This window comes from Clostridium acetireducens DSM 10703, from assembly GCF_001758365.1.
GTDB classification, from domain to species: Bacteria; Bacillota; Clostridia; order Clostridiales; family Clostridiaceae; genus Clostridium_C; species Clostridium_C acetireducens.
Genome location: NZ_LZFO01000008.1, coordinates 1 through 87251 on the forward strand (window position 1 = coordinate 1; position 87251 = coordinate 87251).

Annotated in this window: 78 protein-coding genes, 1 pseudogene and 3 riboswitches; of the genes and pseudogenes, 68 read left to right on the forward strand and 11 right to left on the reverse strand. The window is 26.8% G+C overall.

Features of this window, described 5'->3' with window-relative positions:
- Window positions 1-88: 88 nt before the first annotated feature.
- From bioA to CLOACE_RS03630, 3 genes are read right to left on the reverse strand one after another with little or no spacing between them, the layout of a single operon-like run.
- Complete coding sequence (gene bioA, locus CLOACE_RS03620; protein WP_070109687.1) at window positions 89-1405, reverse strand: adenosylmethionine--8-amino-7-oxononanoate transaminase; 1317 nt, start codon at window positions 1403-1405, stop codon at window positions 89-91.
- Window positions 1406-1448: 43 nt separating this feature from the next.
- A complete protein-coding gene (gene bioD / locus CLOACE_RS03625) occupies window positions 1449-2183 on the reverse strand; it encodes a dethiobiotin synthase (protein WP_070109688.1) in 735 nt (244 codons plus the stop codon).
- 56 nt (window positions 2184-2239) lie between these two features.
- Window positions 2240-2824, reverse strand: coding sequence for a biotin transporter BioY (locus tag CLOACE_RS03630; RefSeq protein WP_070109689.1), 585 nt, complete (start codon window positions 2822-2824; stop codon window positions 2240-2242).
- Window positions 2825-2956: 132 nt separating this feature from the next.
- Here CLOACE_RS03630 and bioB point away from each other — a divergent pair, with 132 nt between their 5' ends.
- The 7 genes from bioB to panD all read left to right on the forward strand — a co-directional run bounded on the left by bioB (window position 2957) and on the right by panD (window position 12274).
- Entirely contained in the window at window positions 2957-3925 is a 969-nt protein-coding gene (gene bioB, locus CLOACE_RS03635; protein WP_070109690.1) for a biotin synthase BioB, read from the forward strand.
- A gap of 580 nt (window positions 3926-4505) precedes the next feature.
- Window positions 4506-5750, forward strand: a complete 1245-nt coding sequence (locus tag CLOACE_RS03640) for an efflux RND transporter periplasmic adaptor subunit (RefSeq protein WP_070109691.1) — start codon at window positions 4506-4508, stop codon at window positions 5748-5750.
- Window positions 5750-8851, forward strand: coding sequence for an efflux RND transporter permease subunit (locus CLOACE_RS03645; RefSeq protein WP_070109692.1), 3102 nt, complete (start codon window positions 5750-5752; stop codon window positions 8849-8851). Before CLOACE_RS03640 ends, CLOACE_RS03645 begins: the two co-directional genes overlap by 1 nt.
- Before the next feature lie 470 nt (window positions 8852-9321).
- Window positions 9322-10176: a Rossmann-like and DUF2520 domain-containing protein gene (locus tag CLOACE_RS03650; RefSeq protein WP_423230261.1), complete on the forward strand. Its 855-nt coding sequence runs from the start codon at window positions 9322-9324 to the stop codon at window positions 10174-10176.
- 1 nt (window position 10177) lies between these two features.
- Window positions 10178-11005, forward strand: coding sequence for a 3-methyl-2-oxobutanoate hydroxymethyltransferase (gene panB / locus CLOACE_RS03655; protein WP_070109693.1), 828 nt, complete (start codon window positions 10178-10180; stop codon window positions 11003-11005).
- A gap of 37 nt (window positions 11006-11042) precedes the next feature.
- The gene (gene panC, locus CLOACE_RS03660; protein ID WP_101495379.1) at window positions 11043-11891 is read left to right on the forward strand and encodes a pantoate--beta-alanine ligase; all 849 of its coding nucleotides are present in this window, start codon (window positions 11043-11045) and stop codon (window positions 11889-11891) included.
- 11 nt (window positions 11892-11902) lie between these two features.
- A complete protein-coding gene (panD, locus tag CLOACE_RS03665; protein ID WP_070109695.1) occupies window positions 11903-12274 on the forward strand; it encodes an aspartate 1-decarboxylase in 372 nt (123 codons plus the stop codon).
- 106 nt (window positions 12275-12380) lie between these two features.
- Here the strand turns inward: panD and CLOACE_RS03670 are convergent, their stop codons facing one another.
- Window positions 12381-13901 (reverse strand): glucosaminidase domain-containing protein, encoded by a 1521-nt coding sequence (locus CLOACE_RS03670; RefSeq protein WP_070109696.1) that lies wholly within the window; start codon window positions 13899-13901, stop codon window positions 12381-12383.
- Window positions 13902-14098: 197 nt separating this feature from the next.
- The gene (locus CLOACE_RS03675) at window positions 14099-14956 is read right to left on the reverse strand and encodes a sigma-70 family RNA polymerase sigma factor (protein ID WP_070109697.1); all 858 of its coding nucleotides are present in this window, start codon (window positions 14954-14956) and stop codon (window positions 14099-14101) included.
- Window positions 14957-15304: 348 nt separating this feature from the next.
- On the opposite strand from CLOACE_RS03675, the gene CLOACE_RS03680 reads away from it, so the two are divergent.
- Window positions 15305-17863 carry an FAD-dependent oxidoreductase gene (locus tag CLOACE_RS03680; RefSeq protein WP_070109698.1) on the forward strand — a complete coding sequence of 853 codons (2559 nt, stop codon included), beginning with the start codon at window positions 15305-15307 and terminating at the stop codon, window positions 17861-17863.
- A 544-nt stretch (window positions 17864-18407) separates the two neighbouring features.
- On the opposite strand, the gene CLOACE_RS03685 is transcribed toward CLOACE_RS03680, so the two are convergent.
- On the reverse strand, window positions 18408-19250 hold the full coding sequence (locus CLOACE_RS03685) for a polysaccharide deacetylase family protein (protein WP_070109699.1): 843 nt from the start codon (window positions 19248-19250) through the stop codon (window positions 18408-18410).
- 207 nt (window positions 19251-19457) lie between these two features.
- On the opposite strand from CLOACE_RS03685, the gene CLOACE_RS03690 reads away from it, so the two are divergent.
- The 10 genes from CLOACE_RS03690 to CLOACE_RS03735 all read left to right on the forward strand — a co-directional run bounded on the left by CLOACE_RS03690 (window position 19458) and on the right by CLOACE_RS03735 (window position 33911).
- The gene (locus CLOACE_RS03690; protein ID WP_070109700.1) at window positions 19458-20150 is read left to right on the forward strand and encodes a response regulator transcription factor; all 693 of its coding nucleotides are present in this window, start codon (window positions 19458-19460) and stop codon (window positions 20148-20150) included.
- Window positions 20151-20154: 4 nt separating this feature from the next.
- Entirely contained in the window at window positions 20155-21543 is a 1389-nt protein-coding gene (locus CLOACE_RS03695) for a sensor histidine kinase (protein WP_101495378.1), read from the forward strand.
- A gap of 26 nt (window positions 21544-21569) precedes the next feature.
- Window positions 21570-22946 carry a hypothetical protein gene (locus CLOACE_RS03700; protein WP_070109763.1) on the forward strand — a complete coding sequence of 459 codons (1377 nt, stop codon included), beginning with the start codon at window positions 21570-21572 and terminating at the stop codon, window positions 22944-22946.
- A gap of 476 nt (window positions 22947-23422) precedes the next feature.
- Entirely contained in the window at window positions 23423-25417 is a 1995-nt protein-coding gene (glgB, locus tag CLOACE_RS03705) for a 1,4-alpha-glucan branching protein GlgB (protein WP_070109702.1), read from the forward strand.
- Complete coding sequence (locus CLOACE_RS03710; protein WP_070109703.1) at window positions 25407-26630, forward strand: glucose-1-phosphate adenylyltransferase; 1224 nt, start codon at window positions 25407-25409, stop codon at window positions 26628-26630. Before glgB ends, CLOACE_RS03710 begins: the two co-directional genes overlap by 11 nt.
- Window positions 26631-26650: 20 nt before the next feature.
- A complete protein-coding gene (gene glgD, locus CLOACE_RS03715; RefSeq protein ID WP_070109704.1) occupies window positions 26651-27769 on the forward strand; it encodes a glucose-1-phosphate adenylyltransferase subunit GlgD in 1119 nt (372 codons plus the stop codon).
- A 12-nt stretch (window positions 27770-27781) separates the two neighbouring features.
- Window positions 27782-29212 (forward strand): glycogen synthase GlgA, encoded by a 1431-nt coding sequence (gene glgA / locus CLOACE_RS03720; RefSeq protein ID WP_070109705.1) that lies wholly within the window; start codon window positions 27782-27784, stop codon window positions 29210-29212.
- Window positions 29213-29260: 48 nt separating this feature from the next.
- Complete coding sequence (locus tag CLOACE_RS03725; protein WP_139141310.1) at window positions 29261-31663, forward strand: glycogen/starch/alpha-glucan phosphorylase; 2403 nt, start codon at window positions 29261-29263, stop codon at window positions 31661-31663.
- Window positions 31664-31953: 290 nt separating this feature from the next.
- Window positions 31954-32526 carry a sigma-70 family RNA polymerase sigma factor gene (locus CLOACE_RS03730; RefSeq protein WP_242866388.1) on the forward strand — a complete coding sequence of 191 codons (573 nt, stop codon included), beginning with the start codon at window positions 31954-31956 and terminating at the stop codon, window positions 32524-32526.
- Window positions 32523-33911 (forward strand): DUF4179 domain-containing protein, encoded by a 1389-nt coding sequence (locus tag CLOACE_RS03735; RefSeq protein WP_070109708.1) that lies wholly within the window; start codon window positions 32523-32525, stop codon window positions 33909-33911. The genes CLOACE_RS03730 and CLOACE_RS03735 overlap by 4 nt, the downstream gene beginning before the upstream one ends.
- Before the next feature lie 275 nt (window positions 33912-34186).
- Here the strand turns inward: CLOACE_RS03735 and CLOACE_RS03740 are convergent, their stop codons facing one another.
- A complete protein-coding gene (locus CLOACE_RS03740) occupies window positions 34187-34939 on the reverse strand; it encodes a hypothetical protein (protein WP_070109709.1) in 753 nt (250 codons plus the stop codon).
- Between the two features lie 483 nt (window positions 34940-35422).
- On the opposite strand from CLOACE_RS03740, the gene CLOACE_RS03745 reads away from it, so the two are divergent.
- From CLOACE_RS03745 to CLOACE_RS03765, 5 genes are all read left to right on the forward strand, one after another.
- Window positions 35423-37495, forward strand: a complete 2073-nt coding sequence (locus CLOACE_RS03745; protein WP_070109710.1) for a cell wall-binding repeat-containing protein — start codon at window positions 35423-35425, stop codon at window positions 37493-37495.
- Window positions 37496-38082: 587 nt separating this feature from the next.
- On the forward strand, window positions 38083-38559 hold the full coding sequence (locus tag CLOACE_RS03750; protein WP_070109711.1) for a response regulator: 477 nt from the start codon (window positions 38083-38085) through the stop codon (window positions 38557-38559).
- Between the two features lie 5 nt (window positions 38560-38564).
- Window positions 38565-39923, forward strand: a complete 1359-nt coding sequence (locus CLOACE_RS03755; RefSeq protein WP_070109712.1) for a sensor domain-containing diguanylate cyclase/phosphohydrolase — start codon at window positions 38565-38567, stop codon at window positions 39921-39923.
- A gap of 243 nt (window positions 39924-40166) precedes the next feature.
- Window positions 40167-41126 (forward strand): hypothetical protein, encoded by a 960-nt coding sequence (locus CLOACE_RS03760; RefSeq protein ID WP_070109713.1) that lies wholly within the window; start codon window positions 40167-40169, stop codon window positions 41124-41126.
- Between the two features lie 808 nt (window positions 41127-41934).
- Window positions 41935-42030, forward strand: a riboswitch (glycine riboswitch).
- A gap of 100 nt (window positions 42031-42130) precedes the next feature.
- The gene (locus CLOACE_RS03765; RefSeq protein WP_070109714.1) at window positions 42131-43528 is read left to right on the forward strand and encodes an alanine/glycine:cation symporter family protein; all 1398 of its coding nucleotides are present in this window, start codon (window positions 42131-42133) and stop codon (window positions 43526-43528) included.
- A gap of 250 nt (window positions 43529-43778) precedes the next feature.
- On the opposite strand, the gene CLOACE_RS03770 is transcribed toward CLOACE_RS03765, so the two are convergent.
- Window positions 43779-44699, reverse strand: coding sequence for a transposase (locus CLOACE_RS03770; protein ID WP_070109715.1), 921 nt, complete (start codon window positions 44697-44699; stop codon window positions 43779-43781).
- A gap of 203 nt (window positions 44700-44902) precedes the next feature.
- On the opposite strand from CLOACE_RS03770, the gene CLOACE_RS03775 reads away from it, so the two are divergent.
- From CLOACE_RS03775 to thiE, 15 genes are all read left to right on the forward strand, one after another.
- On the forward strand, window positions 44903-45331 hold the full coding sequence (locus tag CLOACE_RS03775) for a MarR family winged helix-turn-helix transcriptional regulator (RefSeq protein ID WP_070109716.1): 429 nt from the start codon (window positions 44903-44905) through the stop codon (window positions 45329-45331).
- A gap of 35 nt (window positions 45332-45366) precedes the next feature.
- Window positions 45367-46701 carry an MATE family efflux transporter gene (locus tag CLOACE_RS03780; RefSeq protein ID WP_070109717.1) on the forward strand — a complete coding sequence of 445 codons (1335 nt, stop codon included), beginning with the start codon at window positions 45367-45369 and terminating at the stop codon, window positions 46699-46701.
- A gap of 158 nt (window positions 46702-46859) precedes the next feature.
- Window positions 46860-47867: a methyl-accepting chemotaxis protein gene (locus tag CLOACE_RS03785; RefSeq protein ID WP_070109718.1), complete on the forward strand. Its 1008-nt coding sequence runs from the start codon at window positions 46860-46862 to the stop codon at window positions 47865-47867.
- Complete coding sequence (locus CLOACE_RS03790) at window positions 47864-48184, forward strand: DUF2325 domain-containing protein (RefSeq protein ID WP_070109719.1); 321 nt, start codon at window positions 47864-47866, stop codon at window positions 48182-48184. Before CLOACE_RS03785 ends, CLOACE_RS03790 begins: the two co-directional genes overlap by 4 nt.
- A gap of 4 nt (window positions 48185-48188) precedes the next feature.
- Window positions 48189-48461, forward strand: coding sequence for a hypothetical protein (locus CLOACE_RS03795; RefSeq protein WP_070109720.1), 273 nt, complete (start codon window positions 48189-48191; stop codon window positions 48459-48461).
- Window positions 48462-48464: 3 nt separating this feature from the next.
- On the forward strand, window positions 48465-49067 hold the full coding sequence (locus CLOACE_RS03800) for a DUF3793 family protein (RefSeq protein WP_070109721.1): 603 nt from the start codon (window positions 48465-48467) through the stop codon (window positions 49065-49067).
- A 92-nt stretch (window positions 49068-49159) separates the two neighbouring features.
- Window positions 49160-49396, forward strand: a complete 237-nt coding sequence (locus CLOACE_RS03805; RefSeq protein WP_070109722.1) for a FeoA family protein — start codon at window positions 49160-49162, stop codon at window positions 49394-49396.
- On the forward strand, window positions 49396-49674 hold the full coding sequence (locus CLOACE_RS03810; RefSeq protein WP_084027540.1) for a FeoA family protein: 279 nt from the start codon (window positions 49396-49398) through the stop codon (window positions 49672-49674). Before CLOACE_RS03805 ends, CLOACE_RS03810 begins: the two co-directional genes overlap by 1 nt.
- A gap of 16 nt (window positions 49675-49690) precedes the next feature.
- Window positions 49691-51733 carry a ferrous iron transport protein B gene (gene feoB, locus CLOACE_RS03815; protein WP_070109723.1) on the forward strand — a complete coding sequence of 681 codons (2043 nt, stop codon included), beginning with the start codon at window positions 49691-49693 and terminating at the stop codon, window positions 51731-51733.
- 486 nt (window positions 51734-52219) lie between these two features.
- On the forward strand, window positions 52220-52891 hold the full coding sequence (locus CLOACE_RS03820) for a response regulator transcription factor (RefSeq protein WP_070109724.1): 672 nt from the start codon (window positions 52220-52222) through the stop codon (window positions 52889-52891).
- A 12-nt stretch (window positions 52892-52903) separates the two neighbouring features.
- Entirely contained in the window at window positions 52904-53554 is a 651-nt protein-coding gene (locus CLOACE_RS03825; protein ID WP_070109725.1) for a HAMP domain-containing protein, read from the forward strand.
- 537 nt (window positions 53555-54091) lie between these two features.
- Window positions 54092-54201, forward strand: a riboswitch (TPP riboswitch).
- 83 nt (window positions 54202-54284) lie between these two features.
- Window positions 54285-54779, forward strand: a complete 495-nt coding sequence (thiW, locus tag CLOACE_RS03830; protein ID WP_070109726.1) for an energy coupling factor transporter S component ThiW — start codon at window positions 54285-54287, stop codon at window positions 54777-54779.
- A 21-nt stretch (window positions 54780-54800) separates the two neighbouring features.
- Window positions 54801-55622, forward strand: coding sequence for a bifunctional hydroxymethylpyrimidine kinase/phosphomethylpyrimidine kinase (thiD, locus tag CLOACE_RS03835; RefSeq protein WP_070109727.1), 822 nt, complete (start codon window positions 54801-54803; stop codon window positions 55620-55622).
- Window positions 55623-55732: 110 nt separating this feature from the next.
- A complete protein-coding gene (gene thiM, locus CLOACE_RS03840; RefSeq protein WP_070109728.1) occupies window positions 55733-56572 on the forward strand; it encodes a hydroxyethylthiazole kinase in 840 nt (279 codons plus the stop codon).
- A complete protein-coding gene (gene thiE / locus CLOACE_RS03845; protein WP_070109729.1) occupies window positions 56562-57197 on the forward strand; it encodes a thiamine phosphate synthase in 636 nt (211 codons plus the stop codon). Before thiM ends, thiE begins: the two co-directional genes overlap by 11 nt.
- A gap of 386 nt (window positions 57198-57583) precedes the next feature.
- Here the strand turns inward: thiE and hsp18 are convergent, their stop codons facing one another.
- Window positions 57584-58024 (reverse strand): heat shock protein Hsp18, encoded by a 441-nt coding sequence (gene hsp18 / locus CLOACE_RS03850; RefSeq protein WP_070109730.1) that lies wholly within the window; start codon window positions 58022-58024, stop codon window positions 57584-57586.
- A 369-nt stretch (window positions 58025-58393) separates the two neighbouring features.
- Here hsp18 and CLOACE_RS03855 point away from each other — a divergent pair, with 369 nt between their 5' ends.
- The 4 genes from CLOACE_RS03855 (at window position 58394) to CLOACE_RS03870 (ending at window position 62249) form a co-directional block, all read left to right on the forward strand.
- Window positions 58394-58984: a GNAT family N-acetyltransferase gene (locus tag CLOACE_RS03855; protein WP_070109731.1), complete on the forward strand. Its 591-nt coding sequence runs from the start codon at window positions 58394-58396 to the stop codon at window positions 58982-58984.
- 690 nt (window positions 58985-59674) lie between these two features.
- On the forward strand, window positions 59675-60328 hold the full coding sequence (gene ppaX / locus CLOACE_RS03860; protein WP_070109732.1) for a pyrophosphatase PpaX: 654 nt from the start codon (window positions 59675-59677) through the stop codon (window positions 60326-60328).
- A gap of 12 nt (window positions 60329-60340) precedes the next feature.
- The gene (locus CLOACE_RS03865) at window positions 60341-61069 is read left to right on the forward strand and encodes a YdcF family protein (RefSeq protein ID WP_070109733.1); all 729 of its coding nucleotides are present in this window, start codon (window positions 60341-60343) and stop codon (window positions 61067-61069) included.
- Between the two features lie 595 nt (window positions 61070-61664).
- On the forward strand, window positions 61665-62249 hold the full coding sequence (locus tag CLOACE_RS03870; protein ID WP_070109734.1) for an ECF transporter S component: 585 nt from the start codon (window positions 61665-61667) through the stop codon (window positions 62247-62249).
- A gap of 407 nt (window positions 62250-62656) precedes the next feature.
- Here CLOACE_RS03870 and CLOACE_RS03875 read toward each other — a convergent pair whose 3' ends face one another.
- Window positions 62657-63202, reverse strand: coding sequence for a folate family ECF transporter S component (locus CLOACE_RS03875; RefSeq protein WP_070109735.1), 546 nt, complete (start codon window positions 63200-63202; stop codon window positions 62657-62659).
- Window positions 63203-63259: 57 nt separating this feature from the next.
- Window positions 63260-63360, reverse strand: a riboswitch (THF riboswitch).
- Window positions 63361-63656: 296 nt separating this feature from the next.
- Here CLOACE_RS03875 and CLOACE_RS03880 point away from each other — a divergent pair.
- Complete coding sequence (locus CLOACE_RS03880) at window positions 63657-64664, forward strand: P1 family peptidase (RefSeq protein ID WP_070109736.1); 1008 nt, start codon at window positions 63657-63659, stop codon at window positions 64662-64664.
- Between the two features lie 359 nt (window positions 64665-65023).
- Here CLOACE_RS03880 and CLOACE_RS03885 read toward each other — a convergent pair whose 3' ends face one another.
- Window positions 65024-65845 carry a flagellin N-terminal helical domain-containing protein gene (locus CLOACE_RS03885; protein WP_070109737.1) on the reverse strand — a complete coding sequence of 274 codons (822 nt, stop codon included), beginning with the start codon at window positions 65843-65845 and terminating at the stop codon, window positions 65024-65026.
- 567 nt (window positions 65846-66412) lie between these two features.
- Between CLOACE_RS03885 and flgB the strand changes: the two genes are divergently transcribed.
- From flgB to CLOACE_RS04010, 25 genes and pseudogenes are all read left to right on the forward strand, one after another.
- Window positions 66413-66799 (forward strand): flagellar basal body rod protein FlgB, encoded by a 387-nt coding sequence (gene flgB, locus CLOACE_RS03890; RefSeq protein WP_070109738.1) that lies wholly within the window; start codon window positions 66413-66415, stop codon window positions 66797-66799.
- 23 nt (window positions 66800-66822) lie between these two features.
- The gene (gene flgC, locus CLOACE_RS03895; RefSeq protein WP_070109739.1) at window positions 66823-67260 is read left to right on the forward strand and encodes a flagellar basal body rod protein FlgC; all 438 of its coding nucleotides are present in this window, start codon (window positions 66823-66825) and stop codon (window positions 67258-67260) included.
- A 10-nt stretch (window positions 67261-67270) separates the two neighbouring features.
- Window positions 67271-67570 carry a flagellar hook-basal body complex protein FliE gene (gene fliE, locus CLOACE_RS03900; RefSeq protein WP_070109740.1) on the forward strand — a complete coding sequence of 100 codons (300 nt, stop codon included), beginning with the start codon at window positions 67271-67273 and terminating at the stop codon, window positions 67568-67570.
- Between the two features lie 15 nt (window positions 67571-67585).
- Window positions 67586-69160: a flagellar basal-body MS-ring/collar protein FliF gene (fliF, locus tag CLOACE_RS03905; RefSeq protein WP_070109741.1), complete on the forward strand. Its 1575-nt coding sequence runs from the start codon at window positions 67586-67588 to the stop codon at window positions 69158-69160.
- A gap of 5 nt (window positions 69161-69165) precedes the next feature.
- Window positions 69166-70182, forward strand: a complete 1017-nt coding sequence (gene fliG / locus CLOACE_RS03910) for a flagellar motor switch protein FliG (RefSeq protein WP_070109742.1) — start codon at window positions 69166-69168, stop codon at window positions 70180-70182.
- On the forward strand, window positions 70166-70945 hold the full coding sequence (locus CLOACE_RS03915; RefSeq protein WP_070109743.1) for a FliH/SctL family protein: 780 nt from the start codon (window positions 70166-70168) through the stop codon (window positions 70943-70945). Before fliG ends, CLOACE_RS03915 begins: the two co-directional genes overlap by 17 nt.
- Window positions 70946-70959: 14 nt before the next feature.
- Complete coding sequence (gene fliI, locus CLOACE_RS03920) at window positions 70960-72264, forward strand: flagellar protein export ATPase FliI (RefSeq protein WP_070109744.1); 1305 nt, start codon at window positions 70960-70962, stop codon at window positions 72262-72264.
- 28 nt (window positions 72265-72292) lie between these two features.
- Window positions 72293-72730: a flagellar export protein FliJ gene (fliJ, locus tag CLOACE_RS03925; protein ID WP_070109745.1), complete on the forward strand. Its 438-nt coding sequence runs from the start codon at window positions 72293-72295 to the stop codon at window positions 72728-72730.
- A 5-nt stretch (window positions 72731-72735) separates the two neighbouring features.
- A complete protein-coding gene (locus CLOACE_RS03930; RefSeq protein WP_070109746.1) occupies window positions 72736-74208 on the forward strand; it encodes a flagellar hook-length control protein FliK in 1473 nt (490 codons plus the stop codon).
- A 12-nt stretch (window positions 74209-74220) separates the two neighbouring features.
- Window positions 74221-74760, forward strand: a complete 540-nt coding sequence (locus tag CLOACE_RS03935; protein WP_070109747.1) for a flagellar hook assembly protein FlgD — start codon at window positions 74221-74223, stop codon at window positions 74758-74760.
- 2 nt (window positions 74761-74762) lie between these two features.
- Window positions 74763-75152 carry a TIGR02530 family flagellar biosynthesis protein gene (locus tag CLOACE_RS03940; RefSeq protein ID WP_070109748.1) on the forward strand — a complete coding sequence of 130 codons (390 nt, stop codon included), beginning with the start codon at window positions 74763-74765 and terminating at the stop codon, window positions 75150-75152.
- Window positions 75153-75290: 138 nt separating this feature from the next.
- Complete coding sequence (locus tag CLOACE_RS03945) at window positions 75291-76301, forward strand: flagellar hook-basal body complex protein (protein ID WP_070109749.1); 1011 nt, start codon at window positions 75291-75293, stop codon at window positions 76299-76301.
- Between the two features lie 120 nt (window positions 76302-76421).
- Window positions 76422-76631, forward strand: coding sequence for a flagellar FlbD family protein (locus CLOACE_RS03950; RefSeq protein ID WP_070109750.1), 210 nt, complete (start codon window positions 76422-76424; stop codon window positions 76629-76631).
- Complete coding sequence (locus tag CLOACE_RS03955; protein ID WP_070109751.1) at window positions 76628-77458, forward strand: motility protein A; 831 nt, start codon at window positions 76628-76630, stop codon at window positions 77456-77458. Before CLOACE_RS03950 ends, CLOACE_RS03955 begins: the two co-directional genes overlap by 4 nt.
- On the forward strand, window positions 77451-78191 hold the full coding sequence (locus CLOACE_RS03960; RefSeq protein ID WP_070109752.1) for a flagellar motor protein MotB: 741 nt from the start codon (window positions 77451-77453) through the stop codon (window positions 78189-78191). The genes CLOACE_RS03955 and CLOACE_RS03960 overlap by 8 nt, the downstream gene beginning before the upstream one ends.
- The gene (locus CLOACE_RS03965; RefSeq protein ID WP_070109753.1) at window positions 78188-78700 is read left to right on the forward strand and encodes a flagellar basal body-associated FliL family protein; all 513 of its coding nucleotides are present in this window, start codon (window positions 78188-78190) and stop codon (window positions 78698-78700) included. Before CLOACE_RS03960 ends, CLOACE_RS03965 begins: the two co-directional genes overlap by 4 nt.
- A gap of 49 nt (window positions 78701-78749) precedes the next feature.
- The gene (gene fliO / locus CLOACE_RS03970; RefSeq protein WP_070109754.1) at window positions 78750-79133 is read left to right on the forward strand and encodes a flagellar biosynthetic protein FliO; all 384 of its coding nucleotides are present in this window, start codon (window positions 78750-78752) and stop codon (window positions 79131-79133) included.
- The gene (gene fliP / locus CLOACE_RS03975) at window positions 79126-79893 is read left to right on the forward strand and encodes a flagellar type III secretion system pore protein FliP (RefSeq protein ID WP_070109755.1); all 768 of its coding nucleotides are present in this window, start codon (window positions 79126-79128) and stop codon (window positions 79891-79893) included. Before fliO ends, fliP begins: the two co-directional genes overlap by 8 nt.
- Window positions 79894-79922: 29 nt before the next feature.
- Window positions 79923-80192: a flagellar biosynthesis protein FliQ gene (fliQ, locus tag CLOACE_RS03980; RefSeq protein ID WP_070109756.1), complete on the forward strand. Its 270-nt coding sequence runs from the start codon at window positions 79923-79925 to the stop codon at window positions 80190-80192.
- Between the two features lie 26 nt (window positions 80193-80218).
- On the forward strand, window positions 80219-82036 hold the full coding sequence (locus tag CLOACE_RS03985) for a fused FliR family export protein/FlhB family type III secretion system protein (RefSeq protein WP_070109757.1): 1818 nt from the start codon (window positions 80219-80221) through the stop codon (window positions 82034-82036).
- Between the two features lie 70 nt (window positions 82037-82106).
- Window positions 82107-84134 carry a flagellar biosynthesis protein FlhA gene (gene flhA, locus CLOACE_RS03990; RefSeq protein WP_242866390.1) on the forward strand — a complete coding sequence of 676 codons (2028 nt, stop codon included), beginning with the start codon at window positions 82107-82109 and terminating at the stop codon, window positions 84132-84134.
- Window positions 84134-85288, forward strand: coding sequence for a flagellar biosynthesis GTPase FlhF (flhF, locus tag CLOACE_RS03995; protein ID WP_070109759.1), 1155 nt, complete (start codon window positions 84134-84136; stop codon window positions 85286-85288). Before flhA ends, flhF begins: the two co-directional genes overlap by 1 nt.
- Window positions 85285-86151, forward strand: a complete 867-nt coding sequence (locus tag CLOACE_RS04000) for a MinD/ParA family protein (protein ID WP_070109760.1) — start codon at window positions 85285-85287, stop codon at window positions 86149-86151. The genes flhF and CLOACE_RS04000 overlap by 4 nt, the downstream gene beginning before the upstream one ends.
- Before the next feature lie 12 nt (window positions 86152-86163).
- Entirely contained in the window at window positions 86164-86832 is a 669-nt protein-coding gene (locus CLOACE_RS04005) for a flagellar brake protein (protein WP_070109761.1), read from the forward strand.
- A 3-nt stretch (window positions 86833-86835) separates the two neighbouring features.
- Window positions 86836-87123 (forward strand): annotated as a pseudogene (locus tag CLOACE_RS04010) (sigma-70 family RNA polymerase sigma factor); the annotation flags it as partial.
- Between the last annotated feature and the right edge of the window lie 128 nt (window positions 87124-87251).

Genomic DNA, 87251 nt, shown 5'->3' on the forward strand with positions numbered 1-87251 from the left:
AAGTTATCCACAGGTGCAATAGCACCTTAGCTTTGCTATTATCTTTTTCTGAACAAAATAGTTAATTATTAACAAAAAGTAATGATTTTTAAATATAATTGAGGAAGTTTAATTGTGCAATTTCCTCAATTATATAAGGTGGTATAAAATAAAGTACATTGCCAATAGGTCTTAAAAGCAGTCCTTTTTTTAGGGCAATTTTATATATTTCATAGCCTACTCTTTGTTCCCAAGGGAAATTTTCTTTAGTTTCTTTATTTTGTACAATCTCTATAGCAGTTATCATGCCTATACTTCGTACATCACCTATATAAGGGTTATTTTTTGATTTTTCTAAAACTTTTTCTTTTATTAATTTGCCTTTTTCTTTATTTTTTTCTAAAACTTTTTCTTCTTCAAATATTTTTAAACTTTCACAAGCTATAGCACAGGCCATAGCATTTCCTGCATAGGTATGACTATGAATAAATGCTTTTAACTCTGTATAATCTCCATAAAAGGCATTGTAGATGTCTTCTGTAGCTAAAACTGCAGATAAAGGCATGTATCCTGCAGAAATACCTTTTGAAAGACACATTAAATCTGGGCTTATATTAGCGTGATTACAGGCAAACATTTTTCCTGTTCTTCCAAAGCCCATGGCTATTTCGTCAGCTATAATATGAATATTGTAGTCATCACAAATTTTTCTTAATTTCTTTAAATAAAAATGAGAGTATATTTTCATACCTGCAGCACCTTGAACCATAGGCTCAATAATAATTCCACAAATTTCTTTATGGTGTTTAAGTATTAAATTTTCCATAGATTCAAAACACTCAGCATGGCAGTTTTCTCTACATTTTCCATAACTACACCTGTAGCAATCAGGACCTTCTGCTCTTAAAGTATTTAAAAGTAGTGGATTGTATATTTTGCTATAAAGATCTAAATCTCCTACAGATAAAGCACCTAAAGTTTCACCATGATAAGCATTGGTTATAGAAGCAAAGCGAGTTTTAGAAGTATTGCCATTTTGTTGATGATATTGAAAGCTCATTTTTAAAGCAGTTTCTACAGCAGAAGAACCGTTATCAGCAAAGTATACTTTTTTTAATCTTTCTGGAGATATTTTTATAAGTTTCTCTGCTAATTCAATAGCAGGTTTATTAGAAAAATTAGCAAAAATAACATGTTCTATATTATTTACTTGATTCCATATAGCTTTATTTATTCTTTTATTACTATGACCAAATAAATTTGCCCACCAAGAAGATATACAATCTATATATTTATTTCCTTCAACATCATAAATATAAATACCATCACCTTTTTCAATTACTATAGGAGGCAAATCCTCATAATCCTTCATTTGAGCACAAGGATGCCATATGTATTTTAAGTCTTTCTCTTGATATTGGTTCATATAAAAACCCTCCTAATTATTACTATATTTTACACTCCTGGGGTCATATTTTTTCCATTATTTCAATTAAACTTTCAGCTTGAAAAAGTTTTTTAGATACTTGTTTTAAAGATTCTTCCATTTTTTGGACACCAGGGGCGGTATCAATAAATGGAAGTGTTGCTATTATAGGAATGTTAGTAAGCTTTTTTATTATATTTATATTGTCTTTTTCGTAGAATGTATTTTTAAAACTATTAAATATAATTCCTTTAATATTTATACCTAATTTTTTTATAAATTCTATAGTTAAAAGAGTGTGATTTATGGAACCTACTTTGGTAGTAGATACTAGTAGTACAGGTATATTTAATTCTTTTATAAGGTGATAAAGCATATATACTTTGTTTTCTTTTTCAATTAAGGGACAACAAATGCCACCACTGCCTTCTGCTACAATGTAGTCATATTTATTTTTTAAGCTATTAAATTTTTCTTTTATATGCTCTACATTAATTTCTATATTTTCTATTTTTGAAGCTAAATGGGGTGATACAGCAGTTTTAAAAATATAAGCAGTGGTATTTTGGTAATCTTCTTTTAAATTGCTTAATGTACTTACAAGTCTAGTGTCTTCTGGTACAATATTATTATTTTTATCTATTAAAGCTCCACTTAAAGCTGCCTTAAAGTAAGTGGCGTTATAGCCTTTAGAGCGAAGAACATGCATAATTCCTGCAGAAACTACAGTTTTTCCTACATCTGTATCTGTGCCAACTATATAAATTCCTTTAGTCATTTTAAAACCTCCTTGTATTTAGTCATATCAGCCTATAAATAATATTTTAAATATTTTTATGCTTTTTTTACATTAGAATTAATTACAGGAGAAAATAAATTTTTTCTTATAACTGGTAGAGTTTTTACTGATATAAAAGCAATAGCAAAACTTAATAGTAAATCTCCAGCTACACAAACTATAAATCCATAAAATACTGCCCACCATAGTGTTTTGGCTTGTCCTAAATATAAATTAAATATTAAGTACAAATGAGTTACTCCAAATAAATAAACAAAAAATAACCCTGCTAATACGGAAAATAAAGCTTTTGAAAATTTTATTTCACTGTGGCTTTCAGTAATCTTTCCTATAACAAAAGCTCCTACTATAAAACCTATTAAATATCCAAAAGTAGGTTGAAATATATAGGAAGGACCTCCTCCCTGAGTAAATATAGGAATTCCTATAAGTCCTACTGATACATATATTATTTGAGATAATGCTCCTAATTTAGAACCTAATAATATGCCAGCAAAGGCACAAAACAGGAATTGAAGAGTAAAAGGTACATAAGGAATAGGTATTCTTATGAAACCTCCTACAGCAGTTAAAGCTGCAAAAAGTGAAACTAAAATCATGTCTTTAGTGTTAAGATTCATTTTACACACTCCTTTATTGTTATCTAGTAATTCTAAATTGGTTAACAATGAAAGTGTATAATAAATATAATTAATAATCTTTATTATAATCTATAATTATTAATTATATTTATTAAGTGTGGGGGAATAAAAATGAATATTATTAACCAATTAGAAAATAAAATTTATAAAAATGAAAACATAAACTTACAAGAATATTTAAATCTTTCTAAAGTAGATAATTTAAAAGAATTATGTAAAGCTTCTAATAGAATATGCAAAAAATACAATAATACAAAAATAGATTTATGCTCCATAATGAATGCCAAATGTGGTGCTTGCTCAGAAGATTGCAAATACTGTGCTCAATCTAGTTTCTATAATACTTCTATAAAAAGTCATAGTTTAGTTTCAAAAGAAGATGCATTGAAATTAGCTAAAGAAAATGAAAAATTAGGAATAAATAGATTTTCATTAGTTACTAGTGGAGCAGCTTTAAAAGGAGAAGACTTTGAAAATATATTAGAAGTATTTAAATATTTAAAACAAAACTCTAACATAAAATTATGTGCTTCTTTAGGCATAATATCCTACGAACAACTTGTAAAGCTAAAGGAAGCAGGTGTTACAAGATATCACCATAACTTAGAAACTAGTAGAGATAATTTTTCAAATATTTGTACCACTCATACTTATGAACATAGAATACAAACTATTTTAAAAGCACAAAAAGCAGGTATTCAAGTTTGTTCTGGTGGAATAATAGGCATGGGAGAAACTATGGAACATAGAATTAAAATGGCTTTAGATTTAAAAAAATTACAAATTAAATCCATACCTATAAATGTGTTAACACCTATTAAAGGCACACCTTTAGAAAATACACCTAAATTGAGTTATGAAGAAATTTTAAGAACTATAGCTATATTTAGATTTATAAATCCAAAAGCATTTATTAGATTTGCAGGAGGTAGATTAAACATGGAAGATAAAGGTGAAAGAGGATTTTTATCAGGAATAAATGGAGCTATAAGCGGAAACTACTTAACTACAAATGGCAATGGAGCAAAAGATGACGTAAAAATGATAAATAAGCTAGGACTTAAATTAATCCATAATTGAGATAATTTCAGAAAAAAAGAATTAAAAATAATCTATATAAAAATGGGGACGGTTAACAAATAATTATAGTGTAATATAGCTACAAAAATGGGGACGGTTAATAAATAATTATGAAAATAGCAATGCAGTAAAATGTTTTAGCACTTAAAGTGAATTTCACTCTTAAATTCTGTACTTTTAAAAAACTATTTTACTAAACTTTTCAAACTCGCTTTGCTCAAACAGTGAAAAGTTCTTTACGTAAAATAGTTTTTTAAAAGTAAGAAATTTATAGAGTTTATTCAATACAGTGCTAAAACATTTTACTGCATTGCTATTTTCATAATTATTTATTAACCGTCCCCATTTTTGTAGCTATATTACACTATAATTATTTGTTAACCGTCCCCATTTTTATATAGATTATTTTTAATTCTTTTTTCTGAAATTATACTACCACTAACTTAAGTTTATATTAATTTTACTAAAAGTTACTATGAAATATGTATGAAATGCTATATAATATTATTGTTTATAGTTAATTTGTAAAATTGATTTATATTTAAATGAACCATGTTCTAAAAATAAGGAGGGGTAATTAATGAAAAGAAGTACTTTAGCTAAAGTACTAGTTATGCTTATGGTGTTTAGTATATTTACTGTAGGTTGTGGAAAAAAAGAAGAAAAACAGGAAGAATCCTATACACCTGTAGAAGTAAGCACAGCTAAAAAAGATGAAATTTACAATTATACTGTATTAACGGGAAAGGTGGAGGCAGATAAAGATGTTCAAATAGCACCTAAAACTCCTGGAAAAGTAGAAAGTGTAAATGTAAAAGTAGGAGATAAAGTAAAAGCAGGTACTGTACTTTTTACTTTAGATAAAAGTGATTTGCAAAAATCTTTAGATATGGCAAAGTCAGGAATAAACCAAGCTAGAGCAGGATTAGATAGTGCTAGAGGTGGAGTGAATACAGCAAAAGCAGCTTATGATGCAGCTAAGGCTAACTACAACTCCAATTATGAAAAAATACAAAATGCAAAAGTAAATCTTAAAAGAATGGAAGAGCTATATAAGGAAGGAATAATTTCTAAAGCAGATTTAGAAAAAGCACAATTGGCAGCTTCTGATAGCAATGTAGATGCATTAAAAGCACAACTAAATCAAGCTGAAGCTGCTTATAATCAGTCTCAATCTGGCATAGGAAATGCTCAAGCTGCTTATGAAAAGGCAGAAGTAGGATACAGACAAGCTCAAGATGTTTTAAAAGATGCTTCAGTAACTTCTCCTATAGATGGAATAGTGGCTAGTGTTAATGTGGAAAAGGGTGAAATGGCTTCTAATATGCAACCTTCTATTACTGTAGTAGGTGTAGACAAGCTATATATAAAAGTAGATGTAAGTGAAAATTTAGTAACAAAATTAAATAAAGGTGATAGTGTTAAAATAGAAGTACCTTCTTTAGAAGATAAAAAAGCAGAATGTAAAATAGATAGCATAAGCCCTGCAGCAGATGAAAAAACTCAACTTTATTCTGTAAAGATAGCTGTAGGAAAAATAGATGGACTTAAATCTGGAATGTTTGCAAAAGTAAAATTTAAAACAGATATAAAGAAAGATGTTATAGTAGTAAAAAGTGAATCCATAATACAAAGGGATGATAAAAATATAGTTTATATATCTAAAGGAAAAAAAGCTCATGAAGTTAAAGTAGAATTAGGATTAGATAATGGAGATTATGTAGAAATAAAAAGTGGATTAAATCAAGGAGATAGAGTAGTAACAAAGGGACAGGACTATTTGCAAAATGGCACTACTGTAAAAGAGGTTAGGAGTGATAATTAGTGAATATAGCTAAGTTTTCAGTTAAAAAACCTGTAACTATTTTAATGATAATACTTATGATTTTAACTTTAGGAACAGTTTCACTACTAAAAATACCTATAGACTTATATCCTAAAATTGAAGTGCCAGTAGCTATAGTATCTACATCTTATGCCAATGTAGGACCAGAAGAAGTAGAAAAACTAATAACTAAACCTCTAGAACAGTCCTTAGCTACTGTAGAAGATATAAAAGAAATAAATTCTATTAGTAAGGAAGGTAATTCTGTAATTATAGTGCAGTTTAATTTTGGCACAGATATGAATTTTGCTACACTTAGAATGAGAGAAAAAGTTGACATGATAAAGGGATTTTTGCCTAAAGATGCAAAGGACCCTATGGTTTTAAAAATAGACCCTAATGCTCAACCTATAATGTATTTATCCTTAACCAATGGAAAAGACTTATCCACTATGCAAAGCACAGCTGACAATATAGTAAAAAACAGACTAGAAGGATTAAAAGGAATAGCTTCTGTAAATGTATCTGGTGGATATGAAAACGAAATAAGTGTAAAAGTAAATCAACAAAAATTAGAAGGATATAATTTAAGTATAGATTATATATCTAAAATATTATCAGCAGAAAACTTAAATTTACCTGCAGGTAAAGTAAAAAAAGGCAACCAAGAATTGCTTTTAAGAACTGTAGGAGAGTTTAAAAACATAGATGAAGTTAAAAATTTACCTATACCTTTAAAATCAGGAGGAACTGTTTATTTAAAAGATATAGCTCAGGTAGAACTTACCCACAAAGATATAAACTCTATATCTAAAACCAATGGTAAAAGGTGTATAAATATTGCTATACAAAAGCAATCCGATGCCAACACCATTGAAGCAGCTAAAAGAGTTAAAAAAGAATTAGATAATCTAAAAAAAGATTATCCTAATATTAATTTTGAAATAGGTTTTGACTCATCAGAATACATAGAGAAATCTATAAACAATGTAAGCAAAAGTGCCATAGAAGGTGCTATTTTAGCTATACTTATTTTATTTGTATTCTTAAGAAATATAAGAAGTACTTTTATAATAGGAACTTCTATTCCTATATCTATAATAGCAACTTTTATACTATTGTATTTTAATAATATTTCTATTAACTTAATGACTCTTGGAGGACTTTCACTAGGTGTAGGAATGCTGGTGGATAACTCTATAGTAGTATTGGAAAATATATATAGATTTAGGCAAGAAGGAAATTCTAGAGAAGATGCTTCTATAAAAGGAAGTACAGAAGTTACCACAGCAGTTATAGCCTCCACATTAACTACTATAGCTGTATTTTTACCTATAGTTTTTGTTAAAGGCATAACAGGCACTATATTTAAAGAATTATCTTTAACAGTAACTTTTTCATTAGTAGCTTCATTAGCTATTGCCCTTACTCTTATACCTATGCTGTCTTCTAAGTTTTTAAAGATGGAAGTAAAAGATTATAGTGGCACTAAATTTGAATTTTTAAATAAAATTTATAAAGTATTCGATAATGCTTTTGAAAAATTAAATTTAAAATACAAAAACTTACTTAAAAAAGCTTTAAGTAGGAGAAGAGCTACTGTACTTATAGCAGTAGGTATATTTGTATTAAGTACTGTTTCTTTATTTACAGTAGGAGCAGAATTTTTTCCTAAATCCGATGAAGGACAATTTTCTATATCCATAGAATTACCAGAAGGCTCTAAAGTAAAGGATACAGATAATATTGTGTCAAAGGTAAATGATAAAATTAAAGGAATAAAAGAAGTTAAATCTGTATTTTCTTATGCAGGAAATTCATCTTATAGTTTTTCAAATAGCGGAGAAAACATAGCTAGTATGAATGTAATGTTAGTTCCAATTAGAGAAAGAAAAAGAAGTACTTCTGATGTAATGGATGAATTAACAAAAAAAGTAAAGGACATTCCAGGAGCAAAAATAGAATTTACTGGAAGTCAAGTTAGTTTTGGTGGTTCATCTTCACCTATTGATATAAAAATAAAAGGAGATGACTTAGAAACTTTAAAGAAACTAGGAAATGAAGTTAAAAAAATAGTTGAAAATGTAAAAGGCACAAGACAAGTAAAATCCAGCTTAACAGATGGAAAACCAGAACTTCAAATAAGATTAAATAGAGAAAGTGCCTCTCAATATGGAATTACAGCAGCACAAGTTTCATCTCAAGTAAAATCTTTAATAGAAGGAAATGTAGCTACTAAATACAGACTTCAAGGAGATGAAATAGATGTAAATATAAAAGGAGAAGATACTTATAGTGAAAGTTTATCAAATTTAAAACAGGCATTTATAGAAAATACTATGGGAATAAAAGTGCCACTTTCTTTAATAGCAGATATAAATATTAAATCTGGTATTTCCGGAATAAACAGAGAAGACCAAAAGAGAGTTTTAGATATTACCAGTGAAATATACGGAAGAGACTTAAAGAGTGTACAAAAGGATATTCAAAGTAAAATAAAATATTTAGAAAAACAAAAGGGATACAGCATAGAAATGGGTGGACAAAGCCAAGATATGATGGAAGCCTTCACAGATTTGGCATTAGCATTAATACTAGCAGTACTATTAGTTTACATGGTACTAGCTTCCCAATTTGAATCTCTTTTAAATCCATTTATTATAATGTTTTCTGTTCCACTAGCTTTGGCAGGAGGCTCTTTAGGATTATTTATAACAAGAAGACCTTTATGTGTACCAGCTATAATAGGATTTATAATATTAGCAGGTATAGTAGTTAACAATGCTATAGTTTTAATTGACTATATAAATACTAGAAGAAAAACTGGAGAAAATAGAGAAGAAGCTATATTAAATGCAGGTCCTATAAGGCTTAGACCAATACTTATGACAACTTTAACTACAGTTTTAGGACTTGTGCCTATGGCTTTAGGTATAGGAGACGGAGCAGAAACACAAGCACCTATGGCTACAGTAGTTATAGGAGGACTTTTACTATCTACACTACTTACACTAGTGTTTATACCAGTAGTTTATACTATATTTGATGATTTTGCTTCAAAGGTAAAATCCAAAAGAGCAATTAGAAAAATGCACAAATAAGTGGTAATGTGAAAAATTGCTGTGCAATTTTTTTAGTTGAGAGTTAATATTTAAAAGTTAAGAGTTGTGGAGAATTTTTCTTCATTGGCATTACGAAAAATTTTTTATTTTGTTAGTTAGAGTGAATAATTTAAATAATCTGGGATAAAATAAAGTTGAGGATGAGTAGCAAATAAAAAAGCTATGTCACTCCTATGAGATAAAGCCTTTTAAATAATAAAGCTGGTACAGCTAAGTTTTATCAATGTATTCTTTCTCCCTTTTACACTAAAAAGCATCTGGCAATATGTCAGATGCTTTTTGTATGTAAAAAAATTGTATAAAGTAGTTGAAAAGAATAGAATACTATGGTAAAATTTTAACAATGGGTAGTATCAGAAATGAACTGCACCAGTTTGTATTTGTGTGTTTTTTTTATTCTGCTCATATTAGAAATAAATGAGACAGATTTTTTGGGAGTTATTTTGGAGGTGGTATACCTGAAAATAAGTTTTATAGGAGCGGGAAAAGTTGGGTTTTCCCTAGGAAAATATTTTTCAGTAAATAATTTAAATGTTAAAGGATATTATAGTAAATCTTTTAAATCTTCAAAAGAAGCAGCAAAATTTACTAATTCCACTGCTTATGAAGATATAAAAGAAATTGTAAATGATAGTGATATTTTATTTATAACCACTCCCGATGATGTTATTTTTAATATTTGGCAGCAAATAAGTAAACTTAATTTAAAAAACAAGATAATATGTCATACTAGCGGCTCATTATCTTCTAGAATCTTTTCAAATGCAAACAATTCAGGTGCTTATGTCTATTCTGTACATCCTATGTTTCCCTTTTCTGATAAATTAAATTCTTATAAAAAATTAAAACAGGCTTATTTTTCTATTGAAGGAGATAAAACACATATAGAAGATTTGAAAAACTTGTTAGAGTGTTTAGGCAACAAAGTTGTAGTTATAAATGGAGAAAAAAAGCATTTATATCACTTAGCTAATGTAACCGTATCCAATTTAGCACTAGCTTTATTAAATTTAGGATGCAAATATATGGAAAATTGTGGTGTAAGTAGCGAAGATAGCTTAAAAGCACTATTTCCTTTAATAGAAAGCAATATTATGAACATAAAAGAAAGAGGATTTTTAAAATCTATTACAGGGCCTATAGAAAGAGGAGATATAGGCACAGTAATGTCTCATTTAGAAGTTATTCCAGATGAAGATAAGCCTTTATATAAGAATTTATCATTAGTACTTTTACAAATTGCTAGGGAAAAACATAGTGAAAAAGACTACTCAAAATTAAATGAAATTTTGGGAGGAATTTAAAATGAAAAATACTGTATCAACTTTTAAAGAAGCAAAGAAAAATGGAGAAAAGCTTACTATGCTTACTTCTTATGATTATTCTACAGCAAAATTAGTAGATGAAGCAGGTATTAACGGCATATTAGTAGGAGATTCTTTAGGCATGGTATGTTTAGGTTATGAAGATACTTTAAGTGTTACTATGGAAGACATGATTCATCATACTCGTGCAGTGGCAAGAGGAGCTAAAAATGCTTTAATAGTAGGAGATATGCCATTTATGTCTTATCAAACTTCTGTATATGATGCAGTTTTTAATGCAGGAAGACTTATGAAAGAAGGAAGAGCACAAGCAGTAAAATTAGAAGGTGGAGCAGCAGTATGTGAGCAAATAGAAGCTATTGTTAAGGCTCAAATACCAGTTATGGGTCATATTGGACTTACACCTCAATCAGTAAATGCTTTTGGAGGTTTTAAAGTTCAAGGAAAAAGCGAAGAAGCAGCTAAAAAGCTTATAGGAGATGCTAAAAAAATAGAATCTGCAGGAGCTTTTTCTATAGTATTTGAATGTATACCAGCTAAGCTTGCAGAAATAATAACTAAAGAAGTATCTATACCAACTATAGGTATAGGAGCAGGTGCAGGCTGTGATGGACAAATATTAGTATATCAAGATATGTTAGGTATGTTTTCAGATTTTAAACCTAAATTTGTTAAACAATATGCTAAAGTAGGAGAAACTATGAAAGATGCATTTAAAGAATATATAAAAGAAGTTCAAGAAGGAAATTTCCCTGCAAAAGAACATTGTTTTAAAATAGATGAAGAAGTTTTAAATAAACTATACTAATTTGTTTAAGTAGTTTGTTGGGAGGAGAAATCAAATGATAAATGCAGTTCATAAAATAGAAGAAGTAAAAAAACAAGTTAATGAATGGAAAAAACAAAATTTAAAAGTAGGGCTTGTACCAACTATGGGATATTTACATGAAGGTCATAAAAGCCTTATAGATAGAGCAGTTAAAGAAAATGATAAAGTAGTAGTAAGTGTATTTTTAAATCCACTACAATTTGGAGAAAATGAAGACTTAGATAAGTATCCCAGGGATTTAGAAAGAGATTTAGAAGTTTGCGAAAAAGCAGGAGCAAATTTAGTATTTAATCCAGAAGTTTTAGAAATGTATCCAGAAAGTTCTTGTAGCTATGTAAATGTAGAAAATTTAACAAAAGGATTATGTGGAGCTAAAAGACCAGTACACTTTAGAGGAGTTTGTACAGTGCTTACTAAGTTATTTCACATAGTATCACCAGATAAGGCTTACTTTGGAGAAAAAGATGCCCAGCAACTAGCTGTAGTAAAGAAAATGGTTAAAGACTTAAACTTTAACTTAGAAATAGTAGGTTGTCCTATTATCAGGGAAGAAGATGGACTGGCTAAAAGCTCCAGAAATATTTATCTTTCAAAAGAAGAAAGAAAAGCAGCTTTAATATTAAATAAAAGTCTTAAAAAAGCTAATTCTCTTATGGAAAATGGAGAAAGAAATGCAGCAAAATTAAAGGAAATTATAGAAAATGAAATAAATTCAGAAACTCTAGCAAAAATAGATTATATAGAAATTGTAGATAGTGAAAATTTAGAAAAATTAGATAAAATAGAAAAAACTGTACTTGTGGCTATAGCAGTGTATATAGGAAAAACTAGATTAATAGATAATTTTACATTTAAATTAAACTAGGAGGAAATAACATGATATTAAATATGTTAAAATCCAAAATTCATAGAGCAGAAGTTACACAAGCAGAATTAAATTATGTGGGAAGTATAACTATAGATAAATCTTTAATGAAAGCAGCTAATATACTAAATAATGAAAAAGTGCAAATTGTAGATATAAACAATGGAGCAAGGCTTGAAACTTATGCTATAGAAGGAAAAGAAAATAGCGGAGTAATATGCTTAAATGGAGCTGCAGCAAGATGTGTGCAACCTGGTGACAAGGTTATTATAATTGCTTATTGTCATATGGAAGAAGAAGAAGCTAAAAAATACAAGCCTACAGTAGTATTTGCAGGAGAAGGAAATAGTATTAAAGAGATTACTAATTATGAGAGCAATTGAAGTTGAGAGTTGAGAGGGAAGAGTTAAGAGTTATGGAGAAAAATTCTCCACAACTCTCAACTCTTCCCTCTCAACTCTCAACTCTCAACTCCAAAAATGTCCTATCTTAATTAAAAGAAGGTATTTCAAACACTGGTTTTGCATTTTGACATTTATCAAAATAAGGCTTTATATTTAGTATTTGTTTAAATGGCCAAGCTATGTCTGTAGCATATTGATGAGTGCCTGGTTTTTCAGGATTCCATCTCATTTTATATAAAGTATCTTGTTTGTAATATGAATTTATGTAGTTTTCAGATATATACTTAGCACCGCCTTCTATAGCTTTATCAATGCTTGTCCAATCTTGTTCATAAGCATGTAAAGAGCCATATTTTATAGGATCATTGTCATAAGCTTTTATTCCAAATAAATTAAATACTGTTTTTATTTCTACTTCTTTTCCATCTATTTTATTTACTTCTATGCCTTTAGCTAATTTAGATGTGCCGTTACCAGTTTCTAAAAGGCAGTGGGATACTAAGTAAATAGGATTTATATTATTTTCTTTAGAAGCTTTTAAAAATGTTTCTCCATGACCTTCTAAAATACCTTTTCCTTTTAAAATGCTATTTAAATCTTCTTTTGTAATACCTTCCATGTAATTTAATTTTAAAAACATAAATTTTCCATAAGGATCCATAAAGTTTTTATAGTTTAAATAGTATTTTATTTGATTTTCATTAGCTGTTGTCCAACTTCCAGGAGCTTCGTCGGTTACAGCAGAAGATGAAATTTTTGATTGAATTTCAGTAACTTTATTTAAAGTATTACTGTAATTTTTAACTTCAGTATTGGAATTATCTACTTTAGGTAGTATTCTAAAATAATCTACATAATAGTTGTCATAGTCCATGTTTTTTACTGTGTCATTTACATTTGTTCTATAAGTTCCAGTAGAATCTGCTTTTTTAACAAATATTAAAAGCTTATATTTTTGTCCATTAGTTCCAGAAGGTAGCTTTTTAGAAGAAACAATTTTGTAAGGAGTGTTAGCATAAGTTGAATTAGTGTATCCATTAGTTATTTCTTCATAGCTATCGTTTCCATATTCATATTTGTGAATGAATACTCTATATTGAACTTTATCCCAATCTTTTGCAGTTAAGTTTATTTCTAAATTTTTGTTTTGTGAAATATCAGTGTTTTCTATAGAGCAGGAGTTTATTTTAGGTAATATTTCATAGTTAGAGCCAATAGTATAATTTTTAGCAATATCAAATTTCATTTTTACAGGTTTTGCAAGATTATTTCCTTTGTGAGATTTGATTTTTGTATTTAATATTAAATAATAAGTTTTTCCAGGAGTGTATCCTCCAGCAGGAATATTTACAATTATTGATGAATTTAAGTTTCCTGTTTGTATTGCTGCACTAACAATATTATTATCGCTATCTATAACTTTTACATTTTCTTCATTTATAGTAGAAGGGTCAAAGGCAATATTAAAATTTACTGTCCAAATTTTATTTTGAGATACATTGGTTTTATTGGGAAATTCTTTGTAGGATTCTTCTGCTAAAACTTTGTTGCTTAAAGCAAATGCAATTAGTAAAGTGAATAGTAGTGTTTTTAAGATTTTTTTCATGAATAATCACTTCCTTTTAATCATATTATATTTAATAAGTATATGTAGTAAGATTACCCACTCTTTTTTAGTGTAACTAAGAGTGGGTAGATAACTTAATGAGAATTTATAAGCTAAAATTTAATTTTTATAAGAAATTTTTTTGCGAAATGTAAACACTAACAAATAGTGTTTTATGTAAAATTAAAAGATTATTTTTACAAATAATCTTTTAACTTACCACTTCTACTAGGATGCTTTAATTTTAAAAGAGCTCTTTTTTCTATTTGCCTTATTCTTTCTTTAGTTAAATTAAATTCTTTACTAACTTCATCTAAAGTTTTTGCTTCTCCATTTTCTAAACCAAATCTAAGTTTTAATATTTTTTCTTCTCTAGGATTTAAAGTAGATATTACATCCAATAATTGTTTTTTTAACATGGAATGTTCTGCTATTTCTTCTGGGGAAGCATTTTCGTAGTCTGGAATAAAATCTTCTAACTTAGAATTTCCTTGATCATCTATAGGAAGTTCAAGAGACAAAGGAGTTTTTGAAACTCTCATTAATTTTTTTACATATTCTAAGGGCATGTCCATGCATTCTGCAATTTCATCAATATCAGGGGCTCTTCCCAGCTTTTGATATAGTTTTTTAGAAGCTTTATTTAATTTATTTACGTTTTCGTTTATATGTACTGGTAGTCTAATAGCTCTGGATTTATCTGCTATAGCTCTAGATATTGATTGTTTTATCCACCAAGTAGCATAGGTGCTAAATTTAAATCCTTTTTTATAGTCAAATTTATCTATGGCTTTCATAAGACCTAAATTACCTTCTTGAATTAAATCTAAAAGAGGAAGACCTCTTCCTATATATTTTTTGGCTATACAAACTACTAATCTTAAATTAGATTTTAATAGAGTTTCTCTAGCTTTATTGTCGCCGTTTTCTATTTTTTTTGCTAAGGAAACTTCTTCTTCTCTAGATAATAGTTCTATAGCGCCAATTTCTTTTAGATAAAGCCTCATGGTGTCGTAAGCATTTATAGAATCGTTAACAGTAACATAATTTTCCAAATACAATCACCCTCGCTTTAATTTAAAAAATCCTTATTAAACCCTTAAAATATATAAACATATAGTATTATTTATTTTATAATAGTTTCTATGTTATGTCAACTTATGCTGGTCATAGAATTTTTACATTAAATAGGAATACATCTAAAGTATTATCTTCATTAGCGAATTTATATAAGATTATATTTAATATTACAGCTTTATAAAAATATGGTTAAATAAAAAACTTTTTTTTTAAAACTAAAAATAATTATAAAATAATATTGATTTTTTGGTAATAATAGCTTATAATGAATTTAAGATAATTATTATTGATTAACAATTATTATTTTGAATGGAGGTAATTAAATGAAAGCTTTAGAAGTAAAAAATAATATTTATTGGGTAGGTGCCTTAGATAAAAAATTAAAAGTATTTGATATAATAATGACTACACCTTATGGAACAACATATAATTCTTATGTAGTGAAAGGAAAAAATAAAACAGCAGTTTTTGAAACTGTTAAAGAAAAGTTTTTTGATGAGTATGTAGAAAGATTAAAATCTTTAAATATAGATATTTCTAAAATAGATTATATTGTTGTAAATCACACAGAGCCAGATCATGCTGGAGCTATTGGTAAAATGTTAGATTTAGCACCAAAGGCTAAGGTAGTTGGTTCTCCTGCAGCTATTAAATTTATAAAAGCTATAGCTAATAAAGAATTTGAAACTATAGTTGTAAAAGATGGTGATAAATTAGATTTAGGAGGAAAAACTATTAAGTTTATAAATGCTCCATTTTTACATTGGCCAGATTCTATATATAGTTATGTAGAAGAAGATAAAGTTTTAATTACTTGTGATTCTTTTGGAAGTCACTATTGTTTAGACAAAGTATTTAATGACTATATTGAAAATGAAGAAGAGTATATGGAAGCATTAAAGTATTATTTTGATATGATTATAGGACCTTTTAAATCTTATGTATTAAAAGCTGTAGATAAAATAAAAGATTTAGATATAGATGTAATTTGTCCTGGTCATGGACCGATTTTAAGGGATAATCCTTTAAAAATAGTAGAAATTTATAAAAAGTGGAGTACTGAAGAGTTACCACAATATGGTAAAAAGAGAGTGGTTATATCTTATGTATCAGCTTATGGATATACAGAAGCTATGGCAGAGAAGATTGCAGAAGCAATTAAGTCTAAAGAAGATTTTATTGTAGATTTATTTGATATTACAAAACATAATGTAGAAGAAATTTTAAATAAAATATATTTAGCAGATGGTATTTTGTTTGGTTCACCAACTATAAATGGAGATGCTTTAAAACCAGTAATGGATATTTTAAATATGTTAAATCCTATTGTACATGGTAAAAAAGTAGCAGGAGCTTTTGGTTCATATGGATGGAGCGGAGAAGCTGTAAGAAATATAGAATCAAGATTAAAATCTCTTAAAATGGATATAGTTCCTGGCATTAGAGCTAATTTTAGACCTTCAGAAGAAGAATTGAATAAATCTTATGAATTTGGAGAAACTATAGCAGAAAAAATAATAGAAAAATCAAATCCAAAATCAGTAAATGAACAATCTTCTTCAATGAAATTATGGAAGTGTGTAGTTTGTGGACAAGTATTTCCAGGATTAACACCTCCGGAAGTTTGTCCAGCTTGTGGAGCAAGTAAAGAACAATTTGTAGAATTAGAGAAAGATGATTTAGGATTTAAATCAGATAAAGATGAAAAATTTGTAATAATAGGAAATGGTATAGCAGGATACACAGCAGCAGAATCTATAAGAAAGAGAAATAAAGTTTGTTCTATAGAAATTCTTTCTTCAGAAAAAGTATTAACATATTATAGACCACAACTTTCAGATTACTTACAAAACAAACTTCCAGATAGTGAGTTTTATGTAAGTGATGAAAATTGGTATAAAGATAACAATATTTTAGTAAAATTAGGAGTAAATGTATCTGAAATAAAATCTGAAAATAAAAAAGTAGTATTAGAAAATGGTGAAGAAGTAAAATATGATAAATTAATAATAGCTAACGGTGCAAGAAGTTTCTTACCTCCTGTAAAAGGCAGTGACAAAGAGGGAGTAGTTACTTTAAGAAGCTTAGAAGATGCAGAAAGAATTATAGATAAAATGGAAAATGCTAAAGTAGCAGTAGTTGTAGGTGGAGGTCTTTTAGGGCTTGAAGGTGCTTGGGCTATGAGACAAAGAGGATTAGAAGTATATGTTATAGAACGTTCTAATAGGCTACTAGTAAGACAGTTAGATGAAGAAGGAGCTAAAATATTTAAGAAAATAGTAGATGATTCAGGAGTTCACGTATTAACTGAAGAAGACACAGAAGAAATACTTGGAGAAGATAAAGTATCAGGATTTAAGTTAAAAAGTGGAAAAATAATAGATTCAGATATAGTACTTTTCTCAACAGGTGTTAGACCAAGAAAAGAAGTAGCAGAAAAATCTGGATTAAAAGTAGATAAAGGTGTAATTGTAAACGAAAAAATGGAAACAAATATAAAAGATATATATGCTTGTGGTGATGTAGCAGAACTTAATGGAAGAGCTTATGGAAACTGGCCAGCAGCAATAGAAATGGCAAAAGTTGCAGGAGCTAATGCTTCTGGGGATGATATAGTATTTGAGGGCTTTGTACCATCTACAGTATTTACTTCTATGAATGCTAATGTATTTTCTTGTGGTGACGTAGCTTCCAGTGATTTAGTAGGTATAGGTTCTACTAATTTAGATAAAAATATTTATAAGAAAATGTTCTTTAGAAAAGGCGTTATAGTAGGTGGAATTTTAATAGGTGATACTAAATCTTCTGTTAAAATAATGGAAGGTATACAAGAAGAAAAATCAGTTAAAGCTATGCTTAGTGATAATATATTGCTTTATTAGTTTAGAGTTAAGAGTTTAGAGTTGTGGATAATTTTTCTCCATTGCATTACGAAAAATTTTCTGGGGAGGAAAGTTAGGGAGTTGACAGTTGAGAGAGGACAGAGGAGATAGTGTTAGGGGTGCACTTCTAGTTAAAATTTTATTTTGCTGGAAGTGCATTTTTTTGCACTTAATTGAGTTTTTAAAACTTTGAATTAAAATACTTAATGTTAGTATAATTTGCAGATAAAAAAGAATTGTAAATAATTTATGTGAAAATAATAATACAGATTTATAAAGAGAGTTTGTAAATAAGTCATTTCATTAAGAGACTCTAAGAATAAAAAACAAAAAAACTCCTACCCAATTTATGCACCGTCCTTGGTGCGGAAATTGGCTCATCACGTCCTGTGATGAATTACGGAGTTTTTTTATTTTTTCTTCTAAGATTCTCTAAAATTCATTCAAATTATTTACAAACTCTCTTTATAAATCTGTATTATTATTTTCACATAAATTATTTACAATTCTTTTTTATCTGCAAATTATACTAACATTAAGTATTTTAATTCAAAGTTTTAAAAGTGTATCCTTGAGATTTTAAGTATTGTATGGCTTCAGGTAGAGCTTGTACAGTTGTAGTTTTTGCTGGTGCATCATGCATTAAAATAACTACTTGCTTTTGACCTTCAGTGCTTGTCCTTAAATTTTGCATTAGTTTTTCTACAGATACAAGAGGAGCTTCTGCGTCTCCATTTAAAGCATTCCAATCTACAAAAGAATAGCCGTTATTTTTAGCTGCTTCTTTAAAAGGATTTAATCTGTTACCAAAGGAACCACCAGGAAATCTTATTAATTTGCTATTGTAATCTTCACCTAATATATTTTTTAAAACATCATTACCCTTTTGTAAATCCTGCAAAAAAGCTTCTGGACTAGAATAAATTTTCTTATAATTATGAGAATAAGTGTGGTTAGCTATAGAATGTCCCTCATTTTTTTCTCTTATAAGTAAATCTTTATTTTCTTCAGCCATATAGCCTATTACAAAGAAAGTAGCTTTTACATCATTTTCTTTTAGTATGTCCAGTATTTTAGGTGTTAAATTGCGAGAAGGACCATCATCAAAAGTTAAATAAGCAACTTTTTCAGTGTCTTCTTTGGCATTTAAAGCATCTATTTCTTCCATTACATTACCTGGTGCAAATTTAGTTTTAGATTTTTCTTCTTTTTCTTTCTTTTCTTTTTCAGCTTGTATCCTTTTTTTCTCAGATTCCATTTGTTCAGTTTTTTTGGAATCTGCTGCTTTAGTTAATACATTACTTTTAGCTGCTTTGTTATGGGCGAAAAAGAATCCAAAAGAACCTATCATTATTAGTAATATTAAAAACATAATTCCTTTTTTCATTTGTATCTCTCCTTAGCTGTTTATACTTTTTTAAACTATTTTTTACCTTCAGGTATATAATACTCCATATTTAGATTTTATGCTTAACAAAAATATTAATATAATATTACAAATTAGTTACAAAGGTAATATTTTATCAAATTTAATATTATACTATGTTATAATTTTAGTGATATTAATAAATAAAACAGAAAGTTGGGAATTTGTATGGAAAATAAGGTACTTATTGTAGAAGATGAAGAATCTATAAGAGGTTTTATAAAAATAAATTTAAAGAGAAATAATTTTAAAGTTATAGAAGCTTCTTCTGGAGAAGAGGCTATAGAAAAAGCTAATCTGGAAAAGCCAGATGTTATTATATTAGATATTATGCTACCAGGCATAGATGGTTTTAAAACTTGTGAAATTTTAAGAAAATATTTAAAAGAAGTAGGCATTATTATGCTTACAGCTAGAACTCAAGATATGGATAAAATAATGGGACTGGAATTTGGAGCAGATGATTATGTTACTAAACCTTTTAATCCATTGGAGTTAATAGCTAGAATAAATGCATTACTTAGAAGGATAAATAAAAGTAATTTAAAAAAGGAAAATAGTGAAATTATTTCTGGTGAATTTAAGTTAAACACTCAGTCTAGAAAGCTATATAAAAATAATAAAGAAATAGAATTAACTCCTAAAGAATATTTAATTATAAAAAACTTTATGGAAAATGAGGATAAGGCTTTTACTAGAGATGAAATACTTAATTTGGTTTGGGGATATGATTATTTTGGAGATAATAAAATAGTAGATGTGAATATTAGAAGGATTAGGGAAAAGATAGAACATAATCCTTCACAGCCTAATTATATAGAAACTATATGGGGAGTAGGCTACAGATGGAGAAAGGATTGATATTTTGAAGGGCATTAAGTCTAGATTAGTTGGAAGCTATCTTTTTATTATAATAATAACAGTGTTTATATTAGAAGCTGTACTTATTGCTGCTATAAAAAAATATTATTATAACAATACTCAAAACTTGCTTTCAAATCAAATAAAAATTTCTGTAGAATTTTATAATAATTATTTTTCTTCTTCTACTTTAGAAGAAAATGTAAGAAATAATGCGGATATATTTTGGAAAAATACTTCTGCAGAAGTGCAAATAATAAATAAGGATTCTAAAATGCTTATGGATTCTATAGGTAATTTTGTGGAAGGTACTGTAGTGGGGGAAGATATTGAAAAAGCCCTTAAAGGTAAGTTAGGTACAGATATAAAAAAAGATGATGTTACTGGTGAAAATGTGTTGTATGTATCTTATCCATTAAAATCTGCTAGTGGTATTGAGGGAGTTTTAAGGTTTATATCTTCTCTTTCAAAAGTAGATAGTATGTTAAATAGAATATCTTTGTTGTTTTTTATTATAGGATTATTTGTCATAATAATATCTAGCATGGTAAGCATATTTTTGTCTAATACTATAATTGAACCTTTAGAGGAAGTTAATAAAGTAGCTGAAAAATTTGCATCAGGTACTTTTAATGAAAGGTTAATAATAAGAAGAGATGATGAAATAGGAGAGCTAGCATCTACATTAAATTTTATGGCAGATGAAATAATAAAAAATGAAAGATTGAAAAATGATTTTATATCTTCTGTATCTCATGAGCTTAGAACACCATTAACTTCTATAAAAGGCTGGGCAGCTACTATAAAATTAGGAGATTTAGAAGATAAAGAAGAAGTATATGAAGGTTTAGAAATAATAGAGAAAGAAAGCGATAGATTGTCTTTATTAGTGGAGGAATTACTGGATTTTTCCAAGCTGATTTCAGGAAAAGTTAATTTAAAAAAAGAATATGTAGAAATAGATAATTTAGCTAGATTTATTAAAAATCAAATGAAGCCAAGAGCTAATAGGGAAAATATAAAATTTACTATGGATATTGAAAAAAATATTCCGCCTATTTTATTAGATAAAAATAGAATTAGCCAAGTGATTTTAAATATATTGGATAATGCTTTTAAATTTACTCCTAAGGAAGGCTATATAATATTTTCTGTTTATAAAGATGAAAACTATTTAGTAATAAAAATAAAAGATTCTGGTACAGGTATATCAAAAGAAGATTTGCCTCATGTTACAGAAAAATTTTTTAAAGGGAAAAATAGTATGTCTAAAAATGGCATAGGTCTTTCAGTGTGTAAAGAAATAGTGGAGCTTCATGAGGGAATTTTAGAAATAAACAGTGAGTTAAATAAAGGTACTATTGTGTATGTAAAAATACCTTATGAATTATAAAATTAATAGGAGGAAAGGTGGTAAAATTGAAAAAGATTAGTTATTTAGTTATTGTACCAGTATTTATATTAATGATTTTTGCTTTTAAAAATATAAAACTATCTTTTACACCTAAAATAGTACCTAGAAAAATAATTAATGTTCCTCTTGAAGGAAATTGGATAGTAGAAAAGTATACATTTATTAATGATTCTTCTATAACTAAGGAAGAAGCTAAAAATTATATAGGTGAAAAAGCTCATTTTGATAAAAATACTGTTTATTTTAATAAAGAAATTTGCAAAGAACCTAATTTTAAAGTAAAAATAGTTAATTCTAAAAGTTATTTTTGGGATAAATTTAAAATAAAAGATAGCTCTATTGGCATAAAAAATGAGTATATGAAAGTTATAACTATTTCTTCAAAAGAAGATAAATTTTTTGATGAGTATATACAAATAGATAAAAATTATGTAATAAAAAATCAAGAAGGATTATTATTGTTTTTTAAAAGAGAAGGCTCACAAGGTAAATTAAAGTTAAATTTAAAAGAAAAGGATTCTAAAATCATAATTTCTAATATAGAAAAAGAAATAAAATATAAATCTGGAGTACTATTAGGTCTTAGATTTAATGATGAAGAATATAAATATAATTACAGGACTTTATGGATATCTTATAACTATGGGAAATTTGATAAATTAAAAGAAATTGAAAATATTTTAGTGCCTAGGAAAAATGGTTTTTTTAAAGTAGGTGTACAGGATAATGTACTTTGGGCAGAAGATTTTAATTCTTGTAAGAAAATAAATGAAAATCACAAGTATAAAAATAGTAGAGATTTAGGTTGTGGAAAAATTATATTTATAGGTAATGAGTATATTTCTATAGATAAAGTATTAGATTTTCAAGAGTCTTATTTAAGAGTTTTTCCCTTAGATAATCTTCAAGGTGAAGGTTTAAATATACATAGTGTATCTAATTCTTTAAGCAATATTTTTAATTCTTATGAAGAAAAATATAAAACAGCAGTAAATAAAAAAGATATGTGTAAGAATTGGGCAGTAGTAAGAAGAAGCGGAAGATGGATTTTAAGGGGAAGAGTTAATTTTAATGATTCTAAAATGGATTATGATATATCTTATGCACCTCCTAAAAAAATAGTAAATTACGATGAATTATATCCTTCTTTCAATGTTATAAAATCTAAAGTGCCCCTTGCTACAGATGCTTATACTTCTCCTAATAGAGATTTTATAATAATATTTACAAAAACAAATTTAATGGTAGCACATTTAAAAAATGGAGTTATAGGTGACATAGCTATTAATGTAAATTTAAAAGAAGGAGAAGAACCTATTATGTGTCAATGGGCTACAGGAACTTATGTAGATTCTTGGACAAAGCAAGTAGAAGCAAAATAAGGGGACGGTTAACAAATAATTGAGAAACTAATTTAGGGGACAGTTAACAAATAATTATGAAAATACATGGGTCGTAAAATATTTTAGCACTTAAAGTGAATTTCACTCTTAAATTCTATACTTTTAAAAAACTATTTTACTAAACTTTTCAAACTCGCTTGGCTCAAACAGTGAAAAGTTCTTCACGTAAAATAGTTTTTTAAAAGTAAGAAATTTATAGAGTTTATTCAATACAGTGCTAAAATATTTTACGGCCCATGTATTTTCATAATTATTTGTTAACTGTCCCCTAAATTAGTTTCTCAATTATTTGTTAACCGTCCCCTTATTTTTGTAATAAATTTATAGATAAGCCATATATATTAATGATTAGCTGTTTAAAATTTAATTTTATAAAATTTTTTTGCTGCAAAAGAGGAAATAAATATTCTTTATAGAATATTATAACAATTGGTAATGGGTTATTTTTGGAGGTGATGGTAATAAAAATAGAGGATATATCAGCTCCTAATTTGATTAAATTTAATAATGGGCAGCATTATAAAAGTTACAATTTGTTAGGAGCTCATATAACAGAAGAAAATGGAATAAAAGGAGCAAGATTTTCACTTTGGGCTCCTAATGCTAAAGAAGTATCTGTAGTAGGAGATTTTAATAATTGGCAAAGTGAAAATCACATAATGGAGAATAAGAAAAAATATGGTATATGGAGTTTGTTTATACCCAATATAAAAAAAGGAGATAGATATAAATACAAAATAATTACTAAAAATAATAATGAAATATTTAAGGCGGATCCTTATGCTTTTTATTCAGAATTAAGACCAGGTACAAATTCTATAGTTTTTCCTTTGAATAATTACGCTTGGAAAGATTATAATTGGCAAAATAAAAAAATATATTATAACCCATACAATTCTCCAATGCTCATATATGAAGTACATTTAGGAAGTTTTAAAAAAATAAAAAAAGGGGTTAATTATCGGAATTTAGCAAAAGAATTAATAGATTATGTTTTAGAATTAGGATACACTCATATAGAAATTTTACCAGTGGCAGAACATCCTTTAGATGAATCTTGGGGTTATCAAATAACAGGTTACTATAGTGTAACTAGTAGATATGGAACTCCAGAAGATTTTATGTATTTTATAGATTATTGTCATGAAAAGGGCATAGGCGTGATTTTAGATTGGGTACCAGCACATTTTTGTAAAGATAGCCATGGTCTTTCAAAATTTGATGGCAGCTGTCTTTATGAAAATTCAAATAGTTTAAAATCAGAAAATCCTCACTGGGGTACATTAAACTTTGATTTTACAAAAAATCAAGTTTGGAGTTTTTTAATTTCTAATGCTTATTTTTGGTTTCATGTGTACCATTTAGACGGACTTAGAGTAGATGCTGTAGCTAGTATGCTTTATTTAGATTATGGAAAAAGTGAGCACCAGTGGATACCTAATATATATGGTGGAAAAGAAAATTTAGAGGCAGTAGCTTTTATGAAAAAGTTAAATGAAGTAATATTTAAAAGTTTTCCAGGGGCTCTTATGATTGCAGAGGAATCAACAGCTTGGCCTATGGTTACTAGACCTACATACATAGGAGGTTTAGGATATAATTTTAAATGGAATATGGGTTGGATGAATGATACATTAAAGTATATGGAAATAGATACTATTCATAGAAAGTGGCATCACAGTAAAATAACTTTTTCTTTTTCTTATGCTTTTTCAGAAAACTATATATTGCCTTTATCTCATGATGAAGTGGTACATGGTAAAAAATCTTTAATTAATAAAATCAGTGGGAATTACTATGAAAAGTTTGCTAATTTGAGAGCTTTCTATGGATATATGATAGGTCATCCTGGTAAAAAGCTTTTATTTATGGGTGGAGAGTTTGGACAATTTATAGAGTGGAGAGATAAAGAAGAATTAGACTGGTTTTTATTAAAATATGATGCTCATAGAAAATTGCAGCATTATGTTAAAAAATTAAATTATTTTTACTTAAATGAAAAAACATTATGGGAAAAAGATTGTGAAGTAGAATGTCTAGATTTTATAGATGGCAATGATTATACCAATAGTGTTATAACATTTATGAGAAAAGGAAAAGAAAAATTAGATTTTATAATAGTTATATGTAATTTTACTCCTGTAATTAGAGAAAATTATAGGATAGGTGTTCCTTTTAAAGGAATTTATAAAGAAGTATTTAATAGTGATTTATGTGAATTTGGTGGAAAAGGTAATAAAAATAATGAAAATATAAATTCGGAAGAAATAAAGTGGCACAATAAAACATACTCTGTACAGTTGATACTACCACCTTTATCCACTATTTTCATAAAATTTAAAAGTTTTTTTAAGGAAGAAGAATATGAAAATAGAATCAATAATCTAAATTATAGGATTAAAGGTAATAAAAACATAAAAGACTTAGGGGGAAATGTAAATGAAGCATAAGGAATGCATAGCTATGATTTTAGCAGGAGGTCAAGGAAGCCGCCTTAAAATACTTACAAAAAAACTAGCTAAACCAGCAGTTTATTTTGGAGGTAAGTATAGAATAATAGATTTTACCTTAAGTAATTGTTCTAATTCAGGTATAGACACAGTAGGTGTACTTACTCAATATGAACCTTTAATTTTAAATTCTTATATAGGTATAGGAAGTCCTTGGGACTTAGATGTAAGCAATGGGGGAGTCACAGTACTCCCTCCTTATGCTATGGTAGGCAGAAGAGAATGGTACAAGGGTACTGCTAATTCTGTGTATCAAAATATAAATTTTATAGATGAGTATAGTCCTTTATATGTAATTATATTGTCTGGAGATCATGTATATAAAATGGATTATTCAAAAATGTTAGATTATCACAAAGAAAAAGGAGCAGAAGCAACTATTGCAGTTATAAAAGTTGATTTTGAAGAAGCTAGTAGATTTGGAATTATGAATACAGATAGCCATAATAAAATTTTAGAATTTGAAGAAAAGCCTAAAAATCCAAAAAACAATTTAGCTTCTATGGGAATATATATTTTTAATTGGGAATTATTAAAATATTATTTAATAAAAGATGAAATTAATAAAAATTCTAATCACGATTTTGGCAAGGATATTATACCTAAAATAATTAAAGATAATAGGAAAGCCTATGCTTATAATTTTGAAGGTTATTGGAAAGATGTAGGTACTATAGAAAGCTTTTGGGAAAGCAATATGGATTTACTTTGTGATAATCCAAAATTAAATTTATATGATACTAAGTGGAAAATATATTCAGTAAATCCAACTAAAGTTCCAAATTATATAGGAAATAAATCAAAAGTTACTAATTCTCTTGTAAATGAAGGCTGTATTATACATGGCAATGTAGAAAATTCCGTAATATTTCCTGGAGTTTATATAGAAGAAGGCAGCTTTATAAAGCACTCTGTAATAATGCCTAATGTAAAAATAGATAGAAATGTAATAATTGAAAAATCTATTATAGGAGAAGAAGCTGTTATAGAAGAAGGGGCTTCTATAGGTAAAAGCAGTGATAATATAGATGAATATTTATATGAAAAAATAGATTCGGATATTACAGTAATAGGTGGAGAAGTTACAGTATTAAAAGAATCTCAAATACCTAAGGGGATAGTAGTGGCAAGTATTAGTGAAGATTATGATTAGGAATTTTAGGGGGTAGTGTAATGAAAAATGTTTTGGGGATAATAAATAATTTAGATGAAGAAAGTAATTTAAAGGAAATAACAGCTAATAGGTCTATAGGTGCTGTTCCTTTTGGGGGCAGGTATAGACTTATAGATTTTATATTGTCTAATATGATAAATTCAGGTGTGCAAAATGTAGGAGTTTTGCTTCAAAATAATGCTAGGTCAGTAATGGCACATCTTCGTTCAGGTAAGGAATGGGGACTGGATAGAAAAATAAATGGATTAAATATACTTCCTCCTAATTCTATAAAAACAGTGGATGATATTCCTAAAGGTGATTTAGAAAATTTTTATGCAAATATAGATTACTTTAGCAAAGCTTCAGAAAAGTATGTAATAGTATGCAGTAGTAATTTTTTATTTAATATGGATTTTAAAAAAGTATTAAAGCATCATATAGAAAAAAATGCAGATATTACAATAATATATAAGGATTTTGGCAAGGATATATTAAATCATAATAAAAAAACTATAATGGAAACAGATAAATTAGGCAGGGTATTTAGAATGGAAGTAAATCCCCAAAAGGCCTATAGTTCAAAGGAATCTATGGAAGTATATTTAATGGAAAAATATTTGCTAGTAGATTTAATAAATAGATGTATATCTAGAGGAGTATATAATTTTAAAACTCATTGCATAATCCATAATTTAAGAGCTTTAAAAGTTTATGGATATGAATACAAAGGCTATGTGGCAAATATAGATTCTGTTAAAAATTATTATAAATACAATATGGATTTGTTAAATGTGGATATAGCTACTGAGTTATTTACAAAAGAAGGCTTAATATATACTTCTGTAAAGGACCAGCCTCCTGTAAAGTACATGGAAACAGCACAAGTTAAAAATTCTTTAATTGCCAATGGTTCTATTATAGCAGGAAATGTTGAAAATAGTATTATATCTAGAGGGGTTAAAGTGGAAAAAGGGGCTTATGTTAAAGACAGTATTATTATGGAAAATTCATTAGTACAGCAGTGTGCTAAAATAGAAAATGTTATTTTAGATAAAGAAGTTACTATAACTAAAAACATGACATTAATAGGAGGTAAATATTATCCATTAATAATAGAAAAAAAAGCTATTATTTAAGGAGGTAATTATATGAAGATTCTTTTTGCAGCTTCAGAATGTTATCCTTTTGCTAAAGCAGGAGGTCTTGGAGATGTAGTAGGTTCTCTTCCAAAGGAGATTAAAAAAAAGGGAATAGATGTTAGAGTTATCATTCCTAAATATGAAGATATACATTATAGTTTTAAAGAAAAAATGAGAAATATTTGTAATTTTAGAGTAACAGTAGGTTGGAGAAATCAATATTGTGGTATTGAACAGCTAGAGCATGAAGGTGTTACTTATTATTTTGTAGATAATGAATATTATTTTAAAAGAAAGGGATTATACGGCTATTATGATGAAGGAGAGAGAATAGCTTATTTTTCTAGGGCTATTTTAGAATCACTTACTCATATAGGATTTAAGCCAGATATAATACATTGTAATGACTGGCATACAGCTTTAGTAAGTGTGTTTTTAAAGGAACAGTATAAGTACAATCCTTTTTATAATGAAATAAAAACTTTTTTTACTATTCATAATTTAAAGTATCAAGGTGTGTTTGGAAAAGAAGTATTGGGAGAGCTTTTAAATATGGGTGAGGAAGTTTTTACTATAGATAAATTAGAGTTTTATGAAAAAGTTAATTTTTTAAAAGGTGGTGTAATTTATTCTGATGTAGTATCTACTGTAAGTGAAACTTATTCAAAAGAAATTCAAAGTGAGTATTTTGGAGAAGGATTACATCAGCTTTTAAAAAGTGTAAATTATAAAATTTATGGTATTGTAAATGGTATAGATTATCATGTGTATAATCCTGAAAGGGATAAAAATATATGGGCTAATTATTCTAAGTTTACAGGAAAAAATATTATAAATAAAATTCAACTTCAAAAAAGCTTAAATTTAGATGTTAGGGAAGAAGTGCCTATTATATCAATAGTTTCAAGATTAGTAGAAGGTAAAGGTATGGATTTAATAAAGTGTGTTTTAGATGATATTTTAAATATGGATGTTCAAATGGTGATATTAGGCACTGGGGACAGTGCTTATGAAAGTTTTTTTAAGGAAAAAGAAAAAATATACAAGGGTAAATTATCTGCAAATATTTATTTTGACGATAAATTGTCACATAAAATATATGCAGCATCAGATATTTTTTTAATGCCTTCTTTATATGAGCCTTGCGGTTTAGGACAAATTATAGCTTTAAGATATGGTACTTTGCCTGTAGTTAGAGAAACAGGAGGGCTTAAAGATACCATTTTTTCTTATAATGAATATACTGGAGAAGGAAATGGTTTTTCTTTTAGTAATATAAATGCTCAGGATATGCTCTATACTATTAAAAGGGCAATTGATTTTTATTATAATAAAGACATTTGGGAATTTTTAGTTAAAAAGGCTATGGCATGTGATTATAGTTGGAATAATTCTGCAGAAAAGTATTTGGATATTTATAAAAAAATTTTAGATAATTAATTTTTTTTAACCAGGTAATTTTTTATGAATAATTAGGAGGTTTTTCTGTTGGGGTTTAATAAAGAATATTTTAAGAAAGTGTACTTGAACAATCTTTGTACTTTATGTGAAACAAATTTGGAAGAAGCTACATTATTAGATAAGTATAATGCTTTAGTGTACACTATAAGAGATGATTTGTATAAAAAGTGGGTTAATACTAATAAAATTCGTAAAGAAAATAATGTGAAAAAGGTATATTATTTTTCTTTAGAATTTTTACCAGGAAAACTTTTAGATAGAAATTTAATTTATTTAGGTATAAAAGATTTATGCAATGAAGCTTTAGAGGAAATGGGAATTTCACTAAAAGAGTTAGAGGAATTAGAAGAAGATGCAGCACTAGGAAATGGAGGATTAGGAAGATTAGCAGCTTGTTTTTTAGACTCTATGGCTTCTCTTCAATTACCTGGTTGTGGATGTGGAATAAAATATAAATACGGATTATTTAAGCAAAAAATTATAAATGGTTATCAAGTAGAAGAAGAAGATAATTGGCTTAAAAGCGGGGGGCTTTGGGGTATAACTAAAATAGATAAGTGTGTAGAAGTTAAATTTGGAGGTAATGTAAAATCAATTTATGAAAATAATAAATTGATTTTTAAAGAGGAAAATTATCATAGTATTTTAGCAGAACCTTACGATGTGCCAGTTTTAGGGTATAAAAATGAATTTGTAAATACGCTAAGGCTTTGGAGGGCAAAATCTAAAAAGGATTTTGATTTTGATTATTTTTCTTTAGGAGAGTATTTAAAAGCAGTAGAAGAAAAAGTAGATATAGAGTCTATATCCTATGTGCTTTATCCTGATGATAATAATTATAAAAATAAAGTTTTAAGATTAAAGCAGCAGTATTTTTTAGTTTCTGCTAGTATTCAAAGCATAATAAATGAATATAAAAAAAGTAATAAAATTAATTCTTTCCATGAAAAAATAGCAATACACATAAATGACACTCACCCTACATTAGCAATTCCTGAATTAATGAGAATTTTAATAGATTATGAAGGATTATCTTGGCAGGAAGCTTGGCATATTACTGTAAATACTATTTCTTATACTAACCATACTATAATGCCAGAAGCATTAGAAAAATGGCCTTTACATATGGTTAAAGAGCTTCTTCCAAGAGTGTATATGATTATTGAGGAAATAAATAAAAGATTTTATGAAAGAGTTTTAAGAGAAAAAGGGGAACAAAAAGCTAAAAATATAGCTATTATTTTTAATAATGAAATAAATATGGCTAAATTAGCTATAGTAGGAAGTCATAGTGTAAATGGGGTAGCTAAGCTTCATACAAATATATTAAAGTCAGAAGTTATGAGAGATTTTTATGATATATATCCAGAAAGATTTAATAATAAAACCAATGGAATTACCCATAGAAGATTTTTATTAAAGTCTAATACTAAGTTATCTAATTTAATTAGTGAAAGCATAGGAGATTGTTGGATAAAATCACCTAAAGAACTTAAGAAGTTAGAAAGTTTTGCTGAAGATAAAAGTTTTTGTGAAAAGCTTCAATGTATAAAAAAAGAAAATAAAATAGAACTATCAAAAATTATAAAAGATAGTACTGGTATAATTGTGGATGAAAATTCTATATTTGATGTACAAATAAAAAGATTTCATTTATATAAAAGACAGCTTTTAAATGTGTTAAATATAATTTATATGTACAATGAAGTACTACAAAATAGAGATGTATTTCCTAGAACATTTATATTTTCAGGAAAAGCAGCTAGAGGCTATTATGAAGCCAAGCAAGTTATAAAGTTAATAAATGCTTTGGGAGAAAAAATTAATAAAGATAGCAGAGTAAAAGATAAAATAAAAGTAGTGTTTTTAGAAAATTATAGAGTTTCTCTATCAGAAAGAATTTTTCCAGCAGCAGATGTAAGTGAACAAATATCCACTGCAAGTAAAGAAGCCTCAGGAACTGGAAATATGAAATTTATGATGAATGGAGCAATTACCCTAGGAACTTTAGATGGAGCAAATGTTGAAATATTAGAAGCAGTAGGAAAAGAAAATATAGTGACCTTTGGTTTAAAAGCAGAAGAAGTATTAAATTATTATAAAAATAGAAATTACAATCCATTTGAAGTTTATAACAGAGAACCTATTATAAAAAATTCAGTAGACAAATTAGTAAATGGATTTTTAGATATAAATAGAGATGAATTTAAAGTTTTATACAATGAACTTCTTAGAAGAGATGAATATTTTGTATTAAAAGATTTTATGGAATATATAAAAGCTCAGAAAAAAATAGAACAGCTCTACAAGAACACAAATGTTTGGAATAAAATTAGCATTACAAATATAGCCAATTCAGCAAGATTTTCTAGTGACAGAACCATAAAAGAATATGCCAAAGAAATATGGAATATTGAAAATATAAAATAGATTTTTAAATTTAGGTTGATAGCAAACTATATGTTATCAACCTTTTTCTTATCAAAAAAATGGGGACGGTTAACAAATAATTAAGGAGCCAGAAGGATAGTAAAAGACTTTGTACCTTAAAGTGAATTTCACTGTTAAATTCTATCCTTTATAAAAAGCTATTTTACTACCCTAATATTTCTTTAATTATTTGTTAACCGTCCCCATTTTTAATAATATAAATGTATTGAAATATTGATAGAAAAGTGGTTGATATAACGTAGTAATATATGAGAAGAGAAATTGAGGTGATGAGAAGTTTGAAAATTAGTAAGGAAAACTTTATAGATTTTATGTTAAAAAGAGATGAGGGGGCTTTGGAGTTTGCGGTAGATTTGTATGGTGATTTAGTGTATAGGGTAGTTTATAGTAGCTTAAGTAAGGGATTTCAAGTTAATTCTATAGAAGAGTGTGTTAATGATGTTTTTTTGGCAATTTGGGATAATATAGATAGTTATGATAAGGTTAAAGGAAATTTTAAATCTTGGATTATTGCTATATCAAAGTATAAAGCTATAGATTATATAAGAAAATATTCTAAGGAAGAGCATTTAGAGTTTTTAGAGAATATTATTTTAGAGGATAAATGTAATGTTGAAAAATTAGTAATTGCTAAGGAAGATAAAGAAAGAGTTTTAAAAATGTTGGACGAGCTAAAGGATATTGATAAAGAAATATTTGTGGATAGGTATTTATTAGGGGAAGAAATAAGTAAAATTGCAGAAAAATTAAATGTAGATAGATCAGTTATAGATAATAGGTTGTCAAGAGGGAGAAAGTTTTTAAAGAAGAAGTTTTTATCATTGAAGGAGGATATTATATGAGAGAAAAGGATTTGTTTAAGTTATTTAATTATATGGAAAATGATGAAAAAGAATTTGAACATATTAATGAAAGTATGAATGATGTTCAAAAGAATAATTTAAAAAGTAATTTGAGAAAAACTATAAAGTGTAAAAAGCATAGTAGAAAAAAATATATAGCTATAGCAGCGGCAATTAGTATTTGTTGTGTTATAGGAGCTAATGCTAATTCAGGATTTGCAAAAGATATTCCTATACTAAATTCAGTAATGCAAACTATTACTAATAAATATGATGGAAATGAAGAGTATGATAAATATTCCAAAGCTATAAATAAAACTGCAGAAGATAAAGGTATAAAATTTACTGTAAATGAAGCAGTTTGTGATGATTCGCAGTTAGTCATAAGTTGTACATTAAATTCAAATAAAAAAATAAAAGTTGATAATGAGGATATAAGTAGTTTATTTTTAGGAAATTATATTAGCATAAATGGAAAGAAGGAAAGACTAGGAGGAGGCATGCAGTGGGAAAATGTAGATGATAATACTATTATAGGAGTTTGTGAATTAGATGTAGAAGATAAAAAACTAGGAGGAGATTTTAAAGTAGATTTAAATGTGGATAAAATATTTAATACTAGTGGTAAGTGGGACCTTTCTTTTAATGTTTCTAAAAAAGCTTTAGAAGAAAAAACTTTAAAAGTAAAACCTAATATTAAAGTAGATTTTCCTAATAATACTTTAGTAGTGGATAAAGTAAGTTTAAATCCTATAAATACATCTATATTTATAAAAGGAAAGTATAAAAATAAAGAAAGTCAAGGAAAAATTAAGGGATATAACTTATTTGATTATGGATATTGGATTATTTTAGATGACAAAGGGGTAGAACTTTTTCAAAAAGGAAGTTCAGGAGAAAGCCAAGGAGTATTTAATATAAATGGGTATAAATACAAACTAGATTTAGAAAGCTTAAAACAAACCCCTAAATACTTAACTGTAATTCCATGCGAATTTACTAGAAATACAGAAGAAAAAAATAAATTTAAAGAAGTTAAAGTTCCTATTAATGGACAATATCCTATAAAGATAAATCAAGGCAAAATGGGCAATCTTATAATAAATGATATAAAAAATGAAGACAACAAAACAATTATAAAATACACTGCAGATGGACAATTTCCTTATAATCAAGCTAATAAATTACTTGTAAAAGATGAACAAGGAAATGAATTGGAAATATATAACATGTGTAAAAGAAGAGAAAATAGAAATAAACCTAGAGAATTTGTACTAAAAGTAGAAAAGTTACAACCAAACAAAAAATACTTTTTATGCTCAGATACTATAGATAATATTAAGACTATGAAAGAATATATATTCAAAATACCAATAACTAAATAAATAAAAATTTTGGGGACGGTTAACAAATAATTATGGAGATAGAAGGATAGTAAAAGACTTTGTACCTGTATTGAATAAACTCTATAAATTTCTTCCTTTATAAAAACTATTTTACGTGAAGAACTTTTCACTGTGTGAGCTGAAAGCGAGTTTGAAAAGTTTAGTAAAATAGCTTTTTATAAAGGATAGAATTTAAGAGTGAAATTCACTTTAAGGTACAAAGTCTTTTACTATCCTTCTATCTCCATAATTATTTGTTAACCGTCCCCAAATTTTTATTTCTTTTTCTTTAATATAATAAATGCTATGGCTGCAACTGCAACTATTGATATTCCAGAAACTAAAGCTATGTTTGTTTTGTTTGATATGGAATATGTAGCTATTAGAGGATTGTTTGGATTAATTTGTGATAGGGAATAGCTCCATTTTAAAGTATTTACGTTGTTAGATGCACTAGTTGATACTGCATTGGTAACTTCAACTTTTCCTGGAACTACAATTTCGTTGGAAAAAACAATAGAAGAACCTAAAAATGCTTTAACTTGTTCAGGACTAACTATTTCTAAATCTTGAGGTTGTCCAGCTTTATTATTATTTAAAGCTTCTTTTGAAAGCTCATCTAAAGAAAATCCTTTTGGTAAATATAATTTATATTGGTAAGTGATTTTAAATAAAGATTTATTTTCTTTTATTTCTATTTTGATTTCATCTTTTTTAACATCTTTAAATAAATCATTAAATTCTTTTATGTTGTTAAATTTTAAAGTATATTCTTCAATAGATTTTTCACCTTCTTTAAAGGCTTTCTTTTGAATATTTTTGTTTTTTAAATTAAATAAGTTATTATTATTTTCGTTGCCAGATAAAACTTGTTCATATATACCTTCTGATGAAATTTTAAAAGTTATAGTTCCAGCTCCTTTATTATTAATTACTGTTTTTGTTCCCACATTTAATGTGCCACAGCCTGTTATAGTAAAACATAATAATAAAGTAAAAATTAGTGCCCAGTGTTTAAAAATTCTCATATTATCACTCCTAATAAAAATATTACTACATCATGTATTTATTCTATGTTTAATATTAAAATCCTTCTATATACTATATGTAAAAACAGGAGTTGTTGTATAAATATATTAAATTTGGGTTGTTAAATAAAAAATAATTAAAAATAATAATACAGCAGCATAAAGAAAGTTTGTAAATAATTTGAATGAATTTTAGACACTCTTAGAATAAAAAGTAAAAAAACTCCGTAATTCATCACAGGACGTGATGAGCCAATTTCCGCCCCAAGGACGGGGCATAAATTGGGTAGGAGTTTTTTTATTTTTTATTCTTAGAGTGTCTTAATGAAATGACTTATTTACAAACTTTCTTTATGCTGCTGTATTATTATTTTTAATTATTTTTTATTTCAAATTATATCAATTATTTTTTATTTAACAACCTGAAAATAACATATGTTATAATAAATAATAAAATACTAAAATTAAAAGAGGGGATGTCAGTTGAAAAAAAATAATATTATAGTTTTTATTTTAATAACAATTTTGTCTATTTTGCCCTTTAATACAGTAAAAGCAAATTCAAAAACCTATGAAATAAAAAGAATTTATGGAGAAGATAGATTTGAAACATCTATAAATATAAGTAAGGAATTTGGAAAAGTTAATAATGTAATAATAGCTAATGGGTACAACTTTCCAGATGCTTTATCTGGCAGTAATATTTCAAAAAAGTACAATGCACCTATACTATTAGTTGGAAATTCTGTAGAAGAAAGTGGAAAAACTTTAAGTTATTTAGAAAATTATTTAGATAAAAATGGAACTATATATATTTTAGGGGGAAATGCTGCGGTAAAAGAGGAATTTATATATGCTTTTAAAAATAGAGGATATAAAAATATAATAAGGCTGGGAGGAAAAGATAGGTTTTCAACTAATAAAGAAATAATTGAAAATACTAATACAGCAAAGAATACACCTGTAGTTTTGGTAAATGGATACAATTTCCCAGATGCTTTAAGTATATCTAGTATAGCAGCAGAAAAAGGATATCCTATAATAATAACACCAGCAGACAAATTATCAAAGGAAGGCATAGAAATAATAAAAAAAATTGAACCTGAAAAAGTATATTTAATAGGTGGAGAAGCTGTAGTAAAAAACTCTTTAAAAGATAGTATTAAAAGCATAATTCCCAGTATAAAAGAAGAGGATTTTATAAGAATAGGCGGAGTAGATAGATACGAAACTTCTTTAAATATATGCAAAACATTTAATTTTAAAAGTGAAGATTTTATATTAGCTAGTGGCAAAAATTTTCCTGATGCTTTATCAGGTAGTGCTTTAGCTTGCAATTTAAAAGCTCCTATAATTTTAACAGATGGAGAAAGTATAAATATTCAAAAGAAATATTTAGATGAAGAAAATTACAAAAGAGCTAATATATTAGGAGGACAAGCTTCTGTAAGTATTTATGTAGAAAGAAGTTTAAAATATGAAAGAGAATTTACTAAATATGAAATAAAAGAAAAAAACAATAATTCTGTAGTAGATATACAAGTATTTGATAAGGAAGGTAAGCCTTTGGCGGAAGGCAGCGGTTTTATTGTTTCTGAAGAAGGCAAAGTAGTTACTAATTTTCACGTTATAAAACAAGGATACTTTGCAAAAGTTACTATGGAAAATGGAGAAAAATATAATGTGCAGGGCGTATGTGGCTATAGTAGAGAAAAGGATATAGCTGTTTTAAAAATAGAAGGAGATAATTTTACTAAAGTTAATTTAGGAAATTCAAAAGATATTCAACTATCAGATAGAGTTATAGCTATTGGAAATCCAGGTGGTTATAAAAATGTGGTTACAGAAGGAATAGTGAAAGGCATTAAAGAAAGTGCTCTTAGAGAAGGGAAAGATATAGAATCTACTGCATTTATAAAACCAGGAAGTTCTGGAGGGGCTCTTTTTAATGAATATAATGAAGTTATAGGAATAACCTATGCAGGGTATGAAGCGTTGAAAGGAGGATTTTCTATTCCTATTGATGATGTAAAATACATTATAGAAAAAAATAATTTAATTAGTTTAAGTAAATTTAATGAAGAAGTGCAATTATCTCATGATAAATTTGCAAATTATTTAAAAAGCAAGTATAAAGGCTATAATTTAAATGGTATATTTGTACCTATAGACAGTTATAATATTACAGAAAGCCAGGATGGAGAAAGTATATTGATTATTATGAACATTTACGGAAATGAAAATAAAGAAAAATTTTTAAAATCTCTTCTTCCAAAAGGTACCAATACTTCTCCTAAAATGTATATAAATAATAAAAAATTTATTGAAGATTGGGTTAATAATATTTATAAAGAAGTAAAAAATAAATATAAAAATAAAGATATATTAGGTTCTATTTATTGTTGTTTCACTTTAAATAACTATCCAAGTTTTAACTACTACAAAGTAGAGTATGATTATATTAATGGCAAGTGGAATGTGTCAGATTGGATTTTAATGTTTTACAATAATGAAGAAGATAAATATGAAGTTAAATGGGATCCTTATAATAACTAAAATATAAATGTTTTTAAAGTACATTCACTAATATATAATATAGTTTGTTCAATAAAAAATCATTGATATAATTTAATATAAAAAATAATCTGTATAAAAATAATAAGGCAGCTTCATAAAGAGAGTTTGGAAATAATTTGAATGAATTTTAGAAAATCTTAGAAGAAAAAATAAAAAAACTCCGTAATTCATCACAGGACGTGATGAGCCAATTTCCGCCCCAAGGACGGGGCATAAATTGGGTAGGAGTTTTTTTATTTTTTATTCTTAGAGTTTCTTAATGAAATGACTTATTTCCAAACTCTCTTTATGAAGCTGCCTTATTATTTTTATACAGATTATTTTTTATATTAAATTATATCAATGATTTTTTATTGAACAAACTATATTATATATTAGTGAATATACTTTTTTAAGTGGAGAAATTAATATTATTGAAAAGCCAGTACTATGAGAGTATAATATGTAAAAGAGTGCAAAATTATCTATATCTATTGTAATAATGTGTAAATTTTTTATATAATATAATTATAATTTTGTATTTGTGGATATTAATTACTTCTATTTTATAAAGGAGGAGTATTAAAGTGTCTTTTGAAAAGGGGAATAATATTAAAATATTAGTAGTAGGAGATAATATAACATTAAATAAAATAATTTTAGATATACTAAATAAAAAAGGTTTTTATGTTAAATGCGTTTTAAATGCTGAAGATGCCTATGCTTTTATAAAAAACAATTATAAAAATACAGCAATGATTTTAGATTATATACTACCCTCTATAAATGCCAGTGAATTTATAAGAAATTTAAAAAATAAGGGATATAATATACCTTTTATAATGATGACTTCTAATAGTGATAGGGATACTATTTTAGAAATGATGAAATTAGGAGCATATGACTATATTATAAAAAATGATAAATTTATATCTAGTTTTCCTTCTGTGGTTTATAAATTTATTGACAAATTAGAAATGGAAATGAAATTAATAGCATCGGAAAATAAATTAAAGGAAAGAGAAAAAAATTTAGATTACTTACAGAAAATGCTCAAGATATAATATATATGCTTAAATTACATCCTAAAATTAAATTTGAGTATTTAAATTTTGCTGTAAAAGAAATATTAGGATATAATTCTAAGGAAATTTATGATAACCCAAATATTATTTTTGATAAATTATATTATAAAGGTAAAAAATTTAAAAAAGAGGATTTATTTAATAACATAACTCCTGATTATAAAAATCCAGTAATATTAACTTGTATAAGCAAAAATGGAAACAAAGTTTGGCTAGAATTTAGAAATGTACCTACTTATGAAAACAACAATCTAATTTTTATAGAAGGAATTGCAAGAGATATTACAAGGCATATTTTAATTGAAGAAAAATTAAAATACATAAGTTTGCATGATGGACTTACAGGACTTTATAATAGAAATTATTTTGAAAATTTAATAAATAACTATGATAGAAATAATACACCTAATGTAGGAATTATTATGTGTGATATAGATGGACTTAAAATTATAAATGATACTTTAGGTCATTCTGAAGGGGACAAGATATTAATAGAAGCAGCTTTAGTTTTAAAAAATGCTTGTAGTAACAAATACCCTGTAGCTAGAATAGGTGGAGATGAATTTGCTATATCTATAGAAAATTGTACTGATAAAAAAATAGAAAATTTAAATAAGAATATACAAAATTCTGTAGATGAATATAATTCTAAAAATTTAGATTTCCATTTAAGTATTTCTACAGGATTTTATTTTAGAAAAGGCTTTTCAAAACCTATGAATGAAATATTTAAAAAAGCAGATAACAATATGTATAGCAATAAGTTAAATAGAAAACAAAGTAGTCGAAATTCTATTATAAAAACTTTAATGAAAACTTTAGAAGTTAGAGATTTTATAACAGAAGGTCATGCAGAGAGAATGAAGGATTTAGGATTTAAATTTGCAGTGCACTTAAATTTACCAACTAAAACTGTAAATGATATATGTCTTTTAGCTCAATTTCATGATATTGGGAAAGTGGGTATAAATGATTCTATATTAAAAAAATGTGGTCCTTTAAATGATTTAGAAAAAAATGAAATGAAGCGTCATTGTGAAATAGGATATAGAATTTCAAATTCATCTAAAGAATTAATGCATATTTCAGATTTAATATTAAAACACCATGAATGGTGGAATGGATATGGTTATCCTCTTAAAATTAAAGAAGAAGATATACCTTTAGAATGTAGAATAGTTTCTATATTAGATGCTTATGATGCTATGATAAGTGATAGACCTTATAGAAAAGCAATGAAAAAAGAAGAAGCTATAAAAGAGCTTATAAAATTTAAAGGAATACAATTTGATCCTAATTTAGTTGAAAAGTTTATTGAAATGGTGAAAAAAGAAAATATATAAAATAGCATTTAATTTGTAATAAATTTGTAATATTATATTAATAATTTTGTTAATAATTAAAAGCAAATATAATTTATTATAAAATCAAAAGCTTTTGTAAAAATTTTTGATTTTATACTAAGATTACTCACTATAATGCTTATTTAATACAGTTTATATACTTGAATAATAATTTCTAAGCATAGTTTGGAATTAAAATTCTAAATTAGGAAAAGAAATATTTTTACGACATGAGGTGGAGAAATGATAAAAAAAAGAGTATTTACTATTATATTTGCAATTGTTTTTTCTTTAATACCTAATAATAAAAATATAAAATCAGCATCAATAAACTATAAGTCTATAAAATCAAATTATATTTCTAGAAATAATGTAAATTCAAAAAAATATTTAGATATAAAAACTTATGATAAAAGCAATCAAAGCAATCATCCCAAAGTAATTTTTGTAAACAAACCTTGGAATGGATATAGATATTGGATGTCTTACACTCCTTATCCCTTTTCTAAAAGCCAATTTGAAAATCCAAGCATTGTAGTTTCAAATGATGGTGTAAATTGGATAGTTCCTAAAGGATTGAGACAACCTTTAATAAGTCCGCCTTATGATGCAAAGTTTGGTGGACACTATAGTGATTCTAATTTAGTAATGAATAGTAATAATAATACAATGGAGCTATGGTATAGGTATAATAAAGGAACTAAAATGTATAATCCTGATGGTTCTATAGATTATATATATAGAGTTATATCAAAAGATGGAATAAATTGGTCTAAACCTCAACTGGTATATTCAGGAAAAGAGCTTTGTATTTCTCCAGCAATAATTTATGAAAATAATAAATATAAAATGTGGTATGTAACTTATATGCCTAGAATAAAAATTAGATATAGAGAAAGCGTAAATGGTGTATTATGGTCTAATTGTAAAGATATAAATATTAAGTATGATAAGGATTGTTATCCTTGGCATATAGATGTTACAAAAACTGAAATAGGATATGAAATGCTTATAAGTAATTATTATAAATCTTTTGGCAATAATATTTTATCATACACTCTTTCTAAGGATGGATTGAATTTTAACAAAACAGTAGATATTATATATCCTTCTAAAAACATTAATGCATGGGATAATAAAATGATTTATAGATCTTCTTTAGTTAAAGTAAATGGATTTTATAAGTATACTATTCTGCGGTAGACTATAAAAATAGATGGCATATTGGTTTAATAGAAGGAAGGGCTTTAAATATATTAAGAGGTGAATAATATTAACAAAGTTTTAACAAAGTTTAAATTAAAAACAATAAATAATTTTATTAAGAATATAGCAATAAAAGCAAAGAGTTTATTTTATATGTAAATAACATATAAAACATATAGATTTATAAATTTTCAAAAAAACATGTTTATTTTTTCTTAAAAATATGATAAAATTTTAACAAGAAATAAATTTATATGCATAATAAATATATGCTGCTAACATTTAAGATATTTTCTTTGTATTATAGTAATTTAAATTTATTTAATTAAAAGCGCTTAAATTTTCTGAATAATCCTCGTTTTTATTAATGAATAAACATTAATATTTCTTCCTCAAAACTTAGAAGAAAATTTTAAATTAGGGCTTTGTAATATAATACAAATGAAATTTATCATAACATTATAATAACTTCAACAAAACCCTAGGTGATATTACCTAGGGTTTTTAGTATAAAGTTCTAAAGTTCGGGGACGGTTAATTAATTATTGAATTAAAAATTTAGCGAAATCAAGGGACGGTTAATTAGTTATTAATTAATTCTTAATTCAATAATTAATTAACCGTCCCCATTTTCATAAAAATAATATAGTAAAAAATTTTATTTTTAGTATTGAATTTATAAAAAGTCTATGTTATAATCAAAGTCAATTAAATACGAATTCGAATGAAAGTAACAGGAGAGAGACTAAATGTCCACCGAAGAGGCGAATCTTTCAGGTATCACTTATGTGATAAGACTGTTACTGGACGAAACTCTGGAGAGACTCGAAAGAGCACCGAAGGAGCAAGTGAGTATATTATTACTCGCGAAACTCTCAGGTAAAAGGACAGAGGCGCTTTAGAAAGTAAATCCAGAGGCCTATTTTGCATAAAAATGGTCTCTTTTTATTTTTCTATTGACAGCTGTCCTGTAAAAATTATTATACAGGAGGAACGGACTTATGGAAAACTTAATTCAAATCTTTAGTAAAATTGATTCTATACTATGGGGAGCACCTCTACTAATTTTATTAGTAGGTACAGGAGTGTATTTAACTATACGACTAGGATTGCTTCAAATAGTAAAGCTTCCTTTAGCTTTAAAACTTTTATTTGCAAAAGATGATGATGCTAATGGAGAAGGAGATGTATCTAGTTTTGCAGCACTATGTACTGCATTAGCAGCTACTATAGGAACAGGTAATATAGTAGGGGTAGCTACAGCAATAAAAGCTGGAGGACCAGGAGCACTTTTTTGGATGTGGGTAGCAGCATTCTTTGGAATGGCCACTAAATATGCAGAAGGACTTTTAGCAGTAAAGTACAGAGAAATTGATAAAAATGGACAAATGTCTGGAGGTCCTATGTATTATATAGAAAAGGGACTAGGTATTAAATGGCTTGCTAAAGCATTTGCTGTATTTGGTATAGGAGTTGCATTTTTCGGAATAGGAACATTTCCTCAAGTTAATGCAATTACAGAATCATTTAATGTAGCTTATGGAATACCTATTTTAATTTCAGCAGCAATAGTATCAATTTTAGTTGCTTTAGTAACTCTAGGTGGATTAAAAAGCATAGCTAGAGTTTCAGAAATTATAGTACCTTTTATGGCGATATTTTATGTAATAGCATCTATAGCAATATTAGTAATTAATGCAAATTTAATACCAGCAACTTTTGGGCTAATATTTAAATCAGCTTTTAAACCAACAGCTGCAATTGGAGGATTTGCAGGAGCAACTGTAAAAATGGCTATACAAAATGGTGTAGCAAGAGGAGTATTCTCAAATGAATCTGGATTAGGAAGTGCACCTATTGCTGCAGCAGCAGCAAAAACAAAATCTTGTGTTAGACAAGGTCTTATATCAATGACAGGAACTTTCTTTGATACAATAGTTATTTGTACTATGACAGGAGTAGTACTTGTAATGACAGGAGTTTGGAATTCACCAGATTTAGCAGGAGCATCAATGACTAATGCAGCTTTTTGTAAAGGACTTTTGATGCCATCTTTAGGAAAAGCTATAATTAGTATAGGACTAGCATTCTTTGCTTTTACAACTATACTTGGATGGAATTATTATGGTGAAAGATGTACAGAATATCTATTTGGAGTAAAAGGAATAATACCATATAGAATTATATTTATAGTACTTGTTTCTTTAGGAGCATTCTTAAAATTAGATTTAATATGGATAATTGCAGATATAGTAAATGGACTTATGGCAATACCTAACTTAATTGCTATAGTAGGATTAAGTGGTGTTATTGTAAGAGAAACAAAAATGTATTTTGATAAAAAAGTAAAAGAAGAGTATAAAGAAATAGAAGAACTAAATGTAGCTTCAGGAAAATAAATGGGACGGTTAACAAATATATAGGTATTGTTATAAAAAGCCATTGACATGTATAATTGTCAATGGCTTTTATTAATAAGAAAATAGTATATAATTTAGTTAATAATTAATTATTATATATAGTTTAAATTAAAAATTAAATAATTTCAAATAGCTTGTCTAATTTATTAGTATTAAAATTAAATGAACTGTATTTTTATAAAAATTTTTATTCTAAAACAAGGCAATATGAATAATTATTAAAATAAAATTAAGAATAGGAATTTATAAAATCAAAAATGATGTTTTTGTATTTGTTTTCCATAAGATAGAATCCTTTATTGCATAAATTAGAAATATGAGAACAAGTTATATTACCTAAAGTATGGCAAATTTGTTTATATGAAAAATTACAAAGAGATCTCATTAATAAAGCACATAAGCATCTAAAATTGGTTAGTTTTCTATTATATTTTATATTTATATAATTTGAGTTTATTTTAAGATAGTTAGAAGTAAAATCTATTATTTTATTAGGAGAAATATTTCTTATAATAGGTTTAAGTTCGCTTCTATATTCTGTTTTTATATTTAATTGCTCAAAATCATTGAAATTAGAATTATTTTTAGGATCAAGTCCAATTCTAGAATAAACAAAATTTTCATATAATTTTTTGGACAATGCAATATTTAAACTAAATTTTTTAAGTATAAAATGTGTATCTATATTCAAATATCCATTAGATTTGTTAGAAATGTAATCCTTAAAACTAGAAAATTTATATTTGTCTACATTATTTTTATATTTAAAAATATCCTTAGGATTATTATGTATATAAGCAGATAAGCATAATAAATATTTATCATCCTTTATTATAATAGATTTAAATCTTTCAGCAAAAACTGGACCATGTCTATCATATTTTTTGTTATAATATCTAGCGTAACATTGATTTATATTATGCATAAACTTGCTTATATCTGCACCATTTGAGTTAATAATAAAATGAGCATGGGTATTCATTAAACAGAAAGAATAAACGTTAAATAAAAATATTTTTTTGTATTTATTCATTAAATTTAAATATCTTTTTTTATCTAAATTATTTCTAAATAATTTTATTTCTTTTATACTTCTCACTATTACATGGTAAACTCCATTTGATATTTTTATTCTAGCAGTTCTAGGCAAAAAAACACATCCTTTATATTATTTATTTTTAATTATTAACTAATAGTATAAAAATTAATCAACACTTTTTTTATTTATATTAGATTAATAAAATTTGATTAAATAAAAAAACATCCCAAAAATTAATTAACCGTCCCCAAATTATTGACATAAAAAAAATATTGATATAAAATAATTTTATATTATTTAGGAGGCTAAACAAAATGAACTGTGAATTTGATAAATGGGTTGGATATTGGATAAAAATAATATTTAGAAACATAACAAATTTACACAATAAAAATCTAGAAAAATACAACATTACTAATTCTCAAATAGCAGTACTAGCTATATTATGGAGAGAAGATGGATTAACACAAAAGGAAATAGGAGACAAAATTCAAATAAGACCTGCATCTTTAACGGGTTTAGTAAATAGTTTGCTAGACAAGAAACTTATACTAAGAAAGCTAGATGAAAAAGATGCAAGAAATAAAAGACTATATTTAACAGAAGAAGGTGCAAAATTAAAATCTGTAAGTTTAGAAATAATAAATAAATTAGAAGAAACACTAGTAAAAGGATTTAGCAAAGAAGAAAAGCAACTTTTAATATATTGGCTTAAAAAGATTTATAATAATTTAGGAACCTAAATTATTAATATAATGTAATATTGGAGGAGTATATAATGGATCATTCAAAGCAATTAGCTACAGAAAAAGTTAGCAAGTTATTAATTAAATTTTCTATTCCTGCTATTGTAGGAATGTTGGTAAACGCACTATATAATATAGTAGACAGAATATTTATAGGAAATGGAGTAGGAGCCTTAGCTATTTCAGGACTTAGCATAACATTCCCTATTGTAATAATTATAATGGCTTTTGGTATGCTAGTGGGCATAGGTTCAGCAGCAAGTATTTCCATAAAGCTTGGAGAAAATAAAAAAGATGAAGCAGAAAAAATATTAGGAAATGCATTTATACTATCTATAGTAGTATCTATAATAGTAACAATATTAGGATTTATATTTATGGATGATGTATTAAAATCCTTTGGTGCTAGTGATAAAACCATTTATTATGTAAAAGAATACCTTTCCATAATATTAATAGGAGCAGTACTTCAAAACATAGGTTTTGGACTTAATAATATTATACGTGCTGAAGGAAATCCTAAAGTTGCCATGAAAACAATGTTAATAGGTGCTATAACTAACACAATTTTAGACCCTATTTTTATATTTATTTTCAAATTAGGAATAAAAGGAGCAGCATTAGCTACAATTATTTCCCAAGGAATAAATGCCATTTGGGTATTAAATTATTTTGTAAAAGGAAATAGCACATTAAAATTAAAAACTGAAAACTTCAAATTAAACAAAAAAATAATCATAACTATATTCAGTATAGGTATGTCTCCATTTGCTATGCAAATAGCAGCTAGTTTTGTAAATGTAATATTAAATAAAAATTTAGTTAGATATGGAGGAGACTTTGCTATAGGAGCTATGGGAATAATAAATAGCATATCTATGTTAATATTAATGCCTATATTTGGTATAAATCAAGGTTCACAGCCTATTATTGGCTACAATTATGGTGCAAAGCAAAATGAAAGAGTTAAAAAAACATTAAAAGCTGCTATATTCGCAGCTACTACCATTGCAACTTTTGGATTTATATTAGTAGAAACTATTCCAGATGTGCTAATTAAAATATTTAGCAGCGATAGTGAACAATTAATAGATATAGGAACTAAAGGTATAAGAGTTTTTCTATTTATGCTTCCTATAATAGGATTCCAAATAGTATGTTCTAATTATTTTCAAGCTATTGGAAAAGCTAAAATATCTATTTTGTTATCCTTATCCAGACAAGTTATAGTTTTAATTCCCTTATTACTAATATTACCTAAATATTTAGGACTAAAAGGAGTTTGGCTTTCTGCACCTATTTCTGACATAACAGCATCGCTACTTACAGCAGTATTTATATTTAAAGAAATGAAAGACTTAAAATGACCCCATGTGTGTAAAAAATGGAAAAAGGTATACGGTAACAATTACCGTATACCTTTTTCCATTTTTTACACACATGGGGTCTTGACAAAAATAAAAAATTATTGTATAGTCTATATGAAAATGATTATCAATTTCATACAATTTAGGAGTGAAAACTAATGATAAAATTCTTAAAAAAATATTCTAGAAAACTCAACAAATTCAATACTTCACCTAAAACACATAAAATTGAAAAAGAAGAATTTAATTATGAAGAAAAAAGGTTACCAGAAGAAAATGATTATGATAATTTAAATAAAATAATTAAAAAAAATAAAATACAAAATTCAGATACAATTTTTGATTCTGTGAAAAATATTGTAAAAAAAATTAAAGAAAGTTTAAATATACAAAAGGCAAAATCTAAGGAAGGATTTGAAAAAATATGCAATTTAGCAAATGAAATAAACAATATAACTTTAAATGCAGAAGAAATAAAAATTAAGTGTGATAAATGCAGAGAGGATAAAGACTTAGGTGTATGTGAAATACAAAAATTAGATGAAACATTTGAAGCTAATAAAAATAGTATAAAGGATTTAAAAAACAATATAGAGACTTTAATGGTGAAGTCTGAAGCTATAGGAAATATATTAGAGACCATAGGGGCTATATCTAAAAAAACTAATATTTTAGCATTAAATGCAGCTATAGAAGCGGCAAAAGCAGGAGAAGCTGGAAAAGGATTTTCAGTAGTGGCAGATGAAATTAGAAAATTGGCAAAGGAAACAGTAAAAGCTTCTGAAAATATAAAAGGCATTGTAATAGAAATTCAAAAGGAAATAGATAGTACTAAGAAAAATATGGATAAAGAAAGAAATATGATAAGTAAAGCAGGAAACGCTTTAAATACAGTTAGTAATACTTTTGAAAACATAGAAGAGTCTATTTTGGATACTACTTTTGGAGTAAACATACTATATAGACAAATAGAACAAATAAACGAAAACAACAAAGCTGTATTAGAATTTTTTCAAACTAATGAAGATATTTATAATGAATTAGAAGTATGTGGGGATAAAGTAGAAAACTATATTGAAAATTATAATAATAATATAAAAAGTTTTTTTGATGAATTTCAAAATCTAAAAAATAAAAAAGTAAAAATTAAGGGGGAAGTAGTGTGAGTGTATTAGTAGTAGGCGGAGATAAAATAGACAATATTAAAGAAAATTTGAAAGATGTAGGTTTTGACAAAATAAAACATGTAAGTGGAAGGAGAAAAAAGCATAGACAAGTTCAAATTCCTGCTAATATAGATTTAGTATTAGTACTTACAGATTTTATAGGACATAAAGTAGCTGAAACTATAAAAAATCAATCAAAAAGTTCGGATGTAAAAATTATATATTCAAAACGCTCTTGGATAAATATTGAGAAATCTTTAAAAAATGATGGTTGGATAAATTATGGTAAATACTTTAATATAAAAAAAAGGAGATGATTTTATGATTATTAGGCTTTTAAAAGAATTTTCTAAGAGTAATAGCTATTCAAAATACAATACATCTAAAAAATTAGGTGTTTCTCCAGAAATTGTAGATGCTATGTTTAATAAGCTAATTTCTCTTAACTATATAGAAAAAGTGAAAAATTATAATTGTAGCGGAAACTGTGGTTTAAATTGTTCTAAAAATGGTTGTAGTTGTGGCACAAGTGGCGAACTTGTGAGTATGTGGAAAATTACATCAAAAGGCAAAAGTGCTTTAAAAAGGATGTAGCCTATGAGTAAACATATAATAAGTAGATTTATTAATACTATAAGCAAAAAAGATGATAAGGAATATTTATTTGCAATACTTTTATATTTTATAGCACCAACTATTCATGGTGTAAAACCTTCTACTATTGTAACTTTAAAACATCAAGGAAGAAATTTAAATAGTCTTTGGAATAAACACAAAGAAGAATTTAAAAACAGTTATAATGTAGAATTTTATGAAATAAAAAGTGATAATGAAAGCACTACTATACTTTTTTATCATTTAGAAGAACTTACCAATACTTTAAAATGTAATGAAAACTTAGTTTTTTTAAATAAATTTGGATACACAGAAGATATGACAGTAGAAGAATGTATAGAATATTTGAAAAGCAGATTTGATTTTAATGGATGTCCTCATGAAATGGGAATATTTTTAGGAATACCTATAGAAGATGTAATTACTTTTATGGAAAATCCAGATAAAAAGTGTGTTATGTGTGGCTATTGGAAGGTATTTAATAATGTAGAAAAGGCAAGAAAAAAGTTTTATGATTATGATAAATCTAAAATTAAAATTATAAGAAATATATTAAGTAGTGACATAGAAACATACTCAGTTTAATAAGGCAATATATGCAGCATATTAAAGCATGTATTTTTTTATAAAATATAATTGATAATGAATATCGATATCACATAAAAGGAGGAGTAGGTGTGGGTGACTTAACATTAAGCGATGTAGATGTAAACACTACAGTAAAAGTAGTTAACATTAAGCCAGGAAGTAAAGTAAAAAGAAGATTAATGGATATGGGAATCATACGAGGAACAAAAATCAAAGTAGAAGGAAAAGCCCCTTTAGGAGATCCAATTTCAATTATAATAAGAGGATACCATTTGACATTAAGATCTAATGAGGCAAAAGACATTTTAGTAAAGGGGGAAGTATAGTGGAGTGTAGAGGATTTGGAAGAAGAAAAAGAGGAAACAGAGGAAATAGATTTAAAGGTATGCCTTTAAATTTAGCCACTAGAGGTACTAGGGTTAGAATAGAGTGTATTATGGGAAATGAAAATATAGTTATAAGGCTGAAAGAAATGGGACTAATTAATGGAAAAATAATAAGTATAGCCAAAAATGATGTAGGCTCTTTAATATTAGGATTAGATGATAGTAGAATAATTTTAGCAAGAGGTATGGCTTCAAAAATATTAGTAAGTGAAATATAAATAGGAGGTAAGAGATATGGAGAAAGTAATAGCTTTAGTAGGCAATCCAAACTGTGGAAAAACAAGTCTATTTAATGCCCTTACTGGTGCCAAGCAGCATGTGGGAAACTGGGCAGGTGTTACTGTAGAAAAAAAAGAAGGAAAGCTAAATTTTAATGGTGAGGAAATAACTGTAGTAGACTTGCCAGGAACATATAGTTTAGGAGCGTATTCAGAAGACGAAAAAGTAGCTAGGGATTTTATATTAAAAGACAAGCCTTCTGTAATTATAAATGTAGTAGATTCTACAAATATAGAAAGAAATTTATACTTAACTACTCAACTTTTAGAAATGAATGCTAATGTAGTTTTAGCTGCCAATATGCTAGATGAAGCTAAAAATAAAAATATAGATATAAATATTAAGGAATTATCTAAAAAGCTAGGAGTAAAAATTTTAGGCACAGTAGCTACAAAAGGTGAAGGAATAAAAGAACTTATAGAAGAAACAGTAAAAGAAGCAGAATTAAAAGAAAAGGGTAAACGAGAATTAAATTATGGAGAAGATTTTTATAAATATGCAAAGGAAATAAAATTATTACTTTTACAAAATAATATAAATATAGGTTATCCTTTAGAATGGACAGCCATAAAATTATTAGAAAATGATGAAGATATAATAGAAGAAGTAGGAAAAAGAGAAAAAGGTGAAAATGTTATACACTATTTAAAATCAATTCAAGAAAACATAGAAAAAGAATTAGCTATGGATTCTGAAACTTTAGTAGTAGACAAAAGATATGAGTTTATATCTAATATTACAGATGAGTGTGTAAAGAGAGAAGAAGAATATAAAGAAAATATATCAGATAAGATAGATAAAGTAGTAACAAATAGGTGGCTTGGAATACCTTTATTCGCTATTATAATGTTTTTTATGTATCAAATAACAATGCAATTTGGAAATGAATATTTAGGTGGATTTGTAGCAGATGGATTTGAATCTTTAGGTGAAAGTTTAGAAGCATATCTTACTGCTAATGGAGCTCCAGAATTACTTATTTCTTTTGTAAGTGATGGACTTATAGGAGGAATGGGATCAGTTTTAGAATTTGTACCTTTAATATTTGTTATGTATTTCCTTATATCTATATTAGAAGACAGTGGTTACATGGCAAGAGCAGCTTATGTTATGGATAGATTTATGACATCTATTGGTCTTCACGGAAAAACAGCTATTTCTATGATTATAGGAAGTGGATGTAATGTAGCGGGAGTAATGTCTACAAGAACTTTAGAAAGCAAAAAAGACAGAATGATAGCTATATTAATAAACCCTTTTATATCTTGTACAGCAAAACTTCCAGTATATGCTCTTTTTGCAGCAGCATTTTTTGGTGGCAAAAAAGTAGGACCTTTTTCATCTAGTGGTATAGTAATATTTTCACTTTATGTATTAGGAATATTAGTAGCTATAATAATGGGAAAAATATTTAGTAAAACTTTATTTAAAGGTGAAAATTCTTACTTTGTAATGGAACTTCCTCCTTACAGAATACCTACAGCTAAAAGTGTATTTATACACATGTGGGAAAAAGCAGGAGCTTTCCTAAAAAAAGCAGGAACAATAATATTTGGAGTTGTTGTAGCTGTTTGGATACTTTCAAATATTCCTTTTGGAGTAGAACCAGCTTCTGAGTATAGTGTATTAGGAAGAATTGGAGGATTTATTGCACCTATTTTCAAACCAGCAGGTTTTGGAACTTGGCAAGCAGGAGTATCTTTATTTACAGGAATTTTAGCAAAAGAAACTATAATAGCTACTTTAGGATCAGTTTATGCAGCAGGAGAAGGTGCACAATTAACACAATCTATTCAACAAATATTTACTCCACTTAGTGCTTATGCATTTATGGTTATATCACTTTTATATACTCCTTGTGCAGCAACTATAGGTACAATCAAAAGAGAAACAAACTCCGGAAAATGGGCTCTTTTTGTAGCAGCTTATACTTTTGCAGTAGGTTGGTTAGTAGCAGTTTTAGTATATCAAGTAGGAAGACTTATGGGACTTAACTAAAAATCAATTAAAATAATGAAAAATAAATGAAACAGCTTAAAATTTTCAGGCACATAAAAAATATATAATGCCTTCACTGTACTTTGCAAATAAATCATTGCATTAAGAGACTCTAAGCATTAAAAATGGAAAAACTCCTACCCAATTTATGCCCCGTCCTTGGGGCGGAAATTGGCTCATCACGTCCTGTGATGAATTACGGAGTTTTTCTATTTTTAATACTAAGAGTCTCTAAAATTTATTCAAATTATTTGCAAAGTACAGTGAAGGCATTATATATTTTTTATGTGCCTGAAAATTTTAAGCTGTTTCATTTATTTTTTATAGAGTATCCATGTTTATTTGCCTAATATATGTATTAATATGATATTATAAATATATAAATCTGTTAGAATAAGGATAGTATAGACTATCCTTATTCTATATGAAGCCCTACCCTTGTGGTAGGGGAGGTTTGCTGATAAAACTATTATTAAGGAGATAACTATGAAAGAAAAAATATTAATAATTGAAGATGAAAAAAAATTAGCTCATGTTATGGGTCTTTATTTAAAAAAGGAAGGTTATGATGTTTTTTATGCTTATGATGGGCTAGAAGGTGAAGAATTTATAGAAAATAATAGTTATGATATGGTTATACTAGATATTATGATGCCTAAAAAAGATGGATGGTCTTTACTTAAAAAAATAAAGTCTATATGTAATGATACAAAAGTAATATTAACTACTGCAAGAGGTGAAGAAGATGATAGAATATTTGGATTAGAACTAGGTGCAGATGATTATATGGTTAAACCCTTAAGCATGAGGGAATTAGTTTTAAGAGTAAATTTAAGAATAAAGACTAAAACTAATAATGTAAATAATACTTTAATTTTTGATAATTTAACTATAAATCAATCTAATAGAGAAGTTTTAGAAAATAATAAAAAAATAAATTTAACTCCTAAGGAATTTGAACTTTTATTATTTTTATGCAAAAATCCTAATCAAGTCTTTAATAGAAGTGAAGTTTTAGATAAAATATGGGGGTACGATTTTATGGGAGATACTAGAACTGTAGATACTCATATAAAAAATTTAAGAGAAAAAATTAAATTTTGTGCAAATCACATAAAAACTGTATGGGGAGTAGGTTATAAAATTGATATAAATTAAGAGGTTTTAATTATGAGTAAATTAACTAAAAAATTAATTAAATATTACATTTATATAATAACTGCAACAATTATACTATGCTTTATAGGCAGTAGTTTATTTTTGTCTAAATTTTATTTAAATCAACAATATAATGAATTAAAATCTTTAACAGAAGATATACATAATTCTTTAGAAAAAAAAGAAAATATCTATATTAATTCTAATATAAAGGTATTTTTAATAAAGGATAATTCTGTAATACATATATCTAAAGGAAATATGGCTTTAATGCACTTTATGAGAAATATTGATTTTACTTCTTTAAATACTAAAGGCAAAATAACTACTGCTAACAATGATTCTTTTATGTATTATAATTTAAAAACTTCTATAGGAAACATATTGGTTTTTAAAAATTCTATACCTTACAAGCAGTATTTAAAAATAACTTACATTATATTAATATCTGTATTTATTATTTCTCTATTTCTTTCTATACCCCTTACTTCTTATATAGGCAAGAAATTATCTTATCCTATTTTACAACTAAAAGACATTTCTGAGGAAATAGCTAAAGGTAATTTTAATGTAGACTTAAAATTAAAAACAAATGATGAAATAGAGGATTTATATAACTCCTTTAAATTTATATTATGTGTACATAATAAACTAAAATTATGATATATATTTGTGATAATTGTGATGAAATTGTGAAATTTAATTATCATTATGTTGTTGAATAAAAAATTACTGATATAATTTGAATATAGAAAATAATTAAAAATAATTTGTATAAAAATAATAATACAGCCTCATAAAGAGAGTTTGTAAATAATTAGAATAAATTTTAGACACTCTTAGAATAAAAAATAAAAAAACTCCGTAATTCATCACAGGACGTGATGAGCCAATTTCCGCCCCAAGGACGGGGCATAAATTGGGTAGGAGTTTTTTTATTTTTTATTCTTAGAGTGTCTTAATGAAATGACTTATTTACAAACTCTCTTTATGAGGCTGTATTATTATTTTTATACAAATTATTTTTAATTATTTTCTATATTCAAATTATATCAGTGATTTTTTATTCAACAATATAATGATAATTAAATTAGGATTTTCACTTTATTTTTTAAGAAGAATGAAACAGTAGATATTTTTTTAATAATATGAATACATTGACATATTAATATAGTAATGATAGTATAAACTTAAATGAATAATTAAACACAGGGGAGCTGATTAGGCAGCTGAGAGTAAGAAATTTAATTCTTTGACCCTAGTTACCTGAACTGGATAATGCCAGCGTAGGAAGTGTAGGGGTAATATTAGTTTATAACACAATTCCTTCTGGGATTGTGTTTTTTGGTTTCTAGGCATTGCCTATTATGCTTCTTTAAAAGGAGGAATAATTATGAAAACTAAAAAATTAACTTTTTCAGCTCTTATGATAGCTATTGGAATAATAGCAGGAAATTTAATTTATATACCTGTAGGTATATCTAAATGTTTTCCAGTACAGCATATTATTAATATTTTAACAGCAGTAGCTTTAGGACCAGCTTATTCTGTAAGTATTGCTTTTGCTATATCTCTTTTAAGAAACATGCTAGGTACAGGCTCTTTATTAGCTTTTCCAGGAAGTATGATAGGAGCTTTTTTAGCAGGGTATATTTATAAAAAAACTAATAAAAATTTATATGCTATACTAGGAGAAGTAGTAGGAACAGGTATTTTAGGAGCTTTAGCTGCTTATCCTATAGCAAAATTTATAATAGGAAAAGATGTAGCAGTATTTTTCTTTATGATTCCTTTTTCCATAAGTACTATAGGAGGAAGTATAATTGCATATTTATTACTAAAAGTAAATGAAAATGTAAAAATACTTAAAAATTTTGGAATTAAGTAATTAATAAGGAGGACTTTTAAAATGAAAAAAGTATTAACTATAGCAGGCTCAGATAGTAGTGGAGGAGCTGGTATTCAAGCAGATTTAAAAACTTTTTCTGCTCATGGAGTCTTTGGAATGAGTGTTATAACAGCAGTTACTGCTCAAAACACTCAAGGAGTATGGGCAGTAGAGGATATGTCTAAAGAGATTATAGGAAAACAAATTGATGCTATATTTGAAGACATTGAAGTGGATGCTGTAAAAATTGGCATGGTTTCTAAAATTGAAACTATAGAAATAATTGCTGAAAAATTAAAACAATATAAACCTAAAAATATAGTATTAGATCCAGTTATGATTTCTAAAAGTGGTTTTGATTTATTAAGACCGGAATCTAAAAAAGCTTTAATAGAAAAACTAATACCTTTATCTACATTAATAACACCAAATATTCCAGAAACAGAGGCTATTTTAAGCAAAATAAATAACAAAGAAGTAGAAACTATAGAAGATATGAAAAAAGCAGCTAAAGACATATACACTATGGGACCTAAAAGTGTATTAATAAAAGGTGGACATTTAAAAGGAGAAGCTATAGATATATTATATGATGGGAAAAATATTAGTGAATTTAAAAATGCTAGAATAAATACAAAAAATACTCACGGCACAGGTTGTACATTGTCTTCTGCTATAACTTCCAATTTAGCTTTAGGATATTCTATGAAAGAATCAGTAAAACTAGCTAAAGAATATATAACTGTAGCTATTGAAAACTCTCTTGATATAGGTAAGGGCGTAGGACCTACTAATCACTTTTACACTTTATACAAAAAAGCAGGTATTTTAGATTTAAAATAAAAATATTAAATATTATTGATTTATTATGACTTATTAAATAATATTTAGGTAACAGTAACATATATTATAAGAAAAATTATACATGTAACAAATGAAAGGTGGCTTTAAAATTGGAAATTAATAAAAAAATAGGAGAAGCCTTAAATAGTATAAAAAATAAAAAACCTTTAGTACATCATATAACTAATTATGTAACAATAAATGATTGTGCCAATATAACTTTAGCCTTAGGTGGCTCACCTATAATGGCAGAGGAAAAAAAAGAAGTAGAAGAAATGGTATCAATAGTTTCAGCTTTAGTTTTAAACATAGGAGAATTAAGTGAAAGAATAGTAGAATCTATGATAATTGCAGGTAAAAAAGCCAATGAATTAAATATTCCTGTAATTTTAGATCCTGTAGCAGTAGGGGCTACTAAATATAGAAGTAGTGTAATTAAAAAATTCATAAAAGAAATAAAATTTGCAGTAATAAGAGGAAATGTATCGGAAATAAAAGCTATAGCAGGAATAGAAGGAAAAACTAGGGGTGTAGATGCTTGTAGTGAAGATACTCTTTCAAAAGAAGAAAATTTAATAAAAGCTAAAAAATTAGCAGAAGAATTGAGTAAAAAATTAAAAACTGTAATAGCTATAACAGGAGAGGTAGATATTATATCTAATGGTGATAAAACCTATTTTATAGAAAATGGAACAGAATTATTATCTAAAGTTACAGGTACAGGTTGTATGTGTACTTCACTAATAGGAAATTATTGTGGAGCAAATAAAAATTATTTATTAGGTGCTTTATCTGGAGTAGCCACTATGGGTATAGCAGGGGAAATAGCTAAAGAAAATATGTTAAAAAAAGATGCAGGTATAGGTACTTTTAAAGTGGAATTGATGGATGCTATTTATAAGTTTTCACTAAAAGACATAGAAAATAGGGGGAATATTTATGAAAAATAATGTAGACTATAGTGTTTATTTAGTTACAGATAGGGATATATTAAAAGGAAGAAGTTTAGAAAAAGCTGTAGAAGATGCTATATTAGGCGGAGCAACTTTAGTACAACTTAGAGAAAAACATGTATCTAGTTTAGATTTTTATAAAGTAGCTTTAGCTGTAAAAGAAATTACAAGTAAATATAATGTACCACTTTTAATAAATGATAGATTAGACATTGCCTTAGCAGTAGATGCAGAAGGACTACATATTGGACAAAGCGATATTCCAGCAGATATAGCAAGAAATATTTTAGGAAAAGATAAAATACTAGGAGTTTCAGCGGGAACTATAGAAGATGCTTTAAAAGCAGAAAAAGATGGAGCAGATTATTTAGGTGTGGGTGCAATATTTAAAACTAATAGCAAAGACGATGCAGACCACACTAGTATAGAAACTTTAAAAGAAATTAAAACTAAAGTTAATGTTCCTATAGTTGCTATAGGAGGCATAAGCAAATATAATTTATCAGAATTAAAAGGAACTAATATAGACGGAGTAGCAGTAATCTCAGCAATTTTAGGTGGAGAAGATATAAAAGAAACAACAAAAGATCTTAAAAAAGAAGTTTTAAAAGCATTAAAATAAAAAATCAATAGATTGTTGAATAAAAAATCATAAATATAATTTGAATATAGTAAATAAATAAAAATAATCTGTATAAAAATAATAATACAGCCTCATTAAAGAGAGTTTGTAAATAATTTGAATGAATTTTAGACACTCTTAGAATAAAAAATAAAAAAACTCCGTAATTCATCACAGGACGTGATGAGCCAATTTCCGCCCCAAGGACGGGGCATAAATTGGGTAGGAGTTTTTTTATTTTTTGTTCTTAGAGTGTCTTAATAAAATGACTTATTTACAAACTCTCTTTAATGAGGCTGTATTATTATTTTTATACAGATTATTTTTATTTATTTACTATATTCAAATTATATTTATGATTTTTTATTCAACAATCTATTGATTTTTTATTTAATATCAATTTTAATTCTTTTATCATTGCCTTTATTTATTTTAGGAAGAACAATTTTTAAAACACCGTCATTAAAGGAAGCAGATATTTTACTTTCATCTACATTATCTATATAGAAACTTCTTTTGAATTCTCCATAGCGTCTTTCACGTCTAACATAATTTTCATTTTTATCTTCCATAGAATCATTTCTTTTTGCACTAATTGTTAAATAGTTATTGTTAAATTCTATATTTATATCTTCTTTTTTAATTCCAGGTAAATCAGCTGCCATTAAATAGTTTTCATCTGTTTCTTTTATATCTACATTAATATTTACTTGTAAGTCACCCATGGAAGAAAAGAAATCATCATTAAAGAAATTTTTAAAAAATGGTGAAAATACATCCTGCTTATTAGTTACATTATTTCTTCTAAAAGGAATCATATCAAACATTCTAAAAACCTCCTATTTTATTTGATTAATATATTTTACTTTATGTTTTAAGTTTGTATTTATATTATAACCATAAAGTCAAAGAAAGTCAAAGTCTATAAGTCAAAGAAAAATGGAATTATATTAAAATAATAAAAACAATATTTATATAATTTGTTTTAATTCATTTTTTTTATAATTCTAAGTATTATAGAGGAGAACAAACATTTATTAAGATTATTTAATGAACAAGATTCTCTATTTATGCTAACGTGTTTAATCCTATTTTATTCTCTAAAACCACTATTAGAGCCATTTGAGAAAATTACACTTATATAGTATAATATAAACGTATGAGTATGTGTTCATATGAAGTAAGGAGGTTTTATTATGGAGCTGAGAAAAGCTCACAAAAGGGATGCAAAAGAAGGATCTTATTTAATTCATAGAGCAGTAGGAGAATTAGCTAATTCTGTGTTTAGCTCTAATGATGATAAAAAAATAAGAAATTTTTTATCACAATTATTTATGAAAGGCAAAAATAGGGTAAGCCATGAATATGCAGATGTAATAGAATGTGATGGGAAGGTAGTGGGACTTGCTCTTTCTTATCCGGGATATGTAATGGAAAAATTAGATAAGCCTATACTTGAGTTTTTAAAGGGAATGTATAAGGAAAATCCTAAAAAGTATAAAGAAAATGTTATGCCTATAATGAATGTAGAAGAAGCAGCAAAAGATGAATATTATTTAGATTCTTTGGCAATTAGTCCTAAATACTCAGGAAAAGGTTTTGGAAGTAGTTTAATAAAAAATGTAATTAAAAGGGCTAAAGATTTAGGATTTAAAAAAACTTCTCTTATAGTAGAAGTTAATAATAAAAATGCAGAAAAGCTATACAAAAAATTAGGCTATAAAAAGCAAGAAAAAGTTATAATGAAGGATATAGAGTTTTATAGAATGGTAAAAAGCTTATCTTAAATTCTAATATTCATTTCTTAGTTAAATATCAATTATTCAATTAAATAACTGCAATTGGTAATATGAAATTTACACATTAAATATTTATATTTTGTATAAATATTAGCATTTGAAATTCTTTATTTAGTTTCAAATTACAAATTGCAGTTATTTTAATGTAATTTAGTAAAAGGTAGTATAATTTGAATATAGAAAATAATTAAAAATAATTTGTATAAAAATAATAATACAGACTTATAAAGAGATTTTGTAAATAAGTTATTTTATTAAGACAATCTAAGAACAAAAAATAAAAAACTCCTACCCAATTTATGCACCGTCCTTGGTACGGAAATTGGCTCATCACGTCCTGTGATGAATTATGGAGTTTTTTTATTTTTTATTCTAAGAGTGTCTTAAATTTATTCAAATTATATCAATTTAAAATACAAACATTGCCTTAAAAAAGTACTATTTATAAAAACTAAAATGCTATGTATAGGGTTCTACAGGTGTGGAAAGTATATTAATATTTATAATAGTAGGATTTAATTTAATGCAATTATATTTTTTTTATAGGTTTATGGTATAATAAAACTAAAATGGGGTGGTATACCCAAATGTTTTATGAAACAAGACATCAAACCTATTATGAAACCATTAAAATTTTAGAAAAAAAATAGTACAAGTAGCTAGGAAGGTGAGATTATTTTGATTAAAGCAGTTTTATTTGATTTAGATGGAACTTTAATTAATACTAATAGTGCTGTAATAGAAAGTTTTAAGTATACTTTTAAGAAACACTTAGGAATAAAAATACCAGAAGAAGAAATAACAAAAACTTTTGGGGAACCTTTATATGATGTTATGGAAAGATACGATAAAGAAAATGCTGAATTAATGGTAAACATATACAGAGAGTATAATGAAAAAATACATGATGAATTTGCTAAAAGTTTTAATGGAGTAGAAGATGCGTTAAATATATTAAAAAGCAAAGGTTTAAAATTAGGAGTGGTTACTTCTAAAAGAAGGGATATGGCAGAAAGAGGACTTAATTTGTTTAATATTAGTAAATATATGGATATAGTAATAACACCAGAAAATACAAAAATGCATAAACCTAAAGGAGAACCTGCTTTAAAAGCTTGTGAATTATTAAACATATGCCCTGAAGAATCTCTAATGGTAGGAGATAGCCAAAATGATATTTTGTGTGGAAAAAATGCAGGATGTTATACTTGTTTAGTAAAATATACAGCTGTTCCTTTAGAGCATGTTATGAAGTATAAACCAGATTATGTTATAGAAAATATGTTAGAAGTGGTAGATATATGCTTAAATACTAGCGAAAAAATAAGTTAAGGAGATGCATATATGAAAAGCATAAAAAATAAATTTTTTATTTTTATGGGAAGTTTAAGCATTATCTATAGTATAGGGCTTTTAATTTTTAATATTACATTTTATTGGTTTTGGATAGCTTTAGGAATATTATTCATTATACTAGGATTTATTGAATTTAAAAGTATAAAATACAATAAATTTTTAAATTTAGTTTTTTTAATTGCAGTTGCATTATTTATAATAATAGAAAGTGGAATTATATATAATAGCTTTAAAAAAGATAAAATTAATTGTGAGTATGTAATTATACTAGGAGCAGGATTAAAAGGAGATAAAATGTCATTAACTCTTTATCAGAGAATGAATGAAAGTCTTCAATATATAAATTCTCATAAAAATTCTAAAATAATACTTTCTGGTGGAAAAGGTAAAGATGAAAAAATATCAGAATCAGAAGCTATGAAAAAGTTTTTGATACAAAAGGGTATTAAAGAAGATAGAATAATAAAAGAAGAAAATTCAAAGAATACATTTGAAAATTTTAAATACTCAAAAGCTATTTTAAAAAATTTAGGTGAAGAGAATAAGAAAGTCATGGTAATAACAAGTGATTTTCATATGTTTAGAGCTAAATTTTTAGCTAAAAGAATAGGTATTAAAGTCTATGGAATACCTGCTAAAAGTCATTATTTATTATTTCCTAATTATTGTGTAAGAGAATTTTTCGGATTTGGAAAATCCTTTATATTTGATAAGTAAAAGGTAGGATATTTGCATAAAAAAATGAATTAAAAATAATAAGCCCAGTAGTCATAAAGAGAGTTTGTAAATAAGTTATTTCATTAAGACACTCTAAGACTAAAAAATAAAAAAACTCCTATCCAATTTATGCACAGTCCTTGGTGCGGAAATTGGCTCATCACGTCCTGTGATGAATTACGGAGTTTTTTTATTTTTTATTCTAAGATTGTCTAGAATTTATTCAAATTATTTACAAACTCTCTTTATGACTACTGGGCTTATTATTTTTAATTCATTTTTTTATGCAAATACCTTAATTTAAATTACAACAATATATTATATAAGGTATTAGCGGTAGCATCAGGATTTTATAGGGGTTTTAATGCAATAAAAAACTTTATAAACTTCTAATTGCTTTTTTCTATACTTTTTTAGATTTTATATAAATTTATGATAAAAGTTTAACAAAATCTATTTAATTTTTAATAAAAACATGGTACAATTATGGCGTCGGTATCCTTGAACTTTTTTAGGGAACTGAACTTAAATATATTTTAAAATTTTAATATATTCGACTTATATCCATAAGTGGAATGAGAACGGAGGTAATTTTATGGAAAGAAAATTAAAAACATCGGCTAGAATAAGTGTGAGACAAATTACAGTTATAGGAATGCTTTCTTCAATTTCAATTTTACTTGGAGTTACAGGATTAGGTTTTATACCTATACCGCCAGTTAAAGCTACTATAATGCATGTACCAGTAATTATAGGTTCTATAGTAGAAGGCCCTTTAGTAGGAGCTATGATAGGATTGATATTTGGAATATTTAGTGTTATACAAGCTATTACAGTGCCAACACCTTTATCTTTTGTATTTATGAATCCTTTAGTATCTGTGCTTCCAAGAATATTAATAGGAATAACATCTTATTATTCTTATAAACTAATGGTAGGAAAATATAAAACATTAAAAATAGGATTTGGAGCAGCTATAGGTTCTTTAACAAATACTATAGGGGTTTTAGGACTTATGTATTTATTATATGTAGAGCGTTATGCAAAAATGTTTAATATAAATACTACTGTAGCTGGTAAGTCTATTTTTGGAATTGCTATAGCGAATGGAATTCCAGAAATGGTTTTATCTGTAGCAATTACTATTCCAGTAGCTTTAGCTATGAAAAAATTAAAATAAAAAAATATTTAGTAATTTCTTGTAATAGGAAAATACATTTTAAATTGATATAATTTCAGAGAAAAATAATAAAAAATAATCTGCATAAAAATAATAATACAGTAGCATAAAGAGAATTTGTAAATAAGTCATTTCATTAAGACACTCTAAGACTAAAAAATAAAAAAACTCCTACCCAATTTATGCCCCGTCCTTGGGGCGGAAATTGGCTCATCACGTCCTGTGATGAATTACGGAGTTTTTTTATTTTTTATTCTAAGAGTGTCTAAAATTTATTCAAATTATTTACAAACTCTCTTTATGCTACTGTATTATTATTTTTATGCAGATTATTTTTTATTATTTTTCTCTGAAATTATATCAATTTAAAATGTATTTTCCTATTACAAGAAATTACTAAATATTTTTTAAGAAGCTATGTTTTTATTGGTGTTAAATGTTATATTTTCTTTTTCAATTGTTGTAAATCCAATTTTCTCTAGTAACTTCCATAGTGAATATATTAATGAAACCTTTACTGGAAATTCAATTGAGGATTTTATAATTCTTGGAATTAAAATTGCTAGAGCAGCTTTCCCTGTTATTATATGAAGCCATAGAGTATTAAGTCCTAAATTAATAAAAATAGTTATTATACTTACAGCTAATAAAGTGGTTTTAATTGATGACTTTTTATTATGAAGTACTAGTCCATATATTACTCCGCCTAAAAAAGCAGTTAATGTAAATCCTGGGAAATAAGCTCCTTTTGGAAATATAAGCATACCTAAAATATCTCCAGTTGCAGCAGCTATGCCACCTAATAGGGGACCAAACATTATAGAGGCAATAACATTAGGTAAAAATCCAAAACCTATTCTTATTATAGGGGTTTCAATAGACATAAATCTGCTAATTACTACATGAAATGAAATAAGTATAGATAGATACACAATTTTTTTAATTTTGCTCATAAAAAAACTCCTCCTTATAGTTGCAATAAGCCACAATAAGAGGATTTGCTCTTTTGTAGCAGCGGAATGCGGTTTATGTATCGCAAATAGAATTATTTTTCGTCTAACAAGCAACTTCCCGTCTTGCTAGCACTTAACGCACAAAAACCTACTCTGCTATTTATTGCAATATTCTTTTTACTACATTGTAAAACATATATTTAATTATTTCAATAAAAAATTTAATTTAAGCTAGTATAATTTCATATAAAAATAATATATAAATAATAAGCACATCAGCATAAAGAGAGTTTGTAAATAAGTCATTTCATTAAGAAAATCTAATAATAAAAAATAAAAAACTATAATATATAGTTTAAAGTGTACAATTTTGTTGTAATAATGATATTTTACTATTTTTATGATAAAATATTGTATAAAATGTATGATTAAAACATATAAAGGAGACAAAATTATGAAAGAAATAAAATTATTAGATATAGAAGGTATAAAAATTGGTCATGCACAAAATTTAAAAGCAGCTACTGGATGTAGTGTGATTATATGTGAGGAAGGAGCAGCAGCTGGAGTAGATGTAAGAGGAGGGGCACCAGGAACTAGAGAAACAGATTTATTAGACCCAGTAAATTTAGTAGACAAAATTCATGCATTGGTTTTAGCTGGTGGCAGTGCCTTTGGATTAGATGCAGCATCTGGAGTTATGAATTACTTAGAAGAAAGAAACATTGGATTTGATGTATCTGTTACCAAAGTGCCTATAGTTTGTTCTGCAGTTTTATTTGACCTTTTAATAGGTGACTATAAAATAAGACCTAATAAAGATATGGGTTATGAAGCCTGTATTAATTCTGAAAATTTAAAAGAAGATATTTGTGGTAATGTAGGAGCTGGTACAGGAGCTACTGTAGGAAAGTTTTTAGGCACAAAATATGCTATGAAAGGCGGTATTGGAAGTTACTGTGTACAAGTAGGTGAATTGAAAGTAGGAGCTATAATAGCAGTAAATTGCCTTGGAGATGTTATTGATCCTTCCAATGGAAACATAATAGCAGGTGCATTAAAAGAAGATATGAAAACATTTGCGGATACAGAAAAAATCATGATAAGCAAATATGATAATAAAAAGAATTTATTTAGTGGAAATACTACTATAGGAGCAGTAATTACTAATGGTAAATTTACAAAATCTCAATGTAAGAAACTAGCTTCTATGGCTCACAATGGTTATGGAAGAACTATGAGACCTGCTCATTCTATGTATGATGGAGATACTATATTTACACTAGCTACTGGCAATGTAGAGGCAGATATTAATGTAGTAGGATTATTATCAGCTACAGTTGTAGAAAAAGCTATTATAAGAGCTATTATAAGTGCAAGTTCTTTACAAGGATATAAGTGTTATAATGATATAATTAAAAATCTAGAAGCACATGAATTAGCAGCTTTTACCAAAAATTAAAGTGTAGTGGAATATATTTTCAGAAAAAAGTATATATAAAAAATAAAATATATAACAGCCATGAAAGTAGTGGTGTAAATAAGTCATTTCATTAAGACACTCTAAGAATAAAAAATAAAAAACTCCTACCCAATTTATGCCCCGTCCTTGGGGCGGAAATTGGCTCATCACGTCCTGTGATGAATTACGGAGTTTTTTATTTTTTTCTTCTAAGATTGTCTAAAATTCATTCAAATTATTTATACCACTACTTTCATGGCTGTTATATATTTTGTTTTTTATATATGCTTTTTTCTGAAAATATCCTAATAAAAGTTTTGAAAACATAAATAAAGGAATAACTGACATTAGGTGAGACTCTATCTAACTCTTACATTTTCCAATATTCTAAGCACATCTTGTGGTAATTTATTGGATTGTGCCATCATTGCATGACCAGATTCACATAAAATATTACACCTAGCAAACTCCATCATTTCTTCAGCTATATCTGCATCCCTTATATTGCTTTCAGAGCTTTGAGTAGACAATTCAAATTCAGCTAAATTTGTTAAAACATTATCAAATTTATTAACTAAAGCTCCAAATTTACTTCTATGATCTGTTACTTGTTGTAATGCACTATCAATTTTTTCTAAAGTTTCGTCTAAATTTGTTAAATTTAATTCATCTATACCTACATCTTTAGAAGTTAAATGCTTAAAAGGTATTTTTACATTTTCGTTGGCATTTGCTCCAATTTGCATTTCTTCATTAAGAGTATCTTTTTTGTCAAAAAGTTTTATTCCATTAAACTCTGTATTTTTTGCTATATCGTCATAACCTGCTACCATTTGTTTAATTTCATTTTCTATAGATAGTTTATCATTTTCGCTATTAGCACCACTTCCGTACTGTATAGTAAGTTCTCTTATTCTATGCAATATGGAAGTCATAGAGTCTAAACCTCCGTCAGCTGTTTGTGCCATACTTACACCATCTTGTACATTTTTTTGTGCCATTTGAAGACTTCTTATTTGAATTCTCATTCTTTCACTTTTTGCTATTTGATTTGGAGCTTCACCAGAATTATTTATTTTTTCTCCAGAGCATATGTGTTCTAAAGCAGTACTTTGTTTTTTTAATATTTTTGTATGCTCTCTAAATATATTTAAAGAACTAAGGTTTTGATTTAATCTCATAAAATCACTCCATATGTAGTTTTATTTTCTAGTATAAGCATCGGAAATATATTCAAAAACTTTAATAAGAATTAATTATAAATAAATATAATTTAGGTAAGTATTATTTTGTTTTTATTTAATATTTAATATGTATTTATATAGTAATTTTAAGTTAATATTTTAATTTATTGTGAAAATATTATTATATAGGAAAACAAAAGTAAATAGTGTATAATAGTCATAATAATGTAGTTAATTTTTTATAAATATAATTTAAATGTATATTTTTTTAAAATTTATGAATTAATATGGAAAAAATTATAAAAAAATAAACTGTTAATAATGTATAAAATAATACTATTTGTTACTATATTAAGAGTATACTATATTAATTTTTAATATATGCTATAGTGATTAAAAAACAGGTATTTTTTAAAATAATAATATACTTAAAATAGTAAAAATAAAAATATGCGAGTTTTAATTTAAAATAAAGTTAAATTAAAAAAATTAATAATTTAGAAGGAAAATACAAATTAATGTCTAATAGTAATAACAAGGATATTATAGAATGAAGGTGAAAATATGTATAATAGTAAAATTAATTATAATTTAATAAAAAGAGCTTTAGATGCTTCGGAATTAAGAAAAAAAGTTATATCAAATAATATAGCTAATATAAACACTAAAGGCTATAAAAAAAGTTATGTAACTTTTGAAGAAACTTTAAATAAAAGTATTTATGAATTAGAATTAAAATCTACCAATGAAAAACATATGCAATATGGAACAAACTATGGAGAAATAAATGTAAAAAAAGACAAGACTTCTAGTATGAGGTTAGATGGCAATAATGTAGATATAGATGTAGAAGCTACTAATGAGGCAGCAAACACTTTAATGTACAATGCTTTGATTTCTCAAGCAAACAATAGACTTTCTACTACAAAGTATATTATAAATGGTAGATAAATTATATATAAAGGAGATGTAAAATGATTAATGCATTAAAAGATTTAAGAATAAGTTCTAGTGGGTTATCTGCAGAAAGACTAAGAATGGATACTATAGCTTCTAATGTAGTAAATGTTAATACTACTAGAACAGAAAAAAATGGACAACCTTACAGGAGGAGATTTCCAGTTTTTCAATCTAATTTTCAAAATACATTAGATAAAGCTACAGGAAAACATAAAGAGGAAATGCTAGGCGTAAAAGCCATAGGTATTAAAGAAGATACCTCTCCCTTAAGAAGAGTGTATAATCCGTCACATCCTGATGCAGGAAAGGATGGATATGTTTTAATGCCCAACGTAAATATATTAAATGAAATGGCAGATATGATAACTGCTGTAAGAGCTTATGAAGCTAATGTAACTGCATTAAATTCACAAAAAAGCATGTTTTTAAAAGCATTAGAAATAGGAAGGTAGGTAATTTTTTATGAAGATAAATCCATTTGTACCGGATACTAAAGTTTTTGAAAACAATAAATTAGATAAAAGTAGTAATATTAATGAGGAAAAAGGATTTTCAAAGACTTTAAAAGAAAAATTAGATAAAGTAAATGATGCACAAGTAAAAGCTGAAAATAGTACGGAAAGCTTTATAAAAGGTGATGATAAGGACATACATACACTTATGCTGGATACAGAAGAAGCAAAAATGTCTTTAGAATTGGCAGTGCAAATAAGAAATAAAATGGTAGAAGCATATCAGGAGTTGAATAGAATGCAGTTATAGTAAGGAGTGCTAATAATGAATAAGCTATCAGAGTGGTTTAAAAAGCTGGTGGAAAAGTGGAAAAGCTTCAGTAAGAAAAAAAAGATAGCTTTTGGTGTACTTTTTGTAGGAATTTTGGCAACTTTAATATACATAGGAGTTTCATTAGGATCTACTAAGTATGGCGTGTTGTTTTCAAATATGGATAAAACTGATTCATCAGCAGTATACAATAAATTAAAAGAAAAAAAAGTAGATGTTAAAGTAGAAGGTAATAATATATTAGTTCCTAAAGATGAAGTAGATAAAATAAGAATGGAAGTTATGTCAGAAGTGCCCCTAACTAATGGAAGCCAAGGTTTTGAAATACTAGATAAAAATAAATTTGGAACTACAGAAGAAGAAATGAAAATAAATTATCAAAGAGCACTTCAGGGAGAATTAGAAAGGACTATAAAAGCTTTTCCTGAAGTACAGGATTCTAGGGTACATTTAGTTTTGCCTAGTGATACAGCTTTTGTAAAAGATGTGACACCAGGTAATGCAGCAGTTACTGTAAAATTAAAACCAGAAAAAAGTTTATCTACAGAACAAGTAAAAGCAATAGTTTCTCTTGTTTCTGGAAGTACAAAAAATATACCTAAAGATAATGTAAAAATTATAGATAGTAATATGCAAGAATTAACAGCAAATTTATTTGACGAAGAAGACAAAGAAGCTACTACACCACTAGAAAAACAACATCAGCTAAAAAAGGAATATGAAAAAAATTTAGAAAGTAAAGTTTTAAATTTATTAGAACCAGTATATGGAAAAGGGAAAATTCAAGTTAAAATTAATGCAGATTTAGATTTTGATGCTGTGCAAAGGGATGCTACAGACTATAATACAAGAAATGTAGTAGTAAGCGAACATAGTGTAAGAGATAGAAATACTGAAAATGAAAATGGAGCTGGAGTAGGTAATGACCCTAATCAAAATAGAATAGCTAATGAAAATAACAATAATGCTGTATCTACTCATGAAGAAAATACAAGGAATTATAATGTACCTAAAGTAGAAGAAAAAACTATAAAAGCTCCCGGAAGTGTAAATAGAATTACCACTTCAGTAATAATAGATGGAACATTAGATCCAGCAGAAAGAGCTTCTGTAAACAATGTAGTATCAGGAGCAGTAGGATTTAATGCCAATAGAGGAAATGGAGTGGGAGATGTAATAAGTGTAGAAGGAATGCCTTTTGATAATGCACTTGAAAATAAGGCAAATAAAGACTTAGAAGAAATGAAAAAATTAGAAGAGCAAAAAAAGAAAAAGAAATTATATACTATATTAGGAATTTTAGCTGTACTGGCAATAGTTGCAGGAGTAATAATTTATATAAAGAGAAAGAAACGTTTGGAAGAAGAAGAAGAGTTAGAATCACAAGAATTAGAATTTATTATGCCAGAAGAAGAATCTAAAGAAGAAACTGTTAAATTTAAACCAATAGATTTTGAAGGGCAAAATGAAAAAACTCATTTAGAAAATGAAATCAAAAAATATGCTAAAGAAAAACCAGATCAAGTGGCTGAAATTATTAAAGCATGGCTAGCAGAAGATGAGAGGTGATTTAAATGGCCAGAGATGAAAAAACTTTAACAGGAGTTCAAAAAGCAGCTATATTATTTATAACTCTAGGTCCAGAGGCTTCTGCAGCTATTATAAAAAAATTACCAGAGCCAGAAATACAAAAAATAACTTATGAAATAGCTAATATAAGTTCAGTAAAATCAGAGCAAAAACAAGAAATATTACAAGAATTTATAGAAATGAATAGAGCTAAAGATTATTTAATTGAAGGTGGAATAGATTATGCTAAAGATTTACTGTCTAAGGCGTTAGGTACACAAAGGGCAATGGAAATACTTGAAAAAGTTACGGAAGCTACGCAACAATTTAGACCTTTTGCTATAGCTAGAAAAGCAGATGCTCATCAACTTTTAAATATAATTTCTGATGAACATCCTCAAACTATAGCATTAATACTTTGTTACTTGCAACCAGATAAATCTGGACAAATAATTTCTTCTCTTCCAGAAGAAATTCAAACAGAAGTAGCTTTTAGAATAGCTTCTATGAGCAATACTTCTCCAGTAGTAATAAAGGAAATAGAAAAAGTATTAGATAGCAAATTATCATCAGTAGTAAGGTCAGATATGAAAGTAATAGGAGGAGTTCCTACTTTAGTTAATATTTTAAATCAAGTAGATAGAACTACAGAAAAGAATATAACAGAAGGATTAGAAAGAGAAAATGCGGAATTAGCAGAAAAAATCAAAGAATCTATGTTTGTATTCGAAGATATTGTTACACTGGACGATGTATCTATACAAAGAGTGCTTAGAGAAGTGGAAACAAAAGAATTGGCATTGGCTCTTAAAGGATGTTCTGAAGAGGTTGCAAATGTTATATTTAGAAATCAATCCAAGAGAGCAGCTGCTTCATTAAAAGAAGATATAGAATATTTAGGACCTGTAAGACTTATGGATGTAGAAAAAGCACAACAAAGAATTGTAAGTATTATAAGAAGACTGGATGAAGCTGGCGAGATAGTAATAGCAAGAGGTGGAGAAGATGCAATCATCGTATAATATTATAAAATTCTCTAAAGTTTCTAAACAGGGTGAAGAAAAAATAGAAACAAAATACTCATGTAAAAAAAATACTGAAGAAAAAGAAAATAAAAAAGTAATATGTGAAGAAAAACCCCCAAATTATGTAGAAAATTACAAAAACGTTGCAAAAGTTATATTAGAGGATGCAAGAAATAAAAAAGAAGATATAATTAATAAAGCTTATGAAGAGTCAGAAGAAATATTTAAACAAGCCTATGAAAAAGCATATAAAGAAGGACAACAAGAAGGATATGAAAAGGCTTATGAAGAAGCTTATGTAAAAAACTTAGAAAAAGCTAATATAGAAATTGAAGAAATGAAAAATCAAATTAAAGAAAAAGAAGAAAATATAATAAAAAGTGCTAAAGAATATTATAAAAGCTATTTAGAAGAAAAAGAATTAGAAATAAAAAATTTAGTAATTAATATTTCAGAAAGTATTTTAAAAAGAGAAGTAAATTATAAAGAATCTTTAAATGAAATGATATTTGAGGCTTTAAATACAGTAAAAAATACGAAAATGTTTATAATAAAATGTAATCCTATGTATGAAGAATCTTTAAAAAATAGTGTAGATGAGTTTAAAAGCCAATTGGCTTTTAAAGGAGATATTTTCATATTGTCAGATGAGAATTTACAAAAGGGAGAAGCAATCATAGAAAGGGATAATGGTAAAATTAAAATAAATGTAGAAGAAGCTTTAAATAAAGTAAAAGAAATATTATTTAATGAGGAATAATAGAGGAGGTTTTTATGTTAAATTTAGACTTCCAAAGTTTAAATAAAAAAATATCAAAGTGTAATTATAACTATATAGAGGGAATAGTTAAAAACGTAATAGGATTGACTATAGAAGTAGAAGGAATAAAAGCTTTTGTAGGTGAAGTTTGCACTATTTATAACGAAAAAAATAATACTATAAAATGTGAAGTAGTAGGATTTAGAGAAGATAATGTTATTTTAATGCCTTTAGGAGAGTTAATAGGTATATCGCCTGGTTGTAGAGTGGTGCCTAATGGAAGACCTTTAAGTGTAAAGTGTTCAGAAGAACTTTTTGGGAAAGTTTTAGATGGATTAGGAAAACCATTAAAAGGTGATGAAATAGAATTTGGATCTATATATGCTTTAGATAAAGAACCACCAGACCCTTTAAAGAGAAGAAGAATAAAAAATGTTATATCTACAGGTATAAGAGCTATAGACGGATTTTTAACTTGCGGTGAAGGTCAAAGAATAGGAATTTTTGCAGGTAGTGGTGTAGGAAAAAGTACTACATTAGGAATGATTGCTAAATATGCAGAAGCAGATGTAAATGTAATATGCTTAATTGGTGAAAGAGGAAGAGAAGTGCTGGATTTTATAGAAAAAGACTTAGGAGAAGAAGGCATGAAAAAATCTATAGTAGTTTGTGCTACTTCTGATAAACCAGCACTAGTAAGATTAAAAGGAGCATTTACTGCTACAGCTATAGCAGAGTATTTTAGAGATAAAGGGAAAAAAGTAATATTAATGATGGACTCTGTAACTAGATTTGCTATGGCTCAAAGGGAAATAGGACTTGCTATAGGAGAACCACCAGCTACAAAAGGTTATACTCCTTCAGTTTTTGCTATGCTGCCTAGGCTTATGGAAAGGTCAGGTATGTCTGATAAAGGCTCTATAACAGCATTTTATACAGTGCTAGTAGATGGAGATGACTTTAATGAACCTATAGCTGATGCTGTTAGAGGAATACTAGATGGACATATAGTACTATCTAGAGCTTTAGCGGCAAAAAATCATTATCCTGCTATAGATATATTAAATAGTATAAGCAGACTTATGTCAGAAATAGCTGAGGAAGAACACAAAAATGTAGCAGGCTTGGCAAGGGATTTGCTTGCTACTTATAAAGAATCAGAAGACCTAATAAATATTGGAGCTTATGTAAAAGGAAGCAATAAAAAAGTAGACATGGCTATAGAATATATAGATAAAATAGAATCCTATTTAAAACAAAAAATAAATGAACATACAAATTTTAAAGAAAGTTTGGAAATATTAAAATCTATGTTTTAAAAATAGCTTGTAAAGGCAGGGGAAAATATTGAAAAAATACAAATTTAGGCTTCAAAAATTATTAGATATTAGAAAAGAAAAAGAAGAAGAAAGCAAAATAGAATTCAAAAAAGCACAAAAAGAAAAATTAGATTTAGAAAATAAAATACACAATTTAAAAAATAATTATAAAAAATACAATTCTATAAAAAATAATGAATCTATAATAGAACAAAAGATAAAAATGCAGTATTTAAATGCACTAGTTTTTACAATAAATGATGCAAATAAAGAATTAGAATATAAAATTCAAATATTAGATAAAAAAAGAGAAGAACTAAAGCAAAAGCAAATAGAAAGAAAAACTGTAGAAATATTAAAAGAAAAGAAAAAAAATGAATTTATAAAAGAACAAAATTTAATAGAACAAAAGGCAAACGATGAATATGCTTTATACGGATTTATTAGAAAATGTGAAAGGAGGTGAAAATAGTGGAAATAAGTTTAATGGATTTATCAAAAAATAATTTTAGTAAAAAAAATATTAAATCCTATAAAAATACAAACAAAACAAATAATGATTTTAGTAAATATTTAAAAGAAACAAAAAACAAAAATCAGTGTAAATCTTTAGATTGTAAAAATATAAGCGGAATTAATAAAGAAAAAGAAATTAATAATGTAGATGATAAAACTAAATTAAATAATATAAAATCAGAATTAAAAAATGTAGGAATAAATTCTAAAGAAATAGAAAATGCAAACTCTTTAGAAGATATAAAAGAAGCTGTTACTGAAGTTTTAAAAGACAATAAAATATTAGGAAAATTAAACAATGAAGATTGTGAAAGTAGTTTAATTAATTTGTTAATTTTATTGCTATTACAAGGAAATTTAACTAAGGAAGATTTAAAAAACATTATGCCCAATGAAAATGCAGAAAATACAATAGATAAAATTAAAATTTCTATAGTAGAAAAAGTACTATTAAATAATTTGCCTTTAGATGGAGACAAAAATATAACAAAACAAGATGTATTTAAATCTCTACCAAATATAATTAAAGATTTAACTGAAACATTAAACAATAATGAAAAAGTAGATATAAAAGACAATAAATTTTTAAATATAGTATCAAAAATACAACAAAAAATAGAAAATATATTTGGTGAAAACAACACATTAAAAGGTACAGATAATTTATTAGATAAAATTAAAAATGAAATATCATTATTAATTGATGAAAGTAAATTAGGAAATTTAGTAAACCACAATAAAAGTAATTCAATTAGTACAAATAATAGTATATTACAAAATGAAGAATATATGAATACTTCAAAAATTTCCATTGAAAATTTAGAAAACAGCAATAATGAAGAAAATAATTTGTTGAATAACTCACAAAATAATTCAGAAGAAGATTTTCTTGAAAATTTAGTGTCTTCCAAAGGAGAAGACAAAATATCAAAAGTAACAAACTTTATGAATCAATTTAACAATGTAAATGTAGATAACTTATCAAAAGTTGAAGAAAACATAGTAATAAATAAATCTAATTTCAACAATGACATTATTAAAGCAGTAAAGTTTATGCAGTTAAATGATTTAAAAGAATTATCTGTAAAAGTAATGCCAAAGGAATTAGGAGAATTAGTAATAAGCCTTACTGTAGAAAAAGGTGTTATGAAAGCAAATATTTCTGCAGCTAATAAAGAAGCTTATAATATATTAAATTCAAACTTAGAGGAAATAACTTCTAAGATTCAAGAAAACAATATAAAAATTCATAATTTCACTATAGACATTTACAATCAAGACACTACTTTCTTTAAAGATGGTTCAAAAAATAGAAATGAAAATGGAAATTTTAAACAACAACATAACAATGTACAAACTATAGAAAGTGAAGATGAAAACCAAGAAAACAAAGTAGATAGTGAAAGTAATTTAAATATTTTAGCTTAAAGAGGTGATATTATGCCTGTAAACAGTACTAATGGAACAAATTATATTAAAGGACAATATACAGAAAAGGGCACTAGAATAGTAAAGCCAGGGCAAGAAATGGATAAAAATGCATTTTTAAAAATATTAGCAGCAGAATTATCTAATCAAGACCCTATGAATGCTAAAGATGGTACAGAATTTGTAGCACAAATGGCACAATTTTCAGGATTAGAGCAAATGGCAAATTTAAACAACACTATGAGACTTACAGCATCAGCTTCTTTTGTAGGAAAAGATGTAATGCTTAATTCATTAGATGATAAAGGAAACTTATATAGAGGAATAGTAAGTGGAATATCTAAAGATGGAGATACAATTAAATTAAATGTAGTAGTAGGAAAATTAAAAGATAAAGATGGAAATGAATACGATGATGTTAAACAATTTAAAATGGAAGACATAATAGAATTAAGAAATTCATCCTCTAAAGATTTTTATTATGATGTTGAAAAAGGTAAAGAAGAAAAAGAAAATGAAATTTTAGAAAATAAAGTTTCAAAGGAAATATAGTTATGGGATATAGAGTTATAAATGGGAAAATGTATATAACTGGTGATTTCCTTAAAAATTACTCTAATAATAAAGTAGAAAATAAAAAATCTAGCAATAAATTTTCTAATATACTTGAAAAGAAAATAGATAAAAATAAAAGCTTTGTAGTTTCTAATCATGCTTTAGAAAGATTAAAAGAAAGAAACATAAATTTTACTGAAGAAGATATGAAAGTAATAAATCAAGGAATAAATAAAGCAGAAAAAAAAGGCTGTAGGCAATGTGTTATGTTTTATAAAAATACTGCTTTAGTAACAAGTATTAAAAATAGAACTGTAATTACAGCTATAAATGGAGAAAACATAAAAGGAAATATATTTACAAATATAGACAGTGTTTTAGTAATTTAATCAGCAGGACCGAAACTTTTATTAGGTAATAAACGTATTTATAGTATAAAGTTTATATACCTAACTAATTAATGGATGCTGAGCTTTGCTGAAGGATAGATGCAAGGCATATAAACTTTAAAAATGGAGGTTTATTTTATGATAAGAGCAATGTACTCTGGTATAACAGGGCTAAAAGCCAATCAAACAAAATTAGACGTTATAGGTAATAATATAGCAAATGTAGGTACTACATCTTTTAAAACTCAAAGAATTAGATTTCAAGATATGTTAAGCCAAAGCATGTCAGAAGCCACAGGTCCTTCCACTACATTAGGGGGAACCAATCCAAGCCAAGTAGGTCTTGGAACTCAAGTGGCAGGTATAGATACAATAACCACTCAAGGAAATTTGCAACCTACTTCTAGAAATCTAGATTTTGCTGTAGATGGATCAGGATATTTTGTAGTGGCAAAAGGTAAAACAGATAATGATATAGGGATAACAGTTAAAACTGATACACATACAATAGATACAGAAAATGAAGATGAAGGAAATTTTCAAACCTTTTTTACAAGGGATGGTTCATTTACATTAGATGAATATGGACAATTAATAAATTCTGATGGAATGAGAGTTATGGGATATGCTATAGATGAATCAACAATACAATATGATGAAAAATATAAACCATTTATAGAAGAAGCAGTAAATGTTAATGAAGAGGAAATAAACGCTTTAGAAGATAAATTAGTTCCATTAGCAATTCCAGATGAAGTAGCCGGTAAAAAAGTAAGAAGATTTACAGTTGAAAAAAATGGTCTTATAAAAGTAACATTAACTGATAATACTGTAAGGGCAATAGGTCAAATTGCTATGGCATCTTTCAAAAATACAGCAGGTTTATATAAAGAAGGAAAAAACCTATATTCTGTATCTGCTAACTCTGGAGAAGCTGTATTTAGAAGTGGTGTAGGTGTAGAAGAGGCTGAAAATAACAACGAATTAGGTTATGGAAATATAGTACAAGGTGCATTGGAAATGTCCAATGTGGATTTAGCAGAACAATTTACAGAAATGATAGTAGCTAGTAGAGCTTTCCAAGCTAATGGAAAAATTATAACTACTAGTGATGAAATATTACAAGACCTAGTAAATTTAAAGAGATAAACTAATTAATATGCTAGTAAAAGCAGGTTAATGTATTTAACCTCTTTTATCTAGCATATAAAAAAATAAAATAGGGAAAAATTATCCCCTTATGAATATAAAAGAGAGTAGGGGTATTAAATGATAAAAGTTCTAGGATTAAACAACAAGGAATTTATACTAAATGAAGACCATATAGAAAAAATAGAAAATGTACCAGAAACATTAATTACATTAAGCAATGGCAAAAAGTATTTAATTAAAAACTCTATAGATGAAGTAATTGAAAAAATTATAAAATACAAAAAAAACATATTTAGCTTAGGTTTGCGGGAGGAATCCAAAAGATGAAAAGAAGAGACGTATTAACAGGCATAGGTATAGTACTTGGATTTGTACTAATGATATGGGCTATGGCAATGTCAAAAGGTATAACAGATTATAATTTGGGGCAATTAAAATTATTTTGGGATGTTCCATCCATAATTATAACACTAGGTGGATCTTTATGTGCTATGCTGGTAAATTATCCAATGGATCAATTTAGAAAATTAACTAAAATAATAATGCAATCATTTAAAGAAGTATCTATGTCTAGTATAGATATTATTCATCAATTTACAGGCCTTTCTAGAAAAGCTAGAAGAGAAGGGCTTTTATCTTTAGAAGATGATATAAATGGATTAGAAGATGCTTTTTTAAAAAAAGGACTTCAAATGGTAGTAGATGGCATGGAGCCAGAAACTATTAGAGAAATTATAGAATTGGAAATAGGAGAAATGGAAAGACGTCATGGAGAAGGAGTAGCAATGTTAAGAGCTTGGGGAGAATATGCTCCAGCATTTGGTATGGCAGGTACTCTTATAGGATTAATACAAATGTTAGGTAATTTAACAGACTCCAGCCAAATAGCTTCAGGAATGGGAAAAGCTTTAATAACTACTTTTTATGGTTCACTTTTGGCAAATATAATATTTAATCCTATGGCAGCAAATTTAAATTTAAAAAGTGAACAAGAAGTAGCTAAAAGAGAAATGATGCTAGAGGGAATTTTATCTATTCAATCTGGTGTTAACCCTAGAATAGTAGAAGAAAAATTAGTATCTTATTTATCTCCAGATGAAAGAAAAGAATATGTAAAAACTGCTGAAGCAGAAGGAGTGACAGAAAATGTCTAGAAGAAAGAAAAAAGCCAGTGCAAGTGGTGGAGGTGGATCAAGCTGGATGAACACTTATGCTGATACAGTAACTCTACTTTTAACTTTCTTTGTACTTTTATATTCTTTTTCTAGTGTAGATGCTCAAAAGTTTAAGCAAGTAGCTTCGGCTTTCCAAAGTGTTTTAGCAGGACAAGCAGGTCAAACTATATACGATTTTAATATGAAAAATGGTGAAGTGCCTTTAGTAGGAGAAACTATAGAAATGGGCAGTGCTACAGGAGGAAGAGAAGAGGAATTATATGATAAAGTTAAAGAATATATAAAAGAAAATAAAATTGATAAAGATATGGAAGTTACTAAGGATGGTAGAGGTATTATAATACAACTTCACGATAATGTATTATTTGAATCTGGAAAAGCAGATATTAAGCCAGAAAGCAAACCAATACTAAATAAAATAAATAATTTTTTAAGAACAATACCTAATAATGTTATAGTAGAAGGGCATACAGATAATGTGCCTATAAGTAATTATAGATATCCTACTAATTGGGAGTTATCTACTGCTAGAGCAGTAAATGTATTAAGGTACTTTGTTGAAAATTTAGGAGAAAATCCATCAAAATTTACTGCAGCAGGATATGGACCTTTTAAACCAGTAGCCCCTAATGATACAGAGGCAAATAAATCAAAAAATAGAAGGGTAAATATATTAATATTATCTAGTGAAAAGGAGACTGGTAAAAAATGAGTGAAAATAATGAAGCAAAACAAAAAAAACCTTTAAAAATAATATTAATAGTTGTAATACTACTTGTAGTTATAGCTGTAGGAGGATTTTTTGGATATAAAATATTTATAAGCAAAAACAAATCTCAACCTAGTAATATGCCTCAAAATGTACCAGTAAATTCAGTTCAAAATCAAGGAAATGCAAATTATGTATTAGTAAATCCAGTTTCAGCCTTTACGTATGATTTAGATGAATTTTTAATAAATTTAGCTGATGAAGATGGAAAAAGGTATTTAAAAACAAAAATAGTATTAGGATATGATGAAAAAAAGCTATTAAAAGAATTAGATAAAAATAAACCGATAATAAGAGATTCCATAAATACTGTGCTAAGATCTAAAAAAGTAAAAGACTTTGACCAAAAAGGAGTAGATAACATAAAAAAAGAAATATTAGATAAAATAAATCCTATGTTTCAAAAGGGCAGAATAAATAATGTATATTTTAATGACATACTAGTACAATAAAATTTCATACAAAAAAGCAAACTAAAAATTGAGAGTAGGAACATAAATTATGCAAATTCAGATTTGGATTAGTATTATAAAAATGTTGATTTTTTTATGCTTTATAATTTTTCTTATATATTTAACAGCTAAAATAGGTGGAAGTAAATTTGAAAGTATGCAAAAAAATAAATATATAAAAATATTAGAAAGAATACCAATATCAAAAGAAAATAGTCTTTTAATAATTCAAATAGGATCTAAAGGCTATGTTATATCTTCTACATCTCAAAGTGTAGAAATTCTTTTAGAAATTGATGATGAAGAAATAAACAAAATAAAATATTTTAAATCATTGAAAAATCAAATAGATGTTAAGGATTATTTAAATAGTACTAAATTAAAATATTTGTTAAAAAAACTTAAAATTAAGAAGGAAGATAATAATGAATAAGAAAACTAAAATTTTTGCGTTAATTTTAATTAGTGTTTTACTGATAATCTTATCTTCAAAAGCCTATGCAGCACCAGATACTTTCCCTATACCTAAAATAGATATATCTGTAGATAATGCTGCTTCACCTAGACAATATGTAGATAATATTAAGTTACTTATAATTCTTACAATATTAACACTACTTCCTTCTTTTATAATAATGATGACAAGTTTTGTTAGAATAATAGTAGTGTTTGGATTTTTAAGAAATGCCATGGGAACACAGCAATCACCACCTAATCAAGTTTTAATAGGACTAGCTTTGTTTTTAACTATATTTATAATGAAACCAATTTATAGTGAAATAAATACAAAAGCTATAGATCCTTTTTTAAAAAATAAAATAAATCAAGAACAAGCTTTTGAAGAAGGTGCAAAACCTTTAAGAGAATTTATGTTAAAACAAACAAGAAAAAAAGATTTAAGATTATTTAGGGAAGTAGGAAAAATAAGTGATAAAATTCAAGAAAAGCAGTTACCTTTATACATAGTAATACCATCTTTTATGATAAGTGAACTTAAAACTGCTTTTCAAATAGGGTTTTTAATTTACATACCATTTTTGATAATTGACTTAGTAGTAGCTTCTGTACTAATGTCTATGGGTATGTTTATGCTACCACCAGTTATGATATCATTACCTTTCAAATTATTATTATTTGTAATGGTGGACGGATGGTACTTGTTAGTAAAATCTTTAATACTGAGTTTCCACTGACGATTTTTAATGTAGGAAGGTGAATATATATGAGTGAAACAATGGTAATGGGAATAATGAAAGATGCAATACAAACTGGAATAATAGTAGCAGCACCTATATTAGTAGGTTCATTGTTAGTGGGACTTTTAATAAGTATATTTCAAGCTACAACTCAAATACAAGAACAAACTTTAACTTTTGTGCCAAAACTTTTAGCAGTAGCAATTATAGGGCTTTTAACAGGAAATTGGATGCTCCATCAAATAGTGGCATTTACCAATAGGATATTTGATGTTATAGCCAATATAATTAATTAGAATTTAAAATTAGTAGGTGAATTATATTGATTGATGCAGTTTATTTCACAGCATTAATATTAGTATTTTTAAGGTTATTTGCTTTTTTTATAACTATACCAGTATTTTTTCCAAAAGAAACACCAGTATATTTTAAAGTAGGATTTGCTTTAATTATGAGTTATATATTACTTCCTGGAATAAACTATGCTACAGTAAGCAATATTACAGATATGTTTCCATTTATACTAAATTGTATAAATGAAATAATTACAGGACTAACACTAGGTTATATAACTAATTTATGCTTTATAAGCGTAAGAATTGCAGGAAACATGATGGACCTTCAAGTAGGTTTTGCCATGATGAGTATGTTTGACCCTAATACTAATAGTAATGCTACATTACTTGAAAGATTATTATATTGGTTTAGTATAATAATATTTTTATTAATAGATGGACACCATATGTTAATTAGAGCACTTATAGAAAGTTTTAACACAATAAATATAGGACAATATATATTAGGAAAACCTACAGCAACTTTAATAATAAAAGCTTTTATTGAGTTTTTTTCTATAAGCTTAAAAATAGCAATACCCATAGTACTAATAATACTTATAACAGATTTAACATTAGGACTTATAGCTAGGACTGTACCTCAACTTAATGTAATGATACTAGGACTTCCTATAAAAATATTAGTAGGATTAACAGCTTTTTCTTTAGCATTACCTATATTTATAAAAGTAGTTGAAAGTTCTTTTCAATCTTTACCAGATGTTATAAAACAATTTTATAAAACTATACCACTACTTTTAGCATTTTCATCAGATGATAAAACAGAGGAAGCTACTCCACATAAATTAAGTGAAGCAAAGAAAAAGGGTCAAGTAGCAAAAAGTAAAGAAGTTGGACTGGCATTTACACTATTAGCATCTACAATTGTACTATTAACATTAGGACAATATATAATAAATAATTTAGGAAGAAATTTAATAGTATTTATGCAAGATTATATTAATATTTCTTTAAATTATGAAAGTGCAAAGAAAATAGGAATAATAGCAGTTGTAAGAATTGCTATGACAATTTTACCTGTAGCTATTCCCATAATGTTTATGGGAATTTTAGCTAACTTTCTTCAAACAGGGTTTATTCTTACAAAAGAGCCATTAAAGCCAGATTTGAAAAAACTAAACCCCATAAGTGGTCTAAAAAAAATGTTTTCTGTAAGAACTGTGGTAGAGCTATTTAAAGATTTAGCTATAGTTTCTGTAGTAGGATTTGTAGGCTATAAATTTATTAAGAAAAATTACTTATATATTTTAACTTTTGGGCACTTAAAGCCAATAACTATTGTAGAAGAATCTTTAAAATTAGCTGTTAATATATTCTTTAAAATAACTTTAGTTATGATAGCTATAGCACTATTAGATTTTATTTTTCAAAAAAGACAATTTAAAAAAGATATGAAAATGACAAAACAAGAAATTAAGGAAGAATTCAAACAGCAAGAAGGAGATCCATTAATTAAAGGGAAAATAAGACAAAAACAAAGGGAAATGGCTGCTAGAAGAATGATGCAACAAGTGCCAGATGCTACAGTAGTAGTAACTAATCCTACTCATTTAGCTATAGCTTTAAAATATGAAAAGGGAGATAATGCTCCTAAAGTAGTAGCAAAGGGAGCAGATTATTTAGCATTAAAAATAAAAAAAGTTGCAAAACACAATGAAGTTCCAATTATAGAAAACAGGCATTTAGCTAGACTTTTATATGAACAAGTAGAATTGGAAGAAGAAATACCAGCAGAAATGTATGAAGCAGTAGCAGAAATTTTAGCTTTAGTTTATAGTTTTTAAAATTAATTTGTAAATAGGGGGTTTTATCTTGGAGCACATTAAAAAAAGAAGGTTTAATGTAAAATCCAATATGGATGTAGTAATAGCTTTTGGAGTAATAGCTATTGTAATGATGATAATAATACCACTTCCTTCTGTGGTTTTAGATATACTTTTAGCATTAAATATAACAATTTCAGTAGTAATTATGCTTTTAACCATGTTTACAACTCATGTATTACAATTTTCTATATTTCCAACAATGTTATTGATAACTACATTATTTAGATTAGGATTAAATGTATCTTCAACTAGGCTTATATTAAAAGACGGTTATGCAGGAGAAATAATACAAGCCTTTGGTAACTTTGTGGTAGGTGGAAACTATGTAGTAGGAATTATTATATTTTTAATAATAGTTATTATACAATTTATAGTTATAACTAACGGTGCTGGCAGAGTATCAGAAGTTTCAGCTAGATTTACTTTAGATGCTATGCCTGGTAAACAAATGAGTATAGATGCAGATTTAAACTCAGGAATAATAGATGAACATGGAGCAAAGCAAAAAAGAAAAGAGCTTCAACAAGAAGCAGATTTTTACGGAGCTATGGATGGTGCTTCTAAATTTGTTAAAGGAGATGCCATAGCAGGACTTATAATTACAGCAATAAATATTTTAGCAGGAATTATAATAGGTGTATTGATTAATAAAATGGATATTGGAAAATCAGCATCTACATATACAATACTTACCATAGGAGATGGACTTGTAAGCCAAATTCCAGCACTTTTAATATCTACAGCGTCAGGTATATTAGTTACTCGCTCAGGAAGTGATGAAAACTTTGGTAATTTAGCAGCAAAACAATTATCAAGTTTCCCAAAGGTTATAGCTATTGCTTCTGTAGTACTTTTTTTCTTAGCAATAGTGCCAGGTCTTCCAACAATACCTTTTTTAATTTTATCTATATTTTCTGGAATAGCAGCTTACATTTTGTTTAAAGATGAAGAAGCACAAAAAGTGCAAGAAATGGAAACACAACAGCAAGAAATAACAGAAATTGAAAGTAAAGAACCAGAAAATGTAATGAATTTAATTTCTGTAGAACCTATGGAAATAGAAATAGGATATGGACTTATACCTTTAGCTGATGAAGCTTCAGGAGGAGATTTACTTCAGAGAATTACTTCTGTAAGAAGGCAATGTGCCATTGAAATGGGCATAGTAGTTCAACCTATTAGAATAAGAGATAATTTACAACTAAAAACCAATGAATATGTTATAAAAATTAGAGGTACTGTAATAGCAAAAGGAGAACTTATGCCTAATATGCTTTTATGTATGAACCCTACGGATGAAGATTTAGATGTAGAAGGCATAAGAACTGTAGAACCTTCTTTTGGATTACCAGCACTTTGGATAAATAAAGATCAAAGAGAAGATGCAGAAATAAAAGGTCTTACTGTAGTAGATCCAACTACAGTACTAGTTACTCATTTAACAGAAACTATAAAAAATCATTCTTATGAACTAGTGGGAAGACAAGAAGTTAAGATTATAATTGATTCTGTAAAAGAAAAATACAGTGCAGTAGTAGAAGAACTAATACCAGATTTAATCACTATAGGAGAATTGCAAAAAGTACTTCAAAATCTTTTAAAAGAAAGAGTACCTATAAAAGATATGGTAACTATATTAGAATCTTTAGCAGATAATTCGAGAAATACCAAAGATATAGAAGTTTTAACGGAATATGTAAGGTTTGCCTTAGGAAGAACCATATGCAACTCTTTAGTAGATGAAAATGGAGCTATTACAGTAGTAACTTTATCACCAGACATAGAAGAAATTATAGAAAATAATATACAAAAATCTATGCAAGGCTCTTTTCCAGCTATTGATCCAGATACTACTTCAAAAATATTAAATGGAATAAAAAATACTATGGAAAATGTTTATTTTTATGATAATCAACCAGTAATACTAGTTTCGCCTAAAATAAGACCAGCCTTTAGAAGGCTTATAGAAATGGTATTCCCAGGAATAACTGTATTATCTATAAACGAAATACCTAATGATATAGAAATAAAAACTGAAGGAGCTGTGACTATATAATGATTATAAGAAAATATATAGTGAAGAATATGAATGAAGCTATGACTAAAATAAAAAGGGATATGGGAAAAGATGCTATTATAGTAAGCCAGAGGAGGATTAGAAAACCAGGGTTTTTAGGATTTTTTTCCAAGAAAAAATTAGAAGTTACAGCAGCAATAGATAATACAAAAAAAGAAGAATTTACATCTAGTGGAGTAGAGTTATTTAAAAAAGTTATGGAAAAGCAAAAGTCTATAGATAAAACTGATGAAAAATATAAAAATGAAGAATTAAGTGGAATATATGAAGTAGCAGCAGAAAAAGAAAAACAAGAAACTTCCAGCGCAATACTAAATCAAATTGAAGAAATGAAAAAAATGATAGATGATGTAAAAAAAATCACACAAAATACTACTGCAAATAAAAGTGAAATAGAAATAAAACTAGAAAATAGTGACTTAATACCTGATTTAGTAAACAATATACTATCCAATATGAATTTAATGGAAGAAAATATAGAAGATACACAAAAGGCAAAAAAAGTCATACAAAATATGGTACCTGATTATAGTTTGAAAATAGAAGGTCCTATGGTTTTAGTAGGACCTACAGGTGTAGGAAAAACTACTACTATTGCTAAATTAGCAGGTAAATTAGCTTTAATTCAAAGAAAAAAAGTAGGACTTATAACTATAGATACATATAGAATAGGTGCAGTAGAACAACTTAGAACTTATGCTGATATAATGAATATACCTTTTAAAGTAGTGTTTTCTATAAAAGAAATGGAAGAAGCAGTACATAGTATGGAAAATTGCGATATAATTTTAATAGATACTACAGGAAGAAGTAGTAAAAATACTATGCAAATTTCTGAGCTTAGGGCTTTTATAGAAAAAATTCCTACAAAAAATATTAATTTAGTAATAAGTGCTACTACAAAAAACAAAGACATAAATACAATATTAGAAGGATATAAAGAATTAAAATACAACTATGTAATAATAACCAAATTAGATGAAACTACAACTTATGGTTCCATACTTAATATAATAAATATAAGTAAAAAACCAATAAGCTTTATAACTACAGGACAAAATGTACCAGATGATTTAAGAAAAATTAATGCTGAAGAAATTGCTAATTTAATACTAGGAGAGTGTAGCATATGATGGATCAAGCACAAAGATTAAGAGAATTAGCTATAGGAGAAGATTTTTATAAAAATCTTAATAAAAGTCCTAAAATAATCACAGTAACTTCTGGAAAAGGTGGTGTAGGGAAAAGCAATTTTGTAGTTAATTTAGCTATATCTCTTCAAAAAAGAGGTAAAAATGTTATGATATTTGATGGAGACATAGGCATGGGAAATGATGATATACTAATGGGGTTTTTGCCTAAGTATAATGTATTTGACATTATACTAAAGGATTTGCCTTTAGAAGAAGCAATAATAGTGGCACAAAATGGAGTAAGACTTTTACCCGGTGGCACAGGATTAAATAGAATAGCTGAATTATCTAAAGAACAAAGAATTAAATTTATAAATAAATTAGTTACATTAGAAGATTTAGATTATATATTAATGGATACATCTGCTGGCGTGAATAAAAATGTATTAGGATTTATAGATTGTAGCGATGAAGTTATAATAATAACTACTTCAGAACCTACTTCTCTTACAGATGCTTATAGCTTAGTAAAATTAATGCATCACTTTGGCATAAAATCTTCGGTTAAATTAGTAGTAAATAAAGTTTTAGAAAAAAAAGAAGGAAGAGAAGTTTTTAACAAGTTTAGCAGTGCTACATGGAGATTTTTAAAAATGGATGTAAAATATATAGGAAGTATATCAGAGGATAAAAACATTATAAAGGCAGTAAAGAGGCAGGAGCCTTTTGTAATAAGTTTTCCAGATAGTATTGCTTCAATGGATATAAAAAGGATAGCTAATATAATTTTAGGAGATAAAAGAAGAAATAAAACAAGTGGAATACAAAATTTATTTAAGAGACTGTTTAAAATGTTTTTATAGGAGTGAAGTTTTATGGGTAAAAAAGAAGAAGTAAAATTTCAATTAAACAATAAAATAGAGGTATTGTGGGAAGATGGAAATTATAAAAGTGTAATTCAAGATATAACAAATAATTCCATAGGCATTAATATACCAGTATGTGGTGGAAAATACTTACCTTTGAGAAAAGGCGAATGGATAGAAGCTATATGTTTTAGTAAAAATAGTATTTATAAATTTAATACAGTAGTATTAGGTAGAAAAATAGATGGAATGTTAATAATAATGTTAGCTAAACCTAAAAAATTTACTAGAATTCAAAGAAGAAACCATGTAAGAATACCAGTACTTTTAAATATAACCTGCGGTGCTTTAAAATTAAATAAAGATTTAAATGAAATTGATGATAATCAGTATGAATTTTTTCAAGCTTATTCTTTGGATTTAAGTGGTGGTGGCATGAAAATAGCTTCTGATAAAAAAATTTCTTTAGGAGACATATTATTAATAACTCTTCCTTTGGGTAAGGAACTTTTAGCAATAAAAGGTAAAGTTGTTAGGGGATATAAAGATGTAGATAGTAAAAAAAATATATATGGTGTTTGCTTTTTTGATATTGAACAAGGTGTTAGAGAAAATATAATACAATTTATATTTAGAATTATGAGAGAACGAAGGAGAAAAGGGGTAAGGGGGGAATAGGTTATGACCCTTAAAGAAAAGGATAAATTAAAAGAAGAAGTAGTAAAAAAATATATTCCATTAGTAAAGTATATAGCTTCAAGAGTTATTATAGGTAAAACTAAATATGTAGAATATGAAGATTTAGTAGGTTATGGAATGGTTGGACTTATGGATGCTTTAGAAAAATTCGATGAAAGTAAAGGTATGAAATTTTCTAGCTATGCATCTATAAGAATAAAAGGCTCTATGATAGATGAACTTAGAAAAAATAGCCCTATATCTAAAGGTGCAATGGACAAACTTAATAAATGAGGAAATTGCACAATTAAACTTCCTCAATTATATTTAAAAATCATTACTTTTTGTTAATAATTAACTATTTTGTTCAGAAAAAGATAATAGCAAAGCTAAGGTGCTATTGCACCTGTGGATAACTT

Coding starts and splice junctions, on each gene's coding strand:
- bioA (WP_070109687.1), bottom strand. CDS start 1,405: ATGAACCAATATCAAGAGAAAGACTTAAAATACATATGGCATCCTTGT.
- bioD (WP_070109688.1), bottom strand. CDS start 2,183: ATGACTAAAGGAATTTATATAGTTGGCACAGATACAGATGTAGGAAAA.
- CLOACE_RS03630 (WP_070109689.1), bottom strand. CDS start 2,824: ATGAATCTTAACACTAAAGACATGATTTTAGTTTCACTTTTTGCAGCT.
- bioB (WP_070109690.1), top strand. CDS start 2,957: ATGAATATTATTAACCAATTAGAAAATAAAATTTATAAAAATGAAAAC.
- CLOACE_RS03640 (WP_070109691.1), top strand. CDS start 4,506: ATGAAAAGAAGTACTTTAGCTAAAGTACTAGTTATGCTTATGGTGTTT.
- panB (WP_070109693.1), top strand. CDS start 10,178: ATGAAAAATACTGTATCAACTTTTAAAGAAGCAAAGAAAAATGGAGAA.
- panD (WP_070109695.1), top strand. CDS start 11,903: ATGATATTAAATATGTTAAAATCCAAAATTCATAGAGCAGAAGTTACA.
- CLOACE_RS03670 (WP_070109696.1), bottom strand. CDS start 13,901: ATGAAAAAAATCTTAAAAACACTACTATTCACTTTACTAATTGCATTT.
- CLOACE_RS03680 (WP_070109698.1), top strand. CDS start 15,305: ATGAAAGCTTTAGAAGTAAAAAATAATATTTATTGGGTAGGTGCCTTA.
- CLOACE_RS03685 (WP_070109699.1), bottom strand. CDS start 19,250: ATGAAAAAAGGAATTATGTTTTTAATATTACTAATAATGATAGGTTCT.
- CLOACE_RS03690 (WP_070109700.1), top strand. CDS start 19,458: ATGGAAAATAAGGTACTTATTGTAGAAGATGAAGAATCTATAAGAGGT.
- glgB (WP_070109702.1), top strand. CDS start 23,423: ATGGTAATAAAAATAGAGGATATATCAGCTCCTAATTTGATTAAATTT.
- CLOACE_RS03710 (WP_070109703.1), top strand. CDS start 25,407: ATGAAGCATAAGGAATGCATAGCTATGATTTTAGCAGGAGGTCAAGGA.
- glgD (WP_070109704.1), top strand. CDS start 26,651: ATGAAAAATGTTTTGGGGATAATAAATAATTTAGATGAAGAAAGTAAT.
- glgA (WP_070109705.1), top strand. CDS start 27,782: ATGAAGATTCTTTTTGCAGCTTCAGAATGTTATCCTTTTGCTAAAGCA.
- CLOACE_RS03730 (WP_242866388.1), top strand. CDS start 31,954: ATGAGAAGTTTGAAAATTAGTAAGGAAAACTTTATAGATTTTATGTTA.
- CLOACE_RS03735 (WP_070109708.1), top strand. CDS start 32,523: ATGAGAGAAAAGGATTTGTTTAAGTTATTTAATTATATGGAAAATGAT.
- CLOACE_RS03740 (WP_070109709.1), bottom strand. CDS start 34,939: ATGAGAATTTTTAAACACTGGGCACTAATTTTTACTTTATTATTATGT.
- CLOACE_RS03755 (WP_070109712.1), top strand. CDS start 38,565: ATGCTTAAATTACATCCTAAAATTAAATTTGAGTATTTAAATTTTGCT.
- CLOACE_RS03760 (WP_070109713.1), top strand. CDS start 40,167: ATGATAAAAAAAAGAGTATTTACTATTATATTTGCAATTGTTTTTTCT.
- CLOACE_RS03765 (WP_070109714.1), top strand. CDS start 42,131: ATGGAAAACTTAATTCAAATCTTTAGTAAAATTGATTCTATACTATGG.
- CLOACE_RS03775 (WP_070109716.1), top strand. CDS start 44,903: ATGAACTGTGAATTTGATAAATGGGTTGGATATTGGATAAAAATAATA.
- CLOACE_RS03780 (WP_070109717.1), top strand. CDS start 45,367: ATGGATCATTCAAAGCAATTAGCTACAGAAAAAGTTAGCAAGTTATTA.
- CLOACE_RS03785 (WP_070109718.1), top strand. CDS start 46,860: ATGATAAAATTCTTAAAAAAATATTCTAGAAAACTCAACAAATTCAAT.
- CLOACE_RS03795 (WP_070109720.1), top strand. CDS start 48,189: ATGATTATTAGGCTTTTAAAAGAATTTTCTAAGAGTAATAGCTATTCA.
- CLOACE_RS03800 (WP_070109721.1), top strand. CDS start 48,465: ATGAGTAAACATATAATAAGTAGATTTATTAATACTATAAGCAAAAAA.
- feoB (WP_070109723.1), top strand. CDS start 49,691: ATGGAGAAAGTAATAGCTTTAGTAGGCAATCCAAACTGTGGAAAAACA.
- CLOACE_RS03820 (WP_070109724.1), top strand. CDS start 52,220: ATGAAAGAAAAAATATTAATAATTGAAGATGAAAAAAAATTAGCTCAT.
- CLOACE_RS03825 (WP_070109725.1), top strand. CDS start 52,904: ATGAGTAAATTAACTAAAAAATTAATTAAATATTACATTTATATAATA.
- thiW (WP_070109726.1), top strand. CDS start 54,285: ATGAAAACTAAAAAATTAACTTTTTCAGCTCTTATGATAGCTATTGGA.
- thiD (WP_070109727.1), top strand. CDS start 54,801: ATGAAAAAAGTATTAACTATAGCAGGCTCAGATAGTAGTGGAGGAGCT.
- thiE (WP_070109729.1), top strand. CDS start 56,562: ATGAAAAATAATGTAGACTATAGTGTTTATTTAGTTACAGATAGGGAT.
- hsp18 (WP_070109730.1), bottom strand. CDS start 58,024: ATGTTTGATATGATTCCTTTTAGAAGAAATAATGTAACTAATAAGCAG.
- CLOACE_RS03855 (WP_070109731.1), top strand. CDS start 58,394: ATGGAGCTGAGAAAAGCTCACAAAAGGGATGCAAAAGAAGGATCTTAT.
- CLOACE_RS03865 (WP_070109733.1), top strand. CDS start 60,341: ATGAAAAGCATAAAAAATAAATTTTTTATTTTTATGGGAAGTTTAAGC.
- CLOACE_RS03870 (WP_070109734.1), top strand. CDS start 61,665: ATGGAAAGAAAATTAAAAACATCGGCTAGAATAAGTGTGAGACAAATT.
- CLOACE_RS03875 (WP_070109735.1), bottom strand. CDS start 63,202: ATGAGCAAAATTAAAAAAATTGTGTATCTATCTATACTTATTTCATTT.
- CLOACE_RS03880 (WP_070109736.1), top strand. CDS start 63,657: ATGAAAGAAATAAAATTATTAGATATAGAAGGTATAAAAATTGGTCAT.
- CLOACE_RS03885 (WP_070109737.1), bottom strand. CDS start 65,845: ATGAGATTAAATCAAAACCTTAGTTCTTTAAATATATTTAGAGAGCAT.
- flgB (WP_070109738.1), top strand. CDS start 66,413: ATGTATAATAGTAAAATTAATTATAATTTAATAAAAAGAGCTTTAGAT.
- flgC (WP_070109739.1), top strand. CDS start 66,823: ATGATTAATGCATTAAAAGATTTAAGAATAAGTTCTAGTGGGTTATCT.
- fliE (WP_070109740.1), top strand. CDS start 67,271: ATGAAGATAAATCCATTTGTACCGGATACTAAAGTTTTTGAAAACAAT.
- fliF (WP_070109741.1), top strand. CDS start 67,586: ATGAATAAGCTATCAGAGTGGTTTAAAAAGCTGGTGGAAAAGTGGAAA.
- fliG (WP_070109742.1), top strand. CDS start 69,166: ATGGCCAGAGATGAAAAAACTTTAACAGGAGTTCAAAAAGCAGCTATA.
- CLOACE_RS03915 (WP_070109743.1), top strand. CDS start 70,166: ATGCAATCATCGTATAATATTATAAAATTCTCTAAAGTTTCTAAACAG.
- fliI (WP_070109744.1), top strand. CDS start 70,960: ATGTTAAATTTAGACTTCCAAAGTTTAAATAAAAAAATATCAAAGTGT.
- CLOACE_RS03935 (WP_070109747.1), top strand. CDS start 74,221: ATGCCTGTAAACAGTACTAATGGAACAAATTATATTAAAGGACAATAT.
- CLOACE_RS03940 (WP_070109748.1), top strand. CDS start 74,763: ATGGGATATAGAGTTATAAATGGGAAAATGTATATAACTGGTGATTTC.
- CLOACE_RS03945 (WP_070109749.1), top strand. CDS start 75,291: ATGATAAGAGCAATGTACTCTGGTATAACAGGGCTAAAAGCCAATCAA.
- CLOACE_RS03950 (WP_070109750.1), top strand. CDS start 76,422: ATGATAAAAGTTCTAGGATTAAACAACAAGGAATTTATACTAAATGAA.
- CLOACE_RS03955 (WP_070109751.1), top strand. CDS start 76,628: ATGAAAAGAAGAGACGTATTAACAGGCATAGGTATAGTACTTGGATTT.
- CLOACE_RS03960 (WP_070109752.1), top strand. CDS start 77,451: ATGTCTAGAAGAAAGAAAAAAGCCAGTGCAAGTGGTGGAGGTGGATCA.
- CLOACE_RS03965 (WP_070109753.1), top strand. CDS start 78,188: ATGAGTGAAAATAATGAAGCAAAACAAAAAAAACCTTTAAAAATAATA.
- fliO (WP_070109754.1), top strand. CDS start 78,750: ATGCAAATTCAGATTTGGATTAGTATTATAAAAATGTTGATTTTTTTA.
- fliP (WP_070109755.1), top strand. CDS start 79,126: ATGAATAAGAAAACTAAAATTTTTGCGTTAATTTTAATTAGTGTTTTA.
- fliQ (WP_070109756.1), top strand. CDS start 79,923: ATGAGTGAAACAATGGTAATGGGAATAATGAAAGATGCAATACAAACT.
- flhA (WP_242866390.1), top strand. CDS start 82,107: ATGGATGTAGTAATAGCTTTTGGAGTAATAGCTATTGTAATGATGATA.
- flhF (WP_070109759.1), top strand. CDS start 84,134: ATGATTATAAGAAAATATATAGTGAAGAATATGAATGAAGCTATGACT.
- CLOACE_RS04000 (WP_070109760.1), top strand. CDS start 85,285: ATGATGGATCAAGCACAAAGATTAAGAGAATTAGCTATAGGAGAAGAT.
- CLOACE_RS04005 (WP_070109761.1), top strand. CDS start 86,164: ATGGGTAAAAAAGAAGAAGTAAAATTTCAATTAAACAATAAAATAGAG.